Below are 115343 nucleotides of genomic sequence, written 5' to 3' on the forward strand. Positions count from 1 at the left end.
TAGATGGTTGGCGCGGAATCAGTATTTTATTGGTGTTAGCAGCCCATTTATTACCCTTAGGCCCTAAGTTTATGCAGTTAAACGGCACGGCCGGGGCGATGGGAATGGCGCTGTTTTTTACGCTTAGTGGGTTTCTGATAACCAGTTTCTTACTGAAAGATCAAAGTATTATCAAATTTTTGATTAGGCGTTTTACTCGAATAATTCCGCTTGCATGGTTGTATCTTTTTATTATGTTTTTGTTTGTTCCAGCAACTCCAACAGACATAATGCACAATTTTTTATTTACCGCTAATTTAGGGGAATATAATACCAATCATTTTAATACACACTTCTGGAGTTTGTGTGTCGAAATGCAGTTTTACATTGGTATTGCGTTAGTTATCGCTCTATTCAAAGAGAAAGGGTTTATTTTCATCCCGGTTTTCTGTATCGCGATTACGCTGTATCGAGTCGACAATCAAGCCTATGTAAACACGACGACCTTACTTCGTTTAGATGAAATTCTTGCCGGCGGCATATTAGCAATGGTCAGTCATGGTAAGCTCGGCGATAAAGCTTTAGCATTTTTAGGCCAGCTAAATCCTTTTGTAATGTTTGCACTGTTTTTTATTTCGTCTCACCCCGAAAGTGAGTGGGCGAATTATTTTCGGCCCTATTTTGCTGCGATGCTAGTTGGCTCTACCATGTACAATAAAAAAGCACTGGTCAATGGTTTTCTCAGTTGGAGCGTATTAAAGTACGTCGCTGCGATTTCTTATGCACTTTATGTGATACATGGTGGTTTAAGATATACCTGGCTAGGGGAAGGTGCGGACACTTTAGAAAAGTATTTAAAGCGACCGCTCTTATTTGCGGTCATATTTGGTTTGGCACACATATCAACATTTTATTACGAGAGAAAAGTCAACGATTGGGGAAGAAAGTTTTCAAATCGTTTTGATAAAAAGAATCTGACCAAAGAGATTCAAAACTAGACGTTTAGTATTACTTAACTAGAGAAAGCTTAAAATGAATAGAGATTACCTCATTATTTCTCCATGTAGAAATGAGGAAGCATTTATGAGACATACGCTCGATAGTGTGACTCAGCAATCCATTAAACCGAAGAAATGGATTATCGTGGACGATGGCTCTACTGACTCAACACCGTCGATACTCAAAGAATATGCGGATAAGTTTAGTTTCATCGAGATTGTCACCCGTGACAATAGAGGACATCGAAGTGTTGGCCCTGGTGTAATTGAAGCGTTTTATGAGGGATATTCGCATATCAACATTGATGACTATCAATATATTTGTAAGCTCGATCTTGATTTGATATTGCCGCCCAAATATTTCGAACTAGTCATGCAAAAGCTTGAAGGTGACCAGCGTCTAGGTACGTACAGCGGAAAAGCTTATTACACCGATAAAGCGAGCGGTAAATATGTTAGCGAGGGCTGTGGTGACGAATCTTCAATTGGTGCGACTAAGTTTTATAAAGTAGTTTGCTTCAAGCAAATTGGCGGTTTTGTTAGGCAGGTGATGTGGGATGGAATAGATAGTCATCGGTGCCGGTATTTTGGTTGGAAGTCAGCCAGTTATGACGAAGAAGAAACTCGATTTACCCATCTCCGGCCGATGGGCTCGAGTCAAAAAGGGATATTAACGGGCCGTCAAAGACACGGGTTCGGTCAATATTTTATGGGAACAGGCATCGTTTATATGATGGCTGCAACAGTTTATCGCCTGGTTAAAAGACCTTTTATTATCGGTGCACTCGCAATGTTTTGGGGTTATATGAAGAGTATGCTAACGCGAGTAGAAAAGATGAACGACCCTGAGTTAATAAAGTTTATTAATCAATATCAATGGAATTGTTTATTTAAGGGAAAAGCAAAAGCCACTCGGCTATTAGAAGAAAAACAAGCAAGCAAGTGGGAGCCTCACCAAAAAGGCTATGATTTACCAATATAATGATTTATTAAAACAACAATTGATATCAATGTCGAAATAAGCCTAAAAGGATTTATCTTGAGTAACCAAGCGTTGAAGCGAGTTTTATATCTCGCACCGGAAGTTCCTGCACTGTCAGCAACATTTGTATATAACGAAATCTTTGCCTTAAAAAAAGAAGGCCATTTTGTTGCTGTCGCTTCAGTGCATCTTCCTGCGGCTAAAGTTGGAGAATCTGTTAAAGCAGAACTTGGCGATGTTTTTTTCTTATATAAACAAAGCTTTATGCATAAGCTTAAAAACTTTTGTAAAGGTGTCGTAAGAAACCCAATAAATTCCTTGACTACTGTGTTTGTAATGTTGAAAGACTTTTTTAAGTTAGGTGTCATTACTAACACTGCGCTGGGACAGTTTTATCGGTTCTTCGTTTCTTTTTCGCTTGCGAACTATATTACTGAAAATAAAATTGAACATATTCATGTTCATTTCGCCCATGTTCCGACTGATTTAGCAATGTATGCGAGTTTGATTACTGGTCGCAGCTTTAGTGTAATGGCTCATGCTAACGATATATTTGAGCGAGGCTATTTACTTGATGAAAAAATTTCGCGAAGTAAATTCTTCGCAACAATTTCGCAATATAACATTAATTATCTCAAACAGTTTTCAAATAAAACCGAAAAGTTAAAAATAGTCCACTGCGGTGTCGATACAAATGCTTATGGTGAACCATCATTAAGAGCGAAAAACGGCGTGCCTATTATTGGCTTTCTGGGAAGGCTGGTTGAGAAGAAAGGTTGTACCTATTTGCTTGATGCAGTTAGCCAATTAAAAGCTCAAGGTGAGTCTTTTAGGCTAGAAATTGTCGGTGATGGTCCGCTTCTAGAAGAGCTGAAAGCTCAAACTAACAAACTTCAGCTCAATGATATTGTCGAATTTAAAGGAAGTATGCCAAATAAAGATGTTTTAAAATGGTTAACTTCGCTAACTGGTTTTGTTTTACCGTGTGTTGAGGATTCGAATGGCGATAAGGATGGTATACCAGTATCTCTGATGGAAGCAATGTTGTTTGGCGTTGTGGTAATTTCGACAAATCTATCTGGTATACCCGAATTAGTTTTAGATGAGAAAACGGGCTTTATCGCAGAAACAGGGAACACTGACGATTTAACTCGAAAAATTGCACAGTTACTGAGCCTTGACGAAATACAAAGAAAAAATCTGCTCGGTAACGCATTAAATCATGTCGTGGAAGAATTTGATCTCCAGCGAAACGCGAACAAGCTCTCAACTTATATCCAACAACCATGAATATAACTGATGAATAATAAAGGTGAGTTAAAGTATATACCGACATTGGATGGATGGCGTGCAGTCGCTATTTTACTGGTGATGGCATCTCATGCTTTTTATTCGTTGAAAACCTATTATGGGGAAAATGAGTGGTTAACGATTTTCTCCTCTGAGGGGTTGATGGGGGTGAGGATATTTTTTGGCATTAGCGGCTTTTTAATAACCTCTAAAATCTTGGACGAGATTCAGAAAACGCAACAATTTTCTTTAAAGAATTTTTATTACCGCCGTATATTCAGGTTAGGCCCAGCGCTACTGCTATTTTGCTCTGTAATCGGTCTATTGTCTTTACTCAATATTATTAGTATTAGCCTTTTAGAGTGGTTTGGTGGAATTCTATTTTTCGCAAATTTTATTACTAAAAGCTGGTATACAGGACATTTATGGTCTCTCTCTGTTGAGGAGCATTTTTATATTGTCTGGCCCTTATTGATTTTATTTTTTAATATTCAAAAACGGCCGAAAGTCGTGTTAATGCTAATTGCAGTTTTTGTTATTTGGAGGTTAGTCAGTTGGAAGTACGGCCTTTTTCGCTCACCGGCATTGTTTTGGGGAAGAACCGATATTCAAATCGATGGTTTATTATGGGGGTGTTTGCTCGCAATTTTAATGAAAGATGAGCAGTACCAAGTATATCGAAAATGGTTCACAAGCCACCTGTTTGCATATGCCTCGCTAACTTTGTTTGTCGGATTGTTTTTTATCGATGCAACTGATTACAAGTTCCGACATGCTCTCTATGCCGTACAAGCTTGTTTGATACCTATTTTTATTGCCGGTTTCGCTGCTAACCCTCAAACTCTTCTGTCTAAATTTTTAGAGATCTCTGCAATCAAGTGGATCGGTCGAATTTCATATAGTTTGTATTTGTGGCAACAGCTTTTTCTCACTAGCGAAGTTGGTGCTTCAGAGAATATGGGAGTATTCCAGCATTGGCCTATTAATATATTTGCGGCCTTTGCTTGTGCGACTTTAAGTTATTACTTAGTAGAAAAACCGATTATTCGATTTGGCCACAAATTCACTCGTAAAAGAGACGCTTTGAGAAAGGCTAGGCATCAATCGATTGCGACTTAGTATTAGATTTTACTTTCGCGGGAATACCAACAGCAGTATGGTTTTCAGGTACATTTTCTAAGACAACAGACAAAGCACCAATCTTTGCATTGTTACCGACAGTAACATCGCCTAGAACCTGTGCATAAGCACCTAACTCTACATTGTCACCTAATGTTGGCGCAAACTCGTCATTGTACCGATTCCCGAGAGTAACACCTTGTCTCAAAGTGCAATTTGCACCAATCACGGTGTTTTGGTGAATGAAAACATTACCAAAATGGTAAATTCTTAGACCACCACCTATTTTTATTGATTTGGCAATGCTAATGCCAGTTGCGAGAGTAACAAAGTGAAAGATTATCCAGTAAAAAGACATCGCAATTTTTTTAAAGAAACCATCTTTCATTAAGTCGATAGACTCGCCTTTTCTATGCCAATAGACAGCCCAAATGGACGGCTCTCTCAGCCACGGCTTTTTAGGGTAACGGCTTAAATCGTCTTTCCATTTTATTTTTATATCTTTATGCATTTAACTTGATAACTAGTAAATTTAAGAATGGTCCAGAAACAAAGCGACGAGTTTATATCACTGTAATCTAACAACTATGTTACGAGAAAGCGGATTATATCAAAGAAAAATTAAGAACGCTCGATTTGATGGAATTATAAGTGATAAGAGCAAGATTTATTTTAGCCAGTAGATTTATTCTGTAAGGGAATTTAAGTATCATGAGAACATATAAAATTAACTATCGTACTAGACTGATAAAGTAAACATGGATGTATTTAAATCTCAGCCTACTGATAATGCGTATATCGGCTTAGACGAGCTGGAAAAACCAGCTTGGTACGTCGTAGAAGGTAGTGAGTGTAAGAAGCTTTTATTCGATGAAAATAATCTAAATTCTCCATTTACGCGACATTCAATAGAATATGAACCTTTTAGAAACGGCAAGTTTCAAAAAGGATATCCCCTACTTCAAAATCAATCAGAAATTTGGCTTGCATGTAAACTTGGAGGTATAGCGGCTTCCAAAGCATTCAATATCGCTTGTTCGATTACAATTAATCAACCTTTAGATATTGAAAAATTTAGTCAAGCGTTTGAACGAGCACTGCATGAAACAGAAGCATTTAAAACGGTGTTTAGTAAGACTGGTCGATACCGACTGATTCAGTGTGACCCAGTTCACGATTTTGCGTATTACGATGCTGCCAGTGATGGAGCTAATGAAGCTAGCGCAAAGATTAAAGTGAAAATTCGAAACTTTGCGAATCAAGCATTTTCATTAGAAGCGGGCGGTTTGCTGCGGATCTTATTAATCAAACTAGAAGCCAATAAATATCAACTTGTTATTACAACCCATCATGCGGTCTGTGACCGAAGAGGACTGTTACTCTATATTGATCACTGTATTGCCAAGTATCATAAATTGGTCACTCAAAGCAGTGATGGAGTGAAAAAAGACATCACTAAACGTCTCGCTATAAACGAAGCTACGCCCTTTAATTTGGATCAAGTTAAGAAGTCTCAGGATTATTGGCGCGAAAAAATGACGGTCGAGCATGAATATACCGAATTTCCGTTAGACTTTGTTCGAGGTGCCGATAGGCAATATCGATGTGATGTTTATGCTGGCCATTTGGAGGATAGGTTATCCGAAAAACTATTAGCCTATGCACGTTCTATTTCAGTAAAACCTAAGATTATTTTATTAACTGCTTATACACTACTTTTGGCTCGCCTAAATCAACAACCAAAAGTCGGTTTTGGATTATCTACATCCTTACGAGATAATATATTAGAAAGCCAGTATTTAGGAAACGCCGTTTGTCTGATTCCGCTATTTGCTGATATTTCTTCAATAGAGAATACGAGGGATTTAATCACGCAGGTTGACCAAACAACCAAGGATATATATCAGTATAACCAGACGAGCTATGGCGAAATAATCGGTTACTCTTCTAGACAACGGTCAGTTAATAAACCACCGCTTTTTTCATCGACAGTGTCATTTTCCGATTCTCGGGCTGAGCGATTAAGTTATCCGATTTTTTCTGATTCAGCAGTAGAATGGATATCAAGGAGTTCCGAATTATTTGATAATTCGGTAAATTTTCAATTTGATGCCGAAAGGATTTATTTTGAATGTTATTTTAATTCAGCGCTATTTAAACCGGAGATAATCGAAGAACGATTTTTAGAGTTTCAATTGATTTTAAGCGCAATATTAGAAGAAGTTGAAGTATCTCACCTTAACTTACTTTCAAATAAAGGGAGACAAAATTATCTCAAAATAAATAATACGAAAACGCCTGTACCGAATATGTTATTGCATCAGTTTTTTGAGCAACAGGTAGTACTCTCTCCGACTCAAATTGCGGTAATTGATATCGATAGAGAAATTTCATACCAAGCTCTCAACGTTAAGGCGGAAGTTTTAGCACTATCGATTCATTCAAGAGGCTTACCTCAAGGTAGTGTCATCGGTTTGTGTTTAGACAGAAACATAGATTATTTGGTTGCTATGCTCGCGACACTCAAATGTGGCATGACTTTTCTTCCTATTGATCCAAGTTTACCTTTGAGCAGAATACGCCACATAGTGACTGATTCTTCGGCACAACTCATTCTGTGTAAAAGCAGCTTTTCAGAGCTGTTTTCGGAAATGTCGGTAGAATTGTATGACCCATCATCCGCTATTAGCAAATTACCGGCCGAGAAAACTATTTTAGAAGGCATTGAGACTAACCTCGAACAACCTGCCTATTTAATCTATACCTCGGGCTCAACAGGGGTGCCCAAAGGGGTAAGAATTTCGCATCGAGCGATAGCGAACTTTCTGTCAGCCATGCAGTCTCTTTTTCCGCTGAGTGCTAGTGATAATTTTTTAGCTCTCACCACATTTTCATTTGATATATCTTTGTTAGAGCTACTTTTACCCCTCTCTTGCGGTGCAAAAGTAACTATTGCAACGAGAGAGCAGCGATTAGAGCCTGATGCGCTTGCCAGTTTAATCGACTCTAACGAAATTACTCATATTCAAACAACACCAACAACTTGGCGGTTATTACTCAAGACAAACTCACAAAGATTGTCAAGCGTTGTCGCTTTGTGCGGCGGTGAAGCTTTAAGTTTGGACTTAAAGAACCAGCTGTTTGAGCGAGTAAAGTGCTTGTGGAACATGTATGGTCCGACTGAAACAACCATTTGGTCGTCTTGCCATCAAGTTATCTCTGTTGATGAAGACATTTTTATTGGACAACCGATCGATAATACTCAGTTTTATATTTTAGGTCAGAACGATGATGTACTTCCCCGAGGTGTGATCGGTGAGCTGTATATTGGTGGTAATGGATTGTTTAGCGGCTATCAAAATGCCGAAGCGTTAACGCATGAAAGGTTTATCTCAAAGAATGTTTTAGGTGAAGGGACTGTACAGTTATATAGGACGGGTGATTTAGTCAAATTAACCTATGAAAATAAGTTCCAGTTCATATCTCGAGCCGATCGACAAGTAAAAGTCAGAGGGCATCGCATAGAATTGGCAGAAATTGAACATGTCCTCAGTCAACATGAATCGATCGATGCGTGTCTATCTCGTTTAGTCGAAGTGCCAGGAAATGATAACAAGATTGCCGTGTATGTGAAGTACCGTAACAATTTAAGTGAGACGACGACAGGCTTGCGGAGATTCATGCGAGAGTTTTTACCTGACTATATGCTGCCTCAATTTATTGTACAAATAGATGAGTTGCCGCTAACCCAAAATAAGAAGGTTGACTATAATGCGTTGCCCAACGTATATAAAACTGAACATCAGCAACACACTCGTGACTTACCGAAAAGCGATATCGAACGGCAGTTTGTTGATATTTGCGCGGAGATACTAAGCATCGACACTAGTCAAATAAGCTTATCAGATAACTTTTTTGAAATCGGCGGAAACTCGCTCAGCTCATTAAGGGTCATTGAAAAAGTGAGAGTTTTGACAGGGAAAAGGTTAAGTCCGAGACTTTTTATCCTTGAATCGCTTCGCAATATTGTCAATGAACTAGACCATGAACATTTAAAAAACACAGTCTCGTATTTAGCCAGCAATGAAATCAAAGCTACCAACAAAAGCTGGTTTGATAAACTAAGAAGTAGGCTGTTTCGTCACTAAAACGCCAGTGATAGTGATTATTTAATTCGCCTTATTATCAATAATAACGTGGCTGGAAGTCTCGTTGCAAGAATGGCTATTGTAGGAGTTGCTATCTTAGAAATAGTTATCGCTTTAATTGCGTCCGATCAAAGTTCAAGGTCGTTATACTTGGTTACTTCAAAGAAACCTAATTACATCAAAGGCGCTTCAAGAGAAGTGCTCATTCAACCATAAAATAATTCGCTCAAAGAGTAATTTTCGATGCGCTAAGATCAAGTATGTATGGTCGGCGGTTTCAAAGTAGGTAACCTCAACGTTTTTAGAAAAATCATAGTGACCAAATACGTCGTCAAATTGTTTTTCATAAGAGTAATAACCTCTCACCGCGCCGGTAAAAATAAGGAGTTGATGAAGTCCCTTTTTATACATCGATTGCATGTCTTCAATGTAAGAGCTTTTGGCTGGTAGCTTCCAAGTAAAGTCTTGCTCCATTCGCGATTCATACTTTGCTTGTTTGGAGCTAAATAGCCTGCGTAACTTTCTTGATATTGCTTGGGTAAGTCGCCGTGGTCGAGTGACTATCGGTACGAATCTTTGCATATGGGCGTTAAAGTTTTTATACCCGTAGCCATCGAGAGAAACATAACCGATGATTTTCTCGTAAAGAACGCTCGCTTGATGTGCAAGGTCGGCACCGTTACACAAACCCAGGACAATAAACTTATTGGTAGAAAGTTTTGACTCTATTGCGTCCAATGCATGGCCAATGTCATTGAGATATTGCTGGTTAATATTTTTGGCGTCATTAATTTGTAAATTACTATCGCCTATTCCAGATAAATCGAAGCGAAATGCATGAAATCCTTGTTTAGCCAATTCTCGAGCGAGCTCAGTACTCATTCTGAAAGGGCCGGCGCGATTGACTAAGCCTGCGTTCAAAATCACAACGACGGGCCTTTCGCAGGTAAAATTATCCGAGTCGCCTGGTGCTTCTGCCGGCGTTAGAATACCGACAAGATTATGACTTTCGCCAAAGGTAATGACGTTTTCCACGCTTTACTCTCCCCTCAAACATTGGCGAATCAATGAAAAGGATTGAGTCGCGGTAAACATTCTTCCTAGTTGCCTACTATCGCGCCAATTAGTTAATTGCTGAGATATTACAAGCGGCGAAGAAATCAATCGATTGAGTTGCTCGATTAATTCTAAGTTTTGAGGTTCAGAAGTTACTGCGAATCTGTTTTTGACTGAATAGCGGTCAACCGACCTGAAAGATAGTGCTTGGAGCTGGCTTTGCAGCTCTGGGCTGTAGTAATGACCAAGATACTCGTTTTGCGTCTCTGAGACGCTTTCTTCTGTTAAGTAAAAGCGTTCCGGATCCGATATAGCAAATTGATGCATTTCTTTGATTTGTTCCAGAAAGGTTGCTCCGGAAATAATGGGTTCCCACATAATGAGTTTACTAACTGTTAATGACCGGGTTGCTTCGAGAGCCAGCAGGGAACCAAGTCTTAGTCCTAATAATGAGACTTTTTGACAGCCAGACTGCTCTTTACACTCTTCCACTGCCGATTGGATATCTTTTATCCAACGAATGACCGAACCTTTATGGCTCTCTCCAGAGGAGTCTCCGGTTGCATAATAACTAAACCGCAATACTGAAAAACCGTCATTTGCTAAGTAATCACTGAGCAGTTTGAGGGTTTTATGAGTTCGCGCAAATTCGTGGCCGATAGGAGGACAGATGACCAAGGACTCTCCTCGATCAAACGCTTGATTGGCTAATTGATGAATGCCGAACAGCGGAGCCGATTTTTCGCCGAAGAAAAATGCGTTAATCATCAATTAAAAGCCTGCAACTAGAGAAGGAGGAAACAATTGTATTTTTGTGATGTATAAACATTTTGAGGTACAACAATAATCCCCAAAAGTACAAGAGATACTTTTTACTAATGCCCTATACTTATTCTTAGTTAAACAATTGATTTTTATCAACCTTGATGAAAAAATTCCTGTTTTGAGATAGTAACTGAATAGTCATTAAAATTGAATGTCTCAGTCTGATTTAAAACGGTCCGGTAGTATTTTAAAGTTAAGTCCTTTATTTTTTCGATTGTCGATTTCTTGGATTGTGAGTTCCTATAACGTTAAATGACAGGGCTCCCATCCTGAAAAACACTTGGTTTATACTAAGCCCAGATATAATCGTCTATGCTATGATTGTTCATAAAACTTTCAAAAATGTCACATTAATGTCATTTATCTGCCGGAGAATGCTTACGTTTTTTAAATAACCCCTAGATTTGGGGGCTTTGAGTCAAGTGAGGCCTTGTAAATGGCGAAGAAGATCTTATTAGTTGAAGATGAACAACCCATCAGGGAAATGCTTCGTTATGCATTAGAAAGAGAAAGCTTTGAGATTGAAGAGGCCGATAATGCTGCTTCTGCACGAGAAAAGCTAACTAAGAAGCGACCCGATCTCCTCATCGTCGATTGGATGATGCCTGGTGAAACGGGTGTCGATTTTATCAAACGCATTAGAAAAGACGAGGTTTTACAAGACTTACCGGTTATAATGCTGACAGCAAGAGTGGAAGAGTCCGATAAAGTTAAAGGCTTGGACTGTGGCGCAGATGATTATGTGACCAAGCCAGTTGGAATTAAAGAGCTTGTTGCGAGAGTGAAAGCGCTATTAAGGCGAACTTCACAAGCTGATGAAGACGATGTTTTGGAGTCAGAAGGACTAAAGCTAAATTTAGCGACTAATCAACTTGATATCGAAGGGGATGACGTCCATATAGGGCAAACAGAGTTTTCCTTATTACGCTTTTTCATTGAGCATAAGAATCGCGTATATTCGCGCACCCAATTACTCGATTTTGTCTGGGGACAAGCCGTTTACATCGAAGAAAGAACAGTTGATGTACATGTCTTGAGACTGCGTAAGATCCTTAAACCATTCGGTAAGGACAAACTAATTAAAACCGTTCGAGGCATGGGCTACATGTTTAGCCAAAAAAAGCCTGCTTAGCGGCAAGAGAATTGAACACCCATGAATAACGCTTGGACTATAGAATTTACACGGATCGTAGTAGTTGTCGCGATAGCGATTTTATTCGGTCTGGTCTCAGGCTATTGGATGTTGGCAATTCTTGTTCCGTTTTCAGTTTATGTTGGTTGGATGCTGACTCAAATCAGAGTGCTAGAGCGCTGGATTCGACTAGGTGCTAAAAATAGCCTGGCTCCAGATTCTAACGGAATATGGCAGTTGATAGTGCAGCATATTGTTCATGCACAGCGTAAAAATACTGAGCGTAAAGTTCGTTTATCACAAATGGCTAACCGGTTTGAGGCGATTATCGCTGCGTTACCCGAAGCGACAGTGGTGATTAATGCAAACAGAGAGATCGAGTTGACTAATCAAGCGTCGTTTACCTTGTTAGGTATCGATAAACAGCGCGATCTTGGCCAAAAAATCGATAATCTAATCCGAGACCCAGCTTTTCACGCGTTGATTGAGTCACCAGAACAGAATACTCAAGTTGAAATCGAGTCGCCAATCGATAATTTAAAAACCCTGTCCATGAATTGTGTTGATTTTGGTTCCGATCAGAAGCTTATTACAGCACGCGATGTCAGCCAAAGAATTGCAGTTCAAAAATTGCGCAAAGCGTTTATTGCAAATGCCTCTCACGAACTTAGAACACCGCTAACAGTTATCGCAGGTTACTTAGAGCTACTCGAGTCAGAAGTTGATATTCCCGAGCATATCCGCCGCCAGATTACTAATGCGAGTCATCAAGCAAGCAGAATGCAGAAGATCCTGGATGACTTATTGATGCTCTCCAAGCTCGAAGAGAAAGGCTACAATAAGCGTTCGGGTGTTGTCGTGGATATGGCAAGCTTAGTTGAGAAGCTAGTCGCTGATTTCCGTAAAACTCGCGCCAAGGGCACGCATGAAATTATCATGAATGTCGACCATAGCTTGCAGGTTAAGGCAGTAGAGAGCGAGTTATACAGTCTATGTCAGAACCTACTCAGTAATGCGGTTAAATATTCGCCGAAGGGCTCGGTAATCCATGTCAAATGGGAAAAAGCACCCGAAGGGAGTCCCGTATTTACAGTCACAGATAACGGTGAAGGGATCGCGCCTGAATATATCTCGCGGTTGACTGAAAGGTTCTTTAGAGTCAATGTTAATCGCTCTCGTCAGATTGGTGGGACCGGCTTAGGATTATCGATTGTTAAGCATATTTTAGAAAACTTAGGCGGGTATCTGAATGTTGAGAGCGAATTAGGGCGAGGTTCTGAGTTCTCGGCCTATTTCCCGCGTTATCGCGCAATTGACGAATCTCAGGTTGCCCAAAATGTCCAAGTCTTAAAACCACAAGAAGAGGGTTTTAGAGAGATTTCGTAATTTGAAAGCAAAATTGCCGTTGATTTACTCGTCATTTAGATGATAGTCTCAAGCGGTCTAAATTTGACCTCGCTTAGTAAGTCTTAAGAGTCACTCCGTAGAAAGTTCTCTCCGCTGTTTCTATCGCAGCGGTCTCAATGAATTTATCAACAAGCGTCTGTATCGGCTTGAGTGGTGTCAAACTGATAAATATAAATAATTTAGCAAAGCTTAAACCTGGCGTAGTGAGTTTGCTCAAAAGGTTATTCAGGTGGAGAATTAAATGGAACCGAAAATCGAACAATTAAATAGTAACCAGCACAAGAACATTAAGCTGGTAGTCAATCAAGACTTTTCCCATGTCGCTAACCATCATGTTGCGCCGGTAATTGCACAAGAAATTCCAAGTCTATCCTCAGATTTACCCGTAGCTTTCATCAAAAACTCTTCAACCGGGCAGTACCTCTGTGTCGCAATCCTGGGCTTTAAAGAAGAAGAGAATTTATTAGTTAAAGATGGCAAGTGGACTGGTCCGCTAGTGCCTGCAGGTTATACCCATCACCCATTATCATTGATCCCGCTTCCAGAAGATAAGAAGCAATACACCCTAACCATCGATTTGGCGAGCAAGGCCATTACTGATGAAGGTGAAGCCTTGTTTACAGAGAATGGCGAGCCGACCGAATACTTAGAGAAGCGTCGTAAGTCATTGGAGACATACTACGCTTATGCAATGGCCACAGATGATTTTACTAAGACGTTAGTGGAAATGGAGCTGCTTGAAGAAAAACAATTCTCCTTCCAAGTCGGTGAAGATAAACGAAGTGTTAATGGCTTGTTCGTAATCAATGAAGATAAGTTTAATCAGCTTTCAGACGAGAAATTTATTGAGTTAAGAAAGAAAGGTTACTTGGCTCCGATGTATGCACACATGTTGTCTTTGGCTCAAATACCAAGACTGGTGAAGCGAATTTCGGAAAAATAAGGCGAAATAACATCAAAAGTTAAAAAAGCCGCAATTTTGCGGCTTTTTTGTTGTATCTCAACTAGTTAGCGTAGCAAAATTGGCGCTCTGTCATATTAAGCCCTTAATTTACAAGGGATTGAGCGAATATTACAGATTTGTTAAGAAATCTGAATTCTTGTAACATATCTGTCATATTTCCTTCATATACTCGTCACACTTCGTAAATATGATAGCCAAGCCTATTATTTTACTTAATTAAGGTTTCGGAGAAATCAATGAAAAAATTATTAGTCGCATTATCAATGTGTGCAGTTTCAGCGAATGTGATGGCTGCGGGTAGAGATGCAATCAATGTAGTCGGTTCATCAACCGTATTCCCTTTTTCAACTGTTGTTGCAGAGCGCTTTGGTAAAAGCACTGACTTCAAAACGCCTAAGATCGAGTCAACTGGTACTGGCGGTGGTATGAAGCTTTTCTGCGCAGGCACTGGAGTTAACACGCCAGACATGTCAAACGCTTCACGTCGTATGAAGAAAACTGAATTTGAAATGTGCCAAAAGAATGGTGTTACTTCAATCACTGAAGTTTTAGTCGGTTACGACGGCATTGTTATTTCTAACTCTAAAGAAGCAAGCCAGATGTCTGTGACTCGTAAAGAATTGTACTTGGCTTTAGCCAAAGAAGTTCCAGCAAAAGATGGCAGCGAATCGTTAATCCCTAACCCTTACAAAACTTGGAAAGATGTAAGCCCTGCACTTCCAGCGAATAAAATCGAAGTATTAGGGCCTCCACCTACTTCTGGTACTCGTGATGCTTTTGTTGAGCTTGTAATGGAAAGTGGTTGTAACTCTTTCGGTTGGATTAAAGCGATGAAAAAGAAAGACAAGAATAAGTATAAAGCTATCTGTCATTCTGTTCGTGAAGATCAGGCTTACATCGAAACTGGAGAGAATGATAACCTAATCGTTCAAAAATTAAGCTCTAACCCAAAAGCACTTGGAATTTTCGGTTTCAGCTTCCTAGATCAAAACTCAGACAAGCTTCAAGGTTCTAAAGTTGACGGTAAAGAGCCTACTTTCGAAGCGATTGCTGATGGTTCTTACCCTGTTTCTCGTCCATTATACTTCTACGTGAAAAATGCTCACGTTGGACAAGTTCCGGGTATCAAAGAGTTTTTAGATGAATTTACGAGTAATGCGTCTATGGGTGATGAAGGTTACCTGACAGACAAAGGTTTGATTCCTCTTAACAAAGATAAGAGAGAAAAAGTAAGAGCAGATGTTTTAGCTCTTAAGCCTTTACAGTTATAATACTCGGTAGTTAGTAAACTTTATGGATTTGAGGCAGCTTTATGAGCTGCCTCAAATTTTTATGTGAGAAAGATAAATGACTTCGTCAACCCTGATTTTCGTTGTTTTGTTCCTGGCATTGTTCAGTTATTGGTATGGAATCCAACGTTCAATCAAAGTAGCCGGTGGTGCTACCCAAGTTAAAAAGCTGGTATCTTTACCGCGTCAATTTGGTCTTCTCACAGCTATGTGGTGCGGGCTTCCAGCTCTAATCTTCCTGCTAGTATGGACGTTTTTCGAGTCCACCGTAATTGAAGCCTTACTGGTACAATCGTTGTCTGTTGAAGTTCAGCAACTTGATCAGTCTGCTTTGGGCTTATACCTAAATGATGTTCGTCTTCTTAGCGATAGTAGCGCCGAAGTTCTCCAAAAAGCAGATCCAGACAAGGTCTTTGCAGCAGAAAAGCTGCTAGAGATAAACCGAGATGCTGCTTGGTTAAAGTCTGGCTTGGTGTTAATTCTGTGTTTGTCTTGTGTTGCTTTTATTATTAGCCGGTTTGCGGTTGATTTTAGAGCAAGAGTTTATCTTGAAAAAATTATTATGCGAGTCTTGCTCGCTTGCTCAATCATAGCAATCCTCACAACGGTCGGTATTGTTATGTCGGTATTGTTCGAGTCAATCCAGTTTTTTAGTTCGGTGCCGCCTTGGGAATTTTTGTTTGGCCTCGAGTGGAGTCCGCAAATGGCCCTTCGAGCCGACCAAGTAGGGTCATCGGGTGCATTTGGCGCGGTACCGCTGTTCGCCGGAACCATTTTAATCACCATTATTGCAATGTGCATGGCCGTCCCTGTTGGTTTAATGACCGCAATTTATCTATCACAATATGCGTCTGAGAGACTTCGCTCGTATGCGAAGCCTATGCTTGAAGTGTTAGCAGGTATTCCTACGGTTGTCTACGGGTTCTTCGCCGCATTAACTGTTGCACCCTTCATACGTGACACGGGTGAAGCGCTCGGTTTGAGTGTTGCTTCGGAAAGTGCGCTTGCCGCTGGTTTAGTGATGGGCGTGATGATCATTCCGTTTGTATCATCACTTTCGGACGATGCGATAAACGCTGTACCTACCGCGTTGAAAGAGGGGTCTCTGGGAATGGGAGCCACTCAATCGGAAACGATTAAACAAGTTTTATTGCCAGCAGCACTGCCTGGTATTGTTGGTGCCTTTTTACTCGCAGTCTCTCGTGCTGTCGGCGAGACAATGATTGTCGTTATGGCTGCCGGTATGGCAGCGAACTTAACGGCAAACCCGTTGGATTCTGTTACAACGGTAACTGTGCAAATCGTAAAACTGCTTACCGGTGACCAAGAATTTAATACGCCAAAAACATTAGCGGCCTTTGCGCTGGGGCTAATGTTGTTTGTTACTACGCTGGCACTTAATGTTGCGGCATTAAAAGTCGTTCGCAAGTATCGCGAACAATATGACTAAACCAATTAATCGAACTGAGACGTTAAAATGTCAGATAGTACTCAAAAAGTAATCAATAGCCTGAAGAAGCGGCATCGTAAAGAAAAAGTCTTTCGTGCAGCAGGAGCCACCGCAATTGGCTTCGGTTTCTTGCTCGTGTTTCTTTTAATCACGGACATTATTACCAAGGCGACGCCGGCTTTTAAACAAAACTGGATTGCTATTGAAGTTGATTTTCAGCCGGATTTGTTGGGAATCGACGGATTGGATTTAACCCGGTTACCTAAGGGCGATTACAGAACGGTCTTACGAAGCGCTATTTTTGAAATGATGCCGGAAGTGTCCGGCCGAAGAGATAAGCGAAGCTTATTTGGATTAATCAGTAGTAGTGCAGAGTTCGAGATTAGAAACCATCTTGTCGCTAATCCTGCTGACTTAGGCAAGAAAGTGACTGTCTGGGTAAAAGTTGATGACGATGTTGATAGCTATTTAAAAGATGATGTGGTTGTCGGTGAGCCAGGGATCAGAATCAGTGAAAAACAAGCGACTTGGATTAAAAAGTGGGTCGATAGTGAACTCATCGAGAGTCGCTGGAATTCCGAGTTTTTCTCCTTAGGCGACTCTCGAGAACCTGAGTCTGCTGGTGTTAAAGGGGCACTAACCGGTACTTTTTATACGATGCTGGTAACGCTTGTATTGTCATTCCCGCTTGGAGTTGCCGCTGCCCTCTATCTTGAAGAGTTCGCACCAAAAAATCGCTGGACAGACTTTATTGAAGTCAATATTAATAATCTAGCAGCAGTGCCATCCATCGTATTTGGTCTATTAGGCCTTGCAGTAATTATTAATATCTTCGGGCTACCACGATCGACGCCGCTTGTCGGTGGTATAGTGTTAACTTTGATGACACTGCCAACCATTATTATCGCCAGTAGAGCGTCGATTAAAGCCGTTCCGCCGTCGATTAGAGAGGCGGCGATGGGACTCGGTGCATCACGGATGCAGGTGGCATTTTCGCACGTTTTGCCACTCGCTATGCCCGGTATTATTACTGGTACCATCATAGGAATGGCGCAAGCACTCGGTGAAACAGCACCACTATTAATGATTGGTATGGTAGCCTTTATTGTTGATGTTCCTGGCGGCATCACCGATCCAGCAACCGTAATGCCTGTACAAATTTATTTATGGGCAGATAGTCCGGAGAGGGCATTTGTTGCAAAAACATCTGCTGCAATTTTAGTATTACTTGGATTCTTGTTAATCATGAATTCATTCGCCGCATTTATGCGCAAGAAATTTGAGAAGCGTTGGTAGGATTAGCTATGAGTGATCTTTCTATAACAGAAGCATTGACTTCAGATGACATTGTCATTGAAGGTACAGTAGGAACAACAACCGCAGAAGATGCAAAGATGTCGATGCGTAATGTCAATGTATTCTATGGTGATAAGCAAGCCATCAAAAATGTAAGCCTCGACTTGGCACGAAACCAAGTGACTGCACTTATTGGGCCTTCCGGTTGCGGTAAGTCGACCTTTTTGCGCTGCCTCAATAGAATGAATGACACGATTCCGATTTGTCGCGTGGAAGGTGAGCTGAAGTTAGAGGAACAAGATATCTATGCAAAGAAGCTTGATCCGGTTTTGTTGCGAGCCAGAGTTGGAATGGTATTCCAGAAACCTAACCCGTTTCCAAAATCAATCTACGATAATGTCGCTTATGGTCCAAGAATCCATGGCTTAGCCGCCAACCGAGCGGAGCTTGATGAGATAGTGGTGTCTAGTTTGCAAAAAGCCGGTCTGTTTGGCGAAGTAAAAGATCGCTTAGATGCTCCTGGAACGGGGTTATCGGGTGGTCAACAGCAAAGATTATGTATCGCCAGAACGATTGCGGTAAGTCCAGAAGTGATTTTAATGGATGAACCAGCTTCAGCTTTGGACCCGATTGCAACTGCAGTTATTGAAGAGCTGATTGATGAGCTTAAAGAAAAGTATACGATTGCCATTGTTACTCACTCAATGCAACAAGCAGCGCGTGTTTCTCAAGCAACAGCATATTTCCATATGGGACACTTGGTTGAGATGGGTAAAACAGAGCAGATATTTACTAACCCAACTCATGAATTGACAGAAAACTACATTACTGGTCGATTTGGATAGGGAGATAAAAATGGAAAATGATTTACATTTAGGTCAACACATTTCAAAGCGTTTTAACGAAGAGCTAGAAGAAGTTCGTAACTTAGTAATGAAAATGGGCGGCTTAGTCGAGCAGCAGGTGCGAAGCGGTCTAAAAGCTTTGTTAGCTGCTGATCAAGAATTAGCGAAAAAAATCGTTGAGGAAGATGATGCGGTCAATGCTTTGGAAATTCAAATTGACGAAACTTGTACCCAAATATTAGCTCGGCGACAGCCTGCAGCGAGTGATTTGAGATTAATGGTGAGCATCATCAAAACCATTACTGATCTAGAAAGAATTGGCGATGAAGCGGTTAAGCTTGGCAAAAATGCGGCTAAATTATCGGACGATGGAAAAAGCGCTCGTCAATTTGTTGAATTAAGACATTTAGGTGAGCATGTTAATGAAACGCTCAATAAAGCATTAACTGCTTACGCGCGTCTTGATGCAGAAACGGCCTTTGAAATCATTAAAAATGACAAAGTGATTGATGAAGAGTTTGATAATATCTCGCGCCTATTGATTACTAAAATGATGGAAGATCCGAGAGAAATTAAAAACGCATTAAGGATCTCTTGGTGTGCTCGAGCATTAGAAAGAATTGGTGATCACACGAAAAATATTTGTGAGTACATCCTTTATCTAGTCAAAGGCGAAGATGTTCGTCATAACACGGTAGAAGAAATTAGAAATAAGATTGCTGATTGAAAAAACAATAAAAAAGGCGCAAAGAGCGCCTTTTTTATTGGGGCGATTTTTAATCGGTTAGTCGGCCTCTATAATTTCAAAACTATGCGTGATTTCGACAGCTTTTTTGAGCATCAAAGAAGCAGAGCAATATTTCTCCATAGATAAGTCACAAGCTCTCTTAACTTGAGACGCTTTTAAGTTTTTGCCGGTGACTTTGTAGTGAGCATGCATTTTAGTAAACACTCGTGGTGCATCCTCTGCTCTGTCTGCATCTACCTCACAAGTACAATCAGTAATCTCTTGCCGAGCTTTCTTTAGAATCATAACAACATCAATTGATGAACAGCCAGCAACACCCATAGCAATTAAATGCATCGGTGATGGGGCTTTTCCGTCACCGTCTATGGTAATCGATTGACCTGCTTCGTTAGAGGCCACAAATGTGAGGTCTTGTTGCCATTTGGTGGTGATTTTCATTAAATTCTCCCGCAGAGATAAAGGATACAATTTTTTCGCAAGGTTACTCGTTCTCGTACGAAAATGCAGTAATATTCACGCAAATAATTTAAAAAAAACTGATATAAGCTAAGATACTGATTTAAATATAGTAAATTCAACTACAAGCGAGTAAAAAAGCAGGTTGAATGCCTCTCTTGACAGAGGTATTATCGCTTTAGGAGAATTCCTGATTGGCGTTAAATAAAAATAAGTAGCCGAAACATTCTTAAAAGCTGCTAATATTAAGATTGCGCTGTTGCTGAAGTGAGCGTCTTCAAGTACAAACCGGAAATCAAAATGGCATTGATTAAAGAGCCCCTTGCACTACCTCATAATATAAAAAGCGATCCGACTTTGGATTGGTTTGTTGCACAGTGTCACAAGCGTCGCTATGCACCCAAGACTACGATCATTTTCGCTGGTGATAAACCGGAGACCTTGTACTTTTTAATCAAAGGTTCTGTCAGCGTGTTGATAGAAGATGATGATGGCCGCGAACTTGTTTTGGCCTATCTCAATTCTGGTGACTTTTTTGGAGAAATGGGTTTATTCGATAGTTTGAGTGATCGAAGCGCTTGGGTAAGAGCAAAAACGGAAACCGATGTCGCAGAAATCAGTTATGCGCGTTTTCAAGCCCTGGTTAAAGAGCAACCAGACATTATGTTTAAACTTGCCGAGCAAATGGCTTTAAGGCTAAGAAAAACCAGTCGCAAAGTGGGAGACTTAGCTTTTATGGATGTTACAGGAAGAGTAGCGCGGGCATTGCTTGATTTAGCGAAAGAGCCCGATGCGATGACACACCCTGATGGCATGCAAATCAAAGTCACCCGCCAAGAGTTGGGCCGAATTGTTGGCTGCTCTAGAGAAATGGTCGGTCGAGTACTTAAGGTGCTCGAAGAACAAGAACACATCTCTGTGAAAGGGAAAACAATGGTTATTTACGGTACTCGCTAATATTAACGAGTACCCAATTATCTCTAGTCAGGTCGAAATTAAAGTTGGACCGACCCTCATTGATAGACGTCGCTCGCTAGGTTGAAGCTAAAATATTTCTTCGTCTTCAACCGTTTCTTTGTCATTATTGAAAATATCTTGGATCGGCTTTTCTGCGTATTCCGTTGGCACAAACTCTTCTCTAAATAGTTCGAATATCGGATTTTGTGTGAGACTAGTAGCGAGCTTACCATTTGACGGATCAATTCTTGCGGTGATAATACCTTCAGGTCGTTGGAAATTGTTTTGCGGGTGACCTTTTACTGCTGACTCCATAAATCGTTGCCAAATTGGTAAAGCAGCAATCCCGCCAAATTCTCTAACACCCAGTTTTTTAGAGTGATCATCAAATCCAACCCAAGCAGTGGCGACATGACTGAGATTGTAACCACTGAACCAGGCATCTTTCGCGTCATTTGTCGTGCCGGTTTTTCCTGCAAGATCATTGCGTTTGAGTAGCGGGCTTTTATTTCGAGTGAGCGTACGGGTCGCTGTGCCACGATGAATCACATCCTTTAAGATATTATCCACTAAGTAATGATTGCGCTTCTCAATCACTCTCGGCGCAACCTGGTTTTCGGGGAAAGGCATCAGTGGTAACCCAGAAAACTCATTCAATATTTCATCGGTATTTGTTTCTGTTTCTTGGTCTGCCATTTGTGATGAATCAGCCACAAGCTCAAAGGACTGGGCTTGGTTTTCACTTTTCAGAGAAGCATCGACAATGAGATCTTGTAAATTGGCCTCTTTTTTCGCTTTTTGTTCTGCGATAACTGCCTCACAGACTTGGCAGACTGTTAAGGGTTGATGCTGAAAGATGATTCTCCCTTCCGATGACTCGATTCTTTCAACAAACCATGGCTCTACTTTATAACCTCCATTGGCGAGGGTTGCATAGCCTTTGACGACTTCAAGCGGTGTGAAGTTTGGAGACCCCAGTGCGAGTGACAGATAAGGCTGCATATGTTCACCAGGGAAACCTAAGTTTTCTAAATAGCGTTTAGTATAGCGTGGGCCTATTTCTCTGATCAGGCGAACAGAAACGGTGTTTTTTGAGCGCCGAAGTGCGGTGCGGAGACTGGTGGGCCCGGCATAATTATCGCTATCGTTTTTTGGACGCCAGAAGTTTTCAGCCGTAATATCAGCTTCAACGATAGGCATGTCATTAATCATTGAAGCGGGCGTATATTCTTTGTCAAATGCCGCCGCATATACAAAGGGTTTAATATTACTACCGGGTTGGCGACGCGCCTGAGTGACCATATTATATTGATTGAGAGAAAAGTCATAACCGCCAACTAACACCTCGATAGCGCCATTGTCTGGCTTAAGCGATACAAAGCCACCACTCACATCAGGTATTTGCGCTAGCTCATAGCTATCCACGAGATCTGAACGACTTTGTTGGCGTACCCTAATTACATCACCCGGCGTTAAAACTTGGGTAACCTCGGTGACCTTCTTTCCTAAATGGTTTTCATCGACATATTTTCTCGCCCATTTGACTGCGTCTAAATCTAATTGACTGGTGACGTCATTTTTTAAGAGGATAGTTGCAACTTCAGCATTAACTTCAAGAACAAGGGCCGGTAGTAACTTACCAATAACTGGCAAGTCATTGACGATATCATTAAGTTCTTCTCGTGGGGTATTCGGTGCGAGGCTAATTTGTTGTTCTGGCCCGCGGTAGCCGTGGCGACGATCATATTCTTCGAGGCCGAGCACCAGCGCATCACTGGCAAACTGTTGAAGTTTTGGGTCGAGTGTCGTGTAGATCTTGAGACCATCATTATAAGCACTTTCCCGACCATATTTGTCGATAACATATTGGCGAACCATCTCGGCTAAGTAAGGTGCTTCGACGGTTTTACTTGCACCATGCTTACTCGTTTCAATGGGCTCTGCCATTGATTGCTCGTATTGAGCTTGGTCAATGTGGTTTTCTGCAAGCATACGCCCGAGCACATGACTGCGACGAGACAAAGCTCGCTCTGGATAAGAAATTGGGTTATAGACGGATTGACCTTTCGGGATACCAGCGAGGGTTGCCAACTGTGCGATCGACAAGTTGTCCAGCGTAGTGCCGTAATAGACTTGGGAAGCAGCGCCAAGACCGTAAGCTCTGTGACCGAAAGGAATTTTATTAAGAAACAGTTCTAATATTTCATTTTTCGACAGTTCAGATTCAATTTTCCAGGCTAAGAACATTTCGGTGAATTTTCGAGAGAAACGTTTTTCCCGAGATAGATAGTAGTTTCTGGCAACGAGCATAGTGATAGTACTGGCCCCCTGGCTTTTGGTTTGGGTAACCGCCAGATTGAGAAATGCGCGCATCACGCCGAGTAGGTCAACGCCAGAGTGCTCGTAGAATCGCTGGTCTTCAGTGGCAAGCAAGGCATTTATGAAATCTTTAGGAACTTGGTCTAAAGTAATAGGTATGCGACGTCGATCGCCAAACTCATCGATAAGTTGACCATCTTTTGCGTAGATACTCATCGGCGTTTGTAATCTTATTTGACGGATAGAGTCGACTTCTGGAAGTCCCGGTCCCACCGCTAAATAGAGTGCAACAAACCCCATCGATGAGGTAACTGTGAACAAAGTCGCAAAATAGAGAAATTTCGGAGTGATTGCAGAGAGAAACTTCATACCTGAATCTATAAAAATAATTGCCCGTAGTATATCGACAAAGTATATCGGGATTTGTTCTCTGCTTTAACCGCTTATCTGAGTTTTTGTGGAAGATTTCGCCTAAAACTTGGGTATTCGTCACGCAATTGAATATGCATCTTGAGCGATAATTGCGCACCCGAATGTATAAAGAGTCCTCCAATTGGCCCATATTATCGGCCTCGGTCCCTTGACAAAGGGCCTAAATATAGCGAAATTGGACACAATAAAAAGAAAAAATAGGTGAAATTTCTTATAGTTAGGGCTATTATTTAAAGTGAAAACGCAGTTATCGCCTGTAACTGGATAAAACAGATAGGAAAATTAGAATTATGCTGGCTAATCTATTCGGCACAAAAAAGACCGCTCTGGTAGGCATAGATATCAGCTCAACCGCATGTAAATTGATCGAACTGGGAAAGGTCGGTTCACGCTATCGGGTTGAAAGCTATGCCGTAGAACCCTTGCCTCAAGATGCGATGGCAGACAGGGATATCCGAGATCCCGAAGTTATTTGCGAAGCACTCAAGAGAGTGATTAGCCGTTCAGGCACCAGTATTAAACATGCCGCTGTTGCGGTAGCTGGATCTTCTGTCATTACCAAAACCATCCAAATGGATAAAGGTTTGAGTGAAGATGATATGGAGAACCAAATTGAAGTGGAAGCTGACCAATATATCCCCTATCCGCTAGAAGAGGTTGCTCTCGACTTTCAGGTAATCGGAGAGTCCGAAAAAGTCCCTGACAAAGTTGATGTGTTATTAGCTGCGTCTCGTTCTGAAAATGTATACAGTCGTGTTGATGCATTAGAGCTAGCAGGGTTAACCGCAAAAGTTGTCGATGTCGAAGCTTATGCAATCGAGCGTTCATTCAAGTTATTAGCTAATCAATTACCTGACCAAGGCGAAGGCCAAATTATCGCGGTTGCCGACATTGGCGCGACCAATACAAGTCTCAGCGTTATGGAAGATTTCAATACCATATATACCCGCGAACAAACCTTTGGTGGCTCCCAGTTGACCGAGGAAATCCAGCGACGATACGGCTTATCCTTCGAAGAAGCCGGTATGGCCAAGAAACAGGGCGGACTGCCTGATGATTACGAGCCAGAAGTATTAGAGCCTTTCAAAGAAGCGATTATTCAGCAGGTCAGTCGTTCACTACAGTTTTTCTACGGATCGAGTCAGTATGGCGAGGTCGACCACATTGTATTAGCGGGCGGGTGTTCAATTATCGATGGACTCGAAGAAATGATAGAGGAACGACTTGGGACTACGGCGTCAATCGCTAATCCTTTTGCAGATATGTCATTGTCGTCGAAGGTAAATGCCCAAGCACTCAGTTTAGATGCGCCGTCACTGGTAATTTGTTGTGGCCTGGCATTAAGGAGTTTTGATTAATGGCTAATATCAACTTACTGCCTTGGCGCGAGGAACTCCGCCAAGAAAAGCAAAGACAGTTTCTCAGCGTATTAGGCTTGGTCGCGATACTCGGTGTTGTGGTTTCTTGGACTATTTATACGTACTACGATAGCGAGCTTGATAACCAAAGAGCGAGAAACAAATTCCTCCAATCAGAGATCCAAAAGCTGGATTCAAAGATAAAAGAAATCGAAACTTTAGAGAACGAGCGACAACAACTCGTTGAACGAATGAACCTTATTCAGGATTTGCAAAAAAGCCGACCGCAAATTGTTCATGTTTTTGATGAAATTGTCATGAATATGCCTGAGGGCGTCAATCTCGCGTCGGTAGAGAGAAAAGGCGATGATTTGATATTTAATGGTGTTGCGGAGTCAAGCCCGAGAATTTCGAAATTCATGCGTAATATATCGACTTCTAAGTGGCTTCGTTTGGGGCCTCTAGAGACCATCAGTGGTGACAAGGATTCTGGTGCGAATAGAAAGAATTTCTTACTGCGTACTAAAATCAGCTCACCAACAGTGGAAGGTGAGGTACAAGAATAATGGATTTAAATGATTTAAATAACCTCGATATAAGTGACATTGATTTTAACAACATGGGATCGTGGCCAAATGCTGCGAAAGGTGCTGTTGCGGCGCTCGTTTTCTCACTGGTTGTGGGGCTAGCCTATTACTTATTCATTGGTTCGCAAACTGATCTTCTGGTTAGCATTGAAAGAAAAGAATTCGATTTAAAGAAAGAGTTTGAAACTAAACAGTCTAAGGCAGTTAATCTTGATGCTTATAAGCGTCAAATGAAAACCATCCAAGACAGTTTTACCACTTTATTGCAGCAGTTACCCAAATCAGACGAGTTACCCGCGTTGGTCGACGAGTTTTCCTACGCAGCGACGGGTGCCGGGTGTGAACTTGAAGATGTCAGCTTTTTAGATGAACAAGATTCAGAGTTTTATTCAGAAAAGCCAATGAAGTTGACAGTGCGCGGTGGTTACCATCAGCTCGCGGATTTTATCAGTAGAGTGTCTCGCTCGCCTCGGATCGTCACCCTACATGATTTTGTAATCACTATCGGCGATGGCGAAGTACCGAGTTCTCCTGGAGAGAAAATGTTGGTAATGGAAGTGACTGCGAAGACTTATCGTTCGGATTCAGGAGAGGAATAATATGTTATTAAAAAATCCTAGATCTCGTTCGTTTTTCCTGCGCTGTGCCATAGTAGCGCTTGGCGTAGCAGGATTGAGTGCTTGTGGCGGGAATACCAATGATCTGCGGGCATGGGTCGATACAATTAAGGCAAAACCGCCCGGTCGAATCAAGCCAATGCCGGAAGTAAAAGAGTACAAGCCGCATGATTATCAATCGGCGCATTTGAAAAGTCCTTTTTCAGAATTAGAGCCAGAATTAGAGTCGCAATTGCAAGCTTTGGTTGACGGTTGTGATGAATCCATCCGTCCTGATACATCTCGTAGAAAAGAGGACTTAGAAAGGTACTCGCTAGATTCGATGGAAATGGTTGGTATCGTTAATAACAACCAGAAGCAATGGGGACTGGTCAGAATGACCGCTGGTCCTGCGAAAGACAATGTTTTTCACGTTACAGTTGGTAACTATCTGGGTATCAATCACGGCCAGATCATGAAAATTGAAGAGCAACAAATTGAAATTACGACCTTAGTACCGGATAGCAAAGGTTGTTGGGAACAACGCACGGTATACATGGCGCTGGCCCAATAAGGCGAGCTTTAGGAGTTAATATGAGTTATCCAAGCAAGATTAAAAATAAACAAATTCGAGGGGCAGGAGCTATGTTTATTCGCCATTTAAGAAAACTTCTCGTGCTTGTAGCTGTGCTATTCCCAATGGCGTCCAGTGCAGTCGAGATTCAAGACATTGACTTCAACGTTATGCCTGGTGACCGAGTGATGATTCGGGTAAAAATGGATGCACCTCCACCGGCCTATAAAGAAATCACCACAGAGAACCCGGCTCGAATCTGGATGGATTTCGATGGAGTATCGAGTGCATTAAAACGCAAGACCCACAGCATCGGTATCGGCGTTACAAGAAGTGTAACGGCAGTGGAAGCAGGCGGCAGAACTCGTTTGGTGGTTAATTTGGTTGAAATGGTACCTTACTCGACTCGAGTAGAAGGGAATGATCTTGTTATGACCGTTGGTTACACGGATCAATCGGTTGCTAATACCGGATTTAACAGTTCTCAAGCAGTGGCAGATAATTCAGGCGAAGCCGCCTCTGCGTCAGCAGCAAGCGCTCAGCGCAGCGCCGAAGACATTAGCGGAATAGATTTCAGACGCGGCGAACAAGGTGAAGGCCGAATAGTTGTTGGCTTAAACAATTCCAATATTGGAATAGATTTAAGACAAGAGGGTAGAACAATACTGGCCGACTTTATCAACGCCGATATATCCAGCGACTTTATTCGTAAACTTGATGTAATTGATTTTGCGACGCCAGCCAAGCTCATCTCAACCAGTCGAGTAGGTAATAATGTTCGAATCGCGGTAGAGACTTCGGATGAATTTGAATATTTAGCTTACCAGGCTGACAACACTTATGTTATTGAACTCAAGCCGCTAACCCCGGAAGAAGTTGAGCGCAAGAAATTAGAAGAGCCTCAGTTTACTGGAGAGAGATTGTCTTTGAATTTCCAAGACATCCCCGTTCGCGCTGTATTGGCAATCATTGCTGAATTTTCTGAACTAAACTTGGTAACCAGTGATACCGTATCGGGCTCAATTACTTTGAGGTTACAGACCGTTCCTTGGGATCAAGCGCTTGATATCGTATTGAAAACCAAAGGTCTGGCTAAACGCACAAACGGTAATGTAATGCTCGTTGCCCCTGCGGAAGAGATTGCAGCAAGAGAAACCTTAGAGTTACAAACGAATAAGCAAATCGAACAACTTGCACCGCTTCGATCAGAATTTATTCAAGTCAATTACGCAAAAGCAGAGTCACTTGCGGAACTGATTATGACCAAAGGAGCGAATTATCTTTCAGCGAGAGGTAGTGTTGCGGTTGACGAAAGAACCAATCATTTGCTTATCCAAGATACAGCCAAGAAATTAGATCAAATTATAGCCATGGTAAGACGCTTGGACGTACCAGTTAGACAAGTACTTATCGAATCTCGTGTTGTCGTAGCGGACAACGGCTTTGAAGAAGAGCTGGGTGTTAGAGTTGGTATCACTGACAGAGGAAGTGATGGCGCATTAAGTGGCTCGGCAGCTGGTTCTGACGGCGTGTATTTCAACAATAACCCAGCCAATAGAACCTTTGCTGTGGATCTTCCTGTTTCGAACCCAGCCGGTAGCATCGGTATGACCGTAGCTAGGTTGGCAGAAGGTACCATTCTTGACTTAGAATTATCCGCGTTAGAGAGCGAAAACCGAGGGGAAGTAATTGCTTCGCCGAGAGTTATTACCGCCAATCAAAAAGAAGCCTATATCGAATCTGGTGAAGAAATACCCTATTTGACGGCAAGTAGCGCTGGTAATACGACCGTTACATGGAGAAAAGCGGTATTAAGTCTCAAGGTGACTCCACAAATCACTCCAGATGATCGTATAATCCTAGATCTGACAGTTAACCAAGATACTCGAGGTGAAAATATCCTTGATATCGGACCTGCTATCAATACCCGTGAAGTTGGTACTCAGGTATTAGTAGAAAATGGTGAAACTGTCGTGCTTGGTGGTGTTTATCAACAGCGAACCAATAGAGACGTTTCGAAAGTACCTTTCCTCGGTGATTTACCAGGAGTTGGTGCCCTTTTCCGCTCTACGCTTGAAACCTCCGCCAAACAAGAACTCTTGATGTTCGTTACACCAAAGATTGTCAAAGAATCAATCAATTAGTGACGAAATCATCTTAAATAAAGTGGCAAGACCCGCTTCAAGGCGGGTTCTTGCGTTTCTCCATGGGGAAATTATTAGTATTTAATTATGATGAAAGGTAAAAGAAACGTTTTCCTTGTTGGGCCGATGGGCGCCGGAAAAACAACTATTGGTAAGCAACTAGCTCAGACTTTGCACCTAGAATTTATCGATTCCGATCAAGAAATTGAAGCACGTACCGGTGCGCCAATTGATTGGATATTCGATATAGAAGGTGAAGAAGGCTTTCGAAAACGTGAAAAGAGCGTTATCGAAGAGCTCACCCAAAAACAAGGTATTGTACTTGCGACAGGCGGAGGTGCGATCACCGAGCCTGAAAATAGAACTTTTTTAGCGGGTAGGGGAATAGTTGTTTATTTGGAGACTTCGATTGAGCAACAGGTTGAGAGAACGCGACGAGATAAACGCAGACCGCTCCTACAAAACGAAGATCCTGAAGCGACTTTAATTGCACTCAACGAGAAACGAGATCAGTTGTATCGGGAGATTGCTGATGTCGTTGTCGCAACGAATGAGAACTCTATTAAGTCGGTAGCCAATAAAATTATATCGCAGATCCAAGAAGGCTAACGAGCTGAATGCGCACCCTTGAATTAGATCTCGCCGAGCGCAGCTACAATATTTACATTAATGAAGGACTTTTAACCAACCGCGACTTATTGAGTCAATATTGTCGCGGTGACAAAGTCCTCATACTATCAAATCAAACTGTCGCGCCAATTTATCTCGCAATGCTTAGTGAGTCACTTAAGCATTTGAAAGTTTACTCTTTGGCTTTACCCGACGGAGAAATATACAAAAACCTAGAGAGCTATCAAAAAGTTTTGGACTTTTTGATTGAAAATCAGTTTCGCCGCAATGATACCTTGATAACGCTTGGTGGCGGTGTAATCGGTGATCTTGGAGGGTTTGTTGCTGCTAGCTATCAGCGAGGGATGGGTTTTATCCAGGTACCAACGAGTTTGTTAGCTCAAGTCGATTCGTCCGTTGGTGGAAAGACCGGAGTCAACCACCCACTTGGTAAGAATATGATAGGCGCTTTTTACCAGCCCAAAGCGGTAATAATTGATACCGCGACATTGGATACGCTTCCGGATCGAGAATATTATTCTGGATTTGCAGAAGTGCTGAAATACGCCATGTTGGGTTCCAAAGAAATTCTTTCGAGTCTACAAGATGATATTTCCGCTATTTTGGCAAGAGATAAAAACGTTCTTAGTGACATTGTTTATTACAGCTGTTTAATGAAAGCGGAAGTTGTTGCAGCCGATGAAAGAGAACAAGGACAACGAGCCTTACTTAATCTTGGACATACTTTTGGGCACGCGGTCGAAAAAGTAACCGAATATAAGCAATACCTTCATGGTGAAGCAGTTGCAATCGGTATCGCAATGGCGTTAAATTTATCTGCGGACAGAGGGCTCGTATCAGAAGAACGTCGAGCGCTTTATCTTCAATTAATTGAAAAGTTAAAGTTACCCAGTAAGACCTCTTTACCACTGAGTGTCGACGAACTAATTAATGCTATGCGCCTTGATAAGAAAAATTTGTCAGACAGTTTCAGGTTGGTTTTACCAAAAGATAACCACTGCATCATTTCAGAGGAAAAGGATTCTAAGCCAGTAGCGTTGGCAATTAGCAAACAGCTTGATTAAATAAGATCAAAAAAGGTAGACGACATTGAGCTATGTAAGTTTACACAAGAGTCAGCTGTTAGACTCACTTGAAAATCAGGTGCTATATGCGGACCTTTGCACAGTTGTTATTGGTGAAGAGGGTACAGGGAAAAGCTTCTTTCTTGAGCAGTTGAATCAGCGAATGCAAGGGCAAACCGAGGTCTCTCAGATTGAAGCTGCTGACGAGATGAGCGTTGCTCAACTCGAAAAGTCGATTGGCTTACAGTTAGACTTAAGCTGGAACGAAGCCGATAACCTTATCGACAGAGTTGCAAACCGTTTTGATCGTCGTGTTCTTTTGACTGTCGATAATGCTCAGCTTCTACCCAATACTTGCCTCGAATTTTTAATGATGTTGGTTGCCGAGCAGTTGAGCTCAAAAGCGGTTAAAATTTTCGTGGTGCTTGCGGGTGATGCTCGGCTGGCGAAAAAGCTCAACGAAACGAGTACGCTCGTCAACAACCCGAATATTTGTGTTGTATTCGAATTAGAGCCGATCAAAAAAAACGAGACTAAAGCGCTGATTGCTGACTTCCAGTCTATCGACGAAGGGACCGTTGATGCACTGTATGACGAGCAGAAGCTTGATTACTTATGGCAACTCAGTAAAGGCAATCCTGGCGATCTTAATTATCAGTTAAACCGCTGGCTAGCAGAAACCAATAAACCCGCACCAAAACTGGAAGAAAATACGGTATCTAAAAAATACTTGATGGGAGTAACCTATTTAATGCTAGCGCTTTTGTTGGCCGGCGTTTTAATTTATCAAGATGACATCAACGAGTTCATCGCTCCTCAAGAAAATACAATATCAGATCCTCGCTCTCAAGAAGTGCTCTCACTCCCTGAAAACCGCTCGGACTTAACCCAGGTCTCTGACTCGACTAGTGGAAATACTGGAGAATCATTAAATTCAAACCAGTCCTCTCGTATGAATCAGGAAAGTGAAAATCAGGAAAGTGAAAATCAAGAAAATGAGAATCAAGGAAATGAAGCGCAAAATGAAACCGCAACCACGACATTAGAAGCGAAAAAAGAACCGCAAATCGATAAGGTTAGTTCTCAAACTAAAAATAGAGTGGAGGAGAGCCTTGATAAAAACGATACAACGGATATTAGGGTAGCAGAGAGCCAGCAAGAAACAGATAGCAAGAATGAGCCATCTAAATCTCAAACTCGAGAATCGTCAGAGCCGCCTAGGACTGAGACTAATGAGATAGAAAGTCCAGCGGACAATATCAATTCTAATCAAAGTAGTGAGACTGGGAAGGCACAGCTAACAGCTGATGAACGAAAGCTACTGACCTATCTGGACTCTCAGCATACATTGCAATGGGTTGGCGTGAGCAACCTGCAAGCCGCAGAGCAGTTCAGGGACTCACATCCATTGGCATCACAGATGCTGATTTTTAGACGGCTGCAAGGTGGCAAGTATTTATTTTTGGTTGTCTCGGGCCAATTTAATAGTCGAACCGACGCAGATAACGCGCGAGTAATCTATGGCCAAAGAAACTATCCTGGAAAGCCCTGGATTAAGTCAATAAACGCGATAAAACAAGAAATCAACACCATTCCTCAGTAAAGCCTTTGCGACCGATCATTTTAATCTAGCGGTGACTAGGTTAAAATTGCGCGCGTTAATTCTATGAAGGCTTTCTTATGTTAAAAAATGACCGATATATCAGAGCGGCTCTTTCCCAGCCGGTTGATAAAACTCCTGTTTGGATGATGCGCCAAGCGGGTCGATATTTACCTGAATATCGAGAAATTCGTGCTCAAGCTGGAAGCTTTATGGCTTTGTGCACCAACCCCGAATTAGCGTGTGAAGTGACATTGCAGCCGTTAAGACGTTATGCATTGGATGCTGCGATTCTATTCTCTGATATTCTGACAATCCCCGATGCAATGGGATTAGGCCTTCATTTTAAGACGGGTGAAGGTCCAGCCTTCGAAAAAGTCATTGCGACGAAAGCCGATGTTGATAATCTGTTTGTACCCGATACTTTCGATAAGCTGAAATATGTGACTGATGCTGTCAGTACCATCCGAAAAGCGCTTAATGGTGACGTTCCTCTGATTGGTTTTTCAGGCAGCCCATGGACCTTAGCGACCTATATGGTTGAGGGGGGGTCAACCAAGAATTTTGGCAAAGTAAAAGGAATGCTTTTTGAGCAGCCACAAGTTATGCATCAATTACTTGATACCCTAGCGAAGTCTGTGACCGAATATTTAAATGCGCAGATCGAATCTGGTGCACAAGCGGTGATGGTTTTTGACACTTGGGGTGGGGTACTTTCAACTCAAAACTACCAAGACTTCTCGCTAAATTACATGCAACAAATTATCGATGGGTTACATCGCGAATATGAAGGGACGAAAATTCCGGTTACGATTTTTACCAAAGGCGGTGCGGGTTGGTTAGAAAAAATGGCGGCGACTGGCGCTGATTGTGTTGGATTGGATTGGACGATCGATATCGACGAGGCGAAACGTCGTATTGGTGATAAAGTTGCGCTTCAAGGCAATATGGATCCATGCGTTCTTTACTCAAACCCTGAAAGAGTCAGAGCAGAAGTCGGAGATATTTTAGAAAAGTTTGGTAAAGGTAGCGGTCATGTCTTCAATCTAGGTCATGGAATCCACCCAACAATTGACCCTGCCAATGTTGAGGCTTATGTAAATGCTGTGCATGAGTTGAGCGAGCAGTATCATAGGTAGGGCGTATTAAAACCGACTCTATTAAAAAAGGCCGCTTAATGCGGCCTTTTTCATGAGTAGCGACTCTAATTGTTAATGATACTGATTGCAGAGTTAGTTGTTACCAGTCCCCCTGGTGTTTCTACCTCAATAATCAAAGTACCATTTCCAGGTTGCTGACTACCTTTCACTGTAACAGAGAAAGCTCTTCCGCCATTGTTATTGTCATTTGGCCATGTAAATACGCTTGACCCTTGAACAGAACCTTGAGTAGCAGTAAAAGTCACGGTTGTGCCTGCTGGCATTGGTTGATTATGCAGGTCAGCGATTGTCACAGTGACTGTGCCAGAGTTTTGCCCATCAATGACAAGTGAAAGATCGTTGGGATCATCGGATGCAGCATCTGCAGTCGCGTCATTTGTGCTATTAATTGTGAAGTTGGCATTGCTTCCTGACATGATCAGCACAATCGAAGCGCGAACATTAAGTGATTGGTTTGACGAACAGCCTGCATGCGCGGGGATTGAGCACAGCACACCATTGTATAAACCATCAGCGACGGTAAATGAACTGTCATTATTGAAGTCGCTAAAAGTTTCCAGCTCTCCACCGGTTTCTCCACCCGCTTGCGCAGGGTTGTACAACCCATCTTCGTTATGATCGACGAAAGCTTCATCTAAATCGTAAGGCTCGCCACTAATATTGGTTCCGGCAAAAGCAGTTACTTCAGAAGCGTCAAAGCGTCCATTACCGTTAGTATCTGGGAATGACTCTTCTCCAATTGCTGTGGCAACGATTGTTGCACGCCCACCGAATTTTTGCCCCATGCCATTAATAACCGTTGGCGTGATGCCATTTTCTGCGAGTGTTTGTCCTTCAGGTCTTGGGTTTTGGCTGGTCCATGTAACCGAGCAAGCACCATTTTGAGTAGTACAAGAGGGTTGTATAGAACCACCTTCTGTGGTGAATGAAACCGCTGTGCCATCTGGTACTGGGTTATTGAATGCGTCTGAAAGCCTGGCTGTAACGGTCGTGGTGTTACCATCAATATTCCAACCTTCAACATTAATTGTACTCGCTGATAAGCTGAAGCTGTCTTGGTCTGGAATACCGGTAGAAACAACCAAGTTGCTTGATTGAGTCGAGATTAGCGGGTCGCTTTGGTCGATCGACGCTGTGACTCTGACCGTAGTTGCTACAGAACCCGAATTGATGACTGTTTGCACCAAGCCCTCAGAATTAGTTGTTGCTGAAGTCGGATTAATAGCGATGCCACCAACATTTGTGTTAAGAGAATAATTCACAAGCTGACCGTTGACAGGGTTGCCATTGGTATCTCTGACTCTAAACACTACAGTAGAACTTTCGGAACCACCTAATCCGCCGGCACCTAGGATTGCAATATTTTCTGGCGTGGCAGATACGAACTCAATCGAACCGACATCAGCTGATAAGACGTTAACCGTGCCCGATGCAGAGAGGTTGATCCCGCCTGCATTTGCGGTTACGTTGATTGGATCATCACCGACACAACCTTGGGCTAAATAGGTACTTGACGCTACGCCGTTAACAGTTGTTATCGGAGAACTTAATGTTGCTGTCGCTGGTTGAGAGCTAGTACATGCGGAAGAGAAGTTAACATCAACAGGATCGGTAAACGGTTGCCCCGTTTCATCAACGATAGTGACGCTGACCGTTGTTGTACCACCCGCAGAAATTTGTGTATTGCCAACATTCGCGACGCCCTCTTGAAAGGGTGAACCGCTACCCATTTGCAAATTCGTTGCGCCAACGGCATAAACCAATGATGCGTTCTCGCCTGTGTCTACAGTAGCGATAACGGTGCCTGCACCTAGTGAGCTACCGGCCAGGATATCAACCGTCGCTTGATTGCTTCCATCGGTGATCGCTGTAGGGATTGGAATTGCAGCCACATCCGTAGAAAAAGTCACGATCACTGGCTGGGTGATCCCCGTTACGGTGGCGACCACTCTTCCAGGGTTAGACGAGGTGATTGTTTGAGTTGGCTGGCCGGATGCTGCAGAAACAAGACTCAAACTGATAGTAATGGTCGGCTCTTGAGAACCTCCAGTACCGCTATCGCCGGTAGGTCCGGTATCCTCATCAAACCCACCACTACCGCATGCTGTTAGCATTGCAAACATTACAAGGGTGGCTGTGAGATAAAGCTGTTTAATCGGTGTGGATGCTTTTCGTAACCAATCCATCACAAGGTCTCCTATTACCTGACAAGCAGGAATCACTGCGTTTTTATTGACGATTATTAGATTAATATCTAGGTATTGTAAAAGAGACTACCCAATCGTAGCTCAATTTACAATCAAAATTTAAATAAAAACTCACTAAAAACAATAAGTTCTCTAACAAAGTTAGTCTAAATTCTAGCAATTGCCAAGTAACTGGTTCTCAAATCTTTCGTCGATGAACGCTCAATGAGATAAAATCAGAGAAAAATGACAACTTGCAAAGATTTTAGACGCCTATCTTGCTCTTATCGGAAATATTTTGACGAACAAGAGCATAATTTGATAAACGGTAATCTTTTCACAGCCAGAGATGTTTTGAGTGTTAACTGAATCACAATTTAAGCCAGCGTGGTGGGCAAAAAATAGGCATGTACAGACGATTTGGGGCGCGCTTTTCCGGTTAGTCCCCAAAAAACCGTCGATGCGACGTATTCGCCTCGATCTTGCTGATGGGGATTTCATTGATGTTGACTTTTATGCGATAGCAAACGCTCCGACAGTATTACTGCTCCATGGCTTAGAGGGATCGGTTGACTCTCATTACATGCGCGGCATTGTAAATAGTTTGATTGGCCAAGGTAAACAAGTCGCGGTTATGCATTTTAGAGGTTGTAGCGGCGAAAGTAACCGCTTACTTAGAAGCTATCACAGCGGCGTGAGTGATGATCTCCAAAATGTTCTACTGTTGCTCGAAAATGAGTCGATCACGGTTGATTATTTAGTCGGTTTTTCTCTCGGCGGAAATGTTCTGCTCAAGTGGCTCGGCGAAAATCATCCAAACAACCAAGTAAAAGCGGCTGTAGCGGTCTCTGTTCCTCTGCTTTTGGATGAGTGCGCGACAGCGATCGACGAGGGGTTTTCTCGCCTTTATTCAGGGCGCTTACTCAAAACGCTGAAAATTAAAGCGCTTTACAAGAAAATGGAGTATCAAGATGCGATCGCGCTGAGCCCAGAGGAAATCAAAAGACTGAACAACTTTTGGGCTTTTGACGATCAAATCACCGCACCCTTGCACGGTTTCGGGAGTGCTGAAGAGTATTATCAAAAAGCGTCCAGCCAACCCTTTCTCAAGTCTATCAAGATCCCAACCTTAGTGATTCACGCCAAAGATGATCCATTTATGAATACAAATGTTATACCTCGAGAAGAGCACTTATCTGACAAAGTCGACTTTGAATTGGCCGAATACGGTGGCCATGTTGGTTTTGTGGGAGGTAACTGGCCTTGGCGAGCTGAATATTATCTTGAAAAAAGAATACCGCAATTCCTGGCGCAATTTGAATAAATGTTTTAATCTGAGATGTTTCTGGTCCTACCAGCATGAACAAGTCGCAACATAAGTATATTGCCCTGAGACATCGAGTTTGAAAAGAAGACACTTTATAAGAAACACGCTTGCAGCGAGTGTTGCTGCATTGGGCGGGGTTGCTGCCCTGCAAATGTATCAGCAAAACCAACTGGATTACTCGGAGACAGAAAATTTGGGATTCCTGTCTAAGGATGATCAAGTGCTTCTGTCGGTACTGATCCCTGTGTTCACTAGTGGTATTCCCCAGCAGCCAAGCGTTGCCATAACGATTGCAAACATAGATAAGGCGATCATGTTACTCCCTCTGAGAACACAGGACGAATTAAGGCAATTGCTAGATGGTTTGAGCAACTCGTTTGGGCGACTAATACTTGCTCAAGTTTGGGTTAATTGGCAGGCGGCAGATGTTAGTCAAGTTAATCAGTTTCTAGACTCAATTCGGGAGCATTCTATCGGACTCCTGCAAGATGCCTACGTTGGATTACACAAAACGATCCTAGGGGCAGTCTATGCTGAAGCGGACGCATGGCCGACAATTGATTACCCAGGGCCACCTTTTTGATGGACGACAGCTTTAATATCAGCCTATTCGTAATCGAGTAAATTATTTTTTGGTGCAAAAGTGACAATTTCATACCCCAACACAACGAATTTTTCGGAACAAACGCCCCCTCAATCAATCACCGTTGATTTGGTGGTGGTTGGCAGCGGCGCAGGAGGCGGTGTCGCTGCGGAAATATTGTCGCGCAGCGGCTTGAAGGTGTTGATTGTTGAAGAGGGTCCTTTGAGAACCTCAGCTGATTTCAAGATGAGAGAAAAAGAGGCTTACGCTGACTTATACCAAGAAGTCGCTTCTCGGCAAACTCTGGATAAGTCTATTCAAATACTGCAAGGGCGGTGCGTCGGAGGATCAACGACAGTTAATTGGACGTCAAGTTTCAGAACCCCGAGTCAGACGCTCGATTATTGGCAATCAGAATTTAATTTAAAGGGATTTAACAGAGAAGCGCTAGATCCCTGGTTTGCCTGGGCGGAACAGCGATTAAATATCGCCCCTTGGGAGGTTCCACCCAACGCGAATAATCAGAAATTAGCGGATGGTTTAGACGCACTCGGTTGGTCTCATCAAATTATTCGTCGAAATGTAAACGGCTGCGCCAACCTCGGCTATTGTGGTACCGGATGTCCGATTAACGCGAAACAGTCGATGTTGGTGAGTTGTATACCTGAAGCACTTAAAAATGGCGCTCAGCTGTTTTCGCGGGCACGAGTCGAATCCTTGATTGTTAATGGTGCCAAAATTGATGGTTTATGGCTGAGTAGCATGGACAAAAACGGTCAAGTAAAGCAAAAAAGGGTCACCAAAGTCGTCGCCAAGCACATTGTGTTGTCAGCCGGTGCCATAGGTTCACCGGCCATTTTGCTCAGAAGCTCTCAAATTGATCGTCGCTCTTCGCTCGGCAAGCGAACCTTTTTGCATCCAGTTTCAGCGTGTATCGGACGAATGCCCGATAAGGTGAATGCCTATCAAGGCGCACCGCAAAGCGTATACAGTGATGAGTTTTTGTGGCGTGACGGGGTTGCCGGAGAGTTGGGTTATAAATTAGAAGCACCTCCTTTGCATCCGACTATTTCAGCGATAATGCTTCGCCAACATGGCGACAAGCACTTTGAGCTAATGAAAGACTTCGCCCATTTTCATGCGAGCTTGGCGTTAATCCGGGATGGATTTAACAGCGAAAGTGTTGGCGGTGAAGTCAGTCTAGACAGTTATGGTTATCCACAATTAGACTATCAAATTAGCGATATGACGTGGCGAGCACTGAAAGACTCACTATTGAAATTGACCGAAATTCAGTTTGCCGCGGGCGCGAAAGGTGTTTTGCCAATTCACATGGATGCATCCTTTTATGGCAGTTGGCGGCAAGCTGAAAAAGCGATTAAAGCGCTGCCGACTGTTACGTCTAGGTTTCAGGTAATGAGCGCTCATGTGATGGGAGGTTGCCACTTTGGTGGAGAGAATTCCAACAGTGTGTGCGACAGTTCTGGGCGAGTTAATGGCTTGGAAAACCTGTCGGTGATGGATGGCTCATTGTTTCCCACGAGTTTGGGCGTAAACCCACAATTGAGCATTTATGGGATAGTCGCTAAACTAGCAACGCAATTAGGAAAAGAGCTTGGTGCGAACCCGCCAGAAGATCTCGTCCGTATTGCTGATATGATAAGTTAAACTGAATCAGTTAAACGGTCCCAACATGCCAAAAATAATTTTATACCCAGGAACCTTCGACCCGATAACCAACGGTCATCTTGACCTGATTGAAAGAGCGGCAAAACTGTTTGATAAAGTCATCGTAGCGGTGGCGACAAACCGCGGCAAGAACCCGCTTTTTGATGTCGATGAGCGAGTCGATCTTGTGAGACAAGTGATTGCGCCCATGAAAAATGTCGAGGCTTGTGGGTTTTCTGGGTTGTTAGTCGATTTTGCGAAAAAGCAAAACGCTAACGTGTTATTGAGGGGGTTACGCGCGGTCTCTGACTTTGAGTACGAGTTCCAATTAGCCAATATGAATCGTCGTTTGGCCCCCGAGTTAGAAAGTTTATTCCTTACGCCTGCAGAACAGTTTTCTTTTATATCATCTACTTTAGTTCGCGAGATTGCTGCTTTAGGTGGCGATGTTAGCGAGTTTGTTCCAGTTCAAGTCAGCCAAGCATTGGCGAAAAGATTTCAAAGTTAACGCATGAGGTTTAAATAGCATGCAGATCGTTGGTGATCTGATAATGCTGGTGTACAATAGCGGCCCGGTTTTATAGAGAGATATCAGGTTATGTCACTTATTATCACTGACGAATGTATTAATTGTGATGTTTGTGAGCCCGAATGCCCGAATGAGGCAATTTCACAAGGGGTTGAAATTTACGAAATTGATCCTGACAAGTGTACTGAATGTGTTGGCCACTACGAGGAACCCCAATGTCAGCAAGTTTGTCCGGTAGATTGTATTCCGTTGGATGCGAATAACCCCGAAACGCGTGAGCAACTGATTGTCAAATACGAAAACCTCACTGGAAATAGTTTTGTTGAATAAACTATTTGGCCTGAAATAAGTCTAAACCAAGCTAGACTTATTCCAGACCACTGGTTATAGTTAGCCTAAATTTCTATAGCCGCCTCAAAATAACAGTGCTAATGGCTTGAGAACGATATATAAGGCACTGAAATATAAAGAAAACCAAATAAAGTTAAAGAACTATAAGTTAGAGGCGAAGCCTCGACGAAGCAAACAGGACTTATAATGCGTAGACAGAGAAAACAATTCGATGACGAAACAGAAGTCGACATGACACCGATGCTAGACATCGTGTTTATAATGCTGATCTTCTTTATCGTAACGACCTCATTCGTGAAAGAAGATGGAATTGAAATCGGTCGTCCACCGATGAACCCGCCGCCAGATGCGCCGCCTAATCCACAGCGCCCTATCTTGATATCAATCGATGGAAATAGCGATATCACTATGGATGGACGTTTAATTGATGTTGAAGCAATTCAACCTAACGTAGAAACTGCACGAGCGAAACGACCGAAAGCTTCAGTTGTCGTTATGGCTGATGAATCAGCAAAAAGCGGAATCGTGGTTAGAGCTGTTGACGCAGCCACGCTTGCCGGTGCCGGACAGGTAACGGTTGTTAAACCGGTTAAGTAAGTTTATATCGTAATCTAAAAAGGCGACTCTAGCAGTCGCCTTTTTTGTCTCTGGAAATTCTTATTGAAAGATCCGCAATGAGCAAAGTCATTACTTTAATTATCCTTGGCGTGCTAGCGTATTATTGGTGGGTAACTCAGCAACTAAAAGCAACCGCATTGCGAGCTGCTAGACAGAGATGCCAGCAAGCTGGAGTCCAATTGCTCGACCATACCGTTGTGCAAAGTAAACTGCGATTAATCAAAGACAGTCGCAATCGCTGGCGAATAGAAAGACGCTATAACTTCGATTTTACTTCAACTGGCGAGCACCGTTACCATGGAACTGTCTCCTTGTTAGGCGGATATGTCGCTAGCATTGAACTGGAACCGTTTTCGATAAACTAAGCCATTAGTGGTTAAATTTGTTTTCGTCATCTATATACGTCAAACCCAGCAATATAAACAGTAACCCCTTTTTAAAGGTCTTCTCCGTTGTAATTAACTGAGGTCTTTATTATTCAGTGGAGATAACTGGAGGGGAAATAAATGCGTTATCGAAAACAAGCCGAGCCGTTCGAGTCACCGGATATGACACCGATGCTGGATATTGTCTTTATCATGCTAATATTTTTTATTGTAGCGACTTCTTTTGTCAAAGAAGAAGCGATTGATTGGCGGGCAACGGAGCAAAATACGACCCAACCCAGCGAGCAAAAAACTTTATCCGTCGTTATCGATGAGTTTGGAATGATTCAAATCGGTGGTCGCCAAACCGATGTGAACAGGGTACAAGCGAATGTTGAATCGGAGCTGATAAACTCCAATTATGCCGGAGCCATCGTTCAAGCTGATGAAGTTGCGAGTTCAGGGATACTCGTGTCGACAGTTGATCAAATAAAGCTAGCAGGACTCAACCAAGTTCAAGTGATTAAAAAGTAATCTAAACGCTCCGAAATTAAATCGTTTATTCGTTAATTTGTGCCTAGGTTGCAAATTGAAAGTTGATGGTTGCTGAACATCGACGGACACTTTGGTATATTAAGTTCATCGATCAAACGAGAAGTTGTTTGTATGCAACCAAAAAACTCCGTTGAGTGTTTATCTGTCAGCGAATTAGTTTTCAGGGAAAAAAATAAATTAATCATTGATAACCTTTCAATGACCGTAGACCGTGGTCAAAAAGTTGCTTTAGTAGGTCTCAATGGTGCCGGAAAATCGACCTTAATTGCAATTTTGACTGGGCTCATAAAGCCGCAAGACGGGCGAGTGGCGATAAACGGCAGAAGCGCTCAAGATTTAGACTTCAAAAGAAATCTCGGGGTGCAGTATGCGAATACTCAAGCAATAACTAACCTCAGTGCTAGCGAATACCTCTACCTTTGTGCGCAAACAAAATTTGCAGAGAATAAGTCGGTAGATAATGCAATTGAAAATGTTGTTTCTCTTTGGCGTCTAGAGAATATTCTACATCGACCTATGTCGGCGCTTTCTCAAGGTAATCTACAAAAACTCATTATCAGTCAAGCCTTTTTGGGCGCCCCAGAATTTTTGGTTTTAGACGAACCAACGCAGGCACTTGATCCTGTTGAGCAGCAAAGGTTCATCGACAATATTAAACGACTGAGTGACAGTCAAACCTGTATCTTTTCTTCGCATCATATTAATGAAACCGTTGAAGCCGCCGATCGAGTATTGATGTTGCATAATGGACAATTAGTTGCCGATATCGATTTATTTGAAACGGATGAATGTTGGTTAATGACCAAAGAATCTGTTCAAGAGTTGGAGGCCTTTTTCAGTGAAAGTGAGCAACAAGAAATGCGTTTTGTCGCCTGCTATTCTGGGCAGCGTAGTCAACTATATAAAGTGACAACTGCAGATGCTCAGTCGATGCAAGACCTAAAAAATTACTGTGATAAAAATACGGCAGTTGTTCGGTTTTGTGCGTCGCCGAAAGAATCTTTGTTACCTATTTTTAGTGCGTTAGCAAACGGGGACTTGTAGGTTAATGAAAACCTTAATGGCAAATCTTACTCGGCTATTGTGGCGAAGTCCAAGCGTAATAATAACCTTGGTCGCGGTGCTAGTTGCAATGGGTTTTTTTACTCGTTTAAGCTATCAGCAGTTTCTATTTTTGCAAGCGCAAAACTTAAGTAGTTTATCGGTTTTCAATGAAGTCATTATGCCATTAGCGGGTTTGACGCTGATTAGCCAGTTGCTGGTAGGGATAATTGCTTCAGTCCAATTGATGCCCCGGCTAGTCCAGTTGGGGCAAAGCTTCCTTATCTATCAAGCCGGCATACCACCTCTGCAAAGCTACTTAATTTTGGTCTTCCCAATAATCATTATTAGTTTCATTCCTTGGTTGTTTTTTTTATTAATATCGATTCATATTGACTTTGCAAGCCAACTCGACACGCTTCGATTGTTGGTTGCAGCTATCGGCTTGATATCGGTCGGATTAGTCGGGGTAATGGTCGTTGTATGTTGTAACTTTGTCGCATCTCGGGTTTTAACGGGGTTGTTATTAAGCACTATTTTGGTCGCTACTTTATTGTCGTTCGACAGCATGAACGCTTTGTTATGGTCGCAAAGTTATTGGCGAGGTTTGCTCAGTCCTTTCTATCGATTTAGAGAAGGCATTGTCGTTGTAGCGGATTTGATCGCCTTATCTGGTTGGCTAGTATTTTTATTCTCATTGGGGTTTTTACTCCTCCATAGGCGCTTGACTTGCAACAAAAATAAACCTTTATCGATACTCTTTATTGGCGTGTTTTTAGTCGCGACCGCAGGGCTTTATCAAGGACAATGGGATCTTACCAACGACAAGCGAAACTCGTTAGATTCAATTTTATTAACTAAACTGGAACAGCAAGATCAGCCTCTTGTAATCACCGCGGTCATCAATGAAGAAACTAATCGCGATGAAATTTTACGTGGCTTTGATGTAGTTAAACGATTTTATGACAAAAGCGAGATCAGTTTCCGAGCAAGACAATCTCTCGGACCTGAATTCCAATATCAAGGTGAGTATATTCAGTTTCAACTTGGCGAAATGTATCAAGCCATTGCTTACCCGCTTGAATACAACGTGAAAGCTTCTTTTGAAATGGCGATTAGTCAAATGCTGCGTCGTAAGTCTCAATGGATAACTTTTGTTGAGGGGCACGGGGAAGCTAGTCCAATTGCTAAGAATACATCCGATCTTGGAGAGCTGCACAACACCATTAAAATGATGGGTTGGCCAGTGGCTGCTCAAAACTTAACAACTACGCCTGTAATAAGCGACAATACTGGCTTGTTAGTGATTGCTTCAAGTAAGCAAAGTTGGCAAAAACAAGAAGAAGATTTAGTTTTAGACTACTTAAAAAATGGCGGCAACCTGCTATTAATGGTCGACCCAGATAGTGTCATGCCTCCTCGTTTGGAGGAGACGATCGGCATAAGCAGAATTCCTGGTACTTTAGTCGATTGGAGTGGTTATCAAGGAGGGACTCCACATCCAGCGATTGTGATTGTTAACCAGTTAACTGACCATCCAACGGTTAATAAGCTCAATAATCTTTTGGCGTTCCCTTGGGCTAGTGCGCTCGAAGTTGTCGAATTAAAAGTGAACCCCAACGTTGAATACACTTCTATCTTACGAACGCCACAAGGTGTTTGGACAGAGTTTAACGTCGAATCCGAGCAGCTCGCATTCAACCAGGAACAAGGCGAACTTCAGGGGAGTTTTGATATAGCACTTGCACGCGTTGATCAATCGAATCAACAGAAAGTTGTCGTTGTTGGTGATAGTCATTTTGCGTCTGATTCTGCGGTTAATAACTATGCGAATAAACAGTTTGCGCTGAACCTTATCAGCTGGTTGACTAACCTTCCGATTGACGAGCAACAAGTAGCACAAAATCGAGATTCGAGTTTGCGGCCTTCGCGACTAGGACACTTTGTGTTTAATTGGGGGTATGGATTGCTACTTCCTTCCTTACTGTTGCTCCTTTGGTTTTGGCGCAAGCGTCGGAGGTTTAATGCCTAGAAAAGGCCTTGGTTATACCCAACAGCAATGGACAAACCTGATCATATTTGTGATTAGTGCTTTGGTTTTGTTGTTTTTGTTTATCGGTAAAATTATGGAAAAGAATATCGATGAACAAACTGATCGTGTCGTAGAGCTGGTGCGTATAGATTTTGGTGGCCTCGAAATATGGCGCGAGCAACAAAATTGGTTATCGAGTAGCGCTCAGTTGCAGGCCGTTGAAATTCAAGCCATAGCTGATCGTTGGCAGAGTTTAGTGAATAAACCTGGTGAGACCTATCAATCATTACCGTCCGGCGGAAGAACTGTCTTGTTATATTTTTCGACAGTCGCTCAGCCAGTGGTATGCAAAGTGATTAATCGTAAAGGTTCACTGTTAATCGCGTTTATCACCACCCAACAATTAATAGAATTACCTTCAGCTGAGCGAAGTTTATATTTTCCAGAAGTCAGTTAATATGCCAGAGTTACCAGAAGTCGAAACAAGTGGACGCGGAATCGCACCACACTGTATTAATCAACAAATCAGTCAATTAATCATCCGTGAGAAAAAGCTTCGATGGCCGGTTGAATCATCGATGGCGCGAAAAGTGAATGGACAGACTATTCATAACATCTCTCGTCGCGGAAAGTATTTATTGTTGGAGATTGATATTGGGTATTTGATGATTCATTTGGGAATGTCAGGTAGCTTGCGAGTTGTTGACGATAACCGCCCGGTTGAAAAACACGATCATATTGATATTTGTTTAGCTAATCAGAAAATCATTCGTTATAACGATCCAAGACGGTTCGGAAGTTTTATTCTCAACAAACAAGGCTTAACGCATCCATTATTAGCAAAGTTAGGAGTTGAGCCGCTAACCGACGATTTTGATGCGAATTATTTATTTTCGATATGTAAGAGTCGCAAGGTTGCGATCAAGCCGCTAATTATGAACAGCCATGTTGTCGTTGGCGTTGGAAACATCTATGCGCAAGAATCTTTATTTCGCGCGGGAATTCATCCAAAAAGACCGGCGAATAAAGTATCAAAGGCTCGAATCGAGCGTCTTGTCGAAGAAATTAAGTTGGTGTTGGCTGAGGCGATCGAAGCAGGCGGTAGCAGCCTAAAGGATTTTACTGCAGCCGATGGAAAACCAGGATATTTTCAACACAATTTTCTTGTTTATGGCAGAGAGGGTGAACCTTGTCCTAGCTGTCAAAAGCCGCTGAAACAAAAGCAAATTGGACAAAGAACAACGGTGTATTGTGGAACCTGTCAACGCTAACCAGTCTCCCAGTATCGTCATTTGCGGTCAGGGAAGAATTGGCGGCAGCTTGATCGATATTTTGCAATCGCAAAATATCGATTATCTAAGCGCGCGACTTGATGTTGCTAGCGGCCTGTGTACCCGTCAACAAAATGATCCGCAACTTCCTCATGAAATCGACTTACTAGTGGTGTGTATTTCGGCGAGACATCGCGGCGGAGGAAAGTCGAGTTGGCAATGGAATAACATTTTTAATGGGCTTATCAAACAGATCGATGCTGGCGAGATTAGCGTTACCAGTCTAGTGATGGTGTCTTCTACCAGGGTCTATGAGGGTTATGATTGTGGTTTAATAAAGGCAAGTTCCGAAACACGTGCTTTGTCAGCTCAGGGGGAAGGCCTTGTTGCTGCGGAATCCGCATTGATAAATTCTCCCATAAATACCTTGATTCTGCGCTGTTCTGGACTTTACGGCGCGCTATATCCCGTTTATCAGCCAATATTATTAAGTGGAAAAGATAAGCCTCGATTTGGCGTCGACGCTGACAAGGTTGTTGAACGATTGTTCCTTGTTGTGAAACAAGTTTTAACTCACCAATTTAAGCCAGGTATTGAGTTAATGACCAATGGAAACTTGTACTTTAAAGGCGAAGTCTTGACATGGCCAAGAGACAAAAAGCACATCGAAAATTTGGCTAGAACGCATCGGGTGCTGATTAATTCATCAACGGTTGGGAAATAGACTCGGTATCAATGAGTTCAATGGTTACTCTTGGTATAAAATAAAAAACCCAGCGATTGCTGGGTTTTTTTAGGCTACTCGGTACACGAGCTAAAAAATCAATCTATTTGATTTTTGCTTCTTTGTACATCACGTGCTTGCGTACAACTGGGTCGTACTTTTTGAATTCAAGCTTGTGAGGAGTGTTCTTTTTGTTTTTGTCTGTGGTGTAGAAATGTCCAGTACCAGCAGATGAAACTAATTTGATTTTATCGCGCATGATGAGTCTCCTTAAACCTTAACGCCATTTTGACGAATAGTTGCTAAAACTGCATCAATACCTTTTTTATCGATGATGCGCATACCTTTTGCAGAAACGCGAAGTTTTACAAAACGGTTCTCACTCTCAACCCAAAAACGGTGAGTGTGAAGATTTGGCAAAAAACGGCGACGAGTGCGGTTTTTCGCGTGTGATACATTGTTTCCTGTTGCAGGTCTTTTACCTGTAACCTGACATACTCGTGACATGGTATTAGCCTCTTAAAATACTCTTTAAAAACGGCAAAATATTGCTTAGAGAATCGCTCTATTGCCTTCCTGCCGCGGAAAGGGCGCACTTTATACCAAATACCCGACCAGAATACAACTTTTTGCACAGAAAATTACCAATTCCTCGGCAATTTATCCCGAACACGGCAAAATCAAAGATTCCCACGTTCAGCTAATGAGATAACTCGGTTTCCTGCAACGATTAAATGGTCGAGTAGCCTGACATCAATTAGTTTGAGCGCTTGTTTTATTGTTTGGGTGATTTCGATATCGCAAACCGATGGCTCAGCTACTCCCGAAGGGTGGTTGTGGGCAACTATCATTGCTGACGCGTTATGCGTGAGCGCTTGTTGTACAAGGACTCTGGGATGAACACTTGAAGCATTGACTGTCCCAAAAAATAGTTCATCGTAGTGGATTACTTGGTGTTGATTATCAAGGAATAAGGCGACAAACACCTCATTTACGCGGCCACATATCTTGGCCTGTAGATAGGTTTTTACTTGTCTTGGGTTGTCGATGACGTCTCCGGCAGTGACTTGCTCATGCAAATATCGCTGGCCAAGCTCTAAACAAGCTTGAACCTGCAGATATTTAGCCTCTCCGATTCCCTTAAGCCTGCAGAAGCTGTTTAAATCAGCATTGAATAGCTTTCTTAAACTGCCAAATTCATTTAACAAGTCTCTTGCCATCTCGATGGCGTTTTTACCTTGGATTCCAGATCTTAGAATTACCGCTAATAACTCCGAGTCAGAGAGCGATTTTGCACCGCGCAGTAAAAGCTTTTCTCTTGGTCTATCTTGCTCAGGGAGATGATTTATTGTTCCGGTGTTCATATATTTTGATGTTTCTCATTTTTTACGGCGCATTTTGGGTTAGATCTAGGTGATGGATGAGTGCGCAGATCATTTGTGGGTATTTGAATGAATTTTGGGTGAATAATTGAAGCCTGTCTGTAGGAGTTTCAATGAAAAAAGATTGAGAAATCACTCAAAAGGTCTGCTATCATTGCGTAAGTGAGTATTCACGCCGGTACTAAAATAATTAAACCACTTCAATCGTTTAAATTTACGACTAAAAATAAGATATTTAACATTAAGAGTTAAGATATAGGGTTTTCTATAGCTATGCCTGCCGCTGTAAAAAAGAAGCTTGTTTTAGGAATAACTGGAGGTATCGCTGCCTACAAGTGCGCTGATTTAGTCCGCCGCTTGACTGAGCGAAATTTTGAAGTGCGTGTCGTTATGACAAGCAGCGCCAAAGAATTTATTACCCCAATGACCCTGCAAGCTGTATCCGGTCATCCTGTTCACGATGATTTATTTGATCCTCAAATGGAAGCTGCAATGGGTCATATAGAGCTTGCTAAATGGGCAGATTATATTCTGGTCGCACCTGCGACCGCCAATACCCTGGCGAAAATAGTACATGGAGATGCAGACAATTTATTACTCACGGTAATTTTAGCCTCGAGTGCGCCGCTGTTAATTGCACCAGCGATGAATCAACAAATGTGGGCCAATCAAACGACTCAGGATAATTTAAAGGCGCTTGAAAAGTCCGGTGCGACGATTCTTGGACCAGGAGAAGGAGAACAAGCCTGTGGTGATGTTGGCGCAGGGAGAATGCTGGAACCTCTTGATATCGCCCAACGCTTATACGCTTTAGCTGAGTGTGAAAAAAAACTGCAAAATAAAGTGGTTATGATTACTGCAGGGCCAACAGTAGAGGCAATCGATCCGGTTCGTTACATTTCAAATCATAGTTCTGGAAAAATGGGGTACGCGTTAGCTCGAGCTGCACAGTTGGAAGGTGCCGAAGTGAGATTAGTATCAGGGCCTGTCAGTTTGCGCGACCCGCACGGTGTGACTACTGTCCGAGTGACCAGCGCAAAACAGATGTTTGACTATGTTAAGTCCAATATTGCAGATGTTGATGTTTTTATCGGGTGTGCCGCGGTTGCCGACTACACACCTGTAGAAGTCGCGTCACAAAAAATCAAAAAGAATGATGATGAGATGACGCTGAAGCTAAAGCGAAATCCAGATATCCTGGCTTGGGTTGGAGAACAACAAGCGACAAGATTTGTTGTTGGGTTTGCTGCAGAAAGCCAATCCCTCAAAGAGTTTGCATTAAAAAAGCTGCAAAAAAAGAAGCTTGATTTAATTTGCGCTAATGATATTAGCCAACAAGGGTTGGGGTTTAATAGTGATAACAACCAATTGTTGTTACTTTACCGCGATGGACAAGAAAAATTATTAGATATTGCCACTAAAGATGCATTAGCCGCTGACATAATGCAGGAAATTGGCGAGCATCTTAAACAGCGTAGTTAGAACACGGTTTAGATTCAAATCGTTGAACCATTCGATTCGTTGTATTGATTTAAATTAATCGGTTGGCGGTCTGAATAAAACAGTCTTATTAGATCAAAAGACGGGAATAAATAGGTTTGGAGACCAAAGGTGAAGATCAATAAAGATAAAGAAAAACAAAAGTTAAAAGCGAAAAAAAGTGCGCCAGTAAAAACGTTGCTAAGCTATTCACTGCCTTACTTAGTTTTGTGCGTGCTAACGATCATTTTCGTCGCGATTATTCAATATTATTTGGTGGTAATTGCTCCGGCTGATGATAAAAACAGAACTTTTGTCAATGTGACTATGACTTCATATATGGAACTGGTTCTTAGCCGTCTGAATGGAATTAGTCTTACTGCTCAATCGGTTTTAAATGACCCTGCAACCAAACATGTATTGAGAACTGGAACTCCCGAACAGTTTGCAGTTATTGAAGAAAATCTAAAAAGTCGACTCAATGATGTTGTTGGGGTAAGAATTCTTGATTCTGGTGTTCATGATGTTGATCCGAACTCTACGCCAGTGATCACCAATGTAACTTTGCAATTGATACGGCAGTTGAAGAATGCTGAAACGATTTTACCGGAGGCAATTAACTCTGGGGAAAAGAGTCAGCATGTTGCGGTAATTTTTAAAGTTGTTGGCACATCGAAAGTCGCCCTGATTGGTGTTGACTATGCCATTTTTGAGAAAGCATTGCCGCCAGAACGTCTGGTGCCAGGTTACTATGAATTTTTACAAAATTTCGCGAATCAAAACCGCTCGATAGTCTCAATTGGGAGCGCAACTTACAAAGTTGGTGAGCCCTTAGGCATTGCTAATGTCCCTAACACGCAATGGCGAATTGCTTACTGGCCAGCAGATCCTGATAAATTTAGCTCACGGGATGAGTTGTTGATCTTTTTTGGCGGTTTAACGCTTGTCATGTCGTTAGTGGGTATAGGCGGCTTTTTTGGACTGAGAAGTTTACAGACCAAAGTGAGAAGTGATGCATCAAACCTTGTGAAATGGTTACTCGATAGTAAGAAAGAAAACAAACCTTTGGTGGTTAACGAGTACGATTTGCAGGTATTTCAAGATATGGCTCAAACGTTGGTGAGAGAGGGCTTTTCATTGCAGTTAACAGCAACCGAAAGCACTGCTAGCAAAGGACCAGAAAAAGTCGCTGAAACCAAACCAGGCTCGTTAATTGAAGCCTTGTCTTCAGGAAATGACGAAGCCTTAGAGCTGATTGACAATAGTTCTTCGCAGACATCTTCGATTTCACCGACGATATTTAGAGAATATGACATTCGCGGCATAGTTGGGGATACTTTAAACGCTGAAGTTGTTAAAGATTTAGGTCGAGCTATCGGTAGTGAGGCTTTTGAGCGCGGTGAGCAAAGAGTTGTTATCGCCCGAGACGGGAGACTATCAGGTCCAGATTTGCTTGAAGCTTTAAAGCAAGGACTCGTAGAGTCTGGTCGCGACGTTATTGATATCGGTGAAGTGCCAACGCCATTATTGTATTTCGCAACAAATTACCTTGATGCAAGCAGTGGGGTAATGCTGACCGGTAGCCATAATCCGAAAGATTATAACGGACTTAAAATTGTTATCGCAGGACGTACCTTGTCAGGCGAAGAAATCCAAGCATTGAGAAAGCGTATTGAGACTGGAGACCTGGTAAAAGGTTCGGGAAGCAGTGAATCGACTTCGGTAACTCAAGACTATATTAGTCAGGTAACTGGTGATGTTGCGCTAGCTCAACCGCTTAAAGTCGCTGTAGATTGTGGAAATGGCGTAGCAGGAAAAATTGCGCCGCAATTACTTCAAGCGCTCGGATGCGAAGTCATTGGATTGTATTGCAAGGTCGATGGTAATTTCCCTAACCATCACCCGGATCCCAGTAAACCAGAGAACCTCATCGAGTTAATCGAATTAGTGAAATCTGAGGAAGCCGATATCGGACTCGCTTTCGACGGAGACGGCGACCGCTTGGGCGTAATTGATTCAGAGGGCAATATCATTTGGCCTGATCGCCAGATGATGTTGTATTCGGTAGATGTATTGTCACGCAATCCAGGGGCCGACATTATTTATGATGTGAAGTGTTCTAAACATTTAGCGAAAGTCATTTCTGCCAATGGCGGCCACCCGATTATGTGGAAAACTGGACATTCGTTGGTAAAAGCAAAAATGCGAGAAACCGGTGCGCTTCTCGCTGGAGAATGTAGTGGACATATATTCTTCAAAGAGCGTTGGTATGGATTTGACGATGCACTTTATACCGCCGCAAGATTGTTGGAAGTACTCGCTGCTGACACTCGTAAATCAGCCGAGATATTCAGAGCTTTCCCAATTAGCGAAGTAACGCCTGAAATCAATGTTCATATTGCAGACGAACGCAAGTTTGACTTTATCAAGCGATTATCAATGCAGGGTGCGTTTGGTGAAGGCAAGATGATTGATATCGACGGTGTTCGAGTGGAGTATGCTGATGGATGGGGGTTAGTGCGAGCGTCGAATACGACTCCCAATCTAGTTATTCGCTTCGAGGGAGACTCGCCACAAGTTATCGAGCGGATTAAGAAGATTTTTAAACAGCAGTTGATGATGGTTGATAGCAGCCTCAATTTAGACTTTTAGGAGGCTGCCGTGGTCGACAAAAAAAACAGTAGAAAACAAGATATTTTGCAAAGTCTCGCTCATATGTTAGAGACTGACTTATCCGCGAGAATAACAACAGCACGTCTAGCGAAAGAAGTTGGGGTTTCGGAAGCTGCTTTGTATCGTCACTTTCCAAGCAAAGCGAGAATGTATGAATCGTTACTAGATTTTTGTGAAGAAAGTATTTTTTCAAGAGTCAACAATATCAGTAGCAGCGATCAATCTAGCTTAGAAAAATGTAATTTGATTGCTTTGTTGGTGTTAAATTTTAGTCAGCGGAATGCGGGAATAAGTCGACTATTAACTGGAGAAGTTTTACTGGGTGAAACTGAACGCTTGAAGGATCGTGTTTCTCAACTGTTTGACCGCTTGGAGCTTCAGATTAAACAGGTGTTACGTAACCAAGCGGTTCAGGATGGGCAGTCAACAGTTGATTCGGCTGCAATGGCTAAACTGGTCACTTCGCTTATAGAAGGAAGAGTTCAGCAGTTTGTTCGCTCTAACTTTAAGATTGACCCGACTGCTAGTTGGGATACGCAATGGCGAATTGTTAATCAAGGACTGGCTAGTTTAGTGTAATGATTCTAACCCGTTAGTGGTGCTGTTGAGTCGAGACACGAAATGAGTTAGTCGCGCCCAATGGTTTGTTAATCGCACGAAACCATTGAATAGTAGGTTGGAATGCGCTCAGTGGAAGTGCGCCGGCTAGTCTAGCCGACGTTTCAAAAATGACAAATAGTTTTTGCGCAAGTTTTTGGCGACATCGCTGCGACATAAGTCGGCACCAATATCACTATCAGCACAGCTCACTTCTAGCACAATTTGGTTTTTGTTTTTAGGAGCCGGTATCCTTGAGAATGACAAAGCCACATCAGTATCTTTCTCTGGCTTGCTGGTCAGTATTAAGGTGTTGGTGATAATTTCTATCTGCCCTGATGCGTTATCTTTGGCATAAACTTGAGCAAGTTGCCATGCTTTTTGGCAGACGTTTAAGTCAGGACAGTCAAAGGTAATTGCTCGAGAGCCGTCATTATCGGCCTGTTCTTTTTTGAGCGTCATACGCAGTGACTCGAGCTCTTTGTATCTAACAATATCTCTTTCGTAGCGTTGCGCGACTTTAACTTTTTCTGCTTCTAGTAGCTGTGAGTTTTTGGTTGTACCGAGGATCTGCTCTTGAGTATCTTCGATGTCACGGCTGAGCACTTTTGGAATTTTTTGCCCCAAGCGTTCATGAGTCGCTGCTTGGCGTTGTTGATCTTCTAACTGTAATTTGAGCAAGTCTGACTTACTTCCTTGAATGCGAATTCGTTGCTCAAGCGCCAGTAGCTGGGCGTCACGATTTCGAATGATGTCGCCCACTGAGCTAAATTGACGGAGTAGATCAGCGTCGGAGCGAATTTGTTGCTTCAAAGCATATTCTTCTTTTTTCTTTTCAAGCGCTTTGAGACGCTCTTCCTCTTCTTGCAACAAGGTTTTGCCAGGGCCGACCCGTTTTATAAGTTTGCCATTAGCATTAATGACATCATAACCAGAAGCGATCATGTCGTTGGTGAGCTGATCTTTGACAACGACCCGTCCTTCCGCATTTTTAAATCGGTAAAATTGTTTCGCTTCTAACCCCGTTGCAACTAGGGAAATAATAATTAAGATAATGATTTTATTGAATATTTTCATAGACACATCATAGCAAAAAATTGCTTAATAACCGAAATTATCGATAAATTAACCTGAATTTAAGCTGAAATTCCATAACTTTGCCGGTAATCCGTCATAAGTTTGGAAAATTTTGATAGCGTTTTGTCTTCAGCAATATACTGCTGGAGGTCATTCAAAGTGATAATAGCATAAACTGGTAATTTGTATTCTCTTTCGACTTCTTGGATAGCAGAGAGTTCACCTTGGCCTTTTTCTTGGCGGTCAAGCGCTATCAACACACCTGCTGGTGTAGCGCCTGCCTCTTGGATTATTTCAATTGATTCGCGGATTGCGGTCCCAGCAGTAATAACATCATCAACAATTAAAACTTTTCCTGCGAGTGGGGCGCCGACCAAATTCCCGCCTTCGCCGTGAGATTTGGCCTCTTTACGGTTGAAACAAAACCCCACATTGATTTGGTGATTGCTTGATAACGATGCTGCGGTGACCGTTGCCAATGGAATACCCTTGTACGCTGGACCAAAAACCATATCAAAGTCGGCCCCGGCGTCAACCAGTGTTTGAGCGTAGCAATCTCCGAGTGTTGCTAAATCGTTGCCCTGATTGAAATAGCCCGCGTTAAAGAAATAGGGACTGATGCGTCCTGATTTCAGGGTGAATTCACCAAATTGCAAGGCTTGCTTGTTGATTGCCATCTTGATGAAGGCATTTTTGATTTCGGACATGTTTATTGTTTCTTACTCTGTGGAATTATGCGAAGTTTAACGAAACTTTCGACTCACGCCAAATGCTGAAGCGTATGAATTCTTAGTAGCGGAGTTCGAGCCACAGTGAGACAAACATTTCGAAAAAGGCTTTGTTGCTTTGTGCGAGCGCATCCGCGCTCGGGAAATAGTCTCGCCAGTTATCGCTGAGGATCTGCCCACTTAGGAAGGCGGTTGGCGCCTCGACAACTTTCAACCCGTTTGACTCGAAAGCTTTGGACGCTTTTGGCATATGCCAAGCGTGAGTGACTAATATAACTTCGTCGATATCGTTTTTCTTTAAAATATTTGCTGAGTATTCGGCGCTTTGTCCGGTATTTTTGCTTTCAGACTCTATCCAACGTGGTTGGTTGCCAAAGCTTGCCGCCATTAATTGATTCATTAGAACTGATTCGGCTGTTGCTTCATTAGAGCTGCTACCACCTGATAATAATACAGGGAGTTGGGTTCGCTTTTGCAACCAACTCGCGAAGTGGATTCTTTGCAAAGTGGCAGGATTAACGATATCAATTTTGTCATATTCGGGGGCCGCGGCAACTCGCCCGCCTGATAATACGACAATCGCTTTGTTACTGATATCCGATTGACTAATTTGTTTGATTTGTTGTGTTGTTAAAGCACTGGTTGATTCGATGCGTTGGATTAGGCTGTCTGCAACTATTGGTAAGCTGAAAATATAAAGTGTGATTAGCGAAAGTGAAAACAATGACACGGCGGTTTTACGATAACGCTTTAAGAGTATCCAGCCGGTGAGTATCAGAATAAGGTTAATTCCGGGCGGCATAAAAAAGCTATTGAGAATCTCAGCGAATAATTGCTCCCAGCTCATATGACCTGCTCCTGGATTATTTTACCCGTTTGACTTTTGCCTGTGCATTTAGGCCTTCTGCTTTAATTTTGTAGTCGCCAAAGCCCCCTTTCTCGATTACGACTTTGGGGTTACTTAAATTGACGTAACCTCTGGAGTTACTGACAACTTTCCACTTTTGACCATTATCTAAGGTAATTATCGCGCCTTTTTTCCACCCTTTGAATTGACCAACAATAGTCGAACGAATCGTTCTCAACTGGTGGATTTCAGAAACGGTTTTTCCAAATAAATCTTCTTGGCTTGCGGTGATTTGCTTTGTTGCCTCTTGAGACGGTTTAGGAGTGACTGAAGGGGCTGTTGGCGAATCACTCGTAGATACTGCGTTTACATTTTGAGGAGCTGCCGATACATTCGCCGTGTTTGGCGATTGTGAGACTGCTTCAGAAATCTTCTCGGTTAGAAGAATAACTGGTTCGCCTTGGTTGTCGGTGACTTGCGCTTTGGCGATCGCGTCGTAACATTCTAGGCGCGCGGTGTCTTCTTTTATGTTTAGACATTGGGTAAGTTGCTGATTGACATTAGCCATCGCCGGAGCAGTAAATGCTGTCAATAATAGCATTGGTATCAGCTTCATCAGTCGTGTCCTCTTAAGCTTGTTCGGTTTTCTTAGCATCTTTATTTTGAGTACTAAACTTGGCAAAAAATATTCCAAATTCAAACAATATCAACATTGGAATAGCGAGCAGTGTTTGTGAAATGACATCCGGTGGCGTCAACAGCATACCAATGACAAACGCGCCAACTACCACATAAGGGCGCTTTTCTCTCAGACTATCTACCGTAGTTAAGCCCGACCATACCAGCAATACTGTCGCGACAGGTATTTCGAATGCGAGGCCAAAGGCAAAAAACAGCTTTAATACAATGCTCAGATAACTGCTGATATCGGGCGACAGGTCGATTCCTTCTGGGCCGACTGCAGTTAAAAAATCCCAAGCGAGCGGGAACACGACAAAGTAGGCGAACGCTAGCCCAGCATAAAAGAGTAGAATACTTGAGAAGAGTAAAGGGTAAGCAAACTTCTTTTCGTGGCGATAAAGCCCGGGAGACACAAATGCCCATATTTGATGCAAGATATAAGGCATCGCGACGAAAACTGCGACATAAGCTGTGGTTTTAAAGGGTGTCAGAAAAGGAGCCACGATATCAATAGCTACCATTGAAGCATTTTCTGGAAGGCGCTGTATCAATGGGTCAGCAATGAACAGATAGATATCATTGGCCCAATAGACCATAGCAACAAAGACGATTAAGATTGAAAGCACTGAACGTAAAAGTCTATCCCGCAACTCTAACAGGTGAGACAGGAGTGGCATGTCTGCATGCGAATTGTTTTGATCAAGGCTTTCTTCTTGCTCAAAGCTATCATCGTGATCAAGATTATTGGGCGGTTGGGTCATTGTCTTTATTGTTTGGTGTGTCTTTTAATGATTGCGCTGGTTCTTCGATGGCGCCGATATTTTTCAAAGGGTTCGATAAGTTTTCGGAAACATTGTTAATACTTTGTTGTGAGTCATTAATGGTTTCTTTGATTTCATCAACACCTAGTTGACTCTCAAGGTTTTGTTTTTGTTCTTGGAGTTGCTGCTGTAACTCTTGAACTTTTAGTTCACGATCGATTTCATTTTTAATTGAGTTAAAACCTTGCTTGGCTTTACCAACCCAAAGTCCGACTGTACGCGCAGCCTTGGGGAGTCGCTCTGGCCCAAGCACGATCAAGGCGATAACGCCGACAACAAATAGTTCCCAGAAACTCATAATCAATCACTAAAGTCGATGCGGATAATCAGGCTATTCTGCTTTTGTTTTTTCTTTTTCTTTATCAGAAACCACTTCCCCTTCTATAACCGAGTCTTTTTCTTTATTTTCGATAGAGTCTTTAGTGCTTTCTTGACCATCATTGACCGCTTTTTTAAAGCCTTTAAAAGCTCCACCGAGGTCTGAGCCGATGTTTTTTAAGCGCTTAGTACCGAACAACAAAATGACGATAACTAAAATTATAAGTAACTGCCAAATACTAATACCAGCCATAACTGTAATCTCTCTAAGTAAATTTTATCATTATGCAAAAGGTAACGGGCCACCACCAAGTAGATGGAAGTGAATATGGAATATCTCCTGACCGCCGCCTTTCTCTGTGTTTATTATTGTCCTGAACCCAGCTGTTAAACCGTGCGCTTTCGCAAGTTTTGGCAACAATAGCATTATTCTGCCCATCAATGCCTCATCTTCTGGTAACAAATCATTTAAACTAGCGATATGTTTATGAGGAATCACCAGTAAGTGGACCGGGGCTTTTGGGGCGATATCACGGATCACAAAGACATCATCGTCCTCGTAAACCTTTTCTGAAGGAATTTCTCCCTTATCTATCTTACAAAATAAACAATCGTTCATAGATTCTCTCTTCACACCGGATATCGGGTCTAGGCCCTGAAAGATACCACAAAACTTGCTAATGACAAGCTGAGCAAGATTTGCTTGATACCATCGCTCGCTAGCCAAATGGGCTGATCGAGCAAGCTGACTAAAACCAGGGCTAAGCCGAGCAGCGCCCATTTTAATCGGCCAGAGCTCTTGTTTTGTGAATCTTTTAAGACTTCTATCGATTTAACCAGCTCACTCTGTTTTTCTTCTTGTTGAATGGAATGTTCTAGGAGAGTTGCAACTTTTTCTGGCATATCTGGCAGCTGCTCTAACCATTCCGGAAATTTGTTTTTAATTTTCTTAAAGATAGCCCGCGGGCCATAAGTCATCGCCACCCATTCATTAAGGAAAGGTTGCGCGGTTTCCCACAAATCTAGTTGGGGATATAACTGTCTGCCGAGTCCCTCGATATATAAAAGTGTTTTTTGGAGTAAAACGAGTTGAGGCTGGACCTCCATTTCAAATCGACGTGCGGTCTGAAACAGTTGAATCATAAAGTGGCCGAAAGAAATTTCATCGAGGGATTTGCCAAATATGGGCTCACAGGCGGTACGAATCGCAGTTTCAAACTCTTCTGCAGAAAAATGCGGTGCTATCCAACCAGATTTTATATGAAGCTCAGCGACTCGACGATAATCTCGATTAAAAAAAGCGATAAAGTTTTCACCAAGATAGCGTTTGTCTGATTCATTCAGTGTACCCATGATGCCGCAATCAATACCGATATAGGTTGGATCGGCGGGGTTTGAAACATCAACAAAGATATTTCCCGGGTGCATATCCGCATGAAAGTAACTATGTTTGAATACTTGCGTAAAGAAAATTTCTACGCCTCTGTGAGCGAGAAGCCGCATATCGACATTAGCTGCTTTGAGGGCTTCTACATCACCGATCGGAATACCATAGATTTTTTCTTGGACCATGACGCGTTCACGGCACAAGTCCCAATATACGCTTGGCACATACAAAATCCGATTATTTTCAAAGTTATGACGAAGTTGGCTAGTGTTCGCCGCTTCGATTCTAAGGTCTAATTCGTTAAAGAGCGTGGCTTCATAGTCTTTGATAACGGTTTTTGCGTGCAAACGTCTGCCGGTGCTTGAGTATTTTTCAAACCAACCGGCCAATAAGTGCAAAAGTTTTAAATCGGCCTTTATTTTGCGAGTGATGCCGGGGCGAATGATTTTAACGACGACTTCGTCGCCATTGAGCAGGGTCGCGCTATGCACTTGTGCGACCGACGCAGAAGCCATCGGAGTAGGGTCAAAATGGCTGAATATCTCGCCGATAGGGCACCCTAACTGCTTTTCGACGGTCGCAACTGCGACTTCGGAAGTAAATGGCGTCACCTTATCTTGCAGTTTAGCTAGTTCGTCAGCAATATCTGGAGGCAACAAGTCGCGGCGAGTTGAGAGCATCTGACCCAGCTTAACGAAAATAGGGCCAAGCTCAGTCAAAGCTTGGTTGAGCCTTTCACCCCGGTTTAGAGATTTATGGTTGTTGCTGGATAATGCAAATAGTTTTAGCAGCCGAGTGATTTTGGACAGTGGAGTCGGGGCTAAAAACTCTTCAAGGCCGTGCCTAACCAAAATTCGATTAATAACGAACGCGCGACGTAAAGTCAGTAAGCTAGTCATCAGTCTTTAACCTCTGTATGCGCGCTTCTAGTCGATCAGTCTGGCTTCTCAATGTATCAATGGACTCATAAAAATTATCAAGCTCTAACTTTGACGGGGTTACTTGGATTTCTTCTCTCAAATATTCCGGCACATCTTGTTTTAGGTTGCCGATAAATCCTTCAAGAAATCCACCGATATGTTTGATACCTTGGCTTATGTTGTGGCCGACGACATCACCAAAAACTTGGCTGATAGGTTCTTGCCAGTCGATTTTTAAAGACTGTGTTAATGACTGAAATTGCCGTGCAACATTAATTTCACCGCTAAAGTGTAAGTCACCTTTGAATATCGAGTCGCCTGAGTTTTCTGCGTTGATTGAACCAATGAAGGCACTCATTTTGCCTTGAATTGATGCAGAGGGCTCGCGATCACTTTTTGGCAGCACAACAAGCGATCCACCTGGGAAAAGGAAATAATAATCGAGTTGGAAGTCTTCGATACGAATATGGATGACTTTGTCAGCAAATGATTCGAGTTTAGATTGTGCTTCGGGATCAAGGCTCAGCAGACGGTTGCCTGCTTGCTCAATCGCAGCGCACGAGGTCTCTCGTATCAATCCTTCTAGTGCTTGCATAATTGATCGCTGTGGTCCAGGTTGGGTTAATACTTAAAACCACGATGGAGGGCGACAATACCTCCAGTGAGATTATGATATTCGCAGTCTTCGAAACCGGCGGTATTGAACATATCCTTCAAGGTTTCTTGATCGGGGTGCATTCTGATTGACTCTGCAAGGTATTGGTAGCTATCGGCATCGCCCGTTACCCACTCGCCAAATTTGGGTAAAAGACTAAACGAATATTGATCATATATCTTGCTTAGCCAAGGAAATACGGGCTTTGAAAATTCTAGTACTAATAATCGGCCGCCGGGTTTAATTACTCTGAACATTGATTCAAGCGCTTTCTGTTTATCGGTTACATTGCGCAGACCAAATGCAATGGTGACGCAATCAAAGGTGTTGTTTGCAAAAGGGAGACTCTCAGCGTTTACTTGAGCATATTCGATATTATTAACTAAACCGCGGTCGATCATTCTATCGCGGCCGACTTTGAGCATCGATTCATTAATATCGGCCAAAAACACCTTTCCGGTCTTCCCCACCCGTTTTGAGAACATGGCCGTAAGATCCCCTGTGCCACCCGCGAGGTCGAGGATTGTATGGCCGGCTCTGGCACCGCTCATGTCGATGGTATAGCGCTTCCACAAGCGGTGAATTCCGCCGGACATGATATCGTTCATAATGTCGTATTTTTGGGCAACCGAATGGAATACATCTGCCACTCGTTTTTGTTTGTCGGCGACAGGGACATTTTGGTAGCCAAAATGAGTGGTTGTTTCGTTTTCCGGGGTAGACTCTGACATGTCTATTTTTTCAACTGAGTAACTGCAATTAGAAGCAAGTATATCAAGACTTTAAAGGTCGGTCAGTAAGTTAACGCTAGTGCTTGGCTGTTGCATGATCAGGATCGCTATTCAAGCAATAAACGGTGTTACCTCTGGCATTATTTTGACATAATTAGGCGGTAACGTGATCAAGCAGTGACCCGCTTGATAAAAAAGACAAAAACAACAAAGAACCGCTATTTTGTTTAAAACTCACTCGATTTATAACGCTGAAATTCCGTTAATCATGGGGATATTAAATGTGACCCCGGATTCGTTTTCAGATGGTGCTAAGTACAACCAGTTCGATAAGGCATTGGCGCATGCTGAATATATGTTAGCCGAAGGCGCTGATATCATTGATATTGGTGGCGAATCAACCCGGCCTGGAGCGGCTGAGGTGGCTGTTGCAGAAGAAATTGAGCGAGTCGTCCCGCTGATTGAGAGGGTCAAGTCCTTAGGCGCTCGGGTTTCAGTCGATACCAGTAAGCCGGAAGTTATGCTGGCTGCAGCTGATGCTGGGGTGGATATGATTAATGATGTCAGGGCATTACAATCGCCCGGCGCTCTCGCGGCGGCTGCTGCCTGCCAACTTCCAGTGTGTTTAATGCACATGCAGGGACAACCCAGAACCATGCAGGCTAACCCCCAATATGCAGACGTGGTTGAAGAGGTTAGGCATTTTTTAATTGAACGTATTCATGCTTGCGAAAAAGCGGGGATTGCGAGCCGTTTATTAAGTATTGACCCCGGGTTTGGTTTTGGTAAAACCCTGACGCATAATATAGCGCTACTTAATCATTTATCGGCATTTAGCCAGCTTGGCGTGCCAGTTCTAGCTGGTATGTCTCGAAAATCCATGTTGGGTCAAATTACCGGCAGAGAAGTTCATGATAGAATGCCGGCAAGTCTCGCGGTGGCTTTAATGGCGATGCAACAGGGGGCTAAGATTATTCGAGTTCACGATGTCGCCGAAACCGCCGATGTTAGAAAAGTTTTTATCGCGTGTCGGAAAGAACAATAACTGCGCAGGTTAAACCGCTTTTTTACTACAAGTCAGTAAGAAATTATAAAACGATAGAAGTATTTAGGAGACATAGATGTCGAAAAGAAAATATTTTGGTACCGATGGAATTCGCGGACAAGTTGGCCATCATCCCATCACGCCAGAATTTGTCCTTAAACTAGGATGGGCAGTCGGTAAAGTATTAGGGAAGAATGAAGGCGACCGAATTGTTATTGGCAAGGATACTCGGATTTCGGGGTATATGTTTGAATCGGCGCTAGAGTCAGGAATTATTGCCGCCGGTATGAACGTGCAAATTCTCGGTCCAATGCCTACCCCTGGCATCGCTTATCTCACCAGAACTTTTCGCGCAGCAGCCGGCATTGTGATATCGGCTTCTCACAATTCTTATCTCGATAATGGTATTAAGTTTTTTTCACCAGAAGGGTTAAAGCTGCCAGATGAAATCGAGCTAGAGATTGAAGCAATGCTCGACCAGCCGATGGAAACCGTGTCTGCCGAACGGCTAGGGAAAGCAAAGATGGTGAAAACGGCAGCGGGCCGTTATATCGAGTTTTGTAAAGCGAGTGTGCCAACAAGCTTGTCCCTTAACGGCCTAAAGGTTGTTATTGACTGTGCCAATGGCGCAGCATACTCGATCGCGCCAAAAGTATTCCGAGAGCTTGGTGCGGATGTTCATCCAATTTTTAATGAGCCAGATGGTCTTAACATCAACAAGGAATGTGGAGCTACTAGTCTCAAGGCAATAGCAAAAGCGGTTAAGGAAAATGAGGCTGATATTGGACTCGCTTTTGATGGTGATGCTGACCGAATTATGATGGTGGATCATAATGGCGATATCGTCGATGGTGACGAGCTATTATTCATCATTACGAAAGATGCAAAACAGCGTGGCGCATTAAAAGGGGGCGCAGTCGGCACCTTGATGACCAACTTTGGTATCGAAAAAGCCTTTGAAGCGGAAGGTATCCCATTTAAGCGGGCGAAAGTCGGGGATCGTTACGTGATGGAAATGTTGTTAGAAAATAATTGGCAGTTTGGTGGTGAATCCTCGGGGCACATTATTTGTTTAGAGAAAAACACCACCGGTGATGGGATTATTTCTGCTCTACAAGTTCTTGCTGTTATGGCTCATGAAAATAAATCTTTAGCGGAACTGAAACAAGGCATGACCAAAATGCCACAAACAATGGTTAACGTAAAAATATCTCAGAAAACCGATCCTTTGAGTAATCTGGCGGTGGCGGATGCAGTCAAAGACGCTGAATCAAAACTCGCCAATCGTGGACGAATTTTGCTCAGGGCGTCTGGAACAGAACCTCTGATCAGAGTTATGGTCGAAGGTGAAGACGAATCAGAGGTAAAATCTTTGGCGAATCAATTAGCGGATATCGTGAGAGATAACCTATAATAAAATCGATAATGACAAAAACTAAGGAGTTTGTATGCTCAATTCTGTAACAGTTAAAGATTATATGACCTCTGCGATGATCACGATGAAGCCAGAAGTTGACATCGTTGAAGCAGCACAGACCTTACTTGAATACCGACTCTCGGGAGCGCCTGTGGTCGATGAGCATAATCGCGTCATAGGCTTCTTATCCGAGAAAGATTGCCTACATACGGTTCTCAGTGCCGTCTACAACAAAGACTATGGTGACTTGGTTTCTGACCGCATGACTAAAGGCATTAAATCTGTGCATCCCTCAGAGAATATTACCGATGTTGCAGAACGCTTTCTTAAAGATGGAGTGAGAATGTATCCGGTTGTTGAGAAAGAAGTGCTCGTTGGAATGATTTCTCGGCAAAGTGTTTTAAATGCTTTTGTTCGGATTGCGGCGAATAGTCCTGGTCAATAATCTGGTCAAAGTTAATGAAGTCCTATTGAGAACCAAATAGTCTCGGTAAAATGCCAATTCAGCTACCGGTAGTCCTGTCCTGGTAGTTGAAATATTTTTTTAAATCCCACTCAGTGATATTCGATACTCCTAGCGGTTGGTTGTTTGAAACTACAATCGGTCAACCAGCGCGTAAATATATTCGCAAAAACTGCCCCCCACTCTTGGGTTGATCTCAAGGATCATCGGCTCACCATTCTCAATTTTATAGTTAATACAACAAATTCCTTCGTACTCTATAGCGGCCAAAATTTTACTAAACAAGGTTAAAAAACGGCTCCGACAGACTGTTCGTGTCAGCGCCTTGTCTTGACCCTTGATCGGTAGCGCTTTGTCGAATAGATATTCAATATTTAAAGAATATTGAATTTTTCCTCGGTGAAAATAAATATGCGTTGCATATTCTCGATTCCCTAAAACGAGAGCTTGGGTAAAAAAGTCTGGATCTGCTATCTGTTGAGCAAACTTAGTACGATCCGCTTCCGTTTGAACAAGATGTGAGTTATGGCCAAACACATCAATTCGTTTTTTTACGATAAAAGGGAGATGAGGGGCACAGTCTAAAGCTGGAATGTAGCGCGAAAAACCATTATCTAACATAAACGCATTAAACCGAATTTTGTCATCGCATAAAGCGATCGATTCACTCGAAGCAACAGGAATGAGGTTGTTTTGGATGTAGTCACTATGCTGATTCAAAAAATAACTGTCGTCCAAATTGAGCGGAATAACCAGATCGAAGTTGCCAATATTATCAACACTAAACTCTGCATAAGTGACTTTATGTTGAGTATTGGCAAAGCCCGTCTGAAGCGACTTTTGCCAGCCTTTTTGTTTAGAAACGAGTATTTCAAGTGGTGGCTTAGCAGCTATCTTGCTTTTGTACTTCAGGTACCGACGAAATAGAAAATTGATGATTTTTAAATAAACCAAATAGGCTTTGCGTGTGATAGCTATATTTTTCGATTCCATTCGTATACTGCTTTGTTTTGGATTTTATGGATAACGTTTCGATGTTGTTGGCTTTTTAATTGCAAACTGATAACGAAGGAGGTGACAACAGGCCTTTGGTATATCGGCTTACCAGAAAGATTGAATTGCATATAATGTCAAATTGAGTCTTTTCGTAGTTGGCGTTTAAAAACCAACAACCCGAAATAGGCGATTGTCACTGGTTGCCAATTGAGTTAAAGCAGAACAAAATTTCTATGGGTAGTTTAGTCTCTGATAGTTCAACAAGCAATTGCTTACTATCTCATTAGCCAAAGAATATTTATTCTATCAGCGATAGTTTAACCGACCGACCAAATGTTGGGTTTGTTTGTCAAGTGACTCCATTAGGAAGTATCTTTGTGAATTTTTTTGCGCATATTTAAATAAGATGTCAGATGCTGTTTTAACCGGCTTTTTAAAATTAACCTCGACTGATTGAATGTGTTCATCAGCAATGTTTAATTGACCAATTGCAGCAGCTTTTAACCACATGCCATGTGCAATAGTTTGTTTAAAACCAAATAGCCTTGCAGTGAGATTTGACAGATGAATCGGATTAAAATCTCCGGAAATTCTAGCATATTGTTTGCCGATATCAGCGGCGACTGAAAAATGCTCGGATCGCCAATTGATATCCTCAGGTAGCTCAATAAACTCCGGCTTGGCTTCAACTTGTTGTGCAGATAATGTGGTCAAGTAAAGATAAAATGAGCGACTTTGCCACATTAATTCGTTATCAACTTTAACTTCGGTAAGAAGTTCGGTTTGAATGCCTTTTGGCATGTTCTGTGATTTTCCTAAATAGCAATTGATCTCCAAGCAGCTCTCAACTGGTATTGGCTTTAAACTACAAATAATATTTCGTGTGTGCACAAGACCAATAACAGGTAGCGTGAACGCTTCACTGACTAAAAGTGATAATTGCGCATTAAAGGATAAAACATGCGGATAGGTGATTGGTAAATAAGCGTCTGAATGAAGCTGACATAGTTTTTGGTAAGATATAAGTCGAAGCGAATCTGTGGGAGTTTTATCAAAAAACACTAATTGCCGAGACTTTTTTTCGACTGGTCTGCCTGGTTTCGCGAGTGTCAGTATCGCGCGTAAATATAGGCTTAATTTAGACTGGCTAGCAGGTAACACTGTTTTTGTTGTCATTTTCTGTCGGTCGTTCGAGTATTAACTTGCAAGTGCAATAAAATAATTGTTTTTTCAAGCGTAAATTAAATTTTACGCGTTTATAATTATATAAATATTTTTTCTCAGGTATATTTAGCTTAAACAAGTATGACATTGCGCGAAAACTACTTGAAATTGCTATTTGAGATAAGGCAAACTGAGTATCGTGCGACGACGAGTCGCCAACCTCACTCCTTTTTCTGAGGGATATGATTGCTAGGGACATATGAATTGGGAGGCAATAATGTCAGGAGACAAAGAACTGATGGATGATAGTTTATCCAATCAGGCAAAAGACTATGATGTCCAGATGAAGTTTGATGGTAATTTGTTACGCTACTTTGTTACCGGCGAACGATCATTTACCGCGTCATATCGGCTTTGGGAGCGTATCTATAGCGACTGCGAAAAATACGACACCAATAATGTTCACGCAACGGTTATTCTCTCAGGAGTCCTCGAGAGAATGGAGATCCCGTTGATCATTCAAAAGCTCATTTCCTTAAATAACAAGCGCCCGATTAATTGCGCGTGGGTTGATCACAATCATGCCAGTTATCTCGATAATGTCATCGGTGAGAGAATTCCTAGACCTGATTCAATGAATATCCAAATATTCAATAACGATGAAGATGCCATAGAGTGGCTAAGCGCAGTGATTACTGAACCTTCCTCTTGTTAAGCTCTGTCGTGTCTTAGGCAATTTGAATTTGATTTCTGCCAGCTTGTTTGGCCTGGTATAGCGCATTGTCGACTTTTTGTAAGAAAGTCTCTAAATCATACTGGTGATCAAACAATCCCAGGCCTGCAGAAAAAGAAGGGACTAACTCGTCCAAGTTTAACGAAGCGATTGGCTGGTTAACGAGCTTTCTCAGTTTATTGATGACAAGTTTGGCTCCGTTTAAATCAGTGCCCGGTAAAACAATCAGAAATTCTTCGCCACCAATTCGACCGATGATGTCGGTTTTCCTTAGGTTAGTTCGGCTTAATTGAGCAAAGTGTTTTAGCACTTCATCGCCGACTCCATGACCGTATTTATCATTGATAGATTTAAAATGGTCAAGGTCAAGAATTGCCACGCATAACGCTGTTTCTAAACGTCTTCCGAGCGCAATTTGTTCTTCAAGTAACTCGATGGTTCGGCGACGATTACAAAGCTCAGTCAAGCTATCGGTAGAGGCAAGCTTCTCTAAATGCGCTTTGTGCTTTCTGTCTCGATAGACCATCACTAAAACGAGTAGCACAACAAAACCAAGTGACACTATCGTTATAGTTAAAAATTGATTTTGTTTGCGACTACTTTGAATGGTCACTTGTTGCAGCTGATTGGCTTTCTCCAGTAATTGATTTTCTCCCTCAATAACATCAAGTTCGTACTGAGTACGAAGTCGATGGAGTTGTTGGCTACTTTGTTTTTCAAGGAGCTCTGCTTTAGCTTGCTCAGATCGGAGCAAGAGTTGGTAGGCTTTTTCATGCTCGCCGGTCTTCGACAGTATTTGAGACTCTAATATATCGAGACTGAGTTTCTGAAAGGGCATTGAATCGGCATTTAAATGTTCTCTAGCTGATTTTAGGTGTTTGAATGCTAGATCTAATTGTTGCCGCTTAAGCGCAATAATTGATAAGTGGCGAGCGCTATCTAACAGCATATACGCGTTATTTGCGGCTAAGAAAATTTCTCGTGCTCTTAGGTTTAGTGATTCAGCAACTTCAAGATTATTGTCTTTTATTTCGATTGAGGCGAGCGCTCTCAGTGCATAGGCAACGCCTTGAATATCGTCCAACTTTTCCGATAGTTTGAGCGCTTCTTGAAGTTGCGCTTTGCCTTCTTTTTTATTGCCTAATCCGACATTTGCCTTGCCCAGTCCGTAAAGCGAAATGCTAAGTTGTAATTCATCGCCTATATTGCGACAGTGTTGAACTGACTCTTCATAAAAAGGTGCTGCAAGATCATCTTCGTTTCTATACTCATAAAGTAGCGCTAAACTATTCGCGACATCACCTTTGGTCAAATCTCGACGATATTTTGTTTGATATTCCTTTGGTGCTAAGCGATAAGCTTGCTGTAAATCCTGCATTGCACCTAAATAATCGACAAGGCTGGTTCTAATCACGCCACGACTAAATAGTGCGCTAACTTCTAATCGCTCGTCGTTGAGTTCTCTTGCCCAAATTAACGCATTAGTGGCTCTAGACTCGGCAGTTTCTAAATTACCTTGGATATCTAAAGCCATGGCCAGAGTGAGTTGTATCTTGTGGAACAACCAAGGTTGCGATGCTTGGTCAATGTAATCTAACGCAAGTTGCGCATTGAGCACTGCTTTGTCGGGATAAGCAAGGCCGTAGTAAGCTTCGCTGAGGACCAAGTAATATTGCGCTTTTAATGAATTATCTGCCGAGCTTTTGGGCGGTGAGGCGAGTAAATCTTTAAGCGTTTTATTTGGAAATTTTCGGTAATTAAATAATAGTTTTTGGTAAGATTCTTCGAGCTCTGACACATAGTGTTTTGTACTAGCGGGAGGAGCAATAGCTACGACTAAGTGCGAGTAACTCAACACGATTATTGAAAGCAATAAAACACTGAAATTCAAGACTGAGACGGGCAGCCAAATACTACGTATCACCGCTTATATTCCTGTCGATCGGTTTGCCAATAATAATTGTCCTCAAGTTACTCTAATAAGCCTAGTACAAACGAGTAACTTTGCGGAATTATGTTATTCAGGTAATATCGAGAGAATTAAGCTATTAAGGCTCCAGAGTCGTAACCTGTATTTGGTTCTCGCGAAGCTTTTTTTCTTCGCGAGTTTGTTCTTCGAGCCGCTTTAATAGTTCCTTGCGTTTGTCGCAAGGCTCCTCGCAGTCGCATACTTTTTCTAAGCCAAGGTCTGCAATGCCACCGCAGCTACCTTTTATCTTTTTACGTTGAACAATATAACCGATGGCCATAATGAAGATCACGGTTAGCATTATTAAAAAGGTGACAAAAATTACTTCAATCATTTTAAAACTCTATTCATCTTTAAAAACAGCGGTTGCTTGCCGCCGCCGATCAACGGTTAGTTGGGTAACATCGGGCCTTGAATAATGACCTGATGGATCAAAATTATGTCGCTCTCTTCTCACGGAAGCATGATCGAGCTCGGCTATAAACAACCCCTCGCATTCAGTTTGCGGCTCTATTAACCAACTCCCATCGGGGTTAGCAATGCAAGAACCGCCATTAGCAAAGAAGGCCTCATCAGCGTCTGCCAGTTCAGCCAATTCAGGCAAGGTTACATCAACATCTGTCGGTCGCATGAGGCCACATACTGCCATGTGATATGAGCGACCTTCCTTTGCCAGCACAGATGTTAAATCATACGTGTTTTTTAAGTTTCCGGGCCAAATAGAAACGTGTAAATCTTCTCCTTGAGCGTAAAGCGAGGCACGCGCTAAAGGCATCCAGTTTTCCCAACAGTTTAATCCGCCAACAGTAAACTCGCCGAGGGAGTGGGTCACTAGTCCATGGCCATCACCTGGAGACCAGCTAAGCCTTTCCTCGTAAGTGGGCATTAGCTTGCGATGGACCGATGCTATTTGTCCTTTTTCGCTGATATACACCATCGAACAATATAAACTATGACCACCGCGATCTGACGGTCTCTCGATTATTCCAAGGTAAATAGCAATGTTCTTCTGCTTTGCAACCTCACACAGTGGCTCTAAATCACCGCGTTCAATTTGCACCGCCTGTTTTGCGTACTCGGCTTGAATTTTCTTTTGCTTGTCATCGTTGAAACGAGCACCATCGGTTCTTTCTAGCCAAAAGGGGTATCCTGGCACCAATGCTTCTCCGAAAGCGACTAGCTGACAACCTTTATCGGCAGCATCGTGAACATATTGAGCGACTTTTAACAAAGTCGCCTCGCGATTGAGTAAGACTGGTGAGATTTGTGCCAATGCGGCTTTAATCGTTTGCATTTCGGAGCTCGGAAAATGACTATAACTTGCTTAGCTTATCATAAGTCGCTTAAAAATGGCTTAAATGCCTCGCTGTAGACTTCTTCGAAGCCGGCGCTCGATTTAACTAACATAAAAATTGGCAGGTTATAGCGGTTTGCGAAAGCGAGAGAGGCTTCTGGTCCCATGACCATCATCGCCGTTGCATAGGCATCGGCAAACATGACTTGAGGGTGCAATACAGTAACTGATGCCAGGTTGTGGGTGATCGGATAGCCCGTAGTTGGATCAATCGTATGCGAGTATCGTTTGCCATCTTTCTCAAAGTAATTTCGATAGTCTCCAGAAGTGGCCACTCCAAGGCCATTCGGGGTTAAAGTTTTTTGGATCGAACGTTGGTCGAGGGTAGCTGATTCGATCGCAATAACCCAGGGTTTTTGGCGTGAATTTACGCCTTTAGTGATAACTTCACCGCCAATTTCCACCAGATAGTTTTGACTACCAGCCGCTTCGACAATTCGAGCTATTTCGTCTACACCATAACCTTTGGCAATCGCAGATAAATTGATTGACAAATTGGCGAGTTTTTTAGCGACACATGATTGTTCTACAGTAATTTTATCGGTGCCGATTGTTTCAAGTAGATTATCGATGGTCTCTTGGCTTGGAATTTGATTGTTAGTGTCCTTTTTGTCGAATCCCCAGATTTCGATGAGCGGTCCGAGTGTGACATCAAATTTGCCATTGCTTTCCTTGGCTATTTGGACTGCGCTTTCAATCACGTACTGAGTGTCAGCGGATAAAGGAATACAATCAGTAGTTTGGTTGCCATTAAAACGCATCAATTCCGAATCGGCAATATAAGTTGACATCAGCTGATTAATTTCAATTAGACGATCATCGACTTGCTGTTGAAGTTTTTTACTATCAATACCCTGACTTTCAAGTGTAATTTGATAAGTTGTGCCCATCGTAAAACCAGTCAGGCGTTCATATTGGGTCTTCTGCTCACAGCCAACGAGACATAAAAAAATTAGAGTAAAAAGGGGTAATCGAAACATAGGTAGGTTTGACTTTGTTGCGCTAGAAAAACATTGATCAATAAAAAAGGGCAGTAAAACTGCCCTGTATTGGTTAGCCGCCGAAGTCGTCCAAGAAGATGTTATCTCTTTCAACCCCTAGGTCTTCGAGCATCTTAATGACGGCTGCGTTCATCATAGGCGGTCCACACATATAGTATTCACAGTCTTCAGGCGCTTCATGATCTTTTAGATAGTTGTCATAAAGAACGTTGTGAATAAACCCAGTGTAGCCATCCCAGTTATCTTCAGGCATCGGATCAGAGAGGGCAACATGCCACTCAAAGTTGTCGTTTTCAGCTGCGATACTATCGAAATCTTCCACATAGAACATTTCGCGCTTACTACGAGCGCCATACCAAAATGAGACTTTGCGATCGGTGTTAATGCGTCGGAACTGGTCAAAAATATGAGAGCGCATCGGCGCCATACCAGCACCACCACCAATAAAGACCATTTCGTTCTTGGTCTCTTTAGCAAAGAACTCACCGTATGGTCCAGAGATAGTGACCTTATCTCCTGGCTTAAGGTTAAAGATGTAGGATGACATTTTACCCGCAGGGAGACTCATGTTGCGTGGCGGTGGCGAAGCAATCCGCACGTTTAACATGATCATGCCTTTCTCTTCCGGGTAGTTAGCCATCGAGTAAGCGCGCATTACTGGCTCTTTTACTTCTGACACTACGTCCCAAAGCTTGAAGTGATCCCAGTCAGGATGGTACTCAGGGTCGACATCAAACTCGCTGTATTTCAATTTGTACGGAGGACATTCAATTTGGATGTATCCACCTGCGCGAAAAGGAACACTTTCGCCCTCAGGTAACTTCAATTTAAGCTCTTTGATGAAAGTTGCTTTGTTGTCATTAGAAATGACTTCACATTCCCATTTTTGAACACCAAAAACCTCTTCAGGCAATTCAATGTCCATGTCTTGCTTAACATTTACCTGACATGATAAACGGTAGCCTTCGCGGGCTTCTCGTTTGGTGATGTGACTTTCTTCAGTTGGAAGCAGTGAACCACCACCTGACTTTATTTTACACAAACACTGGCCGCAGGTTCCGCCACCACCACAAGCAGAAGGGACAAAAATACCGCTGTTTGCGAGTGCACCTAGCAGTTTTCCGCCGGCTGCAGTAGTCATAGACTTCTCGTCGTCACCATTAATTCTGATATTAACATCACCGCTGCTAACTAAGCCTTTTTTAGCCGCGAGAATAATTAACACTAACGCTAGAATGACTAGCGTAAACATGGAAACGCCAACAATTATCTCTTGCATAGTCGTTATTTCCTTTTATTAAAGCTGAACGCCGGTGAACGACATAAAACCTAATGCCATCAAACCAACAGTGATAAAAGTAATACCCAAACCGCGTAAACCGTCTGGTACGTCGCTGTATTTCATTTTTTCACGAATACCGGCCAAAGCAACTAATGCTAGCGCCCAACCAAAGCCACTACCCACGCCGTAGACGACTGATTCACCAAAATCGTACTCGCGCTGAATCATAAATAGACTGCCACCTAAGATGGCGCAGTTTACTGTAATTAACGGCAAGAATATCCCTAACGCTTGATATAAAGCTGGAACAAACTTATCCAAAAACATTTCTAAGATTTGCACGATTGCAGCAATAACGCCGATATAGACGATTAAGCCAAGAAAGCTTAAATCAACATTAGGTAACCCAGCCCACGCGAGAGCTCCTTCTTTTAGCAAATAAGTGCTTAGTAAGTAGTTAACCGGGACAGTAATCGTTTGTACCACTACTACCGCAACCCCAAGACCGATTGCCGTTTGGACTTTCTTCGATACCGCAAGGAAGGTACACATACCGAGGAAAGCTGAAAGCGCCATATTGTCAACAAATACGGAGCTGATAAATAAACTAATATAATGTTCCATTAGTTAGTTTCCTCTACTTGTTCTGGTTTCCAGGTTCTTAAACCCCAGATGATGAAACCGATGATGAAAAACGCACTTGGCGGCAATAAGAGCAAACCATTTGTGTGGTACCAACCACCATCTTTTGCAGGGTCGAGGATGGTAAATCCTAATAAGCTTCCTGAACCGAACAGCTCTCTGACTGAAGCGACAATAATTAAAATTACAGAGTAACCAAAACCATTACCGACACCATCAAAGAAACTCATGACAGGTCCATTCTTCATTGCGTAAGCTTCCGCGCGTCCCATTACAATACAGTTTGTAATAATCAATCCGACAAAAACCGAAAGTTGTTTCGCCGTCTCAAATGCATAGGCTTTTAAGATTTGGTCAACAATGATGACCAAAGAAGCGATAATCGTCATTTGGACAATGATCCGAATGCTTGAGGGAATTTGCGCTCGAATGGTACTGATTAATAAGTTCGAAAATGCACAAACTAAAGTTAATGCAACACACATTACCAATGCAGTTTCTAATTTTGTAGTAACCGCTAACGCACTACATAAACCAAGAATTTGCAGAGCAATCGGATTGTTGTCTGCAATAGGTTTAGTAATAACGCTTTTTATTTCCTGAGCGTTAATAACTGCGGTAGTCATTATGCTTCTCCCTTAGTTACATCTAAGCGTGACAAAAACGGCCCAAAACCTTGCTCGCCTAGCCAGTAAGTCAACATGTTTTCAACCCCTGAGGTCGTCCAAGTGGCACCCGATAGTGCGTCGACCTCGCGGTTATTTGAGGCTGAAGTTTTAACCAACGTTAGAACAGTGTTACCTTTTTCATCAAGCAACTGTTTGCCAGGCCATTTAGCTAACCACATTGGGTTATCAACCTCACCACCGAGTCCTGGTGTTTCCCCGTGCTCATAAAACTTCAAGCCGACGACAGTTTGTTTATCAGACTCTAAGGCGACAAAGCCATATAAGGTTGAGAAAAGACCGCTCCCATGGATAGGAAGAATGATTTTCTCAACTTTGTCACCGTCACGAACTAAGTAAACACTTGCGATTTTTGAGCGACGTCTAATTTTCGCGATATCTTCTTCAATCGCCACACTTAAGTTCGGATCTTTAGCACGCTGGCGTTGATTGAAGGCTTCGGGGTTTTCAATTTCGACGAACGCACCAGTTTCTAAATCGACAAATTTTTGCTCAACTTTTCCGAAAAGCTCCTTGAGATCGGCGCCTTCGGTAAGCAAGTTAGCAGCCATTAAGATGTTTTTCTTTTTGTCTAAAACCGCGTTCGATTTTTGGGTCTCTTTTAGTGAAACTGCGGTTCCAGAAACTAAAATAGAACAAACCAAACACAGTGCGACAGCAACAATAATGGTCTTTAGGAATGAATCGTTATTAGCTGGCATAACGTTGTGCCCTCCGCTTAATATTCGATTGAACAACAAAGTGGTCAATTAACGGTGCGAATAAGTTAGCAAACAGAATGGCAAGCATGATGCCCTCTGGGTAAGCTGGGTTTGCAACGCGAATCATCACGCACATTGCACCAACTAACGCGCCAAAATAGAACTTACCGCGGTTGGTTAATGAGGCAGAAACCGGATCGGTCGCCATAAACATCATACCGAAAGCGAAGCCGCCTGTGACTAAGTGCCAATGCCATGGCATTGCAAACATTGGGTTTGTCTCGCTGCCAACGGTGTTGAATAGGAGCGATGTTGCAACCATTCCGCCGAACACCCCAAGGATGATTCTCCAAGAAGCGATTTTGAAGTACATTAATGCCGCACCACCGATAAGAATCATGAGTGTCGAAACTTCACCGATTGAGCCAGGAATAAAGCCAAAGAACGCGTTTTGCCACGCTTGGCTAGCAATTGCGTCAGTTAAAGACATAGCAAAGTATTGGTTCATCTCACCGACAGCGCCCGCTGCAAGTGGTGTCGCACCGGTATAACCATCAACAGCATTCCACACGTCGCCTGACATCTCTGTTGGGTAAGCGAAGAATAAGAACGCTCGTCCTGCTAATGCTGGGTTCAAGAAGTTTTTACCCGTGCCACCAAAGATTTCCTTCGCAACGACAACGCCAAAACTAATACCGAGTGCGACCTGCCACAATGGCACATCAGGCGGCAAGATTAAGGCAAATAAAATCGAAGTAACAAAGAAACCTTCATTGATTTCGTGACCGCGGACTGAAGCGAATAACACTTCCCAAAAACCGCCGACGATAAAAGCTGTTGCGTATATTGGTAGGAAATACAAAGCACCGATAAACATCGCGCTTAACACATCTTTTGAGTATTCAGCGCCAAATAGCGACATCATGCTACCACGCCAGCCTTCAAGTGAAGTGGCACCAGTGACAGCCATTGCGTCAACCGCTTGATAACCGACATTGTACATTCCCCAAAACATGGCAGGGAAAGTACACGCCCATACGAAGATCATAATACGCTTTAAGTCGATATTGTCTCTAACGTGCGAAGCATTGTGTGTAACGTGCCCCGGAGTATAAAAAATGGTCGTTACGGCCTCGTAAAGCGCGTACCATTTTTCGTATTTACCCCCTTTTTCAAAATGGGGTTCGAGGTGCTCGATATATTCTTTTAAACTCTTCATCAGCCTTCCTTCTCAATGGTTGATAAAACGTCGCGTAAAATCGGACCGTATTCGTACTTGCCTGGACATACGAAGGTACATAGAGCGATATCTTCTTCGTCAAACTCAAGAACACCGAGTTGCTGAGCGCCTTCGGTGTCGCCAACAACAATAGCTCTTAGCAATTGCGTTGGTAGAATGTCCCAAGGCATAACATCTTCGTAACTACCGATTGGCATGATCGCTCTTTCACTGCCCCCAGTTGAGGTAGTGAAATTGAATTTTTTATTAGAAATAAAGTGTGAGACAAATGCGCGAGTCACTGAGAACTTATCTGAGCCTGGACGAATCCAACCGAAAAATTCTTTTTCACGACCTTCAGCGAGAATACTGATTTGGTTGTGATAGCGACCAAGGTAAGCACGGTGATTAACGGCAATGTGACCGTTAAATACTGAACCAGAGATGACTCTTTCGTCTTGCTCGTCAAATTGATCTTTAGTCAGTTGATCGGTGTTTGCGCCGACTCTCGTTTTAATCAAGCGAGGTGCTTTAACCAATGGGCCAGCCAAAGAGACCACACGATCGGTAAATAACATACCGGTGGTGAAAAGCTTGCCAATTGCAATCACATCCTGATATCCGACATGCCATACGGTTCTGAGATCGTTGACAGGTTTCAGGTGATGGATATGTGTACCTACGTTACCGGCTGGATGCTTTCCGCTAAATGGGTGGTAGCTGGCAATTGGGTTTTGCGCAAGGTCATGACGCTTAGTTCCGTCGTAACCGACAAATAATTCGCCGTCTGTGAGGTGCTTTAATACGGTCAGTCCGTGATTGAATGCCTCGATTTGAGGTTCTATCACCACCATAGGGTCAGCAGCAAGTGGATTCGTGTCCATTACGCTGACAAATATAGCCGCTGGCGTTGAGTCAATGGCAGGTACTTTGCTCATTGGGCGAGTGCGAATGCTAGTCCACATGCCAGAAGCAACCAAGTTGTCGACCACATCTTGACGATTTAATTGCGGTAGCTGCGCAGCATCATATTTGGAGAATTCTTTATTCTCATCGCCTTCGATCTCAATCACGACAGATAGAAGCTTGCGCTTTGCGCCACGATTAATCGCTGAGACAGTCCCGCTTGCCGGTGCTGTGTAAATTACGCCATCAGTTTTCTTGTCGATGAAAATTTCGTCGCCACATTTGACTTTGTCGCCGACTTTAACCTTCATGGAAGGCTTCATACCCAGGTAGTCTTCACCAAGTATTGCGACCTCTCGAACTGCTGGCCCATCAAGAATTTCTTGTTTTGGGCTTCCGGTAATCGGAAGATCCAGACCTTTGTTAATTTTGATCATAGATTTTCAGTGGTATTAAAGTTGAATATCAGACGTTTACTATAGTTTAAATCCATCAATCTTGCTTGATACATATCGCCAGCGTCAGGGCTTTTTCTAACTAATATGATGAATTAATAAGCGCCGTAAAAATGTACTAATATTGCCTAGGGAATCAAACCAAGTGTATTTGGCGGATTTTGGGCGCGCGTATTATACGGGTAACGGCGGATAATTGACCAGTGAAAAGACCAAATAATTTATAAATAATTCCGGGTAATCCGCAATTTTGAGTAAATTAACCTATACTGGATATATAACAACGACTTACGTCGACAACCCTTAATGCAAGCAATTGAAATAAGCCATAACAATTCAGTCAATTTCTGGGGATCGAATTTGGCAAAAAGCCTAATTTTTTTTTCAATGTTTCTGCTGACTATCAGCGGAAGCCTCTCGGCTGCAGAAAAGCTGGATGAAGCGACAGCAAGAACGCTGATTGTTCGTCAACTTTTAAGCCTAGTCGATGGCCACATTCCTTCTGCAGATCAAGCGGAAGGGTACCGGCTATGCACCTATCGAGATTCATTTTCGCATAATCAAATGATGAAGCACCTCGCTGGTGTCAAAGTTGATAACTTGCCGTTAGTAATCTTGGATAAGCAAAACAAGAAGGCTGTCGGCGGTTGTAACGCGCTGTATGTTAACAAGCCCCAAAAAGGTGACCTCGATTGGTTTCGACAGAATGGCACACCGCAAAATACCTTATTTATCATAAATGGCCGCGACTATGCCGAGCAGGGGTTTCATATCGGTCTATTTCTAAACAACCGAGATACGTTTGATTTTGAGCTTAATCCTGAAGCATTTGAGGAAAGTGGCTTTACCCCGAGAAAAGAGTTACTTCAATTTGGACAGGTTTTAGAGTCGGGTCTTCAAAAGCGAGTTAAGCTACTGAGAAACTTAATTAACTTCACCGATTGGCCAGGCACGAATAGCGACTTCGAAACCAGTGAAACCTTTGACCTCTGTTTGTACAGAAATCAGTCACTCGCCACTTTCATTGATTACTTTTCTCGGCGCAAACCTTTCAAAAGTAAAGCACTCAACACCAAGCTTATTGTCTCTATCGAGCAAGCCGACGGTTGCGATGCGATCATTCTGAACGACCCAGAGGATACTGATCATTACCGTTTTATTGCTGATCGGGACAAGGAAAAAAAACTGCTTATCGGTAACGATATGACCACAAGCGCCGCAGGCGTTCATTATAACCTGGTGGCTGAAAAGTCGACTGGGCGACTCTTTGAAATGAATTTAATCGCGTTTCAGCAAACGGGTCACTCTCCGCATTTTGAGCTGATCAATTCTGCCAAACTCGTCAATACTGATTATCCGGAAATAGCCAGAGTGCTCGACTTTATCATCCAGTCGACCACTTGGCCGAAAAAACAAGCGAATCAACTAGCGGGAGAGGCGTTTAACGTTTGTGTTTATCAGCAACCCGCATTTAGTGAATATCTTGGATTTCTCTTAGAAAACAAAGCGAGCGAGCAGGAATCAGATGCTCGAAAGATCATTCTGAAAAATATTGAAGAATCCAATCTAAGCGGCTGTGAGGCCACGCTAGTTTCTGAGGACAATTGGCAGGAATTGACAGCCGGAGAATCGACTTTGATTTCTGAAGCGGCTCAAAGTTTAACACTCCTGCTCACTGAAAAGCGCTTGTCAGCCCCGGGTATTCATTATCAAATGCTGATTGCACCTAAGCGGATCAAGTTGGAAATTAATCAAGAGCTCTTAAATTCAATCGGATTTAAAGCTTCTGAGTCACTGATTGATTTTGAACGACAAAGTGGAGGTGGCCGATGATCAATTTTGGTAACTCCATTCGTTCGAAACTGATCATCGTCATTTTGTTAGTGTCAGCTGGCGCGCTAGGAATCGGAATGATTGGGCTGGGCATCAGTTACTATAATACAACCAAGCAGGCCTTTATTGCCGATGCCGAAACCCAAGCCAACTTACTCTCAAACAGTGCTCGGGTTGCAGCAAGCCTTGGTGATGAAGAGCAACTCAAGTTGGTATTAAAATCAGCCACTCTACGGAGTGAATTTGGCGCTGCGGCCTTTGACAATACCGGTAATATACTGGCTGCGCTCGACGAACCACAAAGCGAGTATTACATCAGTGAAGCCGAGTATTATAAAACCAAGCTGATTGAGTGGAACGGGGACATACTCAATGTATCGGTTCCGATTCAAGCAGCTGATGGTGAGTATCTCGGGGCCATTTATTTAAAAATATCAACCGAGTCTTTTTATATCGCGATCCAAAACTTCTCTATGATGAGCTTAGTTATCGCACTTGTTCTTGTGGGAATGGTTTATTTAATTGCGCTGCGCCTTCAAAAAGTAATCTCTGAGCCGCTCATTGAGCTGGATGCAATTAGTAGAAAAGTCAGCGATAGCAGTAATTACGCTATTCGAGTGCCTTATTATGGTGAAGATGAAATTGGTTCGTTGGCACGGTCATTCAATCAAATGTTAGAAACCGTTGAAGTCAACCAGAAAGAGAGAGATACCGCCAATGAAGCGCTTAAGCTTAATAAAAAGCGACTAGAGCGAGCAGTCAAAGATCTCCAGTATCTCGCTAACTACGATTCATTAACCCAGCTACCGAATCGGGCATTATGTATGGATCGAATCAAATATGCCCTCAAACGAGCTTCGCGCAATAACAATATGGTTGCGCTTTTATTCTTGGATCTCGATCATTTTAAAGACGTCAATGATTCGCTGGGGCACGCCGTCGGGGATCAACTACTCAAAGCGACCAGCCAGCGGTTGCTCGAAAAAATCCGCAGTGAAGATACGCTTGCCCGTTTAGGTGGTGACGAGTTTGTAATTATCTTAAATGAGTTGCATGACACTGATGATGTTATCAATATTGTTGATAAGATTGTTGGTAGTTTTGAAGCGCCATTTCAGCTATCCAACTATGAAGTCAATTCAACGGTTAGCGTTGGAGTTTGTATGTTCCCTCAAGACGGTGCGGACGTAGACTCATTGATGAAAGCAGCTGATGCAGCAATGTATAAAGCCAAAGAAGTTGGACGAAATACTTATGAATTTTATGAGGCCGAGCTTAATCAGATAGCGATTAGACGTCATCAATTGGCCAATGAAATGCGTCAGGCAATTAAGAATGAAGAACTTAGCTTGGTTTTTCAGCCTCAGCTCAATATCCAAGAAAATAAGGTGATTGGCGCAGAAGTATTGTTACGCTGGCACCACCCAATTCTTGGGCACATTTCCCCTGGAGAATTTATACCGATCGCTGAAAATACTGGACTCATTCGCGAGATTGGAAGCTGGGTACTTGATAATGCCTGTAAGAAAATTGCCGAATGCAGGGAAATTGGCCACGAAATTCGCTTAGCGGTAAATCTCTCAGCGTTGCAATTTAGGCAGTCTAATTTGCCAGAATCGATTGCAGCTACGTTAGAAAAATATCGTATTCCCCCTAAACTGCTCGAAGTCGAGATAACCGAGAGTATGTTGATGCGTGACGTAAGCCAAGCGATTGATATCCTGGAGCGCCTGAAAGAGATGCAGATCCGTATCGCTATCGATGACTTCGGTACCGGCTATTCATCTTTATCCTACTTAAGGCGTTTACCGTTAGACGCTTTAAAAATCGACCGAAGTTTTATCGATGAGGTAGTGGTTGACGCGGATGATACGGCTATCACGTTAGCAATCATATCCATGGCGAAAAGTCTTCGCTTAGAGGTTATCGCGGAAGGTGTGGAAACAGAGCAACAGCAAGAATTTCTGATCGATAATAATTGTGACGATATCCAGGGATATTACTTTTCACGTCCACTAGCATTTGAAGATTTTAAGGCTTTTTTGGAGAAGCGCTCTCAACAAGAGTGCAGTTCTTCGCAATCAAAAGCCAATCAATAACCCGGTAATCCCACAATCCATGCGAGACTTGAGGTATTTTAAGGTTTATTAACGTTTCTAGTCTTGTATATCTAATTTAGGTCAGGTAAGATTTGCGCCCTTTTTAATGTGAGCCAAATAGCGAATATGGGAACCGGCAGAAAGCGATTAATCGCAGGTAATTGGAAAATGAATTGCCAGCGAGCTGCGGCACTGGAATTAGCCAGCTCGGTCGTTGAACTAAGCCAAGCTTCAGAAAACGCCGATTTGTTGATTTGCGTTCCAAGTATTCATTTAGCTGACATCGAAAAGTGCTTGCAAGACAGTCAGGTGAAGTTGGGTGCACAAGATGCACACTGGGCCGAATCTGGCGCTTATACGGGAGAAACCAGTGTAAGTATGCTTGAAGACTATCGTGTGCAATATCTACTAGTTGGCCATTCAGAGCGACGAGAGATGTTTGGTGATAGTGATGAGCGAGTTGCAAACAAGTTTGAAGCGGCTTTAAAAAATGGCATCAAACCCATATTATGTATTGGTGAGTCGCTCGAGCAACGCGAACAAGGCGTAACATTAGATGTACTCAAAAGCCAAGTCCAAGCGGTGATTGATCGTGTTGGCATTAAAGCGTTCGAAAATGCAGCTATTGCTTACGAGCCAATTTGGGCTATCGGTACTGGAGTTACTGCTACCCCAGAGCAAGCACAAGAAGTTCATGAGCAACTGCGCCATTGGTTGGCGACTCATGACCAAGCCATCGCAGATGGTCTACAGATTTTATATGGCGGCAGCATGAATGCTGCGAACGCTGAGACATTATTAGCTCAGCCTGATATTGACGGCGGCTTAATTGGTGGTGCTTCACTAAAAGCCGACGATTTTATGAAGATTTACTCGGTAGCGAGATAAGAGATGGAATCAATTATTCTAGTAGTTTACCTCATCGTTTCTATAGCGTTGATCGGTATTATTTTATTGCAGCAAGGCAAGGGCGCGGAAATGGGCGCTTCATTTGGTGCTGGTGGTGCTAATACTGTATTTGGTGCGGCGGGCTCTGGTAACGTTTTGACCAAAACGACGACCATTTTAGCGATTTTGTTTTTCGCAATCGCGTTGAGCATCAGTTATTTTAATTCAGCGCCGGCCTCGAGCGTCGATGAAGTTTTAGATGAAGTAAGCGCGCCTGTAGTAACTCCGCAGCCAAGTAGTATTGAAGCTGAATTGCCGACTGCGACCCAAGGCGGTATTGAAGCGGAAGTTGCGCCAGCGCAAAAAGCATCAATCGAAGCTGAAACACCGGCTGCTAGCGAAGCCGCAAAAGCGGAAACTGAAGAGAAAACCGAAAACGCTAAAAAAGAAGGTGATAACTAGAGTTTAGCGAATCAAGCAAGTTTTGCCGAAGTGGTGGAATTGGTAGACACGCTATCTTGAGGGGGTAGTGACCTACGGTCGTGCCGGTTCAAGTCCGGCCTTCGGCACCAATTAAAAAAACCGTCCAAATGGGCGGTTTTTTTATTGCAAGGACAAAGTCTGGGCGTTGGTTTTTCTGAATAATTTTTGTCGATGTGAATGGACAAAACTGGCGGTTATCGCTTAGAATACCCCGATTTTTCCGCAATTGCGGCCAAATACACAAAATTACCCAAAAAGCGGAAGAGAATGTTTAACTTTTCCGCTTTTTAGTATCTGTTTTAGCCGGAGGGTGTCTTGTCTGCATCAGCAAATTCTACAGCTGCAATTCTCGTTCTAGAAGATGGAACAATTTTTCGAGGTGTGTCGATCGGCGCACAAGGTGAGTCAATTGGCGAAGTCGTGTTCAATACTGCCATGACGGGTTATCAGGAAATCTTAACTGACCCCTCTTATGCCAAACAGATGGTGACATTGACTTACCCCCATATCGGAAATACTGGCGTCAATACAGAAGATGAAGAGTCGAATAATGTTTGGGCCGCTGGCTTGATTATTCGTGACCTTCCGTTGCAACACAGCAACTGGCGTTCTGAAAAGTCGTTAAGTGATTATCTGAAAGAGAAGCAAATTGTCGGTATCGCCGATATTGATACTCGTAAACTAACGCGAATTTTACGAGATAAAGGTGCGCAAGCAGGGTGTCTGGTCGCCGGTGATAACATCGACGAAACCGCTGCATTGGAAAAAGCCCAATCCTTTGCTGGGCTCAAAGGAATGGATCTCGCAAAAGAAGTGACAGCGAAAGCATCTTATCCATGGTTCGAAGGTAGCTGGCAGCTCGTTGGTGGACACAAAACACTGACAGATTCAGATGAAAAGTTTCATGTGGTTGCTTATGATTTTGGCGTGAAGCGAAACATACTCCGCATGCTATCTGACCGTGGATGCCGATTAACCGTTGTCCCTGCGCAAACACCCGCCGAAGAAGTGTTAGCTTTGTCACCGGATGGTATTTTCTTATCCAATGGCCCAGGCGACCCGGAGCCTTGCGATTATGCCATATCAGCAATAAAGGCTTTCTTACAAACCGATATCCCTATTTTTGGTATTTGTTTAGGTCATCAGTTGCTCGCCCTAGCTTGTGGCGCAAAAACGATGAAGATGAAATTTGGCCATCACGGTGCCAATCATCCGGTGGAAAATGTTGCCGACAAAACAGTCATGATCACCAGTCAAAACCATGGGTTTGCGGTAGATGAAGACTCATTGCCAAATAATTTAAAGGTCACTCATAAGTCACTTTTTGATGGCAGTTTGCAAGGTATCGAACACACAGAAAAACAAGCGCACAGTTTTCAAGGCCATCCGGAAGCGAGTCCAGGGCCTCATGACGCGGCACCTTTGTTTGATAAGTTTATTGAAGCAATGCAAGCGAACAAATAAGTTGTTTTTAACCAGACAATTTAACCACTTAAAATTTAGTCATTTGTAAACGGTAATAGCGAATGCCAAAACGTAACGACATACAAAGTATTCTCATCTTAGGTGCAGGTCCGATAATTATTGGACAAGCTTGTGAGTTTGATTACTCAGGAGCGCAAGCGTGTAAAGCCCTTAAAGAAGAGGGTTTTAGAGTTATTCTAGTTAATTCAAACCCAGCCACAATCATGACTGATCCTGAAATGGCTGACGCGACTTATATTGAGCCGCTGCACTGGGAAGTCGTTGCAAAAATAATCGAAAAAGAAAAGCCGGATGCGATCCTGCCAACCATGGGCGGACAAACCGCACTTAATTGTGCGCTCGATTTAGCATCACGAGGTGTCCTTGAAATTCACAACGTTGAAATGATTGGTGCGAAACGAGAGGCGATTGATAAAGCAGAAGACCGAGAACAATTTGCCCAAGCGATGCGCAAAATCGGTTTAGATATGCCGCGTGCTGGAATTGCCCATTCAATGGAAGACGCTTATAAAGTGCTCGATGAAGTCGGTTTTCCATGCATCATTCGTCCGTCCTTTACCATGGGAGGTACCGGTGGTGGTATCGCCTACAATCGGGAAGAATTTGAAGAAATATGTATTCGTGGTTTGGACCTGTCGCCAACCAATGAGCTATTAATTGATGAGTCATTAATTGGCTGGAAAGAATACGAAATGGAAGTTGTGCGGGATAAAAACGACAACTGTATTATTGTCTGTTCGATTGAAAATTTTGACCCCATGGGGGTTCACACTGGCGATTCAATCACGGTTGCACCGGCACAAACACTCACTGACAAAGAATACCAAATTATGCGTAATGCCTCGCTTGCTGTGCTGCGTGAGGTCGGCGTTGAGACTGGTGGTTCTAATGTACAGTTCTCGGTGGATCCAAAAACAGGCCGCATGATAGTCATTGAAATGAATCCGCGTGTGTCTCGCTCATCGGCGCTTGCGTCAAAGGCGACCGGTTTTCCTATCGCCAAAATCGCGGCTAAACTAGCCGTTGGTTACACCTTAGATGAGTTACAAAATGATATAACGGGTGGTCAAACACCTGCTTCATTTGAACCGGCGATTGATTACGTCGTCACTAAGATTCCACGGTTTAACTTTGAAAAATTCCCGAATGCTGATTCGACACTGACCACCCAGATGAAGTCTGTCGGTGAAGTTATGGCAATTGGGAGAACGCTTCAGGAATCAATGCAAAAAGCACTGCGTGGCATGGAAACTGGAGTTGATGGTTTTGATCCTTTATTGGATACCAGTCGCGGTGACTGGAAAGAAGTGCTTCGTCACAACTTACAAGTGCCAGGTGCCGATCGAATTTTTTATGTCGCTGATGCCTTCCGTCAGGGTTACAGCGTCGAAGATATTTTTCGTTTGACTAACATTGACCCTTGGTTCTTGGTCCAAATTGAAGAAATCGTTCAATTAGAAAAAGAGTTTTCACAAGTTGGAATTGGCAATGTCGAAGCGGACCTTTTGTTTAAAATGAAGCGCAAAGGGTTCTCAGATAGACGCTTGGCTAAGTTGCTGGATGTCTCAGAGAAAGAAATGCGTCGGGTTCGTCATCGCTTTGATATTTATCCCGTTTACAAACGCGTGGATACTTGCGCTGCCGAGTTTGCGACTGATACGGCTTACATGTATTCAACCTATGAAGAAGAATGTGAAGCAGAGCCATCCGATAAAGATAAGATCATGATTTTAGGTGGCGGACCAAATCGTATCGGCCAAGGTATCGAATTTGATTATTGCTGTGTGCACGCAGCATTTGCGGCACGCGATGACGGTTATGAAACGATTATGGTCAACTGTAACCCAGAGACGGTTTCAACTGACTATGATACTTCGGATAGACTTTATTTTGAGCCTGTCACGCTAGAAGATGTATTAGAGATCGTTGCCAAAGAAAAGCCTAAAGGAGTAATCGTTCAGTACGGTGGACAAACTCCGTTGAAGTTAGCGCGTGACCTTGAGGCTGCCGGTGTGCCGATTATTGGTACGTCACCTGATGCGATTGATCGAAGCGAAGATCGTGAAAGATTCCAAAGAGCAATCGAACGTTTAGGTTTAAAACAGCCACCCAACAGAACGGCTAAAACACTCGAAGATGGGGTTCGTTTAGCTGAAGAAATTGGTTATCCACTGGTTGTTCGTCCTTCTTATGTATTGGGTGGGCGAGCTATGGAAATCGTCTTTAACGCTGATGAGTTGAAGCGATATATGACCGATGCGGTTTCTGTATCGAATGAATCACCTGTGCTCCTTGACCGATTCTTGGACGATGCTATCGAAGTGGATGTCGATGCTATTTTCGATGGTGAAACGATTCTTATCGGTGGAATCATGGAGCATATTGAGCAAGCCGGCGTTCACTCTGGTGATTCCGCCTGCTGCATTCCACCACATACGCTAAGCCAAGAGATTCAAGACAGGCTGGTTGACCAGATCCACGCTATGGCCAAAGAGCTTGGGGTTCGGGGCTTGATGAATACTCAATTTGCTATCCAGGGCGAGGAAATTTATGTCCTCGAGGTCAATCCTCGTGCGTCGAGAACGGTACCATTTGTATCAAAGGCAACAGCACGTCCACTCGCAAAAATTGCCGCGAGTGTCATGGCTGGCAAGTCACTCAAAGAACAAGGTTACACGGAGGCTGTGGAATCAGACTTTTTTACCGTAAAAGAGCCGGTATTCCCATTCAATAAATTCCCTGGCTCCGACCCGATCTTAGGGCCTGAGATGAAATCAACAGGTGAAGCGATGGGGGTTGGTGAGTCTTTCGGTGAAGCTTATTACAAAGCCCAGTTAGGTGGCGGGTCGCAAGCACCGCGAGGTGGCAAAGCTATTTTGAGTGTTAAAGATAGTGATAAAGCCAAATTACCAGAAACTGCGCGAGCATTAATTGAGTGTGGTTTCGAAATTTTAGCAACCGGCGGGTCAGCGACAACCTTGATCCAAGATGGCGTTTTTTGCCAGCGGGTGAACAAAGTTTACGAAGGAAGACCGCATCTTGTGGATATGATCAAGAATGACGAAATTGATTATATCGTTAATACCACTGAAGGTAAGCAAGCTGTCGCAGATTCATTCCAAATCCGTCGCTCAGCTTTACAGTACAAAGTAGCCTACACAACCACTTTGGCAGGTGGTCTAGCGACAGCTCAAGCCATTCGTCATCAAACCAGACAAAAAGTTGTTTCGGTGCAAGAGCTGCATAAAAGAGTCAAGTAAGGGTAAACCATGAATTTAACACCAATGACAAAAGCAGGTGCAGAAGCACTTCAAAAAGAGTTAACCGATTTAAAACAAAACCAACGACCTAAAGTCGTCGCGGCAATTGCAGAGGCGCGCGAACACGGCGATTTGAAAGAGAATGCTGAATATCATGCGGCAAGAGAGCAACAAGGGTTTATTGAAGGTAGAATCCAAGAAATCGAGGGTAAGCTAGGGACCGCGCAGATAATTGATGTCACAACCATAACGAATAACGGTAAGGTGATATTTGGAACAACTTTGGATCTAGTCAACCTCGAAACAGATGATGAAGTCACCTATCAAATCGTTGGTGATGACGAAGCAGATATTAAGCTCAATAAAATATCAGTTAATTCGCCGATAGCCAGAGCGTTAATCGGTAAGGAAGAGGGCGAAGTTGCCGTGGTCAGAACTCCAAACGGCGATGTTGAGTATGAGATCGTTGAGGTTAAATATATCTAGCCACGATTCAACCCACTAGATTGGTAATTTGCAAGGGGTCACTAGAAGTTAAAAGTGGCTCGCTTGTAAACTGGCAAAACGAAGTCGGTTTTAGGGTATCGCTCGGTATCACTGTATCACCTGCGAAAACAACCTGAGTCGTCGGAGATTCTTGGGTTATCCAAGTGCCAGAATCAAAATTATCATCAAAACGAGGAATAGAATTAAAACTGGAACTTCGACTAAAAGTAATTACAGCATAAGAATCAGGGCCCATGTTTAACGGGCCCTTTTTTTATATCTAAAGGTTCTAATATTGAGGTTTATTTTTGCCAAAACTATATAAAACTGCCACTTATTGACACTGTTTGGATTTTTGTCGAATTTTTGACAATTAAATTGGCAGAATTTCTTTTTATGTACCAATATTAGGTCGGACAAAGGTTGGGTATACTCAGTCGATGTTAAGTGGTCGCTTTTTAAGTTCAGAGAGAAATCAGACTTAGGGACAATCGAACAATCTGAAAAAGCAGGATATCAAGTGAGTAGTAACAAGGATTATTTCGACGCGGAGTTCTACGCAGCGTCAATCGAAGCTATCCAGGATGGTGTTTTCGTTGTCAGGGACGGATTATTTGTTTTGGCAAACCAAGCTTTTGCTGAGCTAATGGCACTTCCTAAGGCGAGAATTCTTGGTCAATCAATCACGCGATTCGTTGCTGATGATTACGTTGCGAAAGTTGCGCAGCGTTATCGAGAGCGAGTTAACGGCGGCACCCCGCCGGAGAGTTATCAGATTGAAGTCATTCGAGGCGATGGTGAAGTTCGCCTGGTCAATTTAAAAGTCAAAGCGTTTGCAGCAAAAGATGGTCAAGTCTATGAGGTTGTCAGCGTTCGTGACGTAACCGATAGAGATAAATTACTCGCTAAGCTCGAGCATTCTGAGAGAGAGTTCAAACAGATCATCGATAACTTACCCGGCGTCTTTTATCGAACAGATGCCCAAGGACAATTAATCAAAGCCTCTCCGTATGCTTTTAAACTTTTAGGGTATCAAGCAGAAGAAGCCATCGGAATGCCGATTGCCGACTTCTATGCCGAACCGTATATGCGAGAAGCAGTATTGGAAAAAATTCTTGCTGCAAATGGTGACCCGGTTGAGTTGGAAACCTTAATGCGCTGTCGTGACGGAGCGATGGTCTGGGTATCGACAAGAGCCTATGCTCGCTTCAATAAAGCAGGAGAGTTTATCGGAGTGGAGGGTATTTCTCTGGATATTACTAATCGTAAGAAACTGGAGAATGAGTTACGCGAAAAAGCGATAAAAGATCCTCTCACTCATTTATTAAATCGTTATGGTTTGCAAGAACATCTTGATAAATCATTGAGTCGAGCGAGGCGCAATCAAAGCCAGGTAGCTTTGATATATATTGATATTGACGATTTTAAGCAAGTGAACGATCGACTTGGTCACACTGCCGGTGATAGTTATTTAGTCGAGTTTTCTCGCCGTTTATTCAAAAACTTTAGAGAGTCTGATGTTATCTCCAGAATAGGTGGAGATGAATTTGTTGTCGTCTTGGATGATAAGAACCTTGTCGCTTCTAGAGAGGAGTTTTTAGAGCGTTTAGAAACTATCATGCGTCCAGAGTTTGTCATTGAAAACACGCCGCTTGAATTTAAATATAGTAGCGGAGTCGCATTGTATCCGGAGCATGGTATAACACCGGAAGAACTGTTAAATTATGCAGATCAGAAGATGTATATTGCTAAGCAGGAAGATGATAGTAATCAACCCATATCTCAAAGTCGTCTCGCGCAAACAGGCTGTTAAGTTCTCTGTTGTTTTTAGAATACTGTTTTTGATTACGTTAATTCACTTTGCTCCTGTGAAGTCGGAGACTCTCGGTGACTATGAAGTCGTCGTTCTTGGTGTTGCTCAAGATGCCGGTTACCCGCAAATCAATTGTTATCGCCCACACTGCGCGGATGGATGGCGCGAACCCTCAAAAATGAAACTTGCTACTTCAATAGCGGTGATCGACCCTATTGAAAAAAAGAAGTATGTGTTCGAAGCAACGCCTGATATCAAGTCTCAGTTTTATCGCTTGCATCAAATCGCACCTGACCCGGAATATCGTTTAGCGGGAATATTTTTGACACACGCACATATAGGACACTATACCGGTTTAATGCATTTGGGCAGAGAGGCGATGGGCGCTAATCAGATCCCAGTTTTCGTTATGCCAAAAATGGCGAAGTTCTTGTCAACTAACGGTCCATGGAGTCAATTAGTCCAGTTAAAGAACATTAAACTAAGTCGCTTAAGTAATGGCGAAGTCACAAAACTCGGTTCAAATTTGAAAGTTACCCCTTTTACCGTTCCCCATAGAGATGAATATAGTGAGACCGTCGGATTCAAAGTTGTTGGTCCCAATAAATCACTGCTATTTATACCGGATATTGATAAATGGCAGAAATGGGAGAAAGACCTGGCGAGCGAGATAAAGAAAGTTGATTATGCCTTTTTGGATGCGACGTTTTTTCAGAATGGCGAATTACCCAATCGCGATATGAGCGAAGTGCCTCATCCGTTCGTTGAAGAAACCATGGCACTTCTTGATTCACTATCGGCTCGAGAGAAAAGCAAAGTTATTTTTATCCATTTTAATCATACTAATCCATTGTTAAAGTCTGGTAGTCGAGCACAAGAAAAAGTGATCTTGAAAGGCTTCCGCTATGCTGAAGAGGGTATGCGATTACCTTTGTGATCAGACGAATCAGAAAATTTAAGGTGGCTCTTTGAAAAATCACCAAGGTGGCGCAGTAAAATATATTCTAATCATCGTTGGTTTAGTGCTCGTAGCAATCGGCTTGATTGGAATTGTTGTACCTGGTTTACCGACAACAATTTTTTTGATTGCTGCCGCGGGGTGTTTTGCGAATTCGTCGCCAAAACTTCATGGCTGGCTTTTGTCCCATCCTTGGTTTGGGCCAATTATTCATCATTGGCACGAGTCTCGAACGATACCGTTAAAAGCAAAAAAGATTGCGTTATTCATGATGGTGGCTGCTTGTATTTATACCTGGCTAATGCTCAATGATATTTGGATAAAGCTTTTAATCACGGTAATAATGCTTTGGCCAATGATATTTGTTTATCGTCTTCCAATTAGCGATGTATCGGAGAGAGAAGATTAACTAAACTTTCAAGCCGCGCCTAAATTGTCGGAAAAATTAAAAGCCGTTTGTTTGATATGATTGATTCTGTTGATTGGCACTTTCTTGTTATTCCATCGCTCATCTTGGTTGATAAGTATTTGGCGATCGTGATTAAAATTGGCTCTATTTTTCTCAACCGATTGAAACGAACTATAACGGTTATACCTTTTAATCGCTAGCCTTACATCTGACTTAACAAGGTTTAACGGCATTTTGTTTAATCGAGAAATCGTATGCTTTTGTTTATTGGCAAATGTATGCGGAAAAAGGTATTGCCACTCAGGTTGTAACTGTTTGGCCAACCAATTGAGTTCTTGATGACATGCACCGTAGCGCGTCTCTTTCTCGAGTTGAATGATTCTTTTTACACGCATAACCTGAATTCTTAATTCGAGTATCAATTGCAGCGGTAAATTCGCGGAAAACTTTACATTACCATTGTTATAACGGACAACGAGCTGGCTCTGTTTGAAGTTGACATCAGCCAAACGCAAGTTTACGACTTCTCTTAATTTTAAATTACAGGCAACAGCAATACTTGCGATAAGTTTACTGGAGCCCTCTAGGTAATTGATAACGCCTAGACAGTCTTGCTTTTCAAATTTGGAAAAAAATCCGCGGCGTTGTTTCAGCCGCAGAAAATGGAGATCCCCAAGTTTGGTTTTGAGAATGTGTTGATAGAAAAAACTTAATGCATCACACGCGCTTTGTTGCGCGTTGTAATCATGGTTCAATTCACGCGCTAGATAACTTAGATAATTTTCTAAATCGGTTTGGTTGTATGATGGTCGATTTTTACTCTTATAAAAATGGACAAACCTTAAAACCCAAGCGGTATAGCTTTTAGTTATCTCATGACTTAACTGGTTTCTGAGTGCGACAAGTTGGAGTTGTTCTAGCCACGATGATAATTCTAGTGCTTCGCTCGAAACAGGGTCGGTATTAGCAATTAGCGTCAGTTGTTCTGGTGCTAGTTTTTGTGGCGTGAGCTTTTCTGACGCGAGCTTTTCTGAAGCGATTACCGGAGGCGCAGGTGACACCCGGAAACTCTCTGGGCTTCTGGGCTTGCACTCTCGTTTCTCGGCTACCATAGCAGTTTACCAGTAATTAGGTGTTTGCATAAATACTATTTATACGAGTAGTTAAAGTCAAGCAAAAAGTGATTATTCGATTAATTTAAAGTTGAAACCGGGCTTTGTGGAATTTAATAATAACCAAACTTGTTGAAATCAAAGGAATATTCTGCAATTCGGTACTCGAAGGGCTATGCTTTAAGAATAGCTAACTTTTGACTTAATTCGGGTTATTGTGGTATTTCGCCGGTAATGAGCATATCGCGGAAACTGGGGAAGGTAGACACCAGAATACGATGATGTTGATATGATGGAATCCTTTGGTTCGGTTGTTTACAGTATCCAAATCGTCAGTTCACTCATAATTGCTTGGGTGATATATCGCTATTACATGCTCTACAAGCGGGACTATCTTAAGTTTTGGTCCTTTAGCTTTGTCTCTCTTTCCGCTTACTTGCTGTTAGCTTTGGCGCTAAACAATCTGAGTAAGGTTGGTCTCGAGTTTCATTCTATTCCCGGATATCTACTAGCCCTATTAAAAATCAACGCCGGTTATTTGCAGATAGTCTGGTTATTTTTAGGCACTTATGTACTTATTCGTCCGCAAGGCGTGTCTCCCATCATCGCTCGAAGAGCGCTTCTCTTTACCGTTGTTTTAGCGAGTGCACTATGCAGTCTATATGCTTTTGATCCTGAAGCTGGACTGTTAAGAAACACTTTAAGAAACAGTTCAAGATATATTCTTGGCGGCTTAGCTTTTATTTTTGTTGCTATTGCGATTTATAAATACCTTAATAAGACTTCCCTCGGGAAACGATTGGTGTGCCTCGCTTTTTTCTTTTATGGTTTAGAAATGGCGGTCATTGGCGCTTTAAGTTTCAATGTATTGTTGGGTGGTGATCGGCAAGTTCTATTTGTATTGATTCGCTATCACGGAATATTTGAGTTATTGATTTATCCGATAATTGCGCTGGGGTTGGTCATTTGGCTGCTTGAACGAGAGCGCTACAAAGGCCAAATTATCTATGAAAAGTTATCCAATCAAGACACACTTGACCCGCTCACCGGACTATTAAATCGTCACGGATTTGAGCGCAAACTGAATAGTTGGAAAAACATTAATCATGATAACAAGCGCAACTTATTAGTCGTATTGATTGGGATTGATCAGTTCAAACGAATCAACCAAGCCGTTGGAGTCCGGCAAGGGGATGAAGTTTTAATTGCTTTTGCCAACAGGGTAGTCGGTGAGCTTGGTAATATGACTTATCAAGCGCGGCTCAGTGGAGACGTTTTCGCCTGTGCGTTAGACAAAGATTTAGCGAAAAAATATCATGCCGAGAAGTTAAGAAAAATATTTTCTCGTCCACTTAAAATTCATCAACAGAAAATCCATCTTGAGGTCAGTGTTGGCGGCACTTGGATGTCAGACTTGGACTCAGTTGATGATATCCTAATCCACGCTCAAAGAGCGCTTGAGTCGGCAAAGAGCCATGGTGGCAATGTGGCTGTAATGTTTGATGACACGATGCCGGAGAAAATTGATTCGCTACAACTCGAAAATGAGCTTCGGTATGCGATTAGTAAATCACAATTTGAGCCATTTCTACAGCCCATTCTCGATGCGAAAACAATGCAAATTATTGGATTTGAAATGTTAACTCGCTGGCGTCACCCGGAAAAAGGTATTTTACCACCCGTCGAGTTTTTACCCTACCTGGCACAACTTAATTTAATGCCTCAATTGGACTTATGGACGCTAAAACAGGCTGTTGAACTATTGTCTGCATGGCAACGAAAAGGTCTTAATACGCTTTCCGTAGCAATTAACCTCTCAGCTGAAGGGCTTCAAGATGAACGCTACTTAGAGCTAGCACCATCGATAATTCAGCGTCTCGGGCCGCAGACCGATAGACTGCATATTGAAGTGACTGAGAACTCAGCAATGACGAGTATTCGGGCTGGAAAGTATTCACTCAGTCTGTTAAATGACCTCGGTGTTAAAATATCGATCGATGATTTTGGTACGGGATATTCTTCTTTGAATTACCTAAAGTCTTTTCCTGCACATAAGATTAAATTTGATCGTTCGTTCATTATGCAAATGGAAACTGATAAAACAACCAAGAGTATATTAAAAGCACTGATTCCACTTTGTCATGATCTTGGTAAAACCGTTGTCGCAGAGGGTGTCGAAACCAAAGAGAGCATCCACTACGCAAAAATGTTAGGTTTTGATCAGTTGCAAGGTTATTATTTTTCTAAACCGGTACCGGTTGAGCAAGCAGAAGCGTTGTTGGCGGCGCAATCAACCAACGAGCTCTCTGACGAGCTGGATTCCACTAAAACCTCACAATAGCTGATGAGCGCACAACATTATCTTTTGCTCGCCGATTTAATTTTAATCATCCATGTGGTATTTATTCTCTTTGTTGTTTTAGGTTTAGGGCTGATTTATCTTGGGTACTTTTGCCACTGGCGTTGGATCGGAAATCCTTGGTTTCGTCTTACCCATTTAGGCGCAATCGGATTTGTCGTTGTGCAAACTTGGTTAGGCGAGATCTGTCCATTAACGTATTGGGAGAATACGCTAAGAAAACAAGCCGGAGATGCGAGCTATTCAGGGGACTTTATTGCTCACTGGCTCAACCAATTTATTTACTTCAGCGCGCCAGGGTGGGTATTCACTTTAGTTTATAGTCTATTTGGTTTGTTCGTTCTATTTAGCTGGTTTTGGATTCGGCCTCGTGGTTTTAAAAGCTAGTCTAAGTTCCAGGTTATTGCGTAAAAGCTAATAACAATAAGCAGATTCATTACCGCGGAGGTTTACTATGAAAGCAATTTGGAATGGTCAAGTGATTGCAGAAAGTGAGGATACAGTTGTGGTTGAAAACAATCATTACTTCCCGCGAGACTCGATTAATATGGACTTTTTCGAAGCCAGTTCCACCACGAGCTTTTGTCCTTGGAAAGGTGAAGCCAATTATTACTCTGTTAAAGTCGCAGACAATGTCAATAAAGATGCGGCTTGGTTTTATGACTCACCCAAGGAAGCTGCGTCACAAATAAAAGGACGAGTTGCCTTTTGGAAAGGCGTGACGGTAAGCGAATAATCGCTGTTATTCGCTTTTAACTCCCCTCAAAAAGTTGAGGTTATTCAAAAATAGAATGGGTATCCTCAACGATCGCCGACAGGACTAATTTCGCTCCTGTAGCCAGCCTTCACACCCGATAGATTCCTCAGAATAGATTCAACGCGCCAAATTCTACAAGACAAATGGCCGGTTTTTCGGTAGGGTGACCGCTCTTAAAGGATATGGATATATCACAATAATAACGAAACAAGTACGAGGGACAAGATGATAATTCGAGCTATTCTCCTGGTTATTCTATTGGCAAGTGGTTCTGCGGGCGCAGAAGGCGGTTTTCTTGATAAAGCCAAAATGATGTACGACGCCACTGTTTGTGCAACTGAACATACCAAAACGATATGCGTCATGAAGTTATTACTGAGTAATGGTGAACAAACTCCATTAAGTCAAGGTAGCAAAGCAGAGGGGCAATCTAAAAAATATTTCCTCGTGTCTCCCAATGACAACTGGGTAAAACTAAAAATTGGCAAAGCGAGAAATGATTTAGTGATCGGTGAAAAAACTGGCTTCGGCATGGTCTATGTTGATTGGCTAGACGAGCCTTTTGTTGACTTTCACGAGAATGCAAAACAACCGCTGATGGAACTTGCGAAACAGCTAAAATCAGAACCGGAATATGTGGAGTTGGATGTTTGGCCCTACAAAGAGAACGGAGCCGTATATTTGGTTTGTTATGTTACTAATATAAAAACAGAAGAATGTATGTGGTCAGCGACTGCCAATGTAAATGGCGGTGCAGTGAGAATCTTTTCGACATCCTCGGGTACAGAAGCGATGATTGGTGATGTGGTTGGTTTGATTGCGTCGATTGATGTAGAGCCGGTTGCTGAGGAAGAATCTCAAGCTTCCGCTGGCTCAGGCGAGTAACCTCGCCAATAGACGGAGCGAATGTAATTTAAATAGGAGTTAAATTTTACCTAGCGGGTCGGAGATTTGATCTCCGGCGCTTAGGTTTTTAAGTTAGGGGGAGAACCTCATGCCAGCCGGCAAACTAATCAGCCTCAATAATCTCCGCCTCACCAATTTCTTCACTGGGGTTTTTCTTATCGACTGGCACGACTCTTAAATCGAAACGAATTTTGGATTGCAAGGTTTCTTGCCAGTAATTGGGGTCATGAAAACTATCATCTAGCCAGGGTTGGATTTCATCCGGCAACAACATCAAAGGCAAAGATTTGTCATGGATATGACTAAACCTCGGATGAGGCGGTAAGGTAATAATCGAACAAGAATAGTGTGGACTTTCGGGATCGCCGGTATTCCAAGCTTTGTACAAGCCGCCAAACGCAAGTGCGCTATCTAACGGTTCAACTTTATAGCGATTACCTTTCCATTCATAAAAACAACTGGCGGGCACAACGCAGCGGTTATACATAAAATCGGTTTTACGATTGGTCATCAATTTGTCTTTACGCGTGTTAAAGGATTTGTAACGCTTGTCGTAGGTATAGCCATTTTCGGTTCTTGCTTGGAACAACCACCAATTGGCTTCTATCCCCGTGGCGACACCATTTTGACCGATGGCAATTGGGATTTTTGCGTTCGGCCGAATATTGTAATCCGTCTCCAAATTAAATGGGATATTCAGTAGATCCATCAATGCTTTCACAAAAGGGCTGTCAGTAACACGCCCGATGGCACCACACATAACAATTCCTCGCTAAATACGGTAAAGTAGAACGGTCAAGACGACCCGTAAAAACGCAACTAAATTTGTACAGTCCGGTTAATGGGATTTTGTAGTGAAATTAAGGTTTCCGTTTTTCTTACTTTTTCAATCGACTGAATCTTGTCAATTAATACCCATTGTAAATCATCGATCGAACGACACCAGATTTTAATCATAATACTATATTGACCGGTCGTGTAATAAGCCTCGACGACTTCGTCGATCTCTTTGAGTTGACGGATGACTTCCGGATAATCACCAGCACTCTTTAAGTTAATGCCGATAAAACAACACACGTCGTATCCCAATGGTTTAGGTTCAACCACAAGCTTGGTGCCTGAAACGATTCCAGCGGCCTTGAGCTTCTCGATACGCACATGAATGGTTGCAGGGCTCACTTCAAAGCGTTTACCCAGTTCTGCATAGGGGGTACGGGCATCTTCTACTAACGCGTTAAGAATATTCCTGTCCAAATTATCGATCTGTTGATTATTCATCCAATTTGCCACCGATTTTTAAAGGATTAAAAAAATACCGGTTAATTATTAAATAATATTCACTTAATGTCGAGTTTGTGTTTTTGGGTATTTAAAAATATTTTGTTTTGGTTAATGATTACTAAAAAATAGCGTTGAATTATTAGCTATTCGTTATTAAGTGATTAGCGTTCTTTTAATACAAAGTCGTTGATTTATAAAGAAAAACATAAGGTTTCAATCAAATGTGCTCGATTTTCGGTATTTTGGATATCCAGGGTGACCCGCAAGAGTTACGCGCGTTAGCGCTGGCCCAATCCAAAAAGCAACGTCACAGAGGTCCGGATTGGTCTGGGATCTGGACAAGCGATTCAGCAGTGTTGGTACACGAGCGTTTAGCGATCGTTGATATCAATAGTGGTGAGCAGCCGTTAGTCAATCGACAAGGTGATTTAGCACTGTTAGTTAATGGTGAAATATACAATCACAAAACGCTAGCTGAATCGGAAATTGCTGATTATCCCTTTCAAACCCAGTCTGATTGTGAAGTCATTTTAGGGTTGTATGACAGCGATAGAGCGAAGAGCACTCTAGTGACAAGTGAAATGATAGAAAAACGCCTCAACCAGCTTGAGGGTATGTTCGCGTTTATTTTATTTGATGATGCGACAGGCCGTTACATAGTAGCACGTGATCCCATCGGCATAATTCCGCTTTATTATGGCTATGATGATGAGCGTCGATTGTATGTTGCTTCGGAAATGAAGTCGCTAGTTGGTGTGTGTGGCGAGATCCATAGCTTTCCACCTGGCCATTACTTAGATAGTGACCAGGGTGAAATTGTTACTTATTACAAGCCCGACTGGAAAGATTACGAAGTTGTTGCCAAGAACTCTGCTTCACCGGCTGATATTCGCGATGCTATGGTTGATTCAGTCAAAAAACACATGATGTCGGACGTACCTTACGGTGTTTTACTCTCTGGGGGGTTAGACTCGTCGATAGTTTCTGCGGTGGCTCAGCTTAACGCTGCCAAGCGTGTTGAAGACGATCAAAAATCGCCTGCATGGTGGCCACAACTGCATTCTTTTGCCGTAGGATTAAAAGGTTCGCCGGATTTGTTGGCGGCGCGCAAAGTGGCGGATCAAATCGGCACTATTCATCATGAAATCAATTTTAACGTACAGCAGGGTATTGATGCTTTAGCGGATGTAATCTATCACCTAGAAACTTACGATGTCACCACGATACGGGCTTCAACGCCGATGTTTTTAATGGCGCGAAAGATTAAGTCGATGGGCATCAAAATGGTCCTGTCTGGTGAAGGCGCCGATGAAATTTTTGGCGGTTATTTATATTTTCATAAAGCACCCAATGCGAAAGAGTTTCATGAAGAAACTGTCCGTAAGTTAGAGCGCTTGCATCAGTTCGATTGTTTGCGTGCCAATAAAGCGATGGCTGCTTGGGGGGTAGAAGCTCGTGTTCCCTTTTTGGATAGGAAGTTTTTAGATGCGGCAATGAGTATTTCACCTGAGGCTAAAATGTGCGGCATGGGCGCTAACGGTCAAACAAAAATTGAAAAACATATTTTAAGAGAAGCTTTCGAAGGTTATTTACCAGAAGAAATTTTATGGCGCCAGAAAGAGCAATTCTCTGATGGTGTTGGCTACTCGTGGATTGACTCACTCAAAGATTATGCAGACGAAGTCATCAACGATATCGAAATGCGTCGAGCAGCCATCGATTACCCTATCAATACACCTGACACTAAAGAAGGTTTGTTATATCGCAAAATTTTCGAAGAGCGATTTAACAGCAATAGTGCTGCTGCCACCGTACCAGGTGGAAAATCAGTAGCATGCAGTACCAAAGAAGCCTTGGCATGGGATGAGAGTTTTAGCAATAACGCTGATCCTTCTGGACGTGCGGTTGCCGGCGTACATGCCATGGCAGTTTAAAAAATGTGAACTAAAAATAATAAGTCGTACTTGAGTTTGTTAACAATAATCTAGGACCTAAAGGAAACAACCATGAAATTACAACAACTTCGATTTGTGTTGGCGATAGCAGACAATAATTTGAATATTACTAAAGCATCACAAGTGCTTTACACTTCACAACCCGGTGTTAGTAAGCAATTGCGCCTGTTGGAAGAAGAGCTAGGTGTAGAAATATTTTCTCGTAATGGTAAAGCGTTAGTCGATATCACAGAGAATGGCAAAGTGATTCTTGAAAAAGCGCGCTTTATCATGGAAACCGTTAATGATATTAAAGCGTATTCAAGTGAGCAAAATGCGGAGACTCGCCCAGTCTCAATGCAGCAATTCGCAACTTGTGCTTAATTGAATTGAACTCAAAGTAAAATAAGATTTATTCATTCCTAGACTGTTGTCAGGTGGTGGCGCTCAGAGTCACTGCCTGAGTTTGTGTGTTCGAATTTTTGTAAGCCATGTTTAGATTTGTTAGGCTGGATGTCTTGGTTCTCTGCGACAAGTATCCTAAAGACAGAACACACCAATGAATCCGCGAAAAAGTGATTGGCAAAATCTCGATTTGCTACTGAAGTCCTTTGCTCAAATTAGCAGCAATTTTATTTATGATCTCGATGATAAAAAAGTCGCTGAGTTAGACGTTAAGCTCATCGAAAGTCACCTCAGTGAGGCGGGCCATGATTTTGCCGATGTACTCGAACATCTTTGTGACAATATTATTCCCCAGCTTTCAGCAAGTCGTGGTCCGCGTTATTGGGGATTTGTGACGGGTGGCGCGACTCCGGTTGCAACCTTTGCGGATTGGCTAGTAAGCACCTTCGATCAAAACCTATCCAAAGATGGTGACTCTATCGCCAGTGAGATTGAGCGTCAGACGATCCGTTGGTTATGTCAGCTTTTTAATTTGCCTGACAGTTTTGATGGTTTGATTACCACTGGCGCGACAGCATCAAATTTCTTAGGAGCGATTTGTGCTCGTCAATTTGCCGGTCGCCGGCAAGGTATCAATGTTGCGCAAGCAGGGATGGCCAATTTGTCAGTTGAGGTCTTTTCCGCAACGCCCCATGCAAGTATGTTGAAAACCCTGGGCATGGCTGGGCTAGGGTATAAGAACCTGATTAAAGTCGATTGTTTAACCGGCTCAGAATCAATGGATGTTGCAGATCTGGCTTATCGTTTACAAGTATCAACCGCGCAAACAAAAATAATTATTGCGAGCGTTGGAACCGTAACGGCTACTGACTTTGATGATCTGATGACGATAAATCAACTTGCGGAAAGGTATGATGCCTGGGTCCATGTTGATGGTGCATTTGGCATTTTTGAACGTATTTTAGAGGGTGAAAACCTGAGTAATGGATTAGAGGATGTTCATTCAATAACACTTGATAGTCATAAGTGGCTCAATGTTCCCTATGAAAGTGGCGTGTTTCTTACTCGGCATCTTGATGTATTGTTTGACAGTTGTGATGTACCTGCGCCCTATTTGGCTGCCGAGGGTGACAAGCCCGAATTTATGTCACTAGGGCTCGAGAACTCGCGTCGTTTTCGTGCACTTCCCGTATGGATGACGTTGCTTACATACGGCAAACAAGGCATTGCGAGCTGGGTTAAGCGTAATATTGATTGTGCAAAATTGCTTGCTGATAACATCGCCCAGTCTCCCAATTACGAATTAGTCAATGACTGTAAACTCAATGTTGTTCTGTTCAGACCAACTTGTTCTGGTCTCGATCAACAAGCCGCAGACGAAAAAACCACACAAGCAATGAAAGCGATTAATCAAGACGGAAGAATATTCGTCAGTCCCGGGTACTGGCAAGGTAAAAAAGTTATTCGCGCTGCAATCAGCAATTGGGAGACACAAATAGTGGATATAGAAATCGGTATCGCGTGTCTTGAAGATATCGCGAGCAAGCTTTAACCACGGTTACATTACCGACCTAAGATAATTAAGAATATTCGCTGAAGACTAAGACCGCACATTAAGAATACATTCGTACGAGCCAAGGATACGAGGGTGAGCCAGCTGATCGGATAGTGATTCCGCAATGCCTAGGGCACCAATAATCGGCAGCAGAGTTAAACTTCTGCTATACCTAATAGAGTATTGGTCGAATTATAGAGTATTAGTCGAATTATAAAGTACCAGTTGAATTCCGATTGCTCGAACTGAGTGAGACTTAAAAACTAATAAGAATAGCGATAGTGAGAAGATTTGTATTAGTCTGCATGATAGTTGCGGCCAATTTATTGTCGCAAGGTTATGCTGCTGACTCGGTAAAGCAGCAATTGGTCCAGCAGATCGAACGAGCTACAATCGCTGATCCAAATCAAGCCAGCCAGCTTTTAGAGCGCCTCAAACCGCTTATCAAACCAGAGGATAATTTAGACCAAGCTGAATATTTCCGACTAGAATCAGCGATATATTCCGCACTAGGTTACGGCGATAAGACGCTTGCCTCTGCCGTTAAAGGACTTGATTTACTCTTAAAATCCCAATCGGTCTCACTCCAGAATGAAGCCAACAGAGATAAAATAGCATTAATGCAGTCAAAGCTACTTATCAACAAAGCTGATGCCCACTATTTCCTCAATGATTACACGGCAAGTAACACGGCCGCAGCAGAAGCGCTTGAAGCGGCTGAGCTCAGTAGAAATAAAAAACAAATCGCCTTTGCCTTAATTTCCATAGCTGAAATGTCTGACTTAATTGGTGCGCATGATAAGTCAATATCGTTACTGTTGAGTGCTCAAGAGATGAGCGAGTCAATCGATGATAACCGATTAAAATCGATTATATTCTCAACGCTCGGAAACATATACGTCTCTATGGAGAAAAATGAACTTGCGATAGAAAACTATCAAAAAGCGATCGAGTTACATGATCCGAATAATATTTTTTCAATCAATATTCTTAATTTCAATATTGCGAATGCGCTTTATCAGCTAGATAAAAATGATCAGTCACTGCACTACCTTGAGCGAGTGATTAGTGATAGTCGAATACTCAACGACCAATCTTCCTTAGCTTACGCCTATTTTACTCGAAGCGAAATTTATGCCGAGAGAAAAGAATTTGATAAGGCTTTGTCGGGTATTGAAAAAGCAGAAGAACTATTGAGGATCATAAAGGACACTAACGAGCTGTTCAATTTGCTCACAAGCAAAGTAAATATCTATATACAACTTGAAGAACTTAGTCATGCTGAGGAGATTTTAGTCGAAGTAAAGTTATTAATGAATGAGTTGAGTAATACCATTCAAAAAAGAGACTGGCATTATATAAACGCTAGATTTTGGGCAGCTAAAAAAGATTATCAAAAAGCACATAAGCATGCGCTTGATTTTGCATTCTATGATCACAAATATCTGATGAATTCGACGAGTGATAAAATGCAAAGATTACGTCTCGAATTTAATACTAAGGATCTTGAGCTGGAAAGAGAAAAGCTTGAGCGACTCAATGCCATTAAAGAAACTGAGTTGACTAAAAGTAATTCGGAGCGCGTTCAGTATTGGTATATTTCGATTATCACGAGTATTTCACTCATTTTTACCTTTTTATTGATTTATCGACAACATAAAACCAAACAGGTATTAGCCAAGCTTGCAACGTTTGATGCGTTGACTGGATTAAGAAATCGACGATCGACCAAAGAATTACTCGATAAAGAATTTCAGCGTTACCTTCGTTACAAGGATCCTTTCTGTATTGCTTTATTCGATATTGATAACTTTAAAGTTTTTAATGATTCTTATGGGCACTCAGTGGGTGACCAGGTGCTATCCAAGCTCGGAAAACGATTGCAACCGCTATTGCGCGATAATGATATTTTATGCCGTTGGGGGGGAGAAGAGTTTTTAATATTGTTACCCAGTACCCAATTAAAGGACGCTGCGTCACTTGGTGAACGATTGTTAGAGAGGACTAGGCGTATAAGAATTGACCAAGTGAGTGCTGACCTAAGAGTCAGTTTTAGCATGGGAATTGTTCAGGTTAATCCACACAGTCAATCAACGGATGAGTTGATTAATGAAGCTGATAAAGCCGTTTATCGCGCTAAAGCCGCAGGAAAAAATCAAATCGTTTGTTGTATGGAATACAACACTATCGGTAATCCATCCATCTCTCGTTGAGTTTATTTGTTTTAAGGCCGTGACAGTCAAATAGATTTTTTGAGGCTATCCGGTTAATCTTATAGTTGTACTGTAAAACACATAACAATAATTCTTACAGGGTGGAAGATATGGAAGCACCACTAGATCCATGGCGTCAGTTTTGGATATTTCAAGCAAACCCCAATCAATACAATGCCAAGTCGCAACTGCGAGTCGGTCAAGCTGTGGATTGGTATGTTTCTCGGTTTATTAATCGCTATCGACATGGTGATATTGTTTATCTCTGGATAGCCGGAGAGGAAGCCGGAATCTATGGTTGGGCTGAAGTTGAAGGAGAGGTTTTCACGGATGCTCGAGGTAAGCAACGTTTAAAAGCGGTTTACAGAGGGGTGCTTAGCTCACCCCTTTTGAGACCGTTTTTAAAGTCGCAACCTAAAGTATTTGATGGCCTCTCAATACTCAGAAATCCGACTGGGACGAACTTTCGGGTTACTGTTTTAGAAGCAATTGAAATCAATCGGCTCATTGAAGAGTCAGGCGATTTGGGGCCACCCACTCCGGATGCCATCGAAGATCGAAATGCCCCCGGAGAGATGTATAGCAAAGCTGTTTATGTCTTAGATTATCGTTTTGATAGTCCGGTCAAAAGTATCTTGGCCAGTTGTCTTGCTGCCAGTCAGAAAATCAACGGTACTTTCTTTCCAGGCTTGTTGATTCAAGCGACTTTAAAGTATCTTTATCTGGAGAATCAAAACTCCAATTCTTCATTTGCTCAACAATTTGACAATATTTTACCAATCAGCAGCATTCAAGAAAGGCTAAATTTTGCGGAACAAGTCGAGTTCCTACCTGCGTCGAATTTATCACCCCAGTTGACCGAAAGCGTTATGGTTAAGCGTAATGTTTTAATCATTCTTGCGGAAGCAAGAAGGATTGCGATCAAAACTTGCGGACGAGAACAAATACTTATTCGGCACTTACTTGGCGCGTTAATTCAAGGCGTTGTAGCACCGATTCAGAACTATATGCGAGAGATGATACTTGAGCCTGTCGGGTTGAAGCTCGATGAGGTTAGGGAAAGTTATCTGGGATTTATTGAAAGCAATTTTCCGGAAGACAAAATTAATGCTTGGCGCGCACTCATTAATGAAGAACTGGTTAGTTTCGATGAGCCGGAAACCTTCAGTCCATTACTTACTCGAATTGACTCTGATTCTGCAGACGAGGCCGATCGTGATTTATTGAACATTGATGATGATGCCGTTGCGATTTCGAAAGTTTTGTGTGCAAAAGATGCTGCTCCACCGATAGCGATTGGTCTTTTCGGCGAGTGGGGAAGTGGTAAAACATTCTTTATGCGGAGAATTCATCGACATGTTAATTCTCTCACCGAGCGAGTTCAAGATAATGATCAAGCTTATCAATCCAAAGTGGCTCAAATTTGGTTTAACGCTTGGAACTATCAAGATGGTAAGTTATGGGCGAGTCTAGTAAATCATGTTTTTGTCGGTTTAAAACAAGAGTTAAAACGCTTAAACGAAAATAATCCAGATGAAGAGTTTAAAAACTTAATGGAGCGCCTGGACGAAGATCGAGTACTCGAGAAGAAGCTTGAGTCGACGTCGGCTAGACTGAATGCACTCAAGAAAGAACAAGAGGAAATTTCGCAAAGAATTGATGTCTTAAATAATGCCAACCAATCTATTCATGCTCAAAAAGTCAAAACTAAAAGCTCCCCTTCTATCAGTCAATTGAAGAAATACGCTGGTGAAATAGAAAAAGTTTTAAAAGTACCCGGCGCAGCGCATGTTTTGACTGCGTTTGAGAGTGCAGACAAAGCCAAACAAATTTATCAGTTGGTTAAAAATATTAGCTTTATTAAAAGGATATGGCGATTTCTTACTCGAGATTTTAAAACTAAGATACTATTTTTTGTCTCGGTTTTAATATTAGTTATCTCGGTAATTTTTCTTGTAAATAACGCAAAGCTTGTTGCATCGATAGGGTCTATTGTTGGCGTGTTGTTAACCTTCTTTGCCGCGCACTCCAGTAAGCTTTTTAAATTCATTAAGGTAATGAAAGAAATCGATAAAGATATTAAAGATACCGAGACAAAAGCTCAGATAGAAGTTGAGCGCCAATTGGAAGCAAACAAAAAGGAACTTCAAGCACTGTCGCTAAAAAAGCTCGAGGTCGAAGCGGAATATAAAGAATCGGAAAAGGATTTTGACCAGCTTAATGCAAACTATGGAAAAGCTTCGGATGAAACGTTCGCTAGTTTTGTTTTTGATAGAGCGTCGAGTAGCGACTATAAAAGTCATTTGGGTTTACTTAATACGGTAAGACGAGATTTTAGTCGCCTCAATAAATTACTCACCGATCAGCAAGATAAGGCATTACCTAAAATTGACCGCATTATTTTATACATTGATGATCTCGATCGATGTGAACCCGAGGTTGTTGTTGATGTATTGCAAGCGATCCACCTTATGTTGGCGTTTCCTTTATTTATGGTCGTGGTCGGTGTAGATGCGAGGTGGCTAGGACGCTCATTAAAAAAACGCTATTCATTTTTGGTACATGAAAAAGATGATAAAAATAAGGAAGAGTTGGACTATCATGCCGCGTCAACTCATGATTATTTAGAGAAAATTTTCCAAATACCATTCTGGCTTAAAAGACTAGATGGCGACAAAGCAAATCAAATGATGAAGGCTTTGTTGCAATCACAAAGCGCTGTTAATGCTAACGTTCCTGAAGGGCAAATAAGCGAAGGCCCGGGAGAAATTATTGAAGACGCAGAAATTCAAAAGCACCTAGAAAGTAGTGGTGAGTTATTTGAAGAAAGCGAGGATGATGTGGAAGGTTATCAAGATGAAACCGACGCAGATGAGTTGTTAATTAATAACCTCGTTTCGACTCGCGCATTAGAAATGAGTGAACACGAGTTAATCTTTTTTCAACAGTTAGGTCCTATCGTTGGCCGCTCACCTAGAGCGGTTAAGCGTTTTATTAATCTCTATCGAATCCTAAAAGCCAGTCACAGAAAAGCACGCGTGGTTGGATTTTCCGAAGACAATGGCGAGTTTAGGGTACCGCTATTTTTATTAGCGGTTATCTGTGGCAGTCCAAAAGAAGCCGAGGAGCTGTTTCGGTTTTTCAAGGATCAAGCTAAGGGGGAACGCGTTTCCACAGTGATGGCTCAATGCGAAAAGTACTCGAGGCTAGAAGGTTGGACTGGTTTAGTTAGCGCATTAAAAGCGTCTAAACAAGCAACTGGTCACTTATCGATAAACGCGATTAAAGAATGGATCCCTGATGTTGCACGCTTTAGCTATCGTGAATGGGTTGAGTGAATGCCAATGTAACAAATTGCTTTTATGGCCATCTATAACCTAGATAGTCTAATCGGGTTTTGTAAAGGAGTTCATTGGTTGATGGCTTTTAAAATATTTCGGACAGTTGCAACCCACACTTTTGCAGTAATCTTGGGTTTTGCCTTAGGGATTTATTTACTTCCGATCCTAATAGCACCAGAAAGTCCTACTCACCAGGCGGTTACCACGGTTGCTGAGTCCGCAGAATACACTGCTCAATTTACTCGAGAATTGAAAGGAAGTGATGCACTGCATTGGGGGGAAGGAACGGTGTTTATTAGTGAGAGACAGATTTCTCACAAAGGCCGGCTGTCTCCCGGACCCGATTTTAAGTTGTACCTCTCGCCCGAATTCGTTCAATCAGAAGCCGAATTTGAGCAGCTTAAATCCCAGATGATACGCGTTGCCGATATTAAAACTTTTGAAGGGTTCTTAGTGGATATTCCCGATACTGTCGATTTAACGCAATACAATACCCTTGTCATTTGGTGTGAAACCTTTGGTGAGTTTATTACTGCCGCCCAGTACCAAGAGATGCTCGGTTAGAGCGTTCATACGACCTTTTTGTTATAGAAAGGTCTGTTTTAATGATTTCGCAAAAAAACTATAAAAAACAATAAGATAAAAAGGTTTTTTCAAGTCAAGTCATAAATGTGACATCGAGGTCAACATTCTTAAGTTGTTGATTTTTAAAAATAAAATCATCTCGCCAGGAGTTATGGGTTGAATTAAATGTGAACTAGTTCACGTTTTATGATCTTTCGTCGTCAAAAAAATGACGAATTTTGATTTTTGACCTATCTTTACGTCCGGGCAATGACAAACGTTGTGCCCTCGGTGTTTGGTTGTAAGGTTTTTCCAATGAGGGTAGGGGTTAGTTTGACGATTTATGCTTTAGTTCCGTGAGTTCCGTGCAGCTTGTTAATAAACGAGTAAGATTTCGCGAAATGATTCATTAGGTCGACTTTCAGCTACTGGAAAATAATACAAGAATAAAGCCCAGCAAACCTTTCACTTAAACGTAAGAAATAATGGAGTTGAAAAACAAGATTGTTTCACTTTGCCAACTCGGCTGTTCTTTGCTCTCGACAGACAGAGTTGGAGTTTGAGATAAAGTTGTACTCAAATCTGGTCACTTGCTGCTTTTTAGATGGGGGTCTAAAAAGCAGCAATTTTCTTTTTCACTGTTTTTATTCCGCTATTATCAGCTTTTCGTTTTTATCCAAGAAACTCAAAATCTCAACTCAAATTCCCGGACAAGCTTGTATTTATTCGGTTATAGTTAGTTTTCAGGGATAAATAGATAAAAAAGAAAATACTACAATGAATAATATCGCCTTAACCAATCATGCTTGGAAGATCATTGCGACATTGGCGGTTCTCGTCGTCTTAGCGATTTTTACCAAGCACCAGTTATCCTCCGTGCCCAGCATTCCAGATAATATTCCTGCATCAGAATTCTCGGGACAAAGGGCATATCAACAACTGGTTGAGTTGTTGGCTGATGAAACCGCCCATTTCGTCGATAGTCAAGCCAATCGTCTTGTCGAACAGCGTTTAATTGAACACCTTAAAACACTTGGTTTCACCCCTGAAATCCAAGATACAGAAATCTGTAGTGATTGGCGGCGTGGTGTTGCACGTTGCACAAGGGTGAGAAACGTTATTGTCCATATTCAAGGGGAAGTGCGTGGTCAAGGTATATTACTTTCAGCTCATTATGACTCCGTACCCGCCGGTCCGGGTGGCTCCGATGCGGGCGCTGCGGTCGCGACCTTAATGGAAATAGCTCGCTTGTTGGCGGATAAAAAACAGCCGCGGAACAGTATTGTTTTGCTCTTTAACGAAGGTGAGGAGTTTGGTTTGTTTGGTGCTCATGCATTTATGCGAAAGCACCCGCTAGCGAAGCAATTGAAAGTCGCGTTAAATATTGAAGCCAGAGGAAGCGCGGGTAAAAGCGTTATGTTTGAAACGGGTGAAGACAGTGGTTGGTTGGTGAGCGAATATGCGAAAGGTACAACGGCGCCATTGTCTAGCTCATTGTTTTATGAAGTATATAAATATTTACCCAATGATACAGACTTAACCGTGTTTAAAGAGCACGGATTGCAAGGATTAAACTTTGCGCATGCTGAATTAGAGGCTCATTACCATACGCCATTGGATAATCTTGCCAACCTTAATCCTGGCACTGTTCAATTGCATGGTGACAACGTTTGGCATGTATTAAACCAAATAAAAGATAAAGATTTGACCCTCGTTGAGCAGGGGAACAAAGTCTATACCGATGTCTTGGGTATGACTGTTTTTCAATGGCCTGAAAGTTGGACACTATGGATTTCGTTCATGCTAATGGGGCTCTTAGTGTGGAGTAATATCCGTTATTACCAATTAAATTTGCTCATTAATGGCAATGCGTTGGGCTGCTTGGTCATGATGATATTGTCGGTTTTTATTGCGGCAATCAGTGCTTTTGTATTACAAAAAATCGTCCAGTCATTTGGGGCATCTATGGCTCCATGGAGAGCCGAACCAATCTCCATGAGACTCAGTATATGGTTGGGTGTAGTCAGTTCTACCCTGATGTTTTGCTATTTGGCCGCCAAGAATCATGCAACCACAAGCGTGTTGATTGCCTCAATGTATCTTTGGGTGTTACTTGCTATTGTGACGAGTTTAGTGATGCCAGGAATTAGTTTTCTATTTATTTTACCCGCCGGATTGACGCTTATTGCGTTAATTGCCGTGAGCTTCTTGGGCAACGATAAAACGCGTCAAGCAATCATTTGGGTTGCTGCACTGTTTGCCATTTGTAACGCGGTATCCTTTATGCCGATTGTGCACACTCTAGAAGTGATGGTCAGTTTTTATATGTCTGTCGCCATGGGTATTATGTTAGGGTTTTCGACAATCGCGTTAGTTCCTTTATTGTTATCAGAGCTTAAGGTTGTCAAGTCGATTCCTCGCATTGCTGGAGTTGGTATTATTTTGTCGCTATCAGCTGCAACTTGGACGATTCTTCAGCCACCTTATTCTGAGAAAATGCCTCAACCCCTGAATCTAGTTTACCTGCAAAACGCAGCTCAACCCCCTGTGTTGCTCGTTGGACGCTCGGGGCAGTCTTTACCGCCTGAATTAGCCTCAAAATATGCTGCGCAAAGTGAGCGTGAAATGCTTAAGCCGTTCGCCGTTTCTGGACGAGACTACCGAGCGACAACAGTCGATGAATATCCTATTGCTCAAATCGAAACCGCTGTTCTTCAGTCTGGCGTTGATAGTGGCAATCGAGTTGTTAAGTTCTCGGTTAACACTGAGAAGCATAAATTACTGGACGTGAAAGTGCACATCCATAGTGATTCGAAATTAATCAGCTTGCAAAACTCAGAACAAAAAATTATTTATCAAGATGAACCTTCAATCCGCAATGGTTACTATGAATATCATTGTCGAGGGGAATCTTGTCATCAATTTGAACTCATCGCAGAATGGCCGCATCAGGCTGAAGAAAAACCACTTGAAGTACAGGTGACTGCCTCATATACCGGACTTCCTTCTCAATTAAACGAGTGGGTAGCTGCGCGAGATGGGATTGCGATTCAACGACAAAATGGTGATCTTTCAATGGTTTCTCATCGGCTGGTAATTGATTAAGGATTAGCATGACCAATCTTGTTGTTGCTGGGGTGACTGGGTTAATTGGCAGTGAGGTTCTCAAACAGGACCTTAGTCCTTTTCAGCAAGTGTTTTGTCTAGCCAGAAAAGCGATCGATTTGTCTTCTTTTCAATCCCGCTCAAAACCCAATGTACACACGAAACTTCCGCCCGATTTTCAATTACTTAATACCGACTTTAATCAAATTGAATTGCCGCAAGCGAGCTCGACAAGCGACGCAATTATTTGTGCACTAGGAACGACGATAAAAAAAGCGGGCTCCCAGTCTGCTTTCCGCCAAGTTGATTATCATATGGTACTCAATCTTGCCAATGCAGGAATCAATAGAGGATATAAGCGGTTTATAGTTGTGTCGAGTGTTAGCGCTGATGCGAAAAGTGATAATTTCTATTTAAAAACCAAAGGCGAGTTAGAGCTTGCGCTTCGTTCATTAGACTTTGAGCAGTTATGTGTTATTCGTCCTGCATTGTTGTTGGGACCAAGAGCAGAGTTTCGAATCGCTGAGCGAATAGGTACGATACTTCTTCCGTTATTGAGCCCTTTGTTGATTGGAAAACTTCGCCGTTACAGACCTGTGCAAGCCAAGGCCGTTGCAAAACGCTTAGTGAGCGAGTCGCTAAAGCAAAATAAACCTTTCCGCATTGTCGAATCTGAGGCGATTTAGCGGGCATAATAACCAATCATAAACGTTTTAAGTAAACCGATTATATTTATCGGCCTGTTATCGGAAACCAATCAATCCTAACCTTTAAACGAGATTGTATGAGTCGTTTACTAGAGCAGCTAAAAACTAAAGCGTTGACTACACGCTACCCAAAATGGAAACGCATAACATTGCTTGTTGTCATGCTTTCAATGTGCTCGTTAATCGTTGGGACGAGCTGGTTTGTCTATCTGACTTCCCATCAACTGGCTTGTCATTCGACCTTTATATTGATGACCATACCCTGGCTAATCGCGGAAATTGGTGTCATCCTATTCTTATATTTGAGCAATAACTTACCGCAATATGCGAGAGACTCAATCGTGTTAGTTTTGTTATTTACTAATATCTGGTTCGGTTTATTTATTTTCGGTTTGCCGGCATGTGGTTAAGTTTATACACTCACGGCACTGATACGTTTTTAACCCACAACCTAAAATCGAGATAGCTCAGATTCACTTATGAAATTCATCACTATTCTGATCTTAAGTACTTTTGCAATAACTTCAATCGCGGTAGTGAAACGTCATGACGTTCCTGCCGAGTCTTATGCGCTTAAGACAACGCCTGATTTTTTAGTTGATATGCCCTATGAAGGTTCCGCGGTGCTTATTGATGAGCGCTGGTTATTGAGCGCAGGACATGTGGTGTACAATGATAATTATGCAGGTCAGTCAATTTTCATCCACGGTGTTGAGAACACCATGGAAAAAGTTATTTTTCATCCAAATTATCGTAAACAGCCAGACAAACCTTTTACTGGCGATGCGAAGCCGTTGATGGATTTTCTGTATGGCCGCACGGATCTCGTACTCATCAAGCTGGCTAATCCAGTCAAGCACGCAAAACCCATTGCACGCTACTATGGCAATGAAGAGCAAGGACGACAGACGACAACTTACGGAAAAGGTGCTACTGGAACAGGGCATACCGGCGAAAAAATGTATACCAAAATGCATCGCCCATTGAATTTTTTTAATAACCAAATAGACGAAGTAAAAAAATATCACTTACTGTTTCGTTTTGATCAAGGCAAGGCGGCGTTACCCTTAGAGGGCACCGTTGGTTCGGGCGATAGTGGTGGGCCTACCGTGATCGAAGAACAAGGGCAACAACGTTTGATCGGAATACAGTGCTTTAGAGACTATCAGGGCGACTTGAAGGATTTTAAAGGAGGTATATACGGTAGTGTCGCCGTATTGTGTCGCGTTTCAGCGCATAACGAATGGATCGATAAAATAATCGCTGAAAATCGGTGACAATAATTAATTACTTATGTCTGATGACCTTTCAATCGATAGGTCGCGAAGATAAATTTAAATTTTAAAGATTTTGATTGAACATTGTTACTCAACATATTTACGAACAGTTGTTTCGTAAAACGCTGAATGTCTCACTTTGTTCATCGCGTTTTCGATCTTTTCGATGAATTTCGGGTCGCTATCTTTTGAAAACATCCAGAAAGCGCCTCGGTCGTTTGCCGGAATATCAACAAAGGGGACGATTGCAAGGTTATGCTTGAAGTGCTCATTTTGTTCAACTAAATACCGAGCTTGTGCCGGATACGCTAAGGTGAAGTCCGCTCGGTGCGGCGAGGTAATCATTTTGAAGGCTTGCTCAATACTGAGTTGATATCGTTGAACTTGAGTTCTTTTCGCTTCAAATAGTGGGTCGAATAAATTGCCGTAAGAATAGTTCTTAATAATCACTCCAGTAAGGTGTTGTTGTTCAAGCAATGCTTCAAAAGATTGTAGTGTGAGCGAGCTAGGAATTTGATCGAGCTTAGTCTTTTTTATTACCAGTACCGGCTGCGGCGCCCGGTAAATCTCAGGTGTAACAATTGACCACTGCTCTCTCTCCGCTGTTTTATAAACACCGAAAGTTGAGACATTACCGCCTTTTTTTATTTCCATAAAAAGGCGGCTAACATTGTTAGGTACGAGTTGGTAATCCAGTCCACTATCTTCAAGCGCTTTAATCACTAACTCGGACATCAGACCAGCGGGCTGTTGATTTTCATCGAGGTAAACGTAAGGACGAAAGTCTTCTAAAAAGTAAATTGTGTGGGGCGTTTGAGCACCCAGCGAGGGAATTAATAGACACAAGAATAACCCGAAGTACTTTGCTAAGTTATTGAAACTGTTGATAAAGTTTAATAAATTCAAGTAATTATATATCCAGCATCATGTATCTTAAAATGAGATACCTATCACTGAATATATTTTATTCTTTCACATTATTCAAATATTTTGCGATTTGTTGCTGTAATGATTTGGGTACAGATTTTAAGATAAGTTCGCCAGAGTCAGGGTTGTAGATGATATTGTCACCCATCATATCCGAGGAAAAGCTGATACTAAGGTCTTTTTCACGACCATAAAAACGAACAAATTTCTTCAAGCTATTTCGGTGAGCATAAATTTCTTCTTTAGGCTCTTCTTGTTTTTCTTTAACGAAATCGGAGAAATGCTCCGGATTCTGAGAGTTCAATTCTTCAGATAGGTTTTTGATATTAACTGCGTTACCTTGCATGTCTTGTTCGACACAATAATCAACGATTTTGTTTTTGTAGGTTTTGCTGTCTTCGTCAGACAGTGTCTGGGCGTATTCATCAACAATCGTTAAAAACTCATCAGTTTGTTGCTGCAAGTTGACGCTTGAAACGAATCCGCAAAACTGGAGAAAAGCATGACCAATTTCTTTGTTTCCTCTGCTGGTTATAACGGTTAAGTACTGCTGCCAGTTTTCGACTTGCCACTGGTTAAAGTCTAGCTTCATTACATAGTTCATCTTACTTGCTTCGATATATTCTAAGTTTTCAATATCGAGCTCAGAGTCAATAAACTGAGCTTCAGTATGGTTTATCCAGAAGATATAAAGATGTGACTCTTCTAACAATTCTTCGACGACAAATAGTAAGTGCGCACTAAAACCATCTTTTATTTCCTCTAACTTAAGTTTGAAGTGTTCAGTTAGATTCTTGGTGACACTGGCGAATCCCATAGACTCGCTTTCAAGTTGCTTCAACCAACCGGGCAGTGGATTATCGGATTGCTCTGGATCGAATAATCCATACTGACGCACCGCCGAGCGTTGAAAGCTGTGCTTTAACTGAGTAAATAATGAGACGATCGGTCCTTCAGGTGTGTTTTCCGCTTTACGAATGTTGATTGATACTTCACCGCCTTCTTGGGGACGTTTGATTGAGTGAATAATACAGTGCTTAATGGACATACTTGCTCGATCTACTTAGTTTTGAGGCAAAAAAGTTTAATTCACCAATTGCTGTAAGGGATTATTACAATGAGTGAGAACAAGCAATTAAAGGTGAAGAATTAACGCTTTTTTGCTTTATTAGAAATCCGAGGCGCATTGTAGCCTAATCTTTGAGTAACCAAAAGCGCTCTCTGTTGATTAAAATTAGGCTAGAACTTCAACCTTGTCGTCAAGACGAATTTCTCCATTTGTACGCGGAATAAGGTTCATACCAAACATGACTCCACCTGCTTGGCGGCGATATTGGCTTAAAGTTTTTAAAGGTTCTTTGTCTTCCCGTTTTACGCCAGTTTGTGGATCGACTGTCGTCAGAATACATCGACTACATAACTTCACCGCGTCAAAAATTACTTCGCCTACTTTGATCTGTTTCCAGGAGTCTTCGGCATAGGGCGGGCAACCTTCGACCACGATATTGGGTCGAAAGCTCTTCATGGTTACTGGTGTTGATAGTCTCGTATTAAGATCATCGAGAGACCCTTGAGAAATGACCAAGAGCGGGAAACCATCAGCAAAACTTACATTGTCATCGGCTTGAGCGTAGTTGGGATCGACTGGGCGTGGCTTCGATTGTTGATAGCTGACTAATGAAACCCTGAACCCAAGATATTGACTAAACCACTGGTTGACCGATGCTGGTGCAACCTTGGCTTGACACATATCCCCCCAAATTTCGACAGTTTTCTCTTGGTCTGTGAACATTGCTTGGGTGATCGCAAGGGGAGCCACGCCATCGTAAGAGACTGTCAATTCTTGATTGGATAATGACACCTCAAGTAAAGCGAGCTTCGAATGGACTCTCTGAGTTATAAACTTTCCATGCTCGTCAACTAACATCATCATTCGATCGTTTGCCAGTCCAAGCGGAGTGGTATGTGCGACATTGACGGAAATACCAGCAAGTGATTTTATGGGGTGAATAACTATTTCGCTCAATTTCATGATCAAGAAAGTAACTCTTAAGAGGGTTGGTGTTAGGTTGGGATAATTGTGCAGCCTATAGCAATAAAAAGCGAGCAAATTGGCTAGTGAATGATTGAATCCTCACAGCGTTTTTTCAATTGCTGTCTATCAAGCCCATTCTGATCGTGGTAAGTCTGCTTTAACAGTTG

106 protein-coding genes and 1 tRNA gene (1 of these 107 only partly in view) are annotated in these 115343 nt (G+C 42.5%); 68 read left to right on the forward strand and 39 right to left on the reverse strand.

Annotated features, from left to right (window positions below; all coding sequences use genetic code 11):
- The 4 genes in view from FLL45_RS06475 to FLL45_RS06490 are tightly spaced (at most 57 nt apart) and all read left to right on the forward strand, a layout consistent with a single transcriptional unit that may run on beyond the window.
- A protein-coding gene (locus FLL45_RS06475) for an acyltransferase family protein (protein WP_142941220.1) crosses the window boundary here: on the forward strand, positions 1–977 show its 3' portion. 19 nt of this gene lie to the left of the window's left edge; 977 of the gene's 996 nt are visible here — the last part of the coding sequence; its start codon lies off the left edge, out of view; it ends in the stop codon at positions 975–977.
- Positions 978–1011: 34 nt separating this feature from the next.
- Positions 1012–1959: a glycosyltransferase family 2 protein gene (locus tag FLL45_RS06480; RefSeq protein WP_142941221.1), complete on the forward strand. Its 948-nt coding sequence runs from the start codon at positions 1012–1014 to the stop codon at positions 1957–1959.
- Between the two features lie 57 nt (positions 1960–2016).
- Positions 2017–3249, forward strand: a complete 1233-nt coding sequence (locus FLL45_RS06485; RefSeq protein ID WP_142941222.1) for a glycosyltransferase family 4 protein — start codon at positions 2017–2019, stop codon at positions 3247–3249.
- Positions 3250–3258: 9 nt separating this feature from the next.
- On the forward strand, positions 3259–4368 hold the full coding sequence (locus FLL45_RS06490; RefSeq protein ID WP_142941223.1) for an acyltransferase family protein: 1110 nt from the start codon (positions 3259–3261) through the stop codon (positions 4366–4368).
- Here the strand turns inward: FLL45_RS06490 and FLL45_RS06495 are convergent.
- Positions 4343–4879, reverse strand: a complete 537-nt coding sequence (locus FLL45_RS06495) for a serine O-acetyltransferase (protein ID WP_142941224.1) — start codon at positions 4877–4879, stop codon at positions 4343–4345. The two genes, FLL45_RS06490 and FLL45_RS06495, sit on opposite strands and share 26 nt — an antisense overlap.
- A gap of 247 nt (positions 4880–5126) precedes the next feature.
- Between FLL45_RS06495 and FLL45_RS06500 the strand changes: the two genes are divergently transcribed.
- The gene (locus FLL45_RS06500) at positions 5127–8516 is read left to right on the forward strand and encodes a non-ribosomal peptide synthetase (protein ID WP_142941225.1); all 3390 of its coding nucleotides are present in this window, start codon (positions 5127–5129) and stop codon (positions 8514–8516) included.
- Between the two features lie 189 nt (positions 8517–8705).
- Here the strand turns inward: FLL45_RS06500 and FLL45_RS06505 are convergent, their stop codons facing one another.
- Together FLL45_RS06505 and FLL45_RS06510 are read right to left on the reverse strand one after the other, a co-directional pair.
- Positions 8706–9551 (reverse strand): alpha/beta fold hydrolase, encoded by an 846-nt coding sequence (locus tag FLL45_RS06505; RefSeq protein ID WP_142941226.1) that lies wholly within the window; start codon positions 9549–9551, stop codon positions 8706–8708.
- A 3-nt stretch (positions 9552–9554) separates the two neighbouring features.
- Positions 9555–10340 carry an alpha/beta hydrolase family protein gene (locus FLL45_RS06510; protein WP_142941227.1) on the reverse strand — a complete coding sequence of 262 codons (786 nt, stop codon included), beginning with the start codon at positions 10338–10340 and terminating at the stop codon, positions 9555–9557.
- A gap of 493 nt (positions 10341–10833) precedes the next feature.
- On the opposite strand from FLL45_RS06510, the gene phoB reads away from it, so the two are divergent.
- The 8 genes from phoB (at position 10834) to phoU (ending at position 19507) form a co-directional block, all read left to right on the forward strand.
- Positions 10834–11529: a phosphate regulon transcriptional regulator PhoB gene (phoB, locus tag FLL45_RS06515; RefSeq protein WP_142941228.1), complete on the forward strand. Its 696-nt coding sequence runs from the start codon at positions 10834–10836 to the stop codon at positions 11527–11529.
- A 21-nt stretch (positions 11530–11550) separates the two neighbouring features.
- A complete protein-coding gene (gene phoR, locus FLL45_RS06520; protein ID WP_142941229.1) occupies positions 11551–12915 on the forward strand; it encodes a phosphate regulon sensor histidine kinase PhoR in 1365 nt (454 codons plus the stop codon).
- Positions 12916–13177: 262 nt separating this feature from the next.
- Complete coding sequence (locus FLL45_RS06525; RefSeq protein WP_142941230.1) at positions 13178–13879, forward strand: SapC family protein; 702 nt, start codon at positions 13178–13180, stop codon at positions 13877–13879.
- Positions 13880–14136: 257 nt separating this feature from the next.
- The gene (locus FLL45_RS06530) at positions 14137–15171 is read left to right on the forward strand and encodes a PstS family phosphate ABC transporter substrate-binding protein (RefSeq protein WP_142941231.1); all 1035 of its coding nucleotides are present in this window, start codon (positions 14137–14139) and stop codon (positions 15169–15171) included.
- 76 nt (positions 15172–15247) lie between these two features.
- Complete coding sequence (gene pstC, locus FLL45_RS06535) at positions 15248–16639, forward strand: phosphate ABC transporter permease subunit PstC (RefSeq protein ID WP_142941232.1); 1392 nt, start codon at positions 15248–15250, stop codon at positions 16637–16639.
- A 27-nt stretch (positions 16640–16666) separates the two neighbouring features.
- Positions 16667–17935 carry a phosphate ABC transporter permease PstA gene (pstA, locus tag FLL45_RS06540; protein WP_142941233.1) on the forward strand — a complete coding sequence of 423 codons (1269 nt, stop codon included), beginning with the start codon at positions 16667–16669 and terminating at the stop codon, positions 17933–17935.
- Positions 17936–17943: 8 nt separating this feature from the next.
- A complete protein-coding gene (gene pstB / locus FLL45_RS06545; RefSeq protein ID WP_142941234.1) occupies positions 17944–18780 on the forward strand; it encodes a phosphate ABC transporter ATP-binding protein PstB in 837 nt (278 codons plus the stop codon).
- Between the two features lie 10 nt (positions 18781–18790).
- The gene (phoU, locus tag FLL45_RS06550; RefSeq protein WP_142941235.1) at positions 18791–19507 is read left to right on the forward strand and encodes a phosphate signaling complex protein PhoU; all 717 of its coding nucleotides are present in this window, start codon (positions 18791–18793) and stop codon (positions 19505–19507) included.
- Between the two features lie 57 nt (positions 19508–19564).
- On the opposite strand, the gene FLL45_RS06555 is transcribed toward phoU, so the two are convergent.
- Complete coding sequence (locus FLL45_RS06555) at positions 19565–19966, reverse strand: OsmC family protein (RefSeq protein WP_142941236.1); 402 nt, start codon at positions 19964–19966, stop codon at positions 19565–19567.
- Between the two features lie 318 nt (positions 19967–20284).
- Between FLL45_RS06555 and crp the strand changes: the two genes are divergently transcribed.
- Entirely contained in the window at positions 20285–20941 is a 657-nt protein-coding gene (gene crp, locus FLL45_RS06560; protein ID WP_142941237.1) for a cAMP-activated global transcriptional regulator CRP, read from the forward strand.
- An 87-nt stretch (positions 20942–21028) separates the two neighbouring features.
- Here the strand turns inward: crp and FLL45_RS06565 are convergent, their stop codons facing one another.
- Complete coding sequence (locus tag FLL45_RS06565; RefSeq protein WP_142941238.1) at positions 21029–23629, reverse strand: penicillin-binding protein 1A; 2601 nt, start codon at positions 23627–23629, stop codon at positions 21029–21031.
- A 353-nt stretch (positions 23630–23982) separates the two neighbouring features.
- Between FLL45_RS06565 and FLL45_RS06570 the strand changes: the two genes are divergently transcribed.
- The 9 genes from FLL45_RS06570 to hemE all read left to right on the forward strand — a co-directional run bounded on the left by FLL45_RS06570 (position 23983) and on the right by hemE (position 33384).
- Entirely contained in the window at positions 23983–25050 is a 1068-nt protein-coding gene (locus tag FLL45_RS06570) for a pilus assembly protein PilM (protein WP_142941239.1), read from the forward strand.
- Positions 25050–25616, forward strand: a complete 567-nt coding sequence (locus tag FLL45_RS06575; protein ID WP_142941240.1) for a PilN domain-containing protein — start codon at positions 25050–25052, stop codon at positions 25614–25616. Before FLL45_RS06570 ends, FLL45_RS06575 begins: the two co-directional genes overlap by 1 nt.
- The gene (locus FLL45_RS06580; RefSeq protein WP_142941241.1) at positions 25616–26236 is read left to right on the forward strand and encodes a type IV pilus inner membrane component PilO; all 621 of its coding nucleotides are present in this window, start codon (positions 25616–25618) and stop codon (positions 26234–26236) included. Before FLL45_RS06575 ends, FLL45_RS06580 begins: the two co-directional genes overlap by 1 nt.
- A 73-nt stretch (positions 26237–26309) precedes the next feature.
- Positions 26310–26807, forward strand: coding sequence for a pilus assembly protein PilP (locus FLL45_RS06585; RefSeq protein WP_185964359.1), 498 nt, complete (start codon positions 26310–26312; stop codon positions 26805–26807).
- Between the two features lie 20 nt (positions 26808–26827).
- On the forward strand, positions 26828–28951 hold the full coding sequence (locus FLL45_RS06590; RefSeq protein ID WP_210247135.1) for a type IV pilus secretin PilQ: 2124 nt from the start codon (positions 26828–26830) through the stop codon (positions 28949–28951).
- Between the two features lie 87 nt (positions 28952–29038).
- Entirely contained in the window at positions 29039–29560 is a 522-nt protein-coding gene (gene aroK, locus FLL45_RS06595; RefSeq protein WP_425456672.1) for a shikimate kinase AroK, read from the forward strand.
- A gap of 8 nt (positions 29561–29568) precedes the next feature.
- Positions 29569–30645 (forward strand): 3-dehydroquinate synthase, encoded by a 1077-nt coding sequence (aroB, locus tag FLL45_RS06600; RefSeq protein WP_142941243.1) that lies wholly within the window; start codon positions 29569–29571, stop codon positions 30643–30645.
- A 25-nt stretch (positions 30646–30670) separates the two neighbouring features.
- Positions 30671–32248 (forward strand): AAA family ATPase, encoded by a 1578-nt coding sequence (locus FLL45_RS06605; protein WP_142941244.1) that lies wholly within the window; start codon positions 30671–30673, stop codon positions 32246–32248.
- Between the two features lie 77 nt (positions 32249–32325).
- Positions 32326–33384, forward strand: coding sequence for a uroporphyrinogen decarboxylase (gene hemE, locus FLL45_RS06610; protein WP_142941245.1), 1059 nt, complete (start codon positions 32326–32328; stop codon positions 33382–33384).
- A gap of 65 nt (positions 33385–33449) precedes the next feature.
- On the opposite strand, the gene FLL45_RS06615 is transcribed toward hemE, so the two are convergent.
- Positions 33450–35591 (reverse strand): Ig-like domain-containing protein, encoded by a 2142-nt coding sequence (locus FLL45_RS06615; RefSeq protein WP_142941246.1) that lies wholly within the window; start codon positions 35589–35591, stop codon positions 33450–33452.
- A gap of 358 nt (positions 35592–35949) precedes the next feature.
- On the opposite strand from FLL45_RS06615, the gene FLL45_RS06620 reads away from it, so the two are divergent.
- The 13 genes from FLL45_RS06620 to FLL45_RS06680 all read left to right on the forward strand — a co-directional run bounded on the left by FLL45_RS06620 (position 35950) and on the right by FLL45_RS06680 (position 46655).
- Positions 35950–36915 (forward strand): hydrolase, encoded by a 966-nt coding sequence (locus FLL45_RS06620; protein WP_142941247.1) that lies wholly within the window; start codon positions 35950–35952, stop codon positions 36913–36915.
- A gap of 79 nt (positions 36916–36994) precedes the next feature.
- Positions 36995–37501 carry a hypothetical protein gene (locus FLL45_RS06625; RefSeq protein ID WP_142941248.1) on the forward strand — a complete coding sequence of 169 codons (507 nt, stop codon included), beginning with the start codon at positions 36995–36997 and terminating at the stop codon, positions 37499–37501.
- A 60-nt stretch (positions 37502–37561) separates the two neighbouring features.
- Positions 37562–39169 (forward strand): GMC family oxidoreductase, encoded by a 1608-nt coding sequence (locus FLL45_RS06630; protein ID WP_246075795.1) that lies wholly within the window; start codon positions 37562–37564, stop codon positions 39167–39169.
- Positions 39170–39194: 25 nt separating this feature from the next.
- The gene (gene coaD / locus FLL45_RS06635) at positions 39195–39677 is read left to right on the forward strand and encodes a pantetheine-phosphate adenylyltransferase (protein ID WP_142941249.1); all 483 of its coding nucleotides are present in this window, start codon (positions 39195–39197) and stop codon (positions 39675–39677) included.
- 90 nt (positions 39678–39767) lie between these two features.
- Positions 39768–40028, forward strand: coding sequence for a YfhL family 4Fe-4S dicluster ferredoxin (locus FLL45_RS06640; protein WP_142941250.1), 261 nt, complete (start codon positions 39768–39770; stop codon positions 40026–40028).
- Between the two features lie 207 nt (positions 40029–40235).
- A complete protein-coding gene (locus FLL45_RS06645) occupies positions 40236–40646 on the forward strand; it encodes an ExbD/TolR family protein (protein ID WP_142941251.1) in 411 nt (136 codons plus the stop codon).
- A gap of 77 nt (positions 40647–40723) precedes the next feature.
- The gene (locus tag FLL45_RS06650; RefSeq protein ID WP_142941252.1) at positions 40724–41032 is read left to right on the forward strand and encodes a DUF3301 domain-containing protein; all 309 of its coding nucleotides are present in this window, start codon (positions 40724–40726) and stop codon (positions 41030–41032) included.
- Positions 41033–41173: 141 nt separating this feature from the next.
- Positions 41174–41566, forward strand: coding sequence for an ExbD/TolR family protein (locus tag FLL45_RS06655; protein ID WP_142941253.1), 393 nt, complete (start codon positions 41174–41176; stop codon positions 41564–41566).
- 132 nt (positions 41567–41698) lie between these two features.
- Positions 41699–42631, forward strand: a complete 933-nt coding sequence (locus tag FLL45_RS06660) for an ABC transporter ATP-binding protein (protein WP_142941254.1) — start codon at positions 41699–41701, stop codon at positions 42629–42631.
- 16 nt (positions 42632–42647) lie between these two features.
- Positions 42648–44660 carry a Gldg family protein gene (locus FLL45_RS06665; RefSeq protein WP_185964360.1) on the forward strand — a complete coding sequence of 671 codons (2013 nt, stop codon included), beginning with the start codon at positions 42648–42650 and terminating at the stop codon, positions 44658–44660.
- Complete coding sequence (locus FLL45_RS06670; RefSeq protein ID WP_142941256.1) at positions 44653–45117, forward strand: hypothetical protein; 465 nt, start codon at positions 44653–44655, stop codon at positions 45115–45117. Before FLL45_RS06665 ends, FLL45_RS06670 begins: the two co-directional genes overlap by 8 nt.
- A 1-nt stretch (position 45118) precedes the next feature.
- Positions 45119–45931, forward strand: a complete 813-nt coding sequence (gene mutM / locus FLL45_RS06675; RefSeq protein WP_142941257.1) for a bifunctional DNA-formamidopyrimidine glycosylase/DNA-(apurinic or apyrimidinic site) lyase — start codon at positions 45119–45121, stop codon at positions 45929–45931.
- The gene (locus tag FLL45_RS06680; protein WP_142941258.1) at positions 45912–46655 is read left to right on the forward strand and encodes a Rossmann-fold NAD(P)-binding domain-containing protein; all 744 of its coding nucleotides are present in this window, start codon (positions 45912–45914) and stop codon (positions 46653–46655) included. The genes mutM and FLL45_RS06680 overlap by 20 nt, the downstream gene beginning before the upstream one ends.
- 103 nt (positions 46656–46758) lie before the next feature.
- Here FLL45_RS06680 and rpmG read toward each other — a convergent pair whose 3' ends face one another.
- The 3 genes from rpmG to radC form a co-directional block, all read right to left on the reverse strand.
- Complete coding sequence (gene rpmG / locus FLL45_RS06685) at positions 46759–46914, reverse strand: 50S ribosomal protein L33 (protein WP_142892448.1); 156 nt, start codon at positions 46912–46914, stop codon at positions 46759–46761.
- An 11-nt stretch (positions 46915–46925) separates the two neighbouring features.
- On the reverse strand, positions 46926–47162 hold the full coding sequence (gene rpmB, locus FLL45_RS06690) for a 50S ribosomal protein L28 (RefSeq protein WP_142941259.1): 237 nt from the start codon (positions 47160–47162) through the stop codon (positions 46926–46928).
- A 173-nt stretch (positions 47163–47335) separates the two neighbouring features.
- Positions 47336–48019: a RadC family protein gene (gene radC / locus FLL45_RS06695; protein WP_142941260.1), complete on the reverse strand. Its 684-nt coding sequence runs from the start codon at positions 48017–48019 to the stop codon at positions 47336–47338.
- Positions 48020–48310: 291 nt separating this feature from the next.
- Between radC and coaBC the strand changes: the two genes are divergently transcribed.
- The 3 genes from coaBC (at position 48311) to slmA (ending at position 52768) form a co-directional block, all read left to right on the forward strand.
- A complete protein-coding gene (gene coaBC / locus FLL45_RS06700) occupies positions 48311–49519 on the forward strand; it encodes a bifunctional phosphopantothenoylcysteine decarboxylase/phosphopantothenate--cysteine ligase CoaBC (RefSeq protein WP_142941261.1) in 1209 nt (402 codons plus the stop codon).
- 129 nt (positions 49520–49648) lie between these two features.
- Complete coding sequence (locus FLL45_RS23090) at positions 49649–52168, forward strand: phosphomannomutase/phosphoglucomutase (protein ID WP_281282196.1); 2520 nt, start codon at positions 49649–49651, stop codon at positions 52166–52168.
- A gap of 9 nt (positions 52169–52177) precedes the next feature.
- Positions 52178–52768, forward strand: coding sequence for a nucleoid occlusion factor SlmA (slmA, locus tag FLL45_RS06710; RefSeq protein WP_142941262.1), 591 nt, complete (start codon positions 52178–52180; stop codon positions 52766–52768).
- 126 nt (positions 52769–52894) lie between these two features.
- Here the strand turns inward: slmA and FLL45_RS06715 are convergent, their stop codons facing one another.
- The 11 genes from FLL45_RS06715 to ubiE all read right to left on the reverse strand — a co-directional run bounded on the left by FLL45_RS06715 (position 52895) and on the right by ubiE (position 60951).
- Positions 52895–53863, reverse strand: coding sequence for a hypothetical protein (locus FLL45_RS06715; RefSeq protein WP_142941263.1), 969 nt, complete (start codon positions 53861–53863; stop codon positions 52895–52897).
- Positions 53864–53922: 59 nt separating this feature from the next.
- Positions 53923–54570: an orotate phosphoribosyltransferase gene (gene pyrE / locus FLL45_RS06720; protein ID WP_142941264.1), complete on the reverse strand. Its 648-nt coding sequence runs from the start codon at positions 54568–54570 to the stop codon at positions 53923–53925.
- Positions 54571–54652: 82 nt separating this feature from the next.
- A complete protein-coding gene (locus FLL45_RS06725) occupies positions 54653–55438 on the reverse strand; it encodes a YdcF family protein (protein WP_142941265.1) in 786 nt (261 codons plus the stop codon).
- Between the two features lie 16 nt (positions 55439–55454).
- Positions 55455–56054: a hypothetical protein gene (locus tag FLL45_RS06730; RefSeq protein ID WP_142941266.1), complete on the reverse strand. Its 600-nt coding sequence runs from the start codon at positions 56052–56054 to the stop codon at positions 55455–55457.
- Between the two features lie 13 nt (positions 56055–56067).
- Positions 56068–56880 carry a twin-arginine translocase subunit TatC gene (gene tatC, locus FLL45_RS06735; protein WP_210247136.1) on the reverse strand — a complete coding sequence of 271 codons (813 nt, stop codon included), beginning with the start codon at positions 56878–56880 and terminating at the stop codon, positions 56068–56070.
- Positions 56861–57238, reverse strand: a complete 378-nt coding sequence (gene tatB, locus FLL45_RS06740; RefSeq protein ID WP_142941267.1) for a Sec-independent protein translocase protein TatB — start codon at positions 57236–57238, stop codon at positions 56861–56863. The genes tatC and tatB overlap by 20 nt, the downstream gene beginning before the upstream one ends.
- A gap of 33 nt (positions 57239–57271) precedes the next feature.
- Positions 57272–57511: a Sec-independent protein translocase subunit TatA gene (gene tatA / locus FLL45_RS06745; RefSeq protein ID WP_142941268.1), complete on the reverse strand. Its 240-nt coding sequence runs from the start codon at positions 57509–57511 to the stop codon at positions 57272–57274.
- A 30-nt stretch (positions 57512–57541) separates the two neighbouring features.
- Positions 57542–57877 (reverse strand): histidine triad nucleotide-binding protein, encoded by a 336-nt coding sequence (locus FLL45_RS06750; protein ID WP_142941269.1) that lies wholly within the window; start codon positions 57875–57877, stop codon positions 57542–57544.
- Positions 57878–57906: 29 nt separating this feature from the next.
- Positions 57907–59544 (reverse strand): ubiquinone biosynthesis regulatory protein kinase UbiB, encoded by a 1638-nt coding sequence (ubiB, locus tag FLL45_RS06755; protein WP_142941270.1) that lies wholly within the window; start codon positions 59542–59544, stop codon positions 57907–57909.
- Positions 59537–60160, reverse strand: coding sequence for a ubiquinone biosynthesis accessory factor UbiJ (locus FLL45_RS06760; protein WP_142941271.1), 624 nt, complete (start codon positions 60158–60160; stop codon positions 59537–59539). Before FLL45_RS06760 ends, ubiB begins: the two co-directional genes overlap by 8 nt.
- Positions 60161–60186: 26 nt before the next feature.
- Positions 60187–60951, reverse strand: coding sequence for a bifunctional demethylmenaquinone methyltransferase/2-methoxy-6-polyprenyl-1,4-benzoquinol methylase UbiE (gene ubiE / locus FLL45_RS06765; protein ID WP_142941272.1), 765 nt, complete (start codon positions 60949–60951; stop codon positions 60187–60189).
- 223 nt (positions 60952–61174) lie between these two features.
- On the opposite strand from ubiE, the gene folP reads away from it, so the two are divergent.
- The 3 genes from folP to FLL45_RS06780 all read left to right on the forward strand — a co-directional run bounded on the left by folP (position 61175) and on the right by FLL45_RS06780 (position 63858).
- The gene (gene folP, locus FLL45_RS06770; RefSeq protein ID WP_246075796.1) at positions 61175–61996 is read left to right on the forward strand and encodes a dihydropteroate synthase; all 822 of its coding nucleotides are present in this window, start codon (positions 61175–61177) and stop codon (positions 61994–61996) included.
- A 76-nt stretch (positions 61997–62072) separates the two neighbouring features.
- Complete coding sequence (gene glmM / locus FLL45_RS06775; protein WP_142941273.1) at positions 62073–63410, forward strand: phosphoglucosamine mutase; 1338 nt, start codon at positions 62073–62075, stop codon at positions 63408–63410.
- A gap of 34 nt (positions 63411–63444) precedes the next feature.
- Positions 63445–63858, forward strand: a complete 414-nt coding sequence (locus FLL45_RS06780) for a CBS domain-containing protein (RefSeq protein ID WP_142941274.1) — start codon at positions 63445–63447, stop codon at positions 63856–63858.
- A gap of 150 nt (positions 63859–64008) precedes the next feature.
- On the opposite strand, the gene FLL45_RS06785 is transcribed toward FLL45_RS06780, so the two are convergent.
- Positions 64009–64869 carry an ATP-grasp domain-containing protein gene (locus tag FLL45_RS06785; protein ID WP_142941275.1) on the reverse strand — a complete coding sequence of 287 codons (861 nt, stop codon included), beginning with the start codon at positions 64867–64869 and terminating at the stop codon, positions 64009–64011.
- 309 nt (positions 64870–65178) lie between these two features.
- Positions 65179–66048: a MaoC family dehydratase gene (locus tag FLL45_RS06790; protein ID WP_142941276.1), complete on the reverse strand. Its 870-nt coding sequence runs from the start codon at positions 66046–66048 to the stop codon at positions 65179–65181.
- 265 nt (positions 66049–66313) lie between these two features.
- Here FLL45_RS06790 and FLL45_RS06795 point away from each other — a divergent pair, with 265 nt between their 5' ends.
- Positions 66314–66751: a hypothetical protein gene (locus FLL45_RS06795; RefSeq protein ID WP_142941277.1), complete on the forward strand. Its 438-nt coding sequence runs from the start codon at positions 66314–66316 to the stop codon at positions 66749–66751.
- A 13-nt stretch (positions 66752–66764) separates the two neighbouring features.
- Here FLL45_RS06795 and FLL45_RS06800 read toward each other — a convergent pair whose 3' ends face one another.
- The 10 genes from FLL45_RS06800 to FLL45_RS06845 form a co-directional block, all read right to left on the reverse strand.
- A complete protein-coding gene (locus FLL45_RS06800; protein ID WP_142941278.1) occupies positions 66765–68693 on the reverse strand; it encodes a GGDEF domain-containing protein in 1929 nt (642 codons plus the stop codon).
- Between the two features lie 124 nt (positions 68694–68817).
- Positions 68818–69072 carry a (Na+)-NQR maturation NqrM gene (gene nqrM / locus FLL45_RS06805; protein WP_142941279.1) on the reverse strand — a complete coding sequence of 85 codons (255 nt, stop codon included), beginning with the start codon at positions 69070–69072 and terminating at the stop codon, positions 68818–68820.
- 9 nt (positions 69073–69081) lie between these two features.
- A complete protein-coding gene (locus FLL45_RS06810; RefSeq protein WP_142941280.1) occupies positions 69082–70032 on the reverse strand; it encodes a carbon-nitrogen hydrolase family protein in 951 nt (316 codons plus the stop codon).
- 38 nt (positions 70033–70070) lie between these two features.
- On the reverse strand, positions 70071–70982 hold the full coding sequence (locus FLL45_RS06815; protein WP_246075797.1) for an FAD:protein FMN transferase: 912 nt from the start codon (positions 70980–70982) through the stop codon (positions 70071–70073).
- Positions 70983–71145: 163 nt separating this feature from the next.
- Positions 71146–72372, reverse strand: a complete 1227-nt coding sequence (gene nqrF, locus FLL45_RS06820; RefSeq protein WP_142941282.1) for an NADH:ubiquinone reductase (Na(+)-transporting) subunit F — start codon at positions 72370–72372, stop codon at positions 71146–71148.
- Positions 72373–72390: 18 nt separating this feature from the next.
- The gene (nqrE, locus tag FLL45_RS06825) at positions 72391–72999 is read right to left on the reverse strand and encodes an NADH:ubiquinone reductase (Na(+)-transporting) subunit E (RefSeq protein ID WP_142941283.1); all 609 of its coding nucleotides are present in this window, start codon (positions 72997–72999) and stop codon (positions 72391–72393) included.
- Positions 72999–73643, reverse strand: a complete 645-nt coding sequence (locus tag FLL45_RS06830; protein WP_142941284.1) for an NADH:ubiquinone reductase (Na(+)-transporting) subunit D — start codon at positions 73641–73643, stop codon at positions 72999–73001. The genes nqrE and FLL45_RS06830 overlap by 1 nt, the downstream gene beginning before the upstream one ends.
- Complete coding sequence (locus tag FLL45_RS06835) at positions 73643–74404, reverse strand: Na(+)-translocating NADH-quinone reductase subunit C (protein ID WP_142941285.1); 762 nt, start codon at positions 74402–74404, stop codon at positions 73643–73645. The genes FLL45_RS06830 and FLL45_RS06835 overlap by 1 nt, the downstream gene beginning before the upstream one ends.
- Positions 74394–75623 (reverse strand): NADH:ubiquinone reductase (Na(+)-transporting) subunit B, encoded by a 1230-nt coding sequence (locus tag FLL45_RS06840; RefSeq protein ID WP_142941286.1) that lies wholly within the window; start codon positions 75621–75623, stop codon positions 74394–74396. Before FLL45_RS06840 ends, FLL45_RS06835 begins: the two co-directional genes overlap by 11 nt.
- Entirely contained in the window at positions 75623–76966 is a 1344-nt protein-coding gene (locus FLL45_RS06845) for a Na(+)-translocating NADH-quinone reductase subunit A (protein WP_142941287.1), read from the reverse strand. Before FLL45_RS06845 ends, FLL45_RS06840 begins: the two co-directional genes overlap by 1 nt.
- A 378-nt stretch (positions 76967–77344) precedes the next feature.
- On the opposite strand from FLL45_RS06845, the gene FLL45_RS06850 reads away from it, so the two are divergent.
- The 8 genes from FLL45_RS06850 to greA all read left to right on the forward strand — a co-directional run bounded on the left by FLL45_RS06850 (position 77345) and on the right by greA (position 87518).
- Complete coding sequence (locus tag FLL45_RS06850; protein ID WP_185964361.1) at positions 77345–78817, forward strand: YfiR/HmsC family protein; 1473 nt, start codon at positions 77345–77347, stop codon at positions 78815–78817.
- The gene (locus FLL45_RS06855) at positions 78814–80916 is read left to right on the forward strand and encodes an EAL domain-containing protein (protein WP_142941289.1); all 2103 of its coding nucleotides are present in this window, start codon (positions 78814–78816) and stop codon (positions 80914–80916) included. The genes FLL45_RS06850 and FLL45_RS06855 overlap by 4 nt, the downstream gene beginning before the upstream one ends.
- A gap of 126 nt (positions 80917–81042) precedes the next feature.
- Positions 81043–81804: a triose-phosphate isomerase gene (tpiA, locus tag FLL45_RS06860; RefSeq protein ID WP_142941290.1), complete on the forward strand. Its 762-nt coding sequence runs from the start codon at positions 81043–81045 to the stop codon at positions 81802–81804.
- A 3-nt stretch (positions 81805–81807) separates the two neighbouring features.
- A complete protein-coding gene (gene secG, locus FLL45_RS23165) occupies positions 81808–82266 on the forward strand; it encodes a preprotein translocase subunit SecG (RefSeq protein WP_142941291.1) in 459 nt (152 codons plus the stop codon).
- A 24-nt stretch (positions 82267–82290) separates the two neighbouring features.
- Positions 82291–82376, forward strand: a tRNA-Leu gene (locus tag FLL45_RS06870).
- Positions 82377–82602: 226 nt separating this feature from the next.
- Positions 82603–83751: a glutamine-hydrolyzing carbamoyl-phosphate synthase small subunit gene (gene carA, locus FLL45_RS06875; RefSeq protein ID WP_142941292.1), complete on the forward strand. Its 1149-nt coding sequence runs from the start codon at positions 82603–82605 to the stop codon at positions 83749–83751.
- 62 nt (positions 83752–83813) lie between these two features.
- Complete coding sequence (gene carB / locus FLL45_RS06880; RefSeq protein WP_142941293.1) at positions 83814–87032, forward strand: carbamoyl-phosphate synthase large subunit; 3219 nt, start codon at positions 83814–83816, stop codon at positions 87030–87032.
- Between the two features lie 9 nt (positions 87033–87041).
- Entirely contained in the window at positions 87042–87518 is a 477-nt protein-coding gene (greA, locus tag FLL45_RS06885) for a transcription elongation factor GreA (protein ID WP_185964362.1), read from the forward strand.
- 7 nt (positions 87519–87525) lie between these two features.
- Here the strand turns inward: greA and FLL45_RS06890 are convergent, their stop codons facing one another.
- The gene (locus FLL45_RS06890) at positions 87526–87774 is read right to left on the reverse strand and encodes a hypothetical protein (protein ID WP_142941294.1); all 249 of its coding nucleotides are present in this window, start codon (positions 87772–87774) and stop codon (positions 87526–87528) included.
- Positions 87775–88038: 264 nt separating this feature from the next.
- Here FLL45_RS06890 and FLL45_RS06895 point away from each other — a divergent pair, with 264 nt between their 5' ends.
- From FLL45_RS06895 to FLL45_RS06905, 3 genes are read left to right on the forward strand one after another with little or no spacing between them, the layout of a single operon-like run.
- Positions 88039–89331, forward strand: coding sequence for a sensor domain-containing diguanylate cyclase (locus tag FLL45_RS06895; RefSeq protein WP_142941295.1), 1293 nt, complete (start codon positions 88039–88041; stop codon positions 89329–89331).
- Positions 89332–89359: 28 nt separating this feature from the next.
- Positions 89360–90268, forward strand: coding sequence for an MBL fold metallo-hydrolase (locus FLL45_RS06900; protein WP_210247137.1), 909 nt, complete (start codon positions 89360–89362; stop codon positions 90266–90268).
- Positions 90269–90299: 31 nt separating this feature from the next.
- The gene (locus FLL45_RS06905) at positions 90300–90698 is read left to right on the forward strand and encodes a YbaN family protein (protein WP_142941297.1); all 399 of its coding nucleotides are present in this window, start codon (positions 90300–90302) and stop codon (positions 90696–90698) included.
- A gap of 8 nt (positions 90699–90706) precedes the next feature.
- On the opposite strand, the gene FLL45_RS06910 is transcribed toward FLL45_RS06905, so the two are convergent.
- Positions 90707–91810: a phage integrase N-terminal SAM-like domain-containing protein gene (locus FLL45_RS06910; protein ID WP_142941298.1), complete on the reverse strand. Its 1104-nt coding sequence runs from the start codon at positions 91808–91810 to the stop codon at positions 90707–90709.
- Positions 91811–92099: 289 nt separating this feature from the next.
- Here FLL45_RS06910 and FLL45_RS06915 point away from each other — a divergent pair, with 289 nt between their 5' ends.
- The 4 genes from FLL45_RS06915 (at position 92100) to FLL45_RS06930 (ending at position 95811) form a co-directional block, all read left to right on the forward strand.
- Positions 92100–94151 carry a putative bifunctional diguanylate cyclase/phosphodiesterase gene (locus tag FLL45_RS06915; RefSeq protein WP_142941299.1) on the forward strand — a complete coding sequence of 684 codons (2052 nt, stop codon included), beginning with the start codon at positions 92100–92102 and terminating at the stop codon, positions 94149–94151.
- A 3-nt stretch (positions 94152–94154) separates the two neighbouring features.
- A complete protein-coding gene (locus FLL45_RS06920) occupies positions 94155–94556 on the forward strand; it encodes a DUF2784 domain-containing protein (protein WP_142941300.1) in 402 nt (133 codons plus the stop codon).
- Positions 94557–94623: 67 nt separating this feature from the next.
- The gene (locus FLL45_RS06925; protein WP_142941301.1) at positions 94624–94905 is read left to right on the forward strand and encodes a DUF427 domain-containing protein; all 282 of its coding nucleotides are present in this window, start codon (positions 94624–94626) and stop codon (positions 94903–94905) included.
- 246 nt (positions 94906–95151) lie between these two features.
- Complete coding sequence (locus FLL45_RS06930; RefSeq protein WP_142941302.1) at positions 95152–95811, forward strand: hypothetical protein; 660 nt, start codon at positions 95152–95154, stop codon at positions 95809–95811.
- A gap of 124 nt (positions 95812–95935) precedes the next feature.
- On the opposite strand, the gene FLL45_RS06935 is transcribed toward FLL45_RS06930, so the two are convergent.
- Together FLL45_RS06935 and asnC are read right to left on the reverse strand one after the other, a co-directional pair.
- Positions 95936–96592: an SOS response-associated peptidase family protein gene (locus tag FLL45_RS06935; RefSeq protein ID WP_142941303.1), complete on the reverse strand. Its 657-nt coding sequence runs from the start codon at positions 96590–96592 to the stop codon at positions 95936–95938.
- 59 nt (positions 96593–96651) lie between these two features.
- Positions 96652–97110 carry a transcriptional regulator AsnC gene (gene asnC, locus FLL45_RS06940; RefSeq protein ID WP_142941304.1) on the reverse strand — a complete coding sequence of 153 codons (459 nt, stop codon included), beginning with the start codon at positions 97108–97110 and terminating at the stop codon, positions 96652–96654.
- A gap of 224 nt (positions 97111–97334) precedes the next feature.
- Here asnC and asnB point away from each other — a divergent pair, with 224 nt between their 5' ends.
- The 10 genes from asnB (at position 97335) to FLL45_RS06990 (ending at position 112214) form a co-directional block, all read left to right on the forward strand.
- Positions 97335–99047 (forward strand): asparagine synthase B, encoded by a 1713-nt coding sequence (asnB, locus tag FLL45_RS06945; protein ID WP_142941305.1) that lies wholly within the window; start codon positions 97335–97337, stop codon positions 99045–99047.
- A 72-nt stretch (positions 99048–99119) separates the two neighbouring features.
- Positions 99120–99431 (forward strand): LysR family transcriptional regulator, encoded by a 312-nt coding sequence (locus FLL45_RS06950; RefSeq protein ID WP_142941306.1) that lies wholly within the window; start codon positions 99120–99122, stop codon positions 99429–99431.
- A gap of 175 nt (positions 99432–99606) precedes the next feature.
- Positions 99607–101004, forward strand: coding sequence for a pyridoxal phosphate-dependent decarboxylase family protein (locus FLL45_RS06955; protein ID WP_142941307.1), 1398 nt, complete (start codon positions 99607–99609; stop codon positions 101002–101004).
- Positions 101005–101288: 284 nt separating this feature from the next.
- On the forward strand, positions 101289–103220 hold the full coding sequence (locus FLL45_RS06960; protein ID WP_142941308.1) for a tetratricopeptide repeat-containing diguanylate cyclase: 1932 nt from the start codon (positions 101289–101291) through the stop codon (positions 103218–103220).
- A gap of 110 nt (positions 103221–103330) precedes the next feature.
- Positions 103331–106558, forward strand: a complete 3228-nt coding sequence (locus FLL45_RS06965; protein ID WP_142941309.1) for a P-loop NTPase fold protein — start codon at positions 103331–103333, stop codon at positions 106556–106558.
- 81 nt (positions 106559–106639) lie between these two features.
- Positions 106640–107125: a DM13 domain-containing protein gene (locus FLL45_RS06970; protein WP_142941310.1), complete on the forward strand. Its 486-nt coding sequence runs from the start codon at positions 106640–106642 to the stop codon at positions 107123–107125.
- 777 nt (positions 107126–107902) lie between these two features.
- On the forward strand, positions 107903–110230 hold the full coding sequence (locus tag FLL45_RS06975; protein ID WP_142941311.1) for a M28 family peptidase: 2328 nt from the start codon (positions 107903–107905) through the stop codon (positions 110228–110230).
- 8 nt (positions 110231–110238) lie between these two features.
- On the forward strand, positions 110239–110916 hold the full coding sequence (locus tag FLL45_RS06980) for an NAD(P)H-binding protein (RefSeq protein ID WP_142941312.1): 678 nt from the start codon (positions 110239–110241) through the stop codon (positions 110914–110916).
- Positions 110917–111014: 98 nt separating this feature from the next.
- Positions 111015–111347, forward strand: coding sequence for a hypothetical protein (locus FLL45_RS06985; RefSeq protein ID WP_142941313.1), 333 nt, complete (start codon positions 111015–111017; stop codon positions 111345–111347).
- 69 nt (positions 111348–111416) lie between these two features.
- The gene (locus FLL45_RS06990; protein WP_142941314.1) at positions 111417–112214 is read left to right on the forward strand and encodes a trypsin-like serine protease; all 798 of its coding nucleotides are present in this window, start codon (positions 111417–111419) and stop codon (positions 112212–112214) included.
- 87 nt (positions 112215–112301) lie between these two features.
- Here FLL45_RS06990 and FLL45_RS06995 read toward each other — a convergent pair whose 3' ends face one another.
- From FLL45_RS06995 to FLL45_RS07005, 3 genes are all read right to left on the reverse strand, one after another.
- On the reverse strand, positions 112302–113120 hold the full coding sequence (locus tag FLL45_RS06995) for a substrate-binding periplasmic protein (RefSeq protein WP_185964363.1): 819 nt from the start codon (positions 113118–113120) through the stop codon (positions 112302–112304).
- A 58-nt stretch (positions 113121–113178) separates the two neighbouring features.
- Positions 113179–114189: a nucleoid-associated protein gene (locus tag FLL45_RS07000; protein WP_142941316.1), complete on the reverse strand. Its 1011-nt coding sequence runs from the start codon at positions 114187–114189 to the stop codon at positions 113179–113181.
- Positions 114190–114375: 186 nt separating this feature from the next.
- Positions 114376–115173, reverse strand: coding sequence for an MOSC domain-containing protein (locus FLL45_RS07005; RefSeq protein ID WP_142941317.1), 798 nt, complete (start codon positions 115171–115173; stop codon positions 114376–114378).
- Positions 115174–115343: the final 170 nt, after the last annotated feature.

It is taken from the genome of Aliikangiella marina (genome assembly GCF_007004765.1).
GTDB classification, from domain to species: Bacteria; Pseudomonadota; Gammaproteobacteria; order Enterobacterales; family Kangiellaceae; genus Aliikangiella; species Aliikangiella marina.

What these genes read in the sequence shown, in the direction of transcription:
- FLL45_RS06480 (WP_142941221.1), top strand. Translation starts at nt 1,012, where the DNA reads ATGAATAGAGATTACCTCATTATTTCTCCATGTAGAAATGAGGAAGCA.
- FLL45_RS06490 (WP_142941223.1), top strand. Translation starts at nt 3,259, where the DNA reads ATGAATAATAAAGGTGAGTTAAAGTATATACCGACATTGGATGGATGG.
- FLL45_RS06495 (WP_142941224.1), bottom strand. Translation starts at nt 4,879, where the DNA reads ATGCATAAAGATATAAAAATAAAATGGAAAGACGATTTAAGCCGTTAC.
- FLL45_RS06500 (WP_142941225.1), top strand. Translation starts at nt 5,127, where the DNA reads ATGGATGTATTTAAATCTCAGCCTACTGATAATGCGTATATCGGCTTA.
- FLL45_RS06510 (WP_142941227.1), bottom strand. Translation starts at nt 10,340, where the DNA reads ATGATTAACGCATTTTTCTTCGGCGAAAAATCGGCTCCGCTGTTCGGC.
- phoB (WP_142941228.1), top strand. Translation starts at nt 10,834, where the DNA reads ATGGCGAAGAAGATCTTATTAGTTGAAGATGAACAACCCATCAGGGAA.
- phoR (WP_142941229.1), top strand. Translation starts at nt 11,551, where the DNA reads ATGAATAACGCTTGGACTATAGAATTTACACGGATCGTAGTAGTTGTC.
- FLL45_RS06525 (WP_142941230.1), top strand. Translation starts at nt 13,178, where the DNA reads ATGGAACCGAAAATCGAACAATTAAATAGTAACCAGCACAAGAACATT.
- FLL45_RS06530 (WP_142941231.1), top strand. Translation starts at nt 14,137, where the DNA reads ATGAAAAAATTATTAGTCGCATTATCAATGTGTGCAGTTTCAGCGAAT.
- pstC (WP_142941232.1), top strand. Translation starts at nt 15,248, where the DNA reads ATGACTTCGTCAACCCTGATTTTCGTTGTTTTGTTCCTGGCATTGTTC.
- pstA (WP_142941233.1), top strand. Translation starts at nt 16,667, where the DNA reads ATGTCAGATAGTACTCAAAAAGTAATCAATAGCCTGAAGAAGCGGCAT.
- pstB (WP_142941234.1), top strand. Translation starts at nt 17,944, where the DNA reads ATGAGTGATCTTTCTATAACAGAAGCATTGACTTCAGATGACATTGTC.
- phoU (WP_142941235.1), top strand. Translation starts at nt 18,791, where the DNA reads ATGGAAAATGATTTACATTTAGGTCAACACATTTCAAAGCGTTTTAAC.
- FLL45_RS06555 (WP_142941236.1), bottom strand. Translation starts at nt 19,966, where the DNA reads ATGAAAATCACCACCAAATGGCAACAAGACCTCACATTTGTGGCCTCT.
- crp (WP_142941237.1), top strand. Translation starts at nt 20,285, where the DNA reads ATGGCATTGATTAAAGAGCCCCTTGCACTACCTCATAATATAAAAAGC.
- FLL45_RS06565 (WP_142941238.1), bottom strand. Translation starts at nt 23,629, where the DNA reads ATGAAGTTTCTCTCTGCAATCACTCCGAAATTTCTCTATTTTGCGACT.
- FLL45_RS06570 (WP_142941239.1), top strand. Translation starts at nt 23,983, where the DNA reads ATGCTGGCTAATCTATTCGGCACAAAAAAGACCGCTCTGGTAGGCATA.
- FLL45_RS06575 (WP_142941240.1), top strand. Translation starts at nt 25,050, where the DNA reads ATGGCTAATATCAACTTACTGCCTTGGCGCGAGGAACTCCGCCAAGAA.
- FLL45_RS06580 (WP_142941241.1), top strand. Translation starts at nt 25,616, where the DNA reads ATGGATTTAAATGATTTAAATAACCTCGATATAAGTGACATTGATTTT.
- FLL45_RS06590 (WP_210247135.1), top strand. Translation starts at nt 26,828, where the DNA reads ATGAGTTATCCAAGCAAGATTAAAAATAAACAAATTCGAGGGGCAGGA.
- aroK (WP_425456672.1), top strand. Translation starts at nt 29,039, where the DNA reads ATGATGAAAGGTAAAAGAAACGTTTTCCTTGTTGGGCCGATGGGCGCC.
- aroB (WP_142941243.1), top strand. Translation starts at nt 29,569, where the DNA reads ATGCGCACCCTTGAATTAGATCTCGCCGAGCGCAGCTACAATATTTAC.
- hemE (WP_142941245.1), top strand. Translation starts at nt 32,326, where the DNA reads ATGTTAAAAAATGACCGATATATCAGAGCGGCTCTTTCCCAGCCGGTT.
- FLL45_RS06615 (WP_142941246.1), bottom strand. Translation starts at nt 35,591, where the DNA reads ATGGATTGGTTACGAAAAGCATCCACACCGATTAAACAGCTTTATCTC.
- coaD (WP_142941249.1), top strand. Translation starts at nt 39,195, where the DNA reads ATGCCAAAAATAATTTTATACCCAGGAACCTTCGACCCGATAACCAAC.
- FLL45_RS06640 (WP_142941250.1), top strand. Translation starts at nt 39,768, where the DNA reads ATGTCACTTATTATCACTGACGAATGTATTAATTGTGATGTTTGTGAG.
- FLL45_RS06645 (WP_142941251.1), top strand. Translation starts at nt 40,236, where the DNA reads ATGCGTAGACAGAGAAAACAATTCGATGACGAAACAGAAGTCGACATG.
- FLL45_RS06650 (WP_142941252.1), top strand. Translation starts at nt 40,724, where the DNA reads ATGAGCAAAGTCATTACTTTAATTATCCTTGGCGTGCTAGCGTATTAT.
- FLL45_RS06655 (WP_142941253.1), top strand. Translation starts at nt 41,174, where the DNA reads ATGCGTTATCGAAAACAAGCCGAGCCGTTCGAGTCACCGGATATGACA.
- FLL45_RS06660 (WP_142941254.1), top strand. Translation starts at nt 41,699, where the DNA reads ATGCAACCAAAAAACTCCGTTGAGTGTTTATCTGTCAGCGAATTAGTT.
- FLL45_RS06665 (WP_185964360.1), top strand. Translation starts at nt 42,648, where the DNA reads ATGGCAAATCTTACTCGGCTATTGTGGCGAAGTCCAAGCGTAATAATA.
- FLL45_RS06670 (WP_142941256.1), top strand. Translation starts at nt 44,653, where the DNA reads ATGCCTAGAAAAGGCCTTGGTTATACCCAACAGCAATGGACAAACCTG.
- mutM (WP_142941257.1), top strand. Translation starts at nt 45,119, where the DNA reads ATGCCAGAGTTACCAGAAGTCGAAACAAGTGGACGCGGAATCGCACCA.
- rpmG (WP_142892448.1), bottom strand. Translation starts at nt 46,914, where the DNA reads ATGCGCGATAAAATCAAATTAGTTTCATCTGCTGGTACTGGACATTTC.
- rpmB (WP_142941259.1), bottom strand. Translation starts at nt 47,162, where the DNA reads ATGTCACGAGTATGTCAGGTTACAGGTAAAAGACCTGCAACAGGAAAC.
- radC (WP_142941260.1), bottom strand. Translation starts at nt 48,019, where the DNA reads ATGAACACCGGAACAATAAATCATCTCCCTGAGCAAGATAGACCAAGA.
- coaBC (WP_142941261.1), top strand. Translation starts at nt 48,311, where the DNA reads ATGCCTGCCGCTGTAAAAAAGAAGCTTGTTTTAGGAATAACTGGAGGT.
- FLL45_RS06715 (WP_142941263.1), bottom strand. Translation starts at nt 53,863, where the DNA reads ATGAAAATATTCAATAAAATCATTATCTTAATTATTATTTCCCTAGTT.
- pyrE (WP_142941264.1), bottom strand. Translation starts at nt 54,570, where the DNA reads ATGTCCGAAATCAAAAATGCCTTCATCAAGATGGCAATCAACAAGCAA.
- FLL45_RS06725 (WP_142941265.1), bottom strand. Translation starts at nt 55,438, where the DNA reads ATGAGCTGGGAGCAATTATTCGCTGAGATTCTCAATAGCTTTTTTATG.
- FLL45_RS06730 (WP_142941266.1), bottom strand. Translation starts at nt 56,054, where the DNA reads ATGAAGCTGATACCAATGCTATTATTGACAGCATTTACTGCTCCGGCG.
- tatC (WP_210247136.1), bottom strand. Translation starts at nt 56,880, where the DNA reads ATGACCCAACCGCCCAATAATCTTGATCACGATGATAGCTTTGAGCAA.
- tatB (WP_142941267.1), bottom strand. Translation starts at nt 57,238, where the DNA reads ATGAGTTTCTGGGAACTATTTGTTGTCGGCGTTATCGCCTTGATCGTG.
- tatA (WP_142941268.1), bottom strand. Translation starts at nt 57,511, where the DNA reads ATGGCTGGTATTAGTATTTGGCAGTTACTTATAATTTTAGTTATCGTC.
- FLL45_RS06750 (WP_142941269.1), bottom strand. Translation starts at nt 57,877, where the DNA reads ATGAACGATTGTTTATTTTGTAAGATAGATAAGGGAGAAATTCCTTCA.
- ubiB (WP_142941270.1), bottom strand. Translation starts at nt 59,544, where the DNA reads ATGACTAGCTTACTGACTTTACGTCGCGCGTTCGTTATTAATCGAATT.
- FLL45_RS06760 (WP_142941271.1), bottom strand. Translation starts at nt 60,160, where the DNA reads ATGCAAGCACTAGAAGGATTGATACGAGAGACCTCGTGCGCTGCGATT.
- ubiE (WP_142941272.1), bottom strand. Translation starts at nt 60,951, where the DNA reads ATGTCAGAGTCTACCCCGGAAAACGAAACAACCACTCATTTTGGCTAC.
- glmM (WP_142941273.1), top strand. Translation starts at nt 62,073, where the DNA reads ATGTCGAAAAGAAAATATTTTGGTACCGATGGAATTCGCGGACAAGTT.
- FLL45_RS06780 (WP_142941274.1), top strand. Translation starts at nt 63,445, where the DNA reads ATGCTCAATTCTGTAACAGTTAAAGATTATATGACCTCTGCGATGATC.
- FLL45_RS06785 (WP_142941275.1), bottom strand. Translation starts at nt 64,869, where the DNA reads ATGGAATCGAAAAATATAGCTATCACACGCAAAGCCTATTTGGTTTAT.
- FLL45_RS06790 (WP_142941276.1), bottom strand. Translation starts at nt 66,048, where the DNA reads ATGACAACAAAAACAGTGTTACCTGCTAGCCAGTCTAAATTAAGCCTA.
- FLL45_RS06795 (WP_142941277.1), top strand. Translation starts at nt 66,314, where the DNA reads ATGTCAGGAGACAAAGAACTGATGGATGATAGTTTATCCAATCAGGCA.
- nqrM (WP_142941279.1), bottom strand. Translation starts at nt 69,072, where the DNA reads ATGATTGAAGTAATTTTTGTCACCTTTTTAATAATGCTAACCGTGATC.
- FLL45_RS06810 (WP_142941280.1), bottom strand. Translation starts at nt 70,032, where the DNA reads ATGCAAACGATTAAAGCCGCATTGGCACAAATCTCACCAGTCTTACTC.
- FLL45_RS06815 (WP_246075797.1), bottom strand. Translation starts at nt 70,982, where the DNA reads ATGGGCACAACTTATCAAATTACACTTGAAAGTCAGGGTATTGATAGT.
- nqrF (WP_142941282.1), bottom strand. Translation starts at nt 72,372, where the DNA reads ATGCAAGAGATAATTGTTGGCGTTTCCATGTTTACGCTAGTCATTCTA.
- nqrE (WP_142941283.1), bottom strand. Translation starts at nt 72,999, where the DNA reads ATGGAACATTATATTAGTTTATTTATCAGCTCCGTATTTGTTGACAAT.
- FLL45_RS06830 (WP_142941284.1), bottom strand. Translation starts at nt 73,643, where the DNA reads ATGACTACCGCAGTTATTAACGCTCAGGAAATAAAAAGCGTTATTACT.
- FLL45_RS06835 (WP_142941285.1), bottom strand. Translation starts at nt 74,404, where the DNA reads ATGCCAGCTAATAACGATTCATTCCTAAAGACCATTATTGTTGCTGTC.
- FLL45_RS06840 (WP_142941286.1), bottom strand. Translation starts at nt 75,623, where the DNA reads ATGAAGAGTTTAAAAGAATATATCGAGCACCTCGAACCCCATTTTGAA.
- FLL45_RS06845 (WP_142941287.1), bottom strand. Translation starts at nt 76,966, where the DNA reads ATGATCAAAATTAACAAAGGTCTGGATCTTCCGATTACCGGAAGCCCA.
- FLL45_RS06855 (WP_142941289.1), top strand. Translation starts at nt 78,814, where the DNA reads ATGATCAATTTTGGTAACTCCATTCGTTCGAAACTGATCATCGTCATT.
- tpiA (WP_142941290.1), top strand. Translation starts at nt 81,043, where the DNA reads ATGGGAACCGGCAGAAAGCGATTAATCGCAGGTAATTGGAAAATGAAT.
- secG (WP_142941291.1), top strand. Translation starts at nt 81,808, where the DNA reads ATGGAATCAATTATTCTAGTAGTTTACCTCATCGTTTCTATAGCGTTG.
- carB (WP_142941293.1), top strand. Translation starts at nt 83,814, where the DNA reads ATGCCAAAACGTAACGACATACAAAGTATTCTCATCTTAGGTGCAGGT.
- greA (WP_185964362.1), top strand. Translation starts at nt 87,042, where the DNA reads ATGAATTTAACACCAATGACAAAAGCAGGTGCAGAAGCACTTCAAAAA.
- FLL45_RS06890 (WP_142941294.1), bottom strand. Translation starts at nt 87,774, where the DNA reads ATGGGCCCTGATTCTTATGCTGTAATTACTTTTAGTCGAAGTTCCAGT.
- FLL45_RS06910 (WP_142941298.1), bottom strand. Translation starts at nt 91,810, where the DNA reads ATGGTAGCCGAGAAACGAGAGTGCAAGCCCAGAAGCCCAGAGAGTTTC.
- FLL45_RS06915 (WP_142941299.1), top strand. Translation starts at nt 92,100, where the DNA reads ATGATGGAATCCTTTGGTTCGGTTGTTTACAGTATCCAAATCGTCAGT.
- FLL45_RS06920 (WP_142941300.1), top strand. Translation starts at nt 94,155, where the DNA reads ATGAGCGCACAACATTATCTTTTGCTCGCCGATTTAATTTTAATCATC.
- FLL45_RS06925 (WP_142941301.1), top strand. Translation starts at nt 94,624, where the DNA reads ATGAAAGCAATTTGGAATGGTCAAGTGATTGCAGAAAGTGAGGATACA.
- FLL45_RS06930 (WP_142941302.1), top strand. Translation starts at nt 95,152, where the DNA reads ATGATAATTCGAGCTATTCTCCTGGTTATTCTATTGGCAAGTGGTTCT.
- FLL45_RS06935 (WP_142941303.1), bottom strand. Translation starts at nt 96,592, where the DNA reads ATGTGTGGTGCCATCGGGCGTGTTACTGACAGCCCTTTTGTGAAAGCA.
- asnC (WP_142941304.1), bottom strand. Translation starts at nt 97,110, where the DNA reads ATGAATAATCAACAGATCGATAATTTGGACAGGAATATTCTTAACGCG.
- asnB (WP_142941305.1), top strand. Translation starts at nt 97,335, where the DNA reads ATGTGCTCGATTTTCGGTATTTTGGATATCCAGGGTGACCCGCAAGAG.
- FLL45_RS06950 (WP_142941306.1), top strand. Translation starts at nt 99,120, where the DNA reads ATGAAATTACAACAACTTCGATTTGTGTTGGCGATAGCAGACAATAAT.
- FLL45_RS06955 (WP_142941307.1), top strand. Translation starts at nt 99,607, where the DNA reads ATGAATCCGCGAAAAAGTGATTGGCAAAATCTCGATTTGCTACTGAAG.
- FLL45_RS06965 (WP_142941309.1), top strand. Translation starts at nt 103,331, where the DNA reads ATGGAAGCACCACTAGATCCATGGCGTCAGTTTTGGATATTTCAAGCA.
- FLL45_RS06970 (WP_142941310.1), top strand. Translation starts at nt 106,640, where the DNA reads ATGGCTTTTAAAATATTTCGGACAGTTGCAACCCACACTTTTGCAGTA.
- FLL45_RS06975 (WP_142941311.1), top strand. Translation starts at nt 107,903, where the DNA reads ATGAATAATATCGCCTTAACCAATCATGCTTGGAAGATCATTGCGACA.
- FLL45_RS06980 (WP_142941312.1), top strand. Translation starts at nt 110,239, where the DNA reads ATGACCAATCTTGTTGTTGCTGGGGTGACTGGGTTAATTGGCAGTGAG.
- FLL45_RS06985 (WP_142941313.1), top strand. Translation starts at nt 111,015, where the DNA reads ATGAGTCGTTTACTAGAGCAGCTAAAAACTAAAGCGTTGACTACACGC.
- FLL45_RS06990 (WP_142941314.1), top strand. Translation starts at nt 111,417, where the DNA reads ATGAAATTCATCACTATTCTGATCTTAAGTACTTTTGCAATAACTTCA.
- FLL45_RS07000 (WP_142941316.1), bottom strand. Translation starts at nt 114,189, where the DNA reads ATGTCCATTAAGCACTGTATTATTCACTCAATCAAACGTCCCCAAGAA.
- FLL45_RS07005 (WP_142941317.1), bottom strand. Translation starts at nt 115,173, where the DNA reads ATGAAATTGAGCGAAATAGTTATTCACCCCATAAAATCACTTGCTGGT.